Source organism: Methylotenera sp. (genome assembly GCF_036401095.1).
Classification (GTDB): domain Bacteria; phylum Pseudomonadota; class Gammaproteobacteria; order Burkholderiales; family Methylophilaceae; genus Methylotenera.
In genome coordinates this window covers 1-115,343 of record NZ_DASWWA010000005.1, presented here as the reverse complement: position 1 = coordinate 115,343, position 115,343 = coordinate 1, and the positions used below count along the sequence as shown (strand labels likewise).

General features: G+C 47.0%; 104 protein-coding genes, 1 tRNA gene, 1 pseudogene and 1 riboswitch. Of the genes and pseudogenes, 48 read left to right on the top strand and 58 right to left on the bottom strand.

Annotation, left to right across the window (positions count from 1 at the left end; translation table 11 throughout):
• The first annotated feature begins 70 nt into the window (after positions 1-70).
• The 3 genes from VGD82_RS05535 (at position 71) to gltA (ending at position 3,950) form a co-directional block, all read left to right on the top strand.
• Positions 71-1,453, top strand: a complete 1,383-nt coding sequence (locus VGD82_RS05535; RefSeq protein ID WP_331019452.1) for a M23 family metallopeptidase — start codon at positions 71-73, stop codon at positions 1,451-1,453.
• A gap of 20 nt (positions 1,454-1,473) precedes the next feature.
• Positions 1,474-2,574, top strand: coding sequence for an anhydro-N-acetylmuramic acid kinase (locus VGD82_RS05530; RefSeq protein WP_331019451.1), 1,101 nt, complete (start codon positions 1,474-1,476; stop codon positions 2,572-2,574).
• A gap of 77 nt (positions 2,575-2,651) precedes the next feature.
• Complete coding sequence (gene gltA, locus VGD82_RS05525; RefSeq protein ID WP_331019450.1) at positions 2,652-3,950, top strand: citrate synthase; 1,299 nt, start codon at positions 2,652-2,654, stop codon at positions 3,948-3,950.
• Positions 3,951-4,221: 271 nt separating this feature from the next.
• Here the strand turns inward: gltA and erpA are convergent, their stop codons facing one another.
• The 6 genes from erpA to rplM all read right to left on the bottom strand — a co-directional run bounded on the left by erpA (position 4,222) and on the right by rplM (position 7,468).
• Positions 4,222-4,587, bottom strand: coding sequence for an iron-sulfur cluster insertion protein ErpA (erpA, locus tag VGD82_RS05520; protein ID WP_135276732.1), 366 nt, complete (start codon positions 4,585-4,587; stop codon positions 4,222-4,224).
• A gap of 89 nt (positions 4,588-4,676) precedes the next feature.
• Complete coding sequence (locus VGD82_RS05515; RefSeq protein ID WP_331019449.1) at positions 4,677-5,048, bottom strand: polymer-forming cytoskeletal protein; 372 nt, start codon at positions 5,046-5,048, stop codon at positions 4,677-4,679.
• A gap of 77 nt (positions 5,049-5,125) precedes the next feature.
• Positions 5,126-5,476, bottom strand: a complete 351-nt coding sequence (locus VGD82_RS05510; RefSeq protein WP_331019448.1) for a DUF6776 family protein — start codon at positions 5,474-5,476, stop codon at positions 5,126-5,128.
• Between the two features lie 4 nt (positions 5,477-5,480).
• The gene (gene argC / locus VGD82_RS05505; RefSeq protein WP_331019447.1) at positions 5,481-6,533 is read right to left on the bottom strand and encodes an N-acetyl-gamma-glutamyl-phosphate reductase; all 1,053 of its coding nucleotides are present in this window, start codon (positions 6,531-6,533) and stop codon (positions 5,481-5,483) included.
• A 104-nt stretch (positions 6,534-6,637) separates the two neighbouring features.
• On the bottom strand, positions 6,638-7,030 hold the full coding sequence (gene rpsI / locus VGD82_RS05500; protein ID WP_135276736.1) for a 30S ribosomal protein S9: 393 nt from the start codon (positions 7,028-7,030) through the stop codon (positions 6,638-6,640).
• A gap of 9 nt (positions 7,031-7,039) precedes the next feature.
• A complete protein-coding gene (rplM, locus tag VGD82_RS05495) occupies positions 7,040-7,468 on the bottom strand; it encodes a 50S ribosomal protein L13 (RefSeq protein ID WP_331019446.1) in 429 nt (142 codons plus the stop codon).
• A gap of 335 nt (positions 7,469-7,803) precedes the next feature.
• On the opposite strand from rplM, the gene VGD82_RS05490 reads away from it, so the two are divergent.
• Complete coding sequence (locus VGD82_RS05490) at positions 7,804-10,062, top strand: hypothetical protein (RefSeq protein ID WP_331019445.1); 2,259 nt, start codon at positions 7,804-7,806, stop codon at positions 10,060-10,062.
• Positions 10,063-10,113: 51 nt separating this feature from the next.
• Here VGD82_RS05490 and ubiA read toward each other — a convergent pair whose 3' ends face one another.
• The 13 genes from ubiA to VGD82_RS05425 all read right to left on the bottom strand — a co-directional run bounded on the left by ubiA (position 10,114) and on the right by VGD82_RS05425 (position 24,132).
• Positions 10,114-11,007, bottom strand: a complete 894-nt coding sequence (gene ubiA, locus VGD82_RS05485) for a 4-hydroxybenzoate octaprenyltransferase (RefSeq protein WP_331019444.1) — start codon at positions 11,005-11,007, stop codon at positions 10,114-10,116.
• Complete coding sequence (locus VGD82_RS05480) at positions 11,004-11,552, bottom strand: chorismate--pyruvate lyase family protein (RefSeq protein ID WP_331019443.1); 549 nt, start codon at positions 11,550-11,552, stop codon at positions 11,004-11,006. The genes ubiA and VGD82_RS05480 overlap by 4 nt, the downstream gene beginning before the upstream one ends.
• Before the next feature lie 44 nt (positions 11,553-11,596).
• Positions 11,597-13,639: an ATP-dependent DNA helicase RecG gene (gene recG / locus VGD82_RS05475; protein ID WP_331019442.1), complete on the bottom strand. Its 2,043-nt coding sequence runs from the start codon at positions 13,637-13,639 to the stop codon at positions 11,597-11,599.
• An 85-nt stretch (positions 13,640-13,724) separates the two neighbouring features.
• Complete coding sequence (locus VGD82_RS05470) at positions 13,725-14,111, bottom strand: RidA family protein (RefSeq protein WP_331019441.1); 387 nt, start codon at positions 14,109-14,111, stop codon at positions 13,725-13,727.
• 59 nt (positions 14,112-14,170) lie between these two features.
• Complete coding sequence (locus VGD82_RS05465) at positions 14,171-16,417, bottom strand: bifunctional (p)ppGpp synthetase/guanosine-3',5'-bis(diphosphate) 3'-pyrophosphohydrolase (RefSeq protein WP_331019440.1); 2,247 nt, start codon at positions 16,415-16,417, stop codon at positions 14,171-14,173.
• Between the two features lie 51 nt (positions 16,418-16,468).
• Positions 16,469-16,681, bottom strand: coding sequence for a DNA-directed RNA polymerase subunit omega (gene rpoZ, locus VGD82_RS05460; RefSeq protein ID WP_331019439.1), 213 nt, complete (start codon positions 16,679-16,681; stop codon positions 16,469-16,471).
• Positions 16,682-16,754: 73 nt separating this feature from the next.
• The gene (gmk, locus tag VGD82_RS05455) at positions 16,755-17,366 is read right to left on the bottom strand and encodes a guanylate kinase (RefSeq protein ID WP_331019438.1); all 612 of its coding nucleotides are present in this window, start codon (positions 17,364-17,366) and stop codon (positions 16,755-16,757) included.
• Positions 17,367-17,425: 59 nt separating this feature from the next.
• Positions 17,426-18,160, bottom strand: a complete 735-nt coding sequence (locus VGD82_RS05450) for a proteasome-type protease (RefSeq protein WP_331019437.1) — start codon at positions 18,158-18,160, stop codon at positions 17,426-17,428.
• Positions 18,161-18,291: 131 nt separating this feature from the next.
• Entirely contained in the window at positions 18,292-19,518 is a 1,227-nt protein-coding gene (locus VGD82_RS05445) for a hypothetical protein (RefSeq protein WP_331019436.1), read from the bottom strand.
• Positions 19,519-19,551: 33 nt separating this feature from the next.
• The gene (locus tag VGD82_RS05440; RefSeq protein WP_331019435.1) at positions 19,552-20,457 is read right to left on the bottom strand and encodes a transglutaminase family protein; all 906 of its coding nucleotides are present in this window, start codon (positions 20,455-20,457) and stop codon (positions 19,552-19,554) included.
• 22 nt (positions 20,458-20,479) lie between these two features.
• Positions 20,480-21,436, bottom strand: a complete 957-nt coding sequence (locus VGD82_RS05435; RefSeq protein WP_331019434.1) for an alpha-E domain-containing protein — start codon at positions 21,434-21,436, stop codon at positions 20,480-20,482.
• Positions 21,430-22,920 carry a circularly permuted type 2 ATP-grasp protein gene (locus VGD82_RS05430; protein ID WP_331019433.1) on the bottom strand — a complete coding sequence of 497 codons (1,491 nt, stop codon included), beginning with the start codon at positions 22,918-22,920 and terminating at the stop codon, positions 21,430-21,432. The genes VGD82_RS05435 and VGD82_RS05430 overlap by 7 nt, the downstream gene beginning before the upstream one ends.
• Before the next feature lie 345 nt (positions 22,921-23,265).
• Positions 23,266-24,132 carry a YicC/YloC family endoribonuclease gene (locus VGD82_RS05425; RefSeq protein WP_331019432.1) on the bottom strand — a complete coding sequence of 289 codons (867 nt, stop codon included), beginning with the start codon at positions 24,130-24,132 and terminating at the stop codon, positions 23,266-23,268.
• Between the two features lie 268 nt (positions 24,133-24,400).
• On the opposite strand from VGD82_RS05425, the gene VGD82_RS05420 reads away from it, so the two are divergent.
• The 8 genes from VGD82_RS05420 to VGD82_RS05385 all read left to right on the top strand — a co-directional run bounded on the left by VGD82_RS05420 (position 24,401) and on the right by VGD82_RS05385 (position 31,379).
• Complete coding sequence (locus VGD82_RS05420; RefSeq protein WP_331019431.1) at positions 24,401-25,375, top strand: serine/threonine-protein kinase; 975 nt, start codon at positions 24,401-24,403, stop codon at positions 25,373-25,375.
• On the top strand, positions 25,372-26,283 hold the full coding sequence (locus VGD82_RS05415; RefSeq protein ID WP_331019430.1) for a PP2C family protein-serine/threonine phosphatase: 912 nt from the start codon (positions 25,372-25,374) through the stop codon (positions 26,281-26,283). Before VGD82_RS05420 ends, VGD82_RS05415 begins: the two co-directional genes overlap by 4 nt.
• 37 nt (positions 26,284-26,320) lie before the next feature.
• Positions 26,321-27,046, top strand: coding sequence for a ribonuclease PH (rph, locus tag VGD82_RS05410; RefSeq protein ID WP_331019429.1), 726 nt, complete (start codon positions 26,321-26,323; stop codon positions 27,044-27,046).
• A gap of 4 nt (positions 27,047-27,050) precedes the next feature.
• Positions 27,051-27,674 (top strand): RdgB/HAM1 family non-canonical purine NTP pyrophosphatase, encoded by a 624-nt coding sequence (rdgB, locus tag VGD82_RS05405; RefSeq protein ID WP_331019428.1) that lies wholly within the window; start codon positions 27,051-27,053, stop codon positions 27,672-27,674.
• Positions 27,667-27,888: a hypothetical protein gene (locus VGD82_RS05400; protein ID WP_012777539.1), complete on the top strand. Its 222-nt coding sequence runs from the start codon at positions 27,667-27,669 to the stop codon at positions 27,886-27,888. Before rdgB ends, VGD82_RS05400 begins: the two co-directional genes overlap by 8 nt.
• A 5-nt stretch (positions 27,889-27,893) precedes the next feature.
• Positions 27,894-29,138 carry a radical SAM family heme chaperone HemW gene (gene hemW, locus VGD82_RS05395; protein ID WP_414684459.1) on the top strand — a complete coding sequence of 415 codons (1,245 nt, stop codon included), beginning with the start codon at positions 27,894-27,896 and terminating at the stop codon, positions 29,136-29,138.
• Between the two features lie 240 nt (positions 29,139-29,378).
• Positions 29,379-30,716 (top strand): ammonium transporter, encoded by a 1,338-nt coding sequence (locus VGD82_RS05390; protein WP_331019427.1) that lies wholly within the window; start codon positions 29,379-29,381, stop codon positions 30,714-30,716.
• Between the two features lie 18 nt (positions 30,717-30,734).
• Positions 30,735-31,379 carry a hypothetical protein gene (locus VGD82_RS05385; protein WP_331019426.1) on the top strand — a complete coding sequence of 215 codons (645 nt, stop codon included), beginning with the start codon at positions 30,735-30,737 and terminating at the stop codon, positions 31,377-31,379.
• A gap of 59 nt (positions 31,380-31,438) precedes the next feature.
• On the opposite strand, the gene argH is transcribed toward VGD82_RS05385, so the two are convergent.
• A complete protein-coding gene (gene argH, locus VGD82_RS05380; RefSeq protein ID WP_331019425.1) occupies positions 31,439-32,884 on the bottom strand; it encodes an argininosuccinate lyase in 1,446 nt (481 codons plus the stop codon).
• Between the two features lie 280 nt (positions 32,885-33,164).
• Here argH and VGD82_RS05375 point away from each other — a divergent pair, with 280 nt between their 5' ends.
• Entirely contained in the window at positions 33,165-34,169 is a 1,005-nt protein-coding gene (locus tag VGD82_RS05375; RefSeq protein WP_331019424.1) for a sensor histidine kinase, read from the top strand.
• The gene (locus VGD82_RS05370) at positions 34,162-34,929 is read left to right on the top strand and encodes a LytTR family DNA-binding domain-containing protein (protein WP_331019423.1); all 768 of its coding nucleotides are present in this window, start codon (positions 34,162-34,164) and stop codon (positions 34,927-34,929) included. Before VGD82_RS05375 ends, VGD82_RS05370 begins: the two co-directional genes overlap by 8 nt.
• Positions 34,930-35,034: 105 nt before the next feature.
• Here VGD82_RS05370 and VGD82_RS05365 read toward each other — a convergent pair whose 3' ends face one another.
• Positions 35,035-35,715, bottom strand: a complete 681-nt coding sequence (locus VGD82_RS05365) for a mechanosensitive ion channel family protein (RefSeq protein ID WP_331019422.1) — start codon at positions 35,713-35,715, stop codon at positions 35,035-35,037.
• A gap of 155 nt (positions 35,716-35,870) precedes the next feature.
• On the opposite strand from VGD82_RS05365, the gene hemC reads away from it, so the two are divergent.
• Genes hemC through VGD82_RS05345 form a run of 4 tightly spaced genes read left to right on the top strand, consistent with a single transcriptional unit; the run spans position 35,871 to position 39,094 of the window.
• Complete coding sequence (gene hemC, locus VGD82_RS05360) at positions 35,871-36,812, top strand: hydroxymethylbilane synthase (protein ID WP_331019421.1); 942 nt, start codon at positions 35,871-35,873, stop codon at positions 36,810-36,812.
• Between the two features lie 48 nt (positions 36,813-36,860).
• On the top strand, positions 36,861-37,637 hold the full coding sequence (locus tag VGD82_RS05355) for a uroporphyrinogen-III synthase (RefSeq protein ID WP_331019420.1): 777 nt from the start codon (positions 36,861-36,863) through the stop codon (positions 37,635-37,637).
• Positions 37,630-38,667, top strand: a complete 1,038-nt coding sequence (locus tag VGD82_RS05350; RefSeq protein WP_331019419.1) for a uroporphyrinogen-III C-methyltransferase — start codon at positions 37,630-37,632, stop codon at positions 38,665-38,667. Before VGD82_RS05355 ends, VGD82_RS05350 begins: the two co-directional genes overlap by 8 nt.
• A 7-nt stretch (positions 38,668-38,674) precedes the next feature.
• Complete coding sequence (locus VGD82_RS05345) at positions 38,675-39,094, top strand: heme biosynthesis HemY N-terminal domain-containing protein (RefSeq protein WP_331019418.1); 420 nt, start codon at positions 38,675-38,677, stop codon at positions 39,092-39,094.
• Positions 39,095-39,121: 27 nt separating this feature from the next.
• Here the strand turns inward: VGD82_RS05345 and VGD82_RS05340 are convergent, their stop codons facing one another.
• Both VGD82_RS05340 and VGD82_RS05335 read right to left on the bottom strand, forming a co-directional pair.
• A complete protein-coding gene (locus tag VGD82_RS05340) occupies positions 39,122-40,153 on the bottom strand; it encodes a CDP-6-deoxy-delta-3,4-glucoseen reductase (protein WP_331019417.1) in 1,032 nt (343 codons plus the stop codon).
• Positions 40,154-40,194: 41 nt separating this feature from the next.
• Positions 40,195-40,599: an FxsA family protein gene (locus VGD82_RS05335; RefSeq protein WP_331019416.1), complete on the bottom strand. Its 405-nt coding sequence runs from the start codon at positions 40,597-40,599 to the stop codon at positions 40,195-40,197.
• Between the two features lie 34 nt (positions 40,600-40,633).
• On the opposite strand from VGD82_RS05335, the gene cutA reads away from it, so the two are divergent.
• The 8 genes from cutA to VGD82_RS05295 all read left to right on the top strand — a co-directional run bounded on the left by cutA (position 40,634) and on the right by VGD82_RS05295 (position 47,921).
• On the top strand, positions 40,634-40,963 hold the full coding sequence (cutA, locus tag VGD82_RS05330) for a divalent-cation tolerance protein CutA (RefSeq protein WP_331019415.1): 330 nt from the start codon (positions 40,634-40,636) through the stop codon (positions 40,961-40,963).
• An 8-nt stretch (positions 40,964-40,971) separates the two neighbouring features.
• The gene (dsbD, locus tag VGD82_RS05325; protein ID WP_331019414.1) at positions 40,972-42,825 is read left to right on the top strand and encodes a protein-disulfide reductase DsbD; all 1,854 of its coding nucleotides are present in this window, start codon (positions 40,972-40,974) and stop codon (positions 42,823-42,825) included.
• Positions 42,819-43,361, top strand: coding sequence for a TlpA disulfide reductase family protein (locus VGD82_RS05320; RefSeq protein ID WP_331019413.1), 543 nt, complete (start codon positions 42,819-42,821; stop codon positions 43,359-43,361). The genes dsbD and VGD82_RS05320 overlap by 7 nt, the downstream gene beginning before the upstream one ends.
• Before the next feature lie 190 nt (positions 43,362-43,551).
• Entirely contained in the window at positions 43,552-44,001 is a 450-nt protein-coding gene (gene aroQ / locus VGD82_RS05315; RefSeq protein WP_331019412.1) for a type II 3-dehydroquinate dehydratase, read from the top strand.
• Between the two features lie 35 nt (positions 44,002-44,036).
• Positions 44,037-44,489 carry an acetyl-CoA carboxylase biotin carboxyl carrier protein gene (gene accB, locus VGD82_RS05310; protein ID WP_331019411.1) on the top strand — a complete coding sequence of 151 codons (453 nt, stop codon included), beginning with the start codon at positions 44,037-44,039 and terminating at the stop codon, positions 44,487-44,489.
• 82 nt (positions 44,490-44,571) lie between these two features.
• Positions 44,572-45,921, top strand: coding sequence for an acetyl-CoA carboxylase biotin carboxylase subunit (gene accC, locus VGD82_RS05305; RefSeq protein ID WP_135276901.1), 1,350 nt, complete (start codon positions 44,572-44,574; stop codon positions 45,919-45,921).
• 105 nt (positions 45,922-46,026) lie between these two features.
• Complete coding sequence (gene prmA / locus VGD82_RS05300; protein ID WP_331019410.1) at positions 46,027-46,923, top strand: 50S ribosomal protein L11 methyltransferase; 897 nt, start codon at positions 46,027-46,029, stop codon at positions 46,921-46,923.
• Positions 46,911-47,921, top strand: a complete 1,011-nt coding sequence (locus VGD82_RS05295; protein ID WP_331019409.1) for a DUF3426 domain-containing protein — start codon at positions 46,911-46,913, stop codon at positions 47,919-47,921. The genes prmA and VGD82_RS05295 overlap by 13 nt, the downstream gene beginning before the upstream one ends.
• A 23-nt stretch (positions 47,922-47,944) precedes the next feature.
• On the opposite strand, the gene VGD82_RS05290 is transcribed toward VGD82_RS05295, so the two are convergent.
• A complete protein-coding gene (locus VGD82_RS05290) occupies positions 47,945-48,847 on the bottom strand; it encodes a hydrogen peroxide-inducible genes activator (RefSeq protein ID WP_331019408.1) in 903 nt (300 codons plus the stop codon).
• Between the two features lie 359 nt (positions 48,848-49,206).
• Between VGD82_RS05290 and katG the strand changes: the two genes are divergently transcribed.
• Positions 49,207-51,402: a catalase/peroxidase HPI gene (gene katG / locus VGD82_RS05285; protein WP_331019407.1), complete on the top strand. Its 2,196-nt coding sequence runs from the start codon at positions 49,207-49,209 to the stop codon at positions 51,400-51,402.
• Positions 51,403-51,540: 138 nt separating this feature from the next.
• On the opposite strand, the gene VGD82_RS05280 is transcribed toward katG, so the two are convergent.
• Both VGD82_RS05280 and VGD82_RS05275 read right to left on the bottom strand, forming a co-directional pair.
• The gene (locus tag VGD82_RS05280) at positions 51,541-53,205 is read right to left on the bottom strand and encodes an electron transfer flavoprotein-ubiquinone oxidoreductase (RefSeq protein WP_331019406.1); all 1,665 of its coding nucleotides are present in this window, start codon (positions 53,203-53,205) and stop codon (positions 51,541-51,543) included.
• A 14-nt stretch (positions 53,206-53,219) separates the two neighbouring features.
• Positions 53,220-54,146, bottom strand: a complete 927-nt coding sequence (locus VGD82_RS05275; protein WP_135276777.1) for a LysR family transcriptional regulator — start codon at positions 54,144-54,146, stop codon at positions 53,220-53,222.
• Between the two features lie 102 nt (positions 54,147-54,248).
• Between VGD82_RS05275 and VGD82_RS05270 the strand changes: the two genes are divergently transcribed.
• The 3 genes from VGD82_RS05270 to VGD82_RS05260 are packed head-to-tail and all read left to right on the top strand — an operon-like array spanning position 54,249 to position 56,734.
• Positions 54,249-55,001: an electron transfer flavoprotein subunit beta/FixA family protein gene (locus VGD82_RS05270; protein ID WP_331019405.1), complete on the top strand. Its 753-nt coding sequence runs from the start codon at positions 54,249-54,251 to the stop codon at positions 54,999-55,001.
• Positions 54,998-55,930 carry an electron transfer flavoprotein subunit alpha/FixB family protein gene (locus VGD82_RS05265; RefSeq protein WP_331019404.1) on the top strand — a complete coding sequence of 311 codons (933 nt, stop codon included), beginning with the start codon at positions 54,998-55,000 and terminating at the stop codon, positions 55,928-55,930. The genes VGD82_RS05270 and VGD82_RS05265 overlap by 4 nt, the downstream gene beginning before the upstream one ends.
• A 27-nt stretch (positions 55,931-55,957) precedes the next feature.
• On the top strand, positions 55,958-56,734 hold the full coding sequence (locus VGD82_RS05260) for a ferredoxin--NADP reductase (protein WP_135276780.1): 777 nt from the start codon (positions 55,958-55,960) through the stop codon (positions 56,732-56,734).
• A gap of 25 nt (positions 56,735-56,759) precedes the next feature.
• On the opposite strand, the gene VGD82_RS05255 is transcribed toward VGD82_RS05260, so the two are convergent.
• The 6 genes from VGD82_RS05255 to VGD82_RS05230 form a co-directional block, all read right to left on the bottom strand.
• Entirely contained in the window at positions 56,760-57,401 is a 642-nt protein-coding gene (locus tag VGD82_RS05255) for a VTT domain-containing protein (protein ID WP_331019403.1), read from the bottom strand.
• Positions 57,402-57,621: 220 nt separating this feature from the next.
• On the bottom strand, positions 57,622-59,133 hold the full coding sequence (gndA, locus tag VGD82_RS05250; RefSeq protein ID WP_135276782.1) for an NADP-dependent phosphogluconate dehydrogenase: 1,512 nt from the start codon (positions 59,131-59,133) through the stop codon (positions 57,622-57,624).
• A gap of 288 nt (positions 59,134-59,421) precedes the next feature.
• Positions 59,422-59,640 (bottom strand): hypothetical protein, encoded by a 219-nt coding sequence (locus VGD82_RS05245; RefSeq protein ID WP_331019402.1) that lies wholly within the window; start codon positions 59,638-59,640, stop codon positions 59,422-59,424.
• A 162-nt stretch (positions 59,641-59,802) separates the two neighbouring features.
• The gene (locus VGD82_RS05240) at positions 59,803-62,607 is read right to left on the bottom strand and encodes a bifunctional diguanylate cyclase/phosphodiesterase (protein WP_331019401.1); all 2,805 of its coding nucleotides are present in this window, start codon (positions 62,605-62,607) and stop codon (positions 59,803-59,805) included.
• 155 nt (positions 62,608-62,762) lie between these two features.
• Positions 62,763-63,125, bottom strand: a complete 363-nt coding sequence (locus VGD82_RS05235) for a hypothetical protein (protein WP_331019400.1) — start codon at positions 63,123-63,125, stop codon at positions 62,763-62,765.
• Between the two features lie 67 nt (positions 63,126-63,192).
• Complete coding sequence (locus VGD82_RS05230) at positions 63,193-64,170, bottom strand: L-threonylcarbamoyladenylate synthase (RefSeq protein ID WP_331019399.1); 978 nt, start codon at positions 64,168-64,170, stop codon at positions 63,193-63,195.
• Between the two features lie 118 nt (positions 64,171-64,288).
• Between VGD82_RS05230 and VGD82_RS05225 the strand changes: the two genes are divergently transcribed.
• On the top strand, positions 64,289-64,615 hold the full coding sequence (locus tag VGD82_RS05225) for a cupin domain-containing protein (RefSeq protein WP_331019398.1): 327 nt from the start codon (positions 64,289-64,291) through the stop codon (positions 64,613-64,615).
• Between the two features lie 8 nt (positions 64,616-64,623).
• Here the strand turns inward: VGD82_RS05225 and alkB are convergent, their stop codons facing one another.
• Entirely contained in the window at positions 64,624-65,259 is a 636-nt protein-coding gene (gene alkB / locus VGD82_RS05220) for a DNA oxidative demethylase AlkB (RefSeq protein WP_331019397.1), read from the bottom strand.
• Between the two features lie 82 nt (positions 65,260-65,341).
• On the opposite strand from alkB, the gene VGD82_RS05215 reads away from it, so the two are divergent.
• Positions 65,342-65,950, top strand: coding sequence for a DNA-3-methyladenine glycosylase (locus VGD82_RS05215; RefSeq protein WP_331019396.1), 609 nt, complete (start codon positions 65,342-65,344; stop codon positions 65,948-65,950).
• 6 nt (positions 65,951-65,956) lie between these two features.
• Here the strand turns inward: VGD82_RS05215 and VGD82_RS05210 are convergent, their stop codons facing one another.
• A complete protein-coding gene (locus VGD82_RS05210; RefSeq protein ID WP_331019395.1) occupies positions 65,957-66,910 on the bottom strand; it encodes a hypothetical protein in 954 nt (317 codons plus the stop codon).
• A gap of 299 nt (positions 66,911-67,209) precedes the next feature.
• Between VGD82_RS05210 and VGD82_RS05205 the strand changes: the two genes are divergently transcribed.
• The gene (locus tag VGD82_RS05205) at positions 67,210-68,430 is read left to right on the top strand and encodes an MFS transporter (protein WP_331019394.1); all 1,221 of its coding nucleotides are present in this window, start codon (positions 67,210-67,212) and stop codon (positions 68,428-68,430) included.
• 14 nt (positions 68,431-68,444) lie between these two features.
• Positions 68,445-68,795 (top strand): DUF4186 domain-containing protein, encoded by a 351-nt coding sequence (locus tag VGD82_RS05200; RefSeq protein WP_331019393.1) that lies wholly within the window; start codon positions 68,445-68,447, stop codon positions 68,793-68,795.
• On the opposite strand, the gene VGD82_RS05195 is transcribed toward VGD82_RS05200, so the two are convergent.
• From VGD82_RS05195 to VGD82_RS05165, 7 genes are all read right to left on the bottom strand, one after another.
• Complete coding sequence (locus tag VGD82_RS05195) at positions 68,792-69,997, bottom strand: NnrS family protein (RefSeq protein WP_331019392.1); 1,206 nt, start codon at positions 69,995-69,997, stop codon at positions 68,792-68,794. The two genes, VGD82_RS05200 and VGD82_RS05195, sit on opposite strands and share 4 nt — an antisense overlap.
• 102 nt (positions 69,998-70,099) lie before the next feature.
• Complete coding sequence (locus VGD82_RS05190; RefSeq protein ID WP_331019391.1) at positions 70,100-72,394, bottom strand: EAL domain-containing protein; 2,295 nt, start codon at positions 72,392-72,394, stop codon at positions 70,100-70,102.
• On the bottom strand, positions 72,387-72,614 hold the full coding sequence (locus VGD82_RS05185) for a DUF3820 family protein (RefSeq protein ID WP_331019455.1): 228 nt from the start codon (positions 72,612-72,614) through the stop codon (positions 72,387-72,389). Before VGD82_RS05185 ends, VGD82_RS05190 begins: the two co-directional genes overlap by 8 nt.
• A gap of 234 nt (positions 72,615-72,848) precedes the next feature.
• Entirely contained in the window at positions 72,849-74,894 is a 2,046-nt protein-coding gene (locus tag VGD82_RS05180; protein WP_331019390.1) for a putative bifunctional diguanylate cyclase/phosphodiesterase, read from the bottom strand.
• Between the two features lies 1 nt (position 74,895).
• On the bottom strand, positions 74,896-76,620 hold the full coding sequence (locus tag VGD82_RS05175) for a putative bifunctional diguanylate cyclase/phosphodiesterase (protein WP_331019389.1): 1,725 nt from the start codon (positions 76,618-76,620) through the stop codon (positions 74,896-74,898).
• A gap of 18 nt (positions 76,621-76,638) precedes the next feature.
• Positions 76,639-77,091 (bottom strand): response regulator, encoded by a 453-nt coding sequence (locus VGD82_RS05170; RefSeq protein ID WP_331019388.1) that lies wholly within the window; start codon positions 77,089-77,091, stop codon positions 76,639-76,641.
• Entirely contained in the window at positions 77,081-78,700 is a 1,620-nt protein-coding gene (locus VGD82_RS05165) for a sensor histidine kinase (protein WP_331019387.1), read from the bottom strand. The genes VGD82_RS05170 and VGD82_RS05165 overlap by 11 nt, the downstream gene beginning before the upstream one ends.
• 98 nt (positions 78,701-78,798) lie before the next feature.
• Positions 78,799-78,886, bottom strand: a riboswitch (cyclic di-GMP riboswitch).
• Positions 78,887-79,174: 288 nt separating this feature from the next.
• On the opposite strand from VGD82_RS05165, the gene VGD82_RS05160 reads away from it, so the two are divergent.
• Positions 79,175-81,505, top strand: a complete 2,331-nt coding sequence (locus VGD82_RS05160) for an HDOD domain-containing protein (protein ID WP_331019386.1) — start codon at positions 79,175-79,177, stop codon at positions 81,503-81,505.
• 136 nt (positions 81,506-81,641) lie between these two features.
• The gene (ubiM, locus tag VGD82_RS05155; protein ID WP_331019385.1) at positions 81,642-82,820 is read left to right on the top strand and encodes a 5-demethoxyubiquinol-8 5-hydroxylase UbiM; all 1,179 of its coding nucleotides are present in this window, start codon (positions 81,642-81,644) and stop codon (positions 82,818-82,820) included.
• 45 nt (positions 82,821-82,865) lie between these two features.
• Here ubiM and VGD82_RS05150 read toward each other — a convergent pair whose 3' ends face one another.
• Both VGD82_RS05150 and VGD82_RS05145 read right to left on the bottom strand, forming a co-directional pair.
• Positions 82,866-85,085 carry a putative bifunctional diguanylate cyclase/phosphodiesterase gene (locus tag VGD82_RS05150; RefSeq protein ID WP_331019384.1) on the bottom strand — a complete coding sequence of 740 codons (2,220 nt, stop codon included), beginning with the start codon at positions 85,083-85,085 and terminating at the stop codon, positions 82,866-82,868.
• A 512-nt stretch (positions 85,086-85,597) separates the two neighbouring features.
• Positions 85,598-85,674, bottom strand: a tRNA-Pro gene (locus VGD82_RS05145).
• Positions 85,675-85,821: 147 nt separating this feature from the next.
• Between VGD82_RS05145 and VGD82_RS05140 the strand changes: the two genes are divergently transcribed.
• Positions 85,822-86,793, top strand: a complete 972-nt coding sequence (locus tag VGD82_RS05140) for a quinone oxidoreductase (protein ID WP_331019383.1) — start codon at positions 85,822-85,824, stop codon at positions 86,791-86,793.
• Positions 86,794-86,826: 33 nt separating this feature from the next.
• Here the strand turns inward: VGD82_RS05140 and VGD82_RS05135 are convergent, their stop codons facing one another.
• Positions 86,827-88,827 carry a bifunctional (p)ppGpp synthetase/guanosine-3',5'-bis(diphosphate) 3'-pyrophosphohydrolase gene (locus tag VGD82_RS05135; protein WP_331019382.1) on the bottom strand — a complete coding sequence of 667 codons (2,001 nt, stop codon included), beginning with the start codon at positions 88,825-88,827 and terminating at the stop codon, positions 86,827-86,829.
• A gap of 6 nt (positions 88,828-88,833) precedes the next feature.
• A complete protein-coding gene (locus VGD82_RS05130; RefSeq protein ID WP_331019381.1) occupies positions 88,834-89,043 on the bottom strand; it encodes a dodecin in 210 nt (69 codons plus the stop codon).
• Between the two features lie 224 nt (positions 89,044-89,267).
• On the opposite strand from VGD82_RS05130, the gene VGD82_RS05125 reads away from it, so the two are divergent.
• Positions 89,268-89,534, top strand: a complete 267-nt coding sequence (locus tag VGD82_RS05125) for a hypothetical protein (RefSeq protein ID WP_331019380.1) — start codon at positions 89,268-89,270, stop codon at positions 89,532-89,534.
• A 37-nt stretch (positions 89,535-89,571) separates the two neighbouring features.
• The gene (locus tag VGD82_RS05120) at positions 89,572-89,967 is read left to right on the top strand and encodes a surface-adhesin E family protein (protein ID WP_331019379.1); all 396 of its coding nucleotides are present in this window, start codon (positions 89,572-89,574) and stop codon (positions 89,965-89,967) included.
• Positions 89,968-90,139: 172 nt separating this feature from the next.
• Here the strand turns inward: VGD82_RS05120 and VGD82_RS05115 are convergent, their stop codons facing one another.
• From VGD82_RS05115 to VGD82_RS05070, 10 genes are all read right to left on the bottom strand, one after another.
• Positions 90,140-90,856, bottom strand: coding sequence for a class II aldolase/adducin family protein (locus VGD82_RS05115; RefSeq protein ID WP_331019378.1), 717 nt, complete (start codon positions 90,854-90,856; stop codon positions 90,140-90,142).
• Between the two features lie 30 nt (positions 90,857-90,886).
• A complete protein-coding gene (locus VGD82_RS05110; protein ID WP_331019377.1) occupies positions 90,887-91,963 on the bottom strand; it encodes an ABC transporter substrate-binding protein in 1,077 nt (358 codons plus the stop codon).
• A 5-nt stretch (positions 91,964-91,968) separates the two neighbouring features.
• Positions 91,969-93,123 carry an LLM class flavin-dependent oxidoreductase gene (locus tag VGD82_RS05105; protein WP_331019376.1) on the bottom strand — a complete coding sequence of 385 codons (1,155 nt, stop codon included), beginning with the start codon at positions 93,121-93,123 and terminating at the stop codon, positions 91,969-91,971.
• A gap of 20 nt (positions 93,124-93,143) precedes the next feature.
• Positions 93,144-94,211: an LLM class flavin-dependent oxidoreductase gene (locus tag VGD82_RS05100; protein ID WP_331019375.1), complete on the bottom strand. Its 1,068-nt coding sequence runs from the start codon at positions 94,209-94,211 to the stop codon at positions 93,144-93,146.
• A 237-nt stretch (positions 94,212-94,448) separates the two neighbouring features.
• Positions 94,449-95,657, bottom strand: coding sequence for an MFS transporter (locus VGD82_RS05095; RefSeq protein WP_331019374.1), 1,209 nt, complete (start codon positions 95,655-95,657; stop codon positions 94,449-94,451).
• A gap of 149 nt (positions 95,658-95,806) precedes the next feature.
• Positions 95,807-98,176: a TonB-dependent receptor gene (locus tag VGD82_RS05090; protein ID WP_331019373.1), complete on the bottom strand. Its 2,370-nt coding sequence runs from the start codon at positions 98,174-98,176 to the stop codon at positions 95,807-95,809.
• A gap of 358 nt (positions 98,177-98,534) precedes the next feature.
• Positions 98,535-99,317, bottom strand: a complete 783-nt coding sequence (locus VGD82_RS05085) for an ABC transporter permease (RefSeq protein ID WP_331019372.1) — start codon at positions 99,315-99,317, stop codon at positions 98,535-98,537.
• 12 nt (positions 99,318-99,329) lie between these two features.
• Positions 99,330-100,106, bottom strand: coding sequence for an ABC transporter permease (locus VGD82_RS05080; RefSeq protein ID WP_331019371.1), 777 nt, complete (start codon positions 100,104-100,106; stop codon positions 99,330-99,332).
• A 3-nt stretch (positions 100,107-100,109) separates the two neighbouring features.
• The gene (locus VGD82_RS05075; RefSeq protein ID WP_331019370.1) at positions 100,110-101,201 is read right to left on the bottom strand and encodes an ABC transporter substrate-binding protein; all 1,092 of its coding nucleotides are present in this window, start codon (positions 101,199-101,201) and stop codon (positions 100,110-100,112) included.
• Between the two features lie 54 nt (positions 101,202-101,255).
• Positions 101,256-102,311 (bottom strand): ABC transporter substrate-binding protein, encoded by a 1,056-nt coding sequence (locus VGD82_RS05070; RefSeq protein ID WP_331019369.1) that lies wholly within the window; start codon positions 102,309-102,311, stop codon positions 101,256-101,258.
• 418 nt (positions 102,312-102,729) lie between these two features.
• On the opposite strand from VGD82_RS05070, the gene VGD82_RS05065 reads away from it, so the two are divergent.
• From VGD82_RS05065 to VGD82_RS05050, 4 genes are read left to right on the top strand one after another with little or no spacing between them, the layout of a single operon-like run.
• Positions 102,730-103,623, top strand: coding sequence for an ABC transporter ATP-binding protein (locus VGD82_RS05065; RefSeq protein ID WP_331019368.1), 894 nt, complete (start codon positions 102,730-102,732; stop codon positions 103,621-103,623).
• Between the two features lie 39 nt (positions 103,624-103,662).
• Positions 103,663-104,469: an energy transducer TonB gene (locus tag VGD82_RS05060; RefSeq protein WP_331019367.1), complete on the top strand. Its 807-nt coding sequence runs from the start codon at positions 103,663-103,665 to the stop codon at positions 104,467-104,469.
• A gap of 13 nt (positions 104,470-104,482) precedes the next feature.
• Positions 104,483-105,208: a MotA/TolQ/ExbB proton channel family protein gene (locus VGD82_RS05055; protein ID WP_331019366.1), complete on the top strand. Its 726-nt coding sequence runs from the start codon at positions 104,483-104,485 to the stop codon at positions 105,206-105,208.
• A complete protein-coding gene (locus VGD82_RS05050) occupies positions 105,208-105,615 on the top strand; it encodes a biopolymer transporter ExbD (protein WP_331019365.1) in 408 nt (135 codons plus the stop codon). Before VGD82_RS05055 ends, VGD82_RS05050 begins: the two co-directional genes overlap by 1 nt.
• A 78-nt stretch (positions 105,616-105,693) precedes the next feature.
• Here the strand turns inward: VGD82_RS05050 and VGD82_RS05045 are convergent, their stop codons facing one another.
• Positions 105,694-106,242, bottom strand: coding sequence for an NAD(P)H-dependent oxidoreductase (locus VGD82_RS05045; RefSeq protein WP_331019364.1), 549 nt, complete (start codon positions 106,240-106,242; stop codon positions 105,694-105,696).
• Positions 106,243-106,421: 179 nt separating this feature from the next.
• Positions 106,422-107,540, bottom strand: coding sequence for a sigma-54 dependent transcriptional regulator (locus VGD82_RS05040; protein WP_331019363.1), 1,119 nt, complete (start codon positions 107,538-107,540; stop codon positions 106,422-106,424).
• 408 nt (positions 107,541-107,948) lie between these two features.
• Here VGD82_RS05040 and VGD82_RS05035 point away from each other — a divergent pair, with 408 nt between their 5' ends.
• From VGD82_RS05035 to VGD82_RS05020, 4 genes are all read left to right on the top strand, one after another.
• Positions 107,949-108,428, top strand: a complete 480-nt coding sequence (locus tag VGD82_RS05035; RefSeq protein WP_331019362.1) for a MarR family transcriptional regulator — start codon at positions 107,949-107,951, stop codon at positions 108,426-108,428.
• Between the two features lie 53 nt (positions 108,429-108,481).
• On the top strand, positions 108,482-109,501 hold the full coding sequence (locus VGD82_RS05030) for a catalase family peroxidase (RefSeq protein WP_331019454.1): 1,020 nt from the start codon (positions 108,482-108,484) through the stop codon (positions 109,499-109,501).
• 278 nt (positions 109,502-109,779) lie between these two features.
• Positions 109,780-112,104, top strand: a complete 2,325-nt coding sequence (locus VGD82_RS05025; RefSeq protein ID WP_331019361.1) for an ATP-binding protein — start codon at positions 109,780-109,782, stop codon at positions 112,102-112,104.
• A gap of 14 nt (positions 112,105-112,118) precedes the next feature.
• A complete protein-coding gene (locus VGD82_RS05020; RefSeq protein ID WP_331019360.1) occupies positions 112,119-113,309 on the top strand; it encodes an EAL domain-containing response regulator in 1,191 nt (396 codons plus the stop codon).
• 91 nt (positions 113,310-113,400) lie between these two features.
• Here VGD82_RS05020 and VGD82_RS05015 read toward each other — a convergent pair whose 3' ends face one another.
• On the bottom strand, positions 113,401-114,744 hold the full coding sequence (locus tag VGD82_RS05015; protein ID WP_331019359.1) for a sensor domain-containing diguanylate cyclase: 1,344 nt from the start codon (positions 114,742-114,744) through the stop codon (positions 113,401-113,403).
• Positions 114,745-115,097: 353 nt separating this feature from the next.
• Between VGD82_RS05015 and VGD82_RS05010 the strand changes: the two are divergent.
• Positions 115,098-115,343: pseudogene (locus tag VGD82_RS05010) on the top strand (hydrolase); the annotation flags it as partial.

Below are 115,343 nucleotides of genomic sequence, written 5' to 3'. Positions count from 1 at the left end.
CTAGTTTATTTGTATAAACTTAATTTTCTGTTAGTATCAAGAGCTGAAATAATTAAGTAAAGGTTAGCCCGTGGATATTAACGAGCCCAATCATCACCAATCACCCCAAAACTCTATTTTAACGCAAAACGCCAATAAAGCTGAACGCAAGCAACAACGCTTATCAGAGCGTAAATTTAAGCTGCGCTGGGTATTGGCAATTTCATGCTTACCATTGTTTGGCATTTACACCGCGTTTGGTATTGCACCGCAAACAATCACAACTAATATTGCGACCTCTATGGTCGTTGAAGAAGTAGCCCTGCCGGCACTTGAGCAAGCTTTAGATGCTGATGCCAACCTAACTGAGAAGTTTTGGTATAAAGATTACGTACGCAGAGACGACACGCTACAAAGCGTATTAGCCAGACTCAACATCCGCAATCGCGATGCATTAGAATTTATTCGCACCGACAGCGTTGCTAGTGAAATTGCACGCTCCATCATTCCGGGTCGTCAAGTAAAGGCAGAGACTGATGCAGATGGCAACTTGTTTCACTTTGAATACCAAGTCAGTGCTGACGCGTTTCTAACAGTAACTAAAACTGATGATGGCTATACAGCCAAGCAAGATGATCGCATGCTTGAAGTGCGCCCTGTATTAAAATCGGCAAAGATTACCAGCTCACTATTTGGTGCAACAGATGCGGCCAACATCCCAGACAATATTGCAATCCAGCTCGCAGATATTTTTGAAAGTGAAATTAACTTTCATACTGATTTACGCCGTGGCGATCACTTCAATGTGATTTATGAAGGCAGCTATGACCAGGGTGAGCTGATTAAAGTAGGCGAAGTACTGGCAGCTGAGTTTGTAAATGACGGCAAGGTATACCGCGCAGTCGGTTTCCGCGATAGCAACAATCAAATGCAATACTACACACCTGAAGGTAAAAGCACGCATAAATCGTTTTTACGTTCGCCTTTGGAGTTTAGCCGCGTAAGTTCTGGCTTTAGCGTTGCTAGATTTCACCCGGTTTTACAAAGAATGCGCGCACATAAAGGCGTAGACTTTGCCGCACCTACTGGCACTCGTATTAAAGCATCTGCTGATGCTGTGGTTGATTTTGTAGGGCAAAAAGGCGGTTACGGCAACGTAATCATCCTGAAACATGCAAATGGCGTAAGTACACTATATGGTCACCTTTCACGCTTTGCACCAGAGTTGCGCCGTGGCTCAAAAATCACACAAGGTCAGATGATAGGATTTGTTGGCATGTCGGGCGTGGCAACAGGTCCGCATTTGCACTATGAGTTCTTGATCAATGGTCAGCACCAGGACCCTATGAAAGTTGCATTACCTAAAACCAATATCATTCAAGGTAGCAACAAGGCTAAATTTGAAGCGATCAGCGGCCAAATGACCGCTCAGCTCAGATTACTAGGCACCAGCAATATTGCAGCCTTAGAATAATTAGCACTCACATCACCATCATGGCTAGCGAGCTTTTTATCGGCTTAATGTCGGGTACTAGCCTAGATGGGGTGGACGCTGCCCTAGTTACGTTCGACCATACACAGCAACCACAGCTGCTTAAAACGCATTTTCTGCCTTATCCTGCAGATTTACGCACGCAGATTCTCGCTTTACAACACCCCACCACAAACGAACTAGAAACAACCGCTCGCATGGGTAACACCCTTGCCTATTTATATGCAGACGCAGTCAATGCCCTGCTTGCTGCCGCACAAGTGGGCGCAGGTGAAGTCACCGCGATAGGCTGCCACGGTCAAACCATCAGACACCGCCCAGAGCTGGGCTTTACCATGCAAATTGGCAATGCAGCTTTACTGAGCGAACTGACCGGCATCACCGTAGTGAGCGACTTCAGGAGTAGAGACATTGCTGCTAATGGCCAGGGGGCACCCTTAGTACCGGCATTTCATCAGGATGTTTTTAGCAGCAAAATTCACAATCGCGCCATTATCAATATCGGCGGAATTGCCAATATTACGTATCTTAGTAAGGCTGGTGATGTATTTGGCTTTGACTCTGGCCCTGGCAACATGCTGCTCGATGCATGGATTAAACAACACTTAGGCTTAGACTACGACGCAGACGGCCAATGGGCTAGCACAGGTAACACTATTGACCCACTGCTCGCCGCGATGCTGAACGAACCCTACTTTGCTGCCGCACCACCAAAAAGCACAGGCCGTGATCTATTTAATACAGCCTGGCTAAATCATTACCTAAACGAATCACAGCACGCAGCGCACGATGTTGCACGCACCTTAGTGGCGCTGAGTGCGCATTCTATTGCCAACGCCATCGACCAACACTGCGGCCAAGTCGATGAAATATACCTGTGTGGCGGCGGCGCAAAGAACAAACTTTTGCAGCGCGAGTTGCAATCACTCATGGATACAACCAGCATAGCAACCACAGATCAGCTCGGCATGGGTGTTGATTGGGTTGAGGCAATTGCCTTTGCATGGCTGGCAAAGAAATGTATCACCAAACAAACGGCCAACCTGCCGCAAGTGACTGGCGCCAAAGGCCTACGCATTTTAGGTGCGATTTACCAAGCTTAGTTAAGCTTTTAACATTCATCTGCTCGCCTTGATAAAGTATAATCACAATCAATGATGATTAGAACTGCAAAAACACCATGAAAAACAACACAAGTACCGCAACACTCAGCTTTGAAAATGGTAAATCTCCAATTGAGTTACCTATACTTTCAGGATCACTTGGCAATGATGTGATTGACATCCGCAGCTTAGGCAAGCATGGCGTATATACTTACGACCCAGGCTTCATGTCTACCGCCGCCTGCAACTCCAACATTACCTTTATTGATGGCGAACAAGGCTTACTGTATCACCGTGGCTACCCGATTGAAGAGTTGGCCGAGCACTGTGACTACTTAGAGGTTGCTTACTTGTTAATGCACGGCGAACTGCCAAATGCCACGGAAAAAAAGCAATTTACCGATACCATTACCGGTAGCACCATGTTGCATGATCAACTCAGCAATATTTTCCGCGGCTTCAGACGTGACGCACACCCGATGGCCGTGATGGTGGGCGTAGTTGGCTCACTCTCTGCCTTCTATTTTGATTCAATGGACATTCTTAACCCGAAGCATCGCGAAATATCGGCGCACCGCTTACTGGCTAAAGTACCAACCATTGCTGCCTGGAGCTACAAGTACAACATAGGCCAGCCATTCATGTATCCGCAGAACCATCTAAATTATGCGGAAAACTTTATGTACATGATGTTTGCTACTCCTTGTGAGCAATATGTACCTAACCCTGTATTGGCAAAAGCGTTTGAACGCATTTTAATCTTGCATGCTGACCACGAGCAAAACGCATCGACATCGACAGTACGACTAGTAGGCTCTAGCGGTGCCAACCCATTTGCATGTATCTCTGCAGGCATCGCATCACTATGGGGGCCTGCACACGGCGGTGCAAACGAAGCAACGCTGAACATGCTGGAAGAAATTGGCGACGTGTCACGTATCGGTGAATTTATTAACCGCGCTAAAGACAAATCAGACAGTTTCAGACTCATGGGCTTTGGTCACCGTGTTTATCGCAACATGGATCCAAGAGCCGCCATCATGAGAAAAACATGTCATGAAGTATTGGATGTGTTGGGGCTTAATAATGACCCTATGTTCAAACTAGCATTAGCCCTAGAGAAGATTGCACTAGAAGACGAATACTTTGTGTCGCGCAAACTCTACCCTAACGTAGACTTCTACAGCGGCATTGTGATGCGTGCGATGGGTATTCCTAATAGTATGTTTACCGCTATCTTTGCACTTGCCAGAACAGCAGGCTGGATTGCACAATGGTCTGAAATGCATTCTGACCCAGAAGCTAAAATTGGCAGGCCGCGTCAGCTTTACACTGGCTCAGCAAAACGTCCATTTGTAGAGTTAAATAAAAGGTAGGAACAACGTTAGGTGCAGCATAGCAGTCAGGCTAGAGCTGGGTTGCACCTAATTTAACGGAAAGCTATTTTAGTTGGCGCCTAATTAAACATAACCCAACTTAATCTGCCACAGCTAGCGCATCAAGTCTGTTTTATCTCCAACCATGCAACGACATATGCTGGCAGTTAATAGCAAAACACGCTTTGCTAATCGAATACTTAACCTCCAAGCACTCAAATTAACACAAGCGTGTCATTGTCAATTTAGCAAAGCTAAACTGCGCTAAACTTTAAACTGAGAAAGATGAACCACAACCACAAGTTGTTTGTGCATTTGGGTTACGAATCACAAATTGTGAACCCTGTAGGCTATCTTGGTAATCAATCTCTGCACCCATCAAGTACTGTAAGCTCATCGGATCGATCAACAATGTCACGCTGTCTTTTTGCACTTGAGTGTCATCGTCATTCACTTCTTCTTCAAACGTAAAGCCGTATTGAAAACCTGAACAACCGCCACCGCTAACAAAAACACGTAACTTAAGATCTGGCGAACCTTCCTCTTCAATTAACTCTTTTACCTTTTTAGCCGCATTATCGGTAAAAACTAAAGGTGAAGGAATGTCTAATTCCTGAACTTCTGCAACTGTACTCATGGTGTACTCCTAAAATTTCAATTAAATATCTTTGTTAATATGCGACCTAACGCACTGAATTTCAATAGCAAAAGCCTGTCATTACCAGCTTATTCTGCATTATCATCCAAATAAACCAATTTTCCCTCAATCACGGCACCGGTATGCATCTCTAAGGTGTTGTAATAAACATCACCCGTCACACGTGCTTTGGTTTGCAACTCGATAAACTGCGCAGCCTTCACTGGGCCAATCACGGTACCATTTACTACAACCTTAGATGCAGTAATGGCACCCTCAATACGGCCTAACTCACTAAGTATTAGTGTGCTTGGCTGGTCATTAGGTTCAGCCACGGTGCCAATTACTGTGCCATCAACGCGCAAACCACCTGCGAAATTAATGTTACCTTCCACCCGAGTGCCAACACCAATCAAGGTATCAATGGTGTTTTGCACGCGGTTACTTTTTTTAAAAAACATCGTAAATCCTCTAAACTTTGATAGCTAACTCATTCATAGACTACTACGCATGGTACTGCCATAAAAAGTAAGTACGATTACCTTTTACTGTTGGTCATATTCTTATAAAAAGCTAAATCCTCTTTAATATGAATATTTTCATCTTGAACTTCACGCAACTCTTTAGTTAAAACAGTCTGTGCGGCCTGCTCAATCTGCAACTGCCGCTCTACTTGTATTACCTTGGTATTCAAGGCCTGATTATCAAGCATAGTCTGACGCAAACTCTCACTGCCTGTTGCATACTGCCAGTAGGCGACAGCATAACCCAGCCCAACAAACACAAAAGCTGTGCCAGTCTGAAAGTACCACGGGCGCTTGGACCTGACTGCTACCTGCTTAGCAGTTAACCCAAAATGACGGCGAATTCTACGACGAACTGGTTTCATTCAGTTAAGGCAACAAGGGTAAAACTTCTAGACCGCTGCGCTCATCAAATCCAAACATGATGTTCATATTCTGTACGGCCTGACCAGCAGCCCCTTTTACTAAGTTATCCTGCACTACTACCAAGGTTAAATAGCCTGCAGCCTCCTGCTTGTGCAAGGCGATACGCAATTGATTAGAGCCGCGCACTGAGCGCGTTTCTGGCAATGCGCCAGCTGGCATTACATCCACAAAACGCTCGTGTTGGTAACGCAACTCATACAAAGCCTGCAAATCTACAGCTTTAGCGGCATCAGTCAGTTTAACGTAAATTGTAGAAAGCATGCCACGTATCATCGGAATTAAATGTGGCACAAAAATAAACTGAACCTCAGCATTTGCCAACTGCGTAAGCTGCGCATGAATCTCAGGATGATGACGGTGCCCAGCCACGCCATATGCCTTCATACTATCGCTGGATTCCGCAAACAAAGTTGCAACTTCTGCTTTTCTGCCGGCACCAGACACGCCAGACTTAGCATCAGCCACAATCGGTGCAGAAAAATCAATATAACCCTTCTCTAACAGAGGCGCTAAACCTAGTAGCACTGTGGTTGGATAACATCCTGGGTTACCAATCACCTTAGCCGACTTAATATGGTCTCGATTAAGCTCAGGGATACCATACACAGCCTCACTTAGCACATCCGGGCAGCTATGCGGCATTTTGTACCATTTTTCAAACACAGAGGTATCTTGCAAACGGAAGTCTGCTGCAAGGTCAATCACCTTAACATTAGCATCCAGCAGTGCTTGTGCCTGACTCATAGCCACGCCATGTGGAGTAGCAAAAAATACCACATCACATGCGCTCAAGTTTGCAGTAGCAGGATCAGAAAATGCTAAATCAATATAGCCACGTAAACTAGGGAACATATCAGCAACAGGTAGGCCAGCATCACCTCGCGAGGTTATGGCCGTTAACTCCACTTGTGGATGTAGTGCCAATAGACGTAACAACTCAACACCGGTATATCCGGTGCCGCCAACAATCCCTACTTTTATCTTTTTCGATGCCATGTTGTTTATATTCATTTACCAAGTGTTCTGATTATAAGCGCTCTATCTTTTTCATCCAATAAAAAAGGCCGCCAAAGCGACCTTTTTCCAATCCAACCGCCTGATTAGCGTTTAGAGAATTGTTTACGACGACGTGCTTTGCGTAGACCAACTTTTTTACGCTCAACTTCACGTGCATCACGTGTTACATAACCAGCGTGTGACAATGCACTTTTCAGTGTAGCGTCAAAGTCGATTAACGCACGTGTAATACCGTGACGAACTGCACCAGCTTGACCAGACTCACCGCCACCGATTACGTTAACCATGATGTCGAAGCTAGCTGTGTTGTTTGTTAACTCTAAAGGTTGACGCAAAATCATGCGTGAAGTCACGCGTGAGAAGTATTCATCAACTGGCTTGTCATTAACAATGATATTGCCTTTACCTGATTTCAAGAACACGCGCGCTACTGAACTTTTGCGGCGGCCTGTACCGTAGTTATATTTACCGATCATTTTTTATCCTTAGATGGTCAATGGTTGCGGTTGTTGTGCCGCATGGTCATGCTCACTACCTGCATAAACCTTCATTTTTTTGATCATTGCATAGCCTAAAGGACCTTTAGGCAACATGCCTTTAACCGCTTTTTCTAAAGCGCGACCTGGGAAACGGTCTTGCATTTTAGAGAATGTTGTTGTTGTGATACCACCTGGATAACCAGAGTGACGGTGGTAAAGCTTACCATCCGCTTTATTACCAGTTACTTTTAATTTGTCGGCATTAATAACAACTATATAATCACCTGTATCAACGTGAGGCGTATAAATTGTTTTATGTTTGCCGCGTAAACGGTGTGCAATTGCGCTAGCTAGACGGCCTAGCACTAGGTCTGTGGCATCAACCACAAACCAATCGCGCTTCACTTCGTGTGATTTTGCTGAAAAGGTTTTCATCGTGTTACCAATACTATGAGCTAAAAAAATTAAGAGGCGGATTTTATGCTAAATAAATACGTCTTGTCAAACAGTATTATGCTGTTCTTGAGATATTTTTAAGTTTATTGCTGACTTACAGCAATATGTTTAGCGCCATATCAAACAACTCGCATCCATATATTGCTTGATATTCATACCAATACTTATGTTGGCATGAGTTGTGCTTTTTGTTATGGTAGTGTTACATTGCCTTATAAGCGCTTTACCATAGTATGTCTGCACAAACGAGATTCTAACAGACCAGCTTAACAATGCAATAAAAATTAGCATAACAATTTGAAAACAAACAAATTTTGAGATTATTCATACCCCTTATTTTAGCCTTATACGCCAACGCGAGCTTCGCGCTAGGCCTTGGCGAAGCTACGCTTAAATCGTATCTGGGTGAATCACTCATTGTTAAACTAAATGTCACTGACGTTGAAAAGTCGCCAGATGCCAGCTGTTTTACAGTTTCAGACACCAACGACACACCTGCTTTTAAAAGAGCATTTTCTACACTAAGCACGCAAAAAGATGGTTTTTTACTCACTATCACTACGCAATCGGTGATTACAGAGCCAATTCTTAGTTTACGCGTTTCTTACCACTGCGAACCACAGCTGCACCGCGACTACGTTTTATTATTAGACCCAGCATCTATCAGCAGCGAAACTTCAGGCAGCAATGTCACCGCCAATCCAACCAGCACAGCGGAAAAGCCAGTAAGCCGCAAAACCAAACCCTCTAGCAGCGCAGATAACAGCACAGCTGCCAGCGATGCGGACAGCTATATGCCGCCCAAGCCAAAACGTAAGCTAAAAAAACGCCAAGCTAATGCAGCATCCAGCGCTGATGAAAAAATCATGGAAGCCTACGTAGGCAAGCCACAAAATGCCGCAAAACCAGCACTGCCGGCAAGCACAGCTAGTATCGGGCAACCTGCACCGGCTAAACCAGACACCTCTAGCAAGCCGTATTTAAGTATTTCTGGTGGCAGCTTGGCATCGGACACCTCTGCGGGACAACATAACCTCAGCCTGCAGTTTGAAACGCAAATCGACCTTAATCGCGCACCGCCGAGCAACCCACCTAGCAGCATCGATTTGCAGGATGAAGCGACCGTGATGTCGAATCGACTGGCTCATTTAGAAAAGCAGATTATGAGCCTGCAAACACAAAATACGCAGTTAAGAAACGAAGCAGCACAAGCAAAAAATTCATTAGCCGAACAGCAATCTAGCTGGCTCAACTACCTATGGATAGTCGTTGCAGCCGTACTTGGATTAGCTGCGCTTGAATGGCTACGCCGTATCATCATTACTAAACGTATGCTCAAGCAAGAGCAGCATTGGTTTGACGGAGATGAAAACGCCAATAGCGAACAAGCATCCTTTGCCGCCACGACCTCACCAAGCGCTGATTATAAAGCGAGCAAACAGAATACATTCTCAGATAGCTTTCTTGACGATGAAACTGACGATGAGTACGCTAAAACTACGCCATCCAAGGCAGGCATATTATCGCCAGCGGAACATGTAAGTGATGAACACGACAGCATTATCGACAACGCAGATGTTTTTATAGAGCACGAACGCCCATTATTAGCCATTCAGTTACTGCAAAACCATTTAAATGATTTTCCGGCTGAGTCACCCAAAATCTGGCTAAAGCTACTCTCGCTGATTGCCAAAGAAGGGACGGAAGCGGAGTATGAGGCAGCCGTGATTGAAGCCAACAAACACTTTAATATCAAAGCACCGAATTTTGCAGACGCGAATCATGAAGACAATTCTTCAATTGAAGAATACGCAAATATTGTTGCCAGACTTGAGGGGGTTTGGGGCTCACCATTTGCCGTTAAATTTTTAAATGACTTGATTTACGATCAATACGCGCAACCAGCTGAAGGCTTCTCGCCCAACAACTTTGAAGAGCTATTCTTCCTGAAAAGAATCGCCGAGCTGCTTAACACGGGCATTTCAGCCAGTCAGCACACCTTGTATCGCAGCGCCCCGGCTAAAGCAGAGAGCCCACATAGCAACCCTGCGCCGAGCAGTTTAGATAACGCCGTGTTTAACAGTGTTGCGTTTAGTGATGATATTTCTTCTGACACAGACACGCAAAACGAAACTACGGAAAAACCGAAAACCAATACAATCAGCGATGAAGACTTCACTGTTGCGCCATTCCCAGAAATGCCGGAACAAGCTGTATGGAGCAGACCTACGCAGGAAGAAATGAACGCACAATTCGCGAACTCGCCCTTTCAAAAAGTACCTTCTTACGAAGTAGATATGCTCGCAGACTTTGATGACCACATTGAGGTTGTTGTTCCGACCTTTGATGAAGACATCGATACTACATCTGCAAGTGAGCAACCTACGGCTCCTGCGCTGTTAAACAACGCACCGAGCGAAATGGCAGAAGAGTTTCTTTTCCCTTTAGATATATTCCCAGAAGAGACGAGTTCGGCAGACAATGCTTCAAGCAAGCCTGAGGACGATTTGGAGAATAAAAAAGCTAAAGACTCCAACATTATTGAGTGGGATTTGCCCAAATCAAATAAATAAGCCCATTAGTTAAAAGTGCCTAGCGCATAACACCGCGCTTATACTTAATCACTAACCGGCTTGCATCAAGTAATGCGCTAGCAACCCAGCAAATACAAAAAAACCAAACCAGTTATTACCTAAAAATGCCTGAAAGCATTTTGCCCTGATGCGCGCTCTGATAAGGTAATAGTGATACACCGCCACACCGGCAGCCAAGCCTAATCCAACATAATACGCGTAGGATAGCTCCAGCAGATAACCTGCAAGCCCCAGTAAGACTAAGGTCAAGCCATAACATAGCATAATGGCAATAACATCAAAACGGCCAAACGTAATGGCAGATGATTTTATACCTATTTTCAAGTCATCATCCCTATCCACCATCGCGTATTCAGTGTCATATGCAATTGCCCAAAACACATTGGCGCACAGCAGTATCCAAGCAACAGCAGGAACTGCATCAGTGACCGCAGCGAACACCATTGGGATGCCAAAACCAAAAGCCACCCCTAAATACGCCTGTGGCATCACAAAAAAGCGTTTGGTTAATGGGTAAGTCATGGCTAAAAACAAGGCAAGCACCGACAGCTTAATCGTTAACACATTCAGTAGGCAGACCAGCCCAAACGCGATGACACTTAACACCAACGCCAATAAATACGCCTCTTTTTTAGTGACTTCTTTATTGGGCAAGGGGCGATATTGCGTGCGCTCCACCAAACCGTCGTACTGACTGTCGGCAATGTCGTTCATCACACAGCCTGCACTACGCATCAATACTGTGCCGGTGACAAATATCAACACAATAATCCAATCCGGCTTACCAACTGAGGCAATTAAAAGTGCCCACAGGGTAGGCCACAACAACAGCAGGATGCCTATCGGTTTATCTAAACGCATCAGGCGCTCATAGCTGTTTATTTTATAAACCAAGTTGTTTATTTTGGGGTCTTGTATTTTCATGGGGCAACAATACTCGGCAAGAAAACTTCAGTAACCATAATACTAGCGCAGTTCAGACTGAACACTGAGCGGCGCGCCCACAGGTAGCTGGGCTTGACCATTAAATGCTTGCTCGCATGCTGATATAGCACGTGATTGGCTGATAGTTTTTTATAACTTAATGCAGTGCGTTTGACTTTGGGGTTGGCAAATAAGGTTGCCCCCAGCGGCTTATTGCCGAGTTTACCCAAACCGTGCCATAGACCACGCAAATGCTGAGCTGGCAAGACACTGTGCGCAAACACCACGGGCTCTGCGCCGCCGCACAGCAACACATCGCGCACCAGCACCAGTTTATCTGCAGATAAATTTAACAGTGCAGCTTCATCGCGGATAGGTTTACGCAAAGCCACAGTGAGCGGCGCCACATAAAAATCAGGATAGGTTTGCTGCAACTTGGCAGTTAAGGATTGAGCATGCATCAGCCATGAGCGATAGCGAAGGCTGTGCAACGGTTTTATTAACCAGCGATAACGCGATTGGGGGGGGCTTTTACGTATCTTCACGGCAGAATTATCGCATGTAGTGATTGAAATCTAGAGACATGCAGTTACACTTTCACCAATTCGCCCGCAGTGCTCATCCAACGATCCAAATGCTGCTCAACTTGGGCTGGATAGTTTTGTAGTAGCGTATCAGCCAAGATTTTTGCTGCCTCCAGTAAATCCACATCACGCTCCAAGTCAGCAATTTTCAGCATGGGAACACCGCTTTGACGCACACCTAACAACTCACCCGGGCCACGAATCTGCAAATCTGCCTGCGCAATGGCAAAGCCATCATTGCTCTCATAAATCACTTTTAATCTGGCACGCGCGGTTTCAGACAACTTGTTCTGATAGAGCAAAATACAAGTGCTTTTTGCCGCGCCCCTGCCCACGCGCCCGCGTAATTGATGCAGTTGCGACAGCCCCATGCGCTCTGCATGCTCTATCACCATCAGGCTAGCATTTGGCACATCTACCCCAACCTCAATCACCGTGGTAGCAACCAAAAGCTGAGAATGCCCGGCGCTGAACTCAGCCATGACCGCCTGTTTTTCAGCTGGCTTCATGCGGCCATGTACCAAACCAACTTTTAACTCGGGAAACTCTTGCTGCATCAGTGCATAGGTGTCATTAGCTGTAGCCAATTGCAGCGCTTCAGACTCTTCAATCAACGGACATACCCAATAAGCCTGATTGCCCTGCAAGCAAGCCTCACGCACGCGCTGTAGGATTTCATCACGCCTAGCATCTGAAACTATTTTGGTCACGATAGGCGAGCGCCCAGGCGGCAATTCGTCTATCACAGAAACATCAAGGTCCGCGTAATAGCTCATGGATAGCGTGCGCGGAATGGGAGTGGCTGACATCATGAGCTGATGCGGCTCGGGCTGTCCTTTCTGGCGCAGCGCTAAGCGCTGATGTACACCAAAGCGATGCTGCTCATCAATGATGGCTAAACCCAGGCCTTTAAAGCGCACCGCTTCTTGAAACAAGGCATGCGTACCAACCACCAATTTGGCTTCGCCATTGGCAATAGACGCTAGCGCAGCGTCACGGTCTTTCTTGTTTTGACTGCCAGTGAGCCATGCAATCTTGATATCTAACGGCTGTAGCCAACTGAGCATTTTACGGTAATGCTGTTCTGCTAATATCTCCGTGGGCGCCATTAAGGCAACCTGCCAGCCACTCTCCACGCATTGCAGTGCCGCCATACAGGCCACGATAGTTTTACCACTGCCCACATCACCTTGCAGCAGTCGTTGCATGGGGTGTGCTTGCGTTAAGTCACGCTCGATTTCCAACGCTACTTTTTGCTGTGCGCCAGTTAACGCAAACGGTAAACTTTTTAGCAAAGCAGAAACCAGCTGTTTAGAACGCTTAAATTGCGGCGCACTCACGCTACGGCGGCGCGCGTAATGCTTACGCATCGATAGCTGCTGTGCTAGTAGCTCATCAAATGCTAAACGTCGCCAGTGAGTGGTGCTTTTATTATCCAGCGCGCGCAGGCTGACATCTGGGCTAGGATGATGCAGTGCCGCCAAACTTGAAGCAAAGCTAGGAAGATTTAAATCGGCATAAATCTGCGCAGGCAAGGTTTCATGCATTTCGCCCTGCTGCCGCAAAGCAATGCCGATAGCCTTACGTAAACTGGCCTGCCCCAAGCCAGCAACCGTAGGGTAAACCGGGGTTAAGGTTTCTGCGACGATGGTTTTTTCACCCACCGCTTTACAGGTGGGATGCACCATCTCATAGCCAAAAAAGCCGCTACGTACTTCACCGTAAACGCGTAGTTTATTACCTACTTTAAGTGCATTAATCTGGCTGGGATAGAAATGTAAAAAACGCAGCGTGAGTTGACCACTGGCGTCCTCTAATCTGGCAATCAGCGCCTTGCGTGGCTTATAGGTAACTTCTGCATGCACAATTTCACCTTCAACCTGTGCAGATTCCCCCATACGTAAATCACGCACTGCGGTTACATGAGTTTCATCAATATAACGTAAAGGTAGATGCAGCAACAAGCCTTGCAGATTACTAATACCCAACTTTGCCAAGTTGGCAATCATGGGTTTACTGAAGGCTTTAATTTGAGTGAGTTGCGTCACATTGAATATGGCTGACCCAAGGCACAGAAATGCCTTTACTTAAAATATCGTAAAGGCACGCGCCTCAAGCCAGCATTTAGCTGATTTAAAGCACCATCACGGCATCAGCCTCAACCAGCGCAGCGCGTGGTAATGAAGCAACACCTACCGCAGCACGTGCCGGGTATGGCTGGCTAAAGTACTCAGCCATAATGGTATTCACTAAGGCAAAGTGAGATAAGTCAGTCAGGAAAATATTAAGTTTAACTACATCAGCCAAACTGCCGCCTGCAGCATCAGCCACCGCTTTTAGGTTTTGAAATACGCGGTGCACTTGTGCTTCAATGCCGTCTACCATTTGCATGGTGACTGGGTCTAGCCCGATTTGACCAGATAGATACACGGTACCACCTACTTTGACCGCTTGTGAGTAAGTGCCGATGGCTGCTGGTGCGCCTGCTGTTTGAATAATTTGTTTTGTATTAGTTGTCATTTAATTAAACCACGGTTTGTTAAAGAAATCATGCATCGCTACTACTGCTTGCTTTGCCTCTACTGAGAGTATAGTTTTACATTCGAGTTTTTACGATTACCGGGCGCACTGCCTTTGGTGCGGTTAATACGCACCACGTCGGGAATCTTGCGCAGACCACGCATCAGCTCCGCCAAATGCACACGGTTTTTCACCTGTACGGTAAAGTATAAATTGGCATATGCGCTGCCATCCGCCTCTTCAACACTGACGTTGTCAATGTTAGAGCCAGCATCCGCAATGCCTGAGGCGATTTGCGCCAGCATGCCAGGCTGGTTTGCCACAGTGAGATTTAAATTAGTTTTGAATAGGCGTGAGCTTTCTGGCTCCCACTCTACATCCAGCCATTTATCCGGGTCTAATTTGAATTTACGCACGCTTGGGCAATCATGTGTATGAATCACCAAGCCTTTATCTTTATTGATAAAGCCTAAAATTGGGTCACCAGGGATTGGCCTGCAACAAGGCGCAAACTGTACCGCCATGCCTTCAGTACCACGAATGGTGATGGTATCTAGCGAGGCTGCTGGTAGCTTAGTATGCTTCTCGGCATGGTCATCGGTCATAGCCACCAATTGGTGTGCCACCATGACGTTTTGGCGCTTGCCTAAGCCAATGTCAGAAAGTATCTCAACTTTTTTCTTCACGCCGTAGTCGCGAATCAGTTTTTGCCAATGCTCTTCTGAAATATGGCTAGGATCCACATGCAAGGCGCGCAGGGCTTTATTCAACAAGCGCTCACCCAAGTGAGCTGATTCTGTAGATTGCTGTGATTTTAAGAAGTGGCGTATATGCGCACGTGCGCGCCCGGTCACTACGTAATTAAGCCAGGCTGGGTTAGGTTTAGCTAAAGAGCCGGTAATAATTTCAACGTGATCACCATTATGCATCTCGGTACGCAATGGCGCCAAATCGTGGTTAATACGCACTGCCACGCAGCTATTACCAATGTCAGAATGCACCGCATAGGCAAAATCAACCGCGGTTGCGCCCTTAGGCAACGCCATGATAGAACCCTTAGGCGTAAATACATAAACCTCATCCGGGAACAAATCAATTTTAAGATGCTCAAGGAAATCGAGTGAATCAGCACTCTCGCTTTGAATATCCAGCAAGCGCTGTAGCCACTGGTGGGTTTGCTGCTGCAATGCGGTCAACTGCGCGTCACTTGCCTTGTACAGCCAATGCGCAGCAACACCCGCATCGGCAATGTTATGCATATCAGCGCTGCGAATCTGTACCTCAATTGGCGTACCAAAAGGGCCAAACAAGGTGGTGTGTAACGATTGATAACCGTTCGCTTTAGGGATAGCGATATAGTCTTTAAACTTGCTGGGAATCGGCTTATACAGCCCATGCAGCGCACCTAGCGCCAAATAGCAGCTCGGTAAATCTTTAACAACGATTCTAAAGCCATAAATATCATACACTTGCGAGAACGGCGTGGCCTTACTTGTCATCTTTTTATAGATGCTATACAAGTGCTTTTCGCGCCCGGACACTTCAGCTTCAACATTAAAACTACTTAACTGCTGTTTGATTGAATCTAATATTTTGCTGATGACTTCTTTACGATTACCACGCGCAGCCATAATCGCTTTGGAAATCGCGTTATAGCGCATGGGGTGCAGATATTTAAAGCTGAGGTCCTCTAAGGCCTGATAGACATCATTTAAGCCTAAGCGATTGGCGATTGGCGCATAAATATCCAGCGTTTCTTTGGCAATGATACGTTGCTTTTCTGGTCGCATCGCTTCCAGCGTTTGCATGTTGTGCAAGCGGTCTGCCAGCTTCACCAAGATGACACGCACATCTTGCGACATCGCCAACAGCATTTTACGGAAGTTCTCTGCCTGCGCTTGGCTAGCGCTCTGGAATTCAATTTTATCCAGTTTAGTTACGCCATCGACCAACTCAGCGACTTGCGGGCCAAACTTTTGCTTGATATCTAAGGTGGTAATGTCTGTATCTTCGACCACATCATGTAGCAACGCTGCGAGGATAGTGGGCACATCCATATGCAAATCAGCCAGAATGCAGGCCACGGAGACGGGATGCGTAATATATGGCTCGCCAGTTTTACGTACGACGCCATCATGGGCGGCAAACGCGTAACGATAGCCTTCCCATACTTGTTCTATATCTTGAGGTTTTAAATACGAGTGTAAACGTATGCTTAAGGCTGAGCCCTCGCTGTCCGCAGGCAGCAAGGGAGCCGATGTTAACTTTGATAATTCCGCTTTAAGATTGTTTGCGGTTTTTGGCATGCCGGTGTCACTATTTTACGAATAAATTAATAAATGCCAAGACGCGACAGACTACGCATGCCCGCGCGCTAAAATTTCCACACCGATTTTACCCGCAGCAATTTCACGCAATGCAATCACTGTTGATTTATCGCGTGAGTTTTGCACGTTAACTTGCGGCTCTGCACCATTGTGCAACTGACGGGCACGATAAGCGGCCACTAAAGTCAATTGGAAGCGATTTGGGATTTTTTCTAAACAGTCATCTACCGTGATACGTGCCATGATGATATTTCCTAATGATAAACAAAATTAATTACTAAAAGACCAGCAAGCGCTTAGCGACTAAAGCTAAGAATTAAGTAAGCGCTTGAATTAAACTGGCATAACGTTGCAACTGTGCGGCACCAACTAGGCGATGTGCGCGGATGATAGCGCGAATGTCCTGCAACGCTACGTCAAAATAGTTGTTAATTGTAACATAATCGAACTCGCTCACATGGCGCATTTCAGCACGTGCAGCGGCAACCCGTTTAGAAATAGTCTCTTGGCTATCCTGCCCGCGGCTATTCAAGCGCTGCTCCAGCGTTTCGATAGAAGGCGGCAGCACAAAGATGCTTATAGCATTAGGATACAGCTGACGCACTTGCGCCGCGCCTTGCCAGTCAATCTCCAAAATCACATCATGCCCAGCTTTTAACGGCGCATCCACGGCAGACTGTGAAGTACCATAACGCGCACTATGCACCTCTGCACTTTCCAAGAATTTTGCTTCGCCTAGCATCTGCAAAAACATGGCATCATCCACAAAATGATAGTCAACTCCATCCTGCTCACCTGGGCGCGGCTTGCGCGTAGTGTGCGAGATAGATAATTTCAAATGCGCATCTTCAGCCAGCAATGCTTTAATAAGGCTGGTTTTACCTGCGCCTGACGCTGCGGTGATGATAAAAAGATTACCTGGAACCATTCAATGACAACTCTCTATAGCGATATGTTCTGATTATTAAAATAACCTAGCAAGCTAGATTAACACCAATCCGGGCTTGGCAATGCACTAAATACTGAGCGCAAGCCATCTGCCCAGCCTTGGCGGATTTGTACGTAATATGGGTCAGTTTCTGTAATGCGCTGCTGGCAATCCGCATGCAGGCTATCTACTCGATAAATCAGCAAGTCTATCGGCGCCGCCACAGAAACATTGCTGCGTATGGTGGAATCAAACGAAATCAGCACACATTTCACTGTGTCCATGATGTCGCTGCTCTGTTCCACCACGCGGTCAATGATAGGCTTGCCATATTTGGTTTCGCCAATCTGGAAATATGGCGTTTCCTGTGTAGACTCAATAAAGTTACCTGCCGCGTAGACATTGAACAAACGCGGCCTTTCACCTTTAATTTGGCCGCCCACCAAGATGCTGGCGTTAAAATCAATCTGATGGTTTTTAAAATGTTCACCATCACGCTCAAATGCCGCCCTTAATTCAGCGCCCACTAACCCTGCCGCATCAAACAAACTATCCACATTGTGCAAGTGCTTACTATCCGGCACATTTTTCTCGATACGCGCTCTCAGTGCGTTCACCACAGACTGGGTAATCGCAAGATTACCCGCGGTTAACAAGACAATCACGCGTTCGTTTTTAAGCTCAAAAATATGCATTTTAGGCGTAGAAGCCACCTGATCCACGCCTGCATTCGTGCGCGTGTCAGAAGCCAACACCAATCCTTGTTTCAGTAATAAACCGACACAATAAGTCATAATTTTTGTTTAATTTGGAAGAATTGCCATCATACCATTTTGCGTAATCACTCGCCAAAAAACTACTGCGAATCAATGCTCACATCATGGCGAAAATTAACAGATTGCGCACCACAGCCAGCACTCAATTTTTACATAAAGCCTGCAGCTTCAGTGAGCTTGGCCACATTCTCTTTAGTAAAGAATCCATCAAAGCTGCCATAACGCTGCACGTATTCGATAATCAATGAAGAGTGCTCGGAGGCATTAGAGAATATCTGCTTCAGCCCTTGTTCTTTAGAGCCAATCACATCTAACAAAAAGCCTTTACCGTTGTGTGAAATCGCATCAACGACAATGTCGATATGCTCTTTGCCATCACGCTCACCATCTTTTACCGCTATCGCCATGTGGTGCAGGCGCGGCCCGTAGTTGCGTACAAATACTTCAGTCGGTGATGGTAAATGCTCTAAATGGCTGATGAAATAAGGCGTATTGTTGGCGGTAAACACTTTGGCCGGGCTTTTAGACTCGGGGATGGCATGAGTGCTTTTGGTCACATTGGTCGAAGAGTTCTGGTCTTTAATGTTGTAAGCGCCCCAAAAGTAATAGCTAGACCATGATAGATACTCCAAAATGGCGACTTCGCGGTTCTGGCTATAAACGCGGGTTGCCAGATGATCCAGCGGTAGCAATAAGTCGCTGATACCTAGTTTATTTTGCAAAGTTTTTGCATTTTCATAGGCAGCCTGCGCCTCAGATGAAATAGTGCTTAAACCTAACGAATACACGCGCGTTTCATCCGGCGCTCGCTCTAAATAAGCGACAATATTATGGGTATAGGGTGAAGGCTTGCTCACCGCAAGGTTGCCTGGCAACTCTAGCTTGCGTACGTCATCTTGGCTGAAAAACCTGAAATCACGGGCCTGCTGTAAATCCACCACGCTATGTAAATCTGTCACCCGCAGAATCTCACCCATATAACGGCTATTCGGCCGTTTAGCGCCTATGGGGTAAACCTCATTCAAGCTTCTAAAAATATCGCGAACGCTAGGGTCTTTTACCTCGCGCAATAGAATATCTGGCGAATTTAAATCAATACGCAGCACATGCGTGAGGTGCTGCTCGCTCTCTAGCGTGACTAGGTAATGGTAAGGCGTCATTAACGCCAGCTCTGCAATATATTGGATAGCGTGGCCGGGGTCGACCGAGATCATAAGCGCGTCAATTTCATGAATCATGGCGGTTAAACCTAGTGCATCACGCTCTTCCAGCAGGCGAATCAGGTTTTCTTCAAAGAATGCAGAGTTTACTTTGTCGCCATGACGCTCATATGCGAGCGAGCTAACAGGTTTATTCATCAGTAGTTTCGCTTTCATTAATGGCTTGCTTGCAAGCCTGATACGCAAACGCTATTGCTGCTGCGCATACTGCGACTGCCTTTCCAGCACAGCTTCAGCGCGGGCTACCCGGTTTAATTGCGCCTGCTCCAGTAGCTGCACTGTATTAATCTTTTTCGGCTGCTCTACCACCAAACCGGCCTGATTCACAATCACGCTAGACGCCATCCCCTCAATACCGCCTCCTGAGCGCATACCACTAATTGGGCTGGCACTGCGGTAATCCAAGCCCGTGGCAAGGCGCACATGAGTTTCACCCGCACGGCAGCCGTTAGATACATCAAAACTCTGCCAGCCTTCACACGCGACAAACACATCTGCCCATGCATGAGTCTGCATTAAACTACCATCTTCTGTAAACAAATATCCGCTCACATAGCGCGCCGGCAACGCAATAGCACGGCAACAGGCAATGAACACATGGGCATGGTCCTGACATACGCCTTGACCGAGCGCGAATGCCTCAACCGCGGAAGTGGTGACCTGTGTGGCGCCTTTAATATATTGAACACGCGCCAGCAGCGCGTGCATCATGTCCTCTAATGCTGCATTCTGGCGCTGCGGCTGTAGGTAGTGGCTGGCGAAGGCCACTATCTCTGCGCTGTACTGCGTAAGCGGCGTATCGCGCAAATAAATAGGTAGCGGCAATGCCATATGCTGCGATACTGCATCCAGCCCGGTTTCAATTTGCCCAGCGGCAACAATTAGCAGCTCGCTATGCGGCGCATCCACCACCAAGGTATGCGTCACATTGCCATAGGCATCTTGCGAAGGTTGCAGCTCACCATTGACTTTAATGTCCCAGTGCCTCACGTGCTGACCAAAGCCATGCTGCGGAGTGAGACGTAGCTCCTGTATGGTGTAGTTCACGTCTTCACTATAAGCGTAGCGCGTGTGGTGTTCTATATTAAGTAACATGATAGTCCTGCCTGAATTGAGGTTAAGAAATGCTTAAAAAAGTTTTATGCACTTCCACACCCAATTTATTATTGGCGGAAATAAAATCACTTAAAAACTCATGCAAGCCACGCTGAAAAATATCGCGCATTTTGCCAAAGCGCAATTTTGAATGCAGCTCACCCGCCATGCGCCTACACTCACCGGCACGCGAGCTGGAAAGTTGCTCAAGAATGGAAGTGATTTCATCAAAACAGGCATGTAACGACCTAGGCATATCGCGCCTGAGCACCAGCAGCTCTGCCACTCGCCACGGCTCTATGGTGTCGCTGAATATCTTTTGGTAGGCCTGAAACGCAGACACCGAGCGCAGCACTGCACTCCACTCGTAATAGTCCACCGCACCACCCACCTCTTCTTGCTCTGGCAGCAATAAGTGATACTTCACATCCAGCAAGCGTGCGGTATTGTCTGCACGCTCGATAAACGTACCTAAGCGCACAAAGCTAAAGGCATCATCGCGCAGCATGGTGCCAAAACACACACCCCTGAATAAGTGCGAGCGCGCCTTTACCCAATCACAAAACTCACTCAAACCACTTTGCGATAAATCCTGTCCAAAAAACTGCCCAAACTCCAGCCATAGTGAGTTAATGTTCTCCCATGTTTCCGAGGTCATGGCCACGCGCACTGCGCGTGCATTTTCCCGAGCGCTGCGTAGCGAGCTATAAATACTGGAGGGGTTATTCATATCCATCGCGAGATAATGAATCACGCCTGCCGCCGTGTATTCCTGCTGGTTTTCATTAAAGTAATCACGCTCATATGCAGTCACATTGCCAGAAATCTCCAGCGCAGGCAGCCACAAGGCGGCTTCACTTTCTGCCGCATTCGGCACTAAAGACATGTTGTAGGTCACGTCCAGCACACGTGCCATGTTCTCTGCACGCTCAATATAGCGCGCCATCCAATAAAGGTGATCTGCGGTTCTGCTTAACATAGCACTTCCTCTGCCTGATTAACGTTAGCCTTGCTTGGCATCACTACATCCTCCTCCAGCACCCAGGTATCTTTGGTACCGCCGCCTTGGGATGAATTCACCACGAGCGAACCCTCTTTCATCGCCACACGGCACAGCGCACCTGGCACCAAGCTGCAGGTTTTGCCTGACAGCACAAACGGCCGCAAATCAACATGGCGCGGCGCAATGCCTTCTGCCACCAAGGTTGGACATGTAGAGAGCGCCAGCGTAGGCTGCGCAATGTAGCTGGCTGGGCTGGAGATGATGCGTAAGCGGAACTCCTCCAGCTCCTGCTTGCTGGCAGCAGGCCCAACCAACATGCCATACCCGCCTGAGCCTTGCACTTCTTTCACCACCAATTCATCCAAGTGCGCCAAGGTATAGGCTAAGTCATCCTCTTTGCTCAGCTCATAGGTAGGCACATTTTCCAGCAGCGGCTCTTCCCCTAAGTAAAAGCGAATCATGGCCGGCACATGGATATAGGTCGCTTTATCGTCCGCTACTCCCGTACCTACAGCATTGGCCAAGGTCACCCCGCCATTGCGATACACAGACAGCAGCCCCGGCACGCCCAGCATAGAATTCGCGTTAAACACCAGCGGGTCTATATAGTCATCATCAATGCGGCGGTAAATCACATCAACGCGCTGCGGCCCTTCTGTGGTGCGCATATACACTGCATTATTACGCACGAATAAATCCTGCCCCTCTACTAACTCGATACCCATTTGTTGCGCTAAGAACGCATGTTCAAAATAGGCGCTGTTATATGCCCCGGGTGACAATACAACCACCGTGGGTTCCTGGACATTGGTTTGCGCCACCGCACGCAGGTTGTTAAGCAACACTTGCGGATAATGCTCAACCGGGGCGATCGGGTACTGACGGAATAACTCAGGAAATAATCGCATCATCATTTTGCGATCTTCCAACATATAAGACACACCAGACGGTGTACGTAAATTGTCTTCCAGCACGTAAAACTGCGATTCGCTAGTGCGCACTAAATCCACACCCGCAATATGCGCATAAATCTGGTTAGGCACATCCACGCCGAACATCTCCGGGCGGTATTGGCTGTTGGCTAAAATGGTCGCAGGCATGATGCCAGCCTTGATAATGTCCTGATCATGATAGATATCATGCAAAAACATATTCAATGCTTTCACCCGCTGAATTGAGCCAGCAGACAAATGGCGCCACTCGCTTGCCGACAAAATACGCGGCAGCACATCAAACGGAATCAAACGCTCCGCGCCATCATTCTCGCCATACACATTAAACGTAATGCCTACGCGGCGAAACAACAGCTCGGCCTCCATGCGCTTGCTGTTCAGCTGATGATGCGGCACATTCTTGAGCCACTGGTGATAGGCTTTGTAAATCTCACGCACCCCCTCAGGGCTGCTTGCGGCTAAATCCAGTTGCATCTCATTAAAAAATTGCGGTTGTGATTTTTTCATGATGTAAGCCTTCCCTTGATACCTAAAGCATAAGCAAGGGGCATACCAGATAATTAACCATTTAAAATCATTAAGTTAACAACAATCCCAACGACAGGAACAATATAACGCCCACAATGAGTGCATAAATAAATGGCAGCAAGCAATTACGCAAGATTAATGTGCAGACATAGCACAAGATTGATATATAACAACAGCACGCAGATTAAATAACACGTGCAATTAGGGAGAGTAACTTTATGGAAGGGGGATTACATTTATTACACGATGCACAAGCGGCATCAGCCAACTGCGCGGGTGAGCCGTTTAGCTACACCCGTATACTTCAAACTTATCTATACAAATTTACTCAATATTTTGAATCTGCTCACGCATTTGCTCGATCAACACTTTCAGCTCCATCGACACTTGGGTAGTGTGCACGGATACTGACTTAGAACCCAAGGTATTTGCCTCACGATTCAATTCCTGCATCAAAAAGTCCAAGCGCTTACCAGCCGGTACATCACTACTTAAAATACGCTTCACTTCTGAAACATGTGCAGTCAAGCGACCAAGCTCTTCATCCACATCAATACGCTGAGCAAACAATACCAACTCTTGTGCGATGCGGTCTTGGTCTATGGTTTTAAGTGTTTCGTGTAACTTATGCTCAAGCTTTACCTGATACTCTTTATTCAAAGCTGGCAATAACGGCTTCACCTTAGCCACCAATGCCTCAATTTGCTGCACACGGTCTAAAATAATAGCTTTTAGCTTTTCACCCTCACGCTGGCGTGAAGCGTTCAGGTCTTGCAGACCGCGCTCTACCAGTTGCTTTACATCTTCTATCAAAGACTCTTGGCTTAATCCATCCTGTATCACCACGCCCGGCCAGCGCAGAATATCTGCCACGCTTAGCTCACGGCTTGCAGGAAACAGTGCCAGCGTTTTTGCCTGCAACGCCGCTAGCTGCTGCATTAACTGTTCATCCAGCTTAGGCGCCTGATTGGATTGTGCGCGCTGGATAAGATTAACCTTACATTCCAATTTGCCACGGCTCAAATGCGCCGCAATCAATTCGCGAATCGTAGGCTCTAAACTGCGGATACTTTCATCCAATTTAAAATGCACGTCTAAATAACGGCTGTTAACTGCACGCAACTCTAATAACAGCGTGGCATTTTCTATCGGCTGTTCTAATGCCGCAAAACCCGTCATGCTAAAAATCATCTTAAGATTTTCCAATGAATAAAATAAATTGGCACCATGTTATCAAATACTAGCCATTAAGCACTAAAAATAGCGCACTACAGTTTTTAAACACACACAACCCCCACACTAGATTCAAACTTTACATCAAAAAACTTTAACTTAAGCCCATTACGCGCTATATTGCTGTAGTAAATTTAGACAAAAGTAGCCCACCCTGAAAATGCAAGCTTGTGCGCATCATGCACGCAAATTTAATGGTAAATATCATCAAAGAAATCAATTTAAAGTGACCTCTACCAAGAATTTATCGTCAGTCAATTTAGCGTTAACTGCTGGCTACAAACTACATGACTATGAAATTACCAAAGTATTAAGCTCTGGTGGCTTCAGCTTTGTCTATCTGGCGCGTGATAAAGAAAAAAACATTGTCGCCATCAAAGAATATTTGCCAACCTCTATCGCCACCCGCGCAGACAGTGCCACGGTACTGCCCAATTCTGACGATGTGGCCTTGTTCCGCCACGGCTTAAAATGCTTTTTTGACGAAGGCCTAGCACTCGCAAAAATTGAGCATAAGAATATTGTGCGGGTGCTTAACTTTTTCCGCGCCAATGAAACTGTATACATGGTGATGCAGTACGAACGTGGAAAATCGCTGCAAGAATATATCCTGAGCCAATCAGAGCCGGTGTCAGAAAAGTTTATACGACGCGTGTTTAGCGAGCTGTCAAACGGCCTGCGCGAGGTACACACGCAAAAGCTGCTGCATTTAGATATCAAGCCAGCCAATATTTATATTCGCCTAGATGGCTCACCAGTATTGCTGGACTTTGGCTCTTCGCGCCAGGCGCTCACAGAGAACCAAGCTAAAGTCTCGCCAAGCTATACGCCAGGGTTTGCATCACCGGAACAGTATTACGACAGAAAATTACTGGGGCCATGGAGCGACATTTACAGTATAGGCGCTACCATGTACTCATGCTTAACGCGCACGTCACCACTGGCTGCTAATCAGCGCATTAAAAACGATTTACTGGTCCCAGCGGTTAAAATAGGTAAAGACCATTATTCGCAAGACTTGCTGCAAACCATCGACAAGTGTTTAAGCTTAGATTATCTTAAGCGCCCGCAAAGCGTATTTTCACTACAAAAATCATTGCTGGAAAACATGCCCAAGACCGACAAAAAGGCAGGCCTAGTACATAGAGTGATGAATGTTCTAAATAAATCAATATCGCTAAACAGCAATAAATCACAATGAAATTTACCATTTTCCAGAACAGCCGTCAGGGGCCGCGCCCGTACAACCAAGATCGGCTCGCTTATTCCTACAGCAAAGATGCACTGCTGCTTGTAGTGGCAGACGGTATGGGCGGCTATCGTCACGGGGAGATTGCAGCACAACTTGCAGTGACCACCATGACCGATGCGTTTCAACGCTTAGCAGTACCGGCACTATCTAACCCTGCTAAGTTTTTGACCGACCATATCCAGCAAGTGCACGACATGATAGACCAGCTCACTCAAGAGCGAGAGATGTTAGAAGCGCCGCGCACTACTATCGTGGCGGCAATCGTGCAGCGAGGCATGTTGTACTGCGCACACGTAGGCGACTCAAGGCTCTATCATTTCCGCGATGGGCATTTACTCTACCGCACAGAAGACCACTCTGTCGTACAATCACTCTACAATCGCGGCATGATCGAAAAAAGTGACATGTCTACACACCCCTACCGACACAAAGTCTATAGCTGCCTAGGCGGTGACGTACCCCCTAAAATCACGCTGTCAGATAGACAGGAACTGATAGAAGGCGACACTGTCCTGCTTTGCACAGATGGCGTATGGGGTGCGCTGACAGATGACCAGATCAAGCACATGCTAAATGGCACCACTATTTCAGAAAACGTAACACAGTTGCTTGACGAAGCTGAGGCTGTCAGCCAAGAACGAGGCGATAACATGAGTGCGATTGGGCTACAATGGGGCGATAAACTGCATAGCCAGTTAGCAGTTTCCACCATCACCATGCCTATGGGTGCCACCACCACCATCATGAACCCTATCACGCGTCCGGACAATCATGCCAATCTTGATCTCTCCGATGATGATATTGAGCGAACCATCGCCGAGATTCAACAGGCTTTACGCAAAACCAAACGCGTTTAAACATTTATACATTTCTAGAAATTTCAGGATTTAAATCATGCAACAAAATATCAGACCCAGCCAACGCGCATGCAATCAACTTAGAGCGGTTGAAATTATTCGCCATTACACCAAACACGCGGAAGGCTCAGTATTGGTTAAATTTGGTGACACGCACGTGCTGTGTACCGCGAGTGTAGATGAAAAAGTACCGGGCTTCCTTAAAGGTAAAGGTCAAGGTTGGGTAACCGCAGAATACGGCATGCTGCCACGCTCTACCGGTAGCCGCATGGACCGCGAAGCCGCACGCGGTAAGCAATCTGGCCGCACCCAAGAAATTCAGCGATTAATTGGCCGCTCACTACGCGCGATTATCGATTTAGAAAAGCTAGGCGAACGCAGTATTCAAATTGACTGCGACGTGATTCAGGCAGATGGCGGCACCCGCACCGCTAGCATCACCGGCGCTTACGTAGCCCTGCACGATGCAATTTCATTTTTGCTAAAAAACGGTAAAATCAGCGAATCACCATTAAAAGATTCTGTTGCTGCAATTTCTGTAGGTGTATATCAAGGTACACCAGTATTAGACCTGGACTACATTGAAGACTCTGACTGCGACACCGACATGAACGTAGTCATGACCGGCAAAGGCGGCTTTGTGGAGATTCAAGGCACCGCAGAAGGCGAGCCCTTTGAGCGTGATGCAATGAATGCAATGCTAGATCTGGCAGCGCATGGCATCCAACAATTGATTACTGAACAAAACAAAGCACTTGGTTAAACACATGGCACTTCCATTTAATCAACTTGTGATTGCCACTGGCAATAAAGGCAAGTTACGCGAAATTCAGCACTTGCTAAGCCCATTGGCGATTGCAATCACTCCGCAGTCAGAGCTAAACGTGCCTGAGTGCGAAGAACCATACTGCACTTTTATTGAAAATGCTTTAGCCAAAGCACGTCATGCCAGCAAACATACTGGTTTGCCAGCGCTGGCAGATGATTCCGGCCTGTGTGTGGATGCACTGTTAGGCGCGCCCGGCGTGCGCTCAGCCAGATATGCAGAAGCAGATCCAAATTCCAACCTTAGCCAGGATGCGCGCAACAACCAAAAACTGCTCAATGCCCTGCAAGGTGAAACCAATCGCCACGCACATTTTTACTGCGTGATGGTACTAGTTCGCCACGAGCATGACCCTGAGCCTATCATTGCAGAAGGCCAATGGGTAGGCGAGATACTCAATGACTTACGCGGTACGGATGGCTTTGGCTACGACCCGCTGTTTTTGGATGCAAAAACCGAAAAAACCGTGGCCGAGCTCCCGTTAGAAATCAAAAGCCGCATTAGTCACCGTGGCCACGCCATGGTCAAACTACTGCAAAAGCTAGAAAGGCTAAGCCATGACTAAGCCAGAACAAGCATGGCCTAAATGGTTACGTGATGATGGCAGCGTAGTTTCCTGCACGGAAAAAGTAAAAGTGATGACAGAAAACTTTGATGAACTGAAACAGATTGCACAAGATGCACTGGAAGACGGTTTATTGATGGAAGTATCCGAGCAGCAAATGCGTGAAGCGCTACACCAATTGGTAGATGCGCTGATCAACCCCTACCAAAGGTAAGTACCATTAAAAAGATTATTGAAATCAAGGCTGCGGCTGAATTTAAGCCGCAGTCGATTAATACCGTAGCCCCATTAGCAGGTGCTGCCACACTTTCTGGCTTAAGTAACCCGCCGCCGCTTTCTTTATACATCCATATCCCGTGGTGTGTGCAGAAATGCCCGTATTGTGACTTTAACTCCCACGAAAGTCGCTATAAAAACGGCGAACTTCCAGAAAAAACCTATGTAGAAGCACTAATCAAAGATTTAGAGCTTGCCACCCCCAAAGTATGGGGCAGAAAAATCAAAAGCATATTCTTTGGTGGCGGCACCCCAAGCTTATTTTCACCTACGGCCATCGATGCCATTTTAAGTCAGGTGCGTGCACTCACCCCCTTGGAGTACGATGCAGAAATAACACTGGAGGCCAACCCAGGCACAGTGGACATCGCCAACTTCGCCGGCTACAAGCAGGCAGGGGTAAACCGCCTGTCACTAGGTATACAAAGCTTTAATGCTGGCTACTTAAAAGCATTAGGCCGTATTCACGATGACAAACAGGCCATTAAAGCTGCCGAACTAGCGCTCGCCACCTTTGACCGCGTAAATCTGGATGTAATGTACGGCTTGCCGCAGCAATCACTGGCCGATGCGCTGGCTGATGCAAAACAAGCGGTGGCGCTCAACCCTGACCACCTGTCGTTTTATCATTTGACACTAGAACCAAATACGCCGTTTTACCACACGCCACCCAGCTTGCCGGATGACGACACCAGCGCAGAAATGCAAGTGGAGATTGAAAACTTCCTAGCGCAGCACGGCTATGAGCATTATGAAACCTCAGCCTTTGCCAAAAAAGGCAGCCAGGCACGACATAATCTGAATTACTGGCAGTTTGGCGACTACCTAGGCATAGGTGCAGGCGCACATAGCAAATTAAGCTATCACGACAAAATCACCCGAGAAACTCGCCCCAAGCACCCCAAAGCCTATATGGAACAAGCACTACAGGGTAATGCCGTGGAGCGTGAGTCTATCGTTAGCCAAGACGCCCTAGGCTTTGAATTTATGATGAATGCACTCAGGCTAATTGATGGGGTTCCACTCACTTTATTCCAGCAGCACACCGGACTTAGCCTAATTACCTTAGAGCCGGCAATCAAGCAGGCACAGCAGAAAAAACTGCTTGTGATTGAAAATGGCTATATCAAACCGACTTTGCTCGGCCAACGCTACCTAAATGAACTGCTGCAATTCTTTTTAGACTAGCAGTTAGCACCAAAGCTCAGGCGCAGGCTTGTATAGAACTGCGTAATGTTTAAAATACCTAGCAGTGCAAGCACATGCACTGCTCCCTACGACTATTCAGTCGCTTTACCACCAGCCAAGCACGCATTATTAGTTAATGCCGCCAAACCACATTCGCACCTACATCCACCACACCCGTGGCACATATATTGCTTTTGTATAACGCGATAACTATAACGCTTTTACATTTACAGGTTGTATATGCAAAGAATGACTCGTCAACTGATATTGAGCAGCACTTTAGCATTACTCACCCCCTCTGCCGCCCTTGCTGGCGCAGTAGGTGGCGCAGTTAGCCAGCCTGCTGCATCAACCATTGCCATCAATAGCGTATGGGTAGTCCTGGCAGGCGCCTTGGTATTTTTAATGCAGGCCGGGTTTGCCATGCTCGAAACTGGCATGTCACGCTCTAAAAATGCCGTGAACATTATGATGAAGAACTACATGGACTTATGCGTAGGCACCGTGCTGTTCTGGCTGCTAGGCTACGGCTTAATGTTTGGCTTCAACCCGACCGGATGGTTAGGGACTGACCACTTCGCGCCTAGTGATGGCGGAGATTGGGAGTTTACCCTACTGTTCTTCCACATTATGTTTGCTTCTACAGCCGCCACCATTGTGAGTGGCGCCATGGCCGAGCGCACTAACTACCTATCCTATTTATTTGGCGCTATCGGCATCACAGCCATCATTTACCCGGTATTGGGCAGTTGGATCTGGAATAGCAACGGCTGGCTGAAACAAATGGGATTTATTGATTTTGCCGGTTCTACCGTTGTGCATTCGCTTGGCGGCTGGTGTGCGCTGGCAGGTGTTATCTTGCTGGGGCCGCGCTTGGGGCGCTTTAGCGAAACCGGCACTATTCATAACATTCCTGGCCACAATGTCGGCATGTTGGGTCTGGGTGGCTTTATCTTATGGTTTGGCTGGTTTGGATTTAATGCTGGCAGCACGTTGGAAGCAAGCACCAATATTGGGCTGATTGCACTCAATACGCAACTATCTGGGGCGATGGGTGCCATTAGCGCATTGCTGATTAGCGTTGTTCTACGTAAACCTATTTTAATTAGCAGCACGGTTAATGGCAGCATTGCAGGCTTGGTTGCAATTACTGCCGGCTGTGCCACCATGGATGCTAGCTACGCAGCGCTGACAGGTTTCATCGGTGGCATTATTTCTGTGTTGGGCGTGCAACTGCTAGAAAAAATACGTATTGATGATGTAGTCGGCGCGATTTCGGTTCATGGCTTTGCCGGCGTGTGGGGCACATTGGCGGCAGGCATATTCTTAAAAGGCAATATGTTTAATGGCGACCAAATTATTGTGCAGCTAATCGGCATTAGCGCCACATTCATTTGGGTGTTTTTTGCAGCATTGATTATGTACGGCTTAATCAAAATCACCTTTGGCTTACGTGTGAGCACCATGCATGAGCAGCGTGGCTTAGACATTACCGAACACGGTGAGATTGCATATCCAGAATTCACACATAACGCAGCCTATAAGACTGAACACTTACCACACTTACAGAAGCTATAAGCAGAAATTACAAGAACCATGATGGACTTAGTATTAAGACGTCGCGCCATTTATACTGGCCTAAAACCATTCTTGAGCACCACTGAAATGGCGCCAGCATTAAGCATGTGGGAAACTGAGTTTTCGTCTAAACCGGCCTATGCACTGGCAAGCTTTGTGACACGCTGCTGCACTACAGATGAATTAAGAAGAATACGTACACAAATTTTAAGTGCACTTATCGCCGCGCTCGAGTCACCCGAGTCGCTATTATTAAGCGACCCTGGCTCACAGGTGGGCAAACTGACCATGTCGAATCAAGGAGCAAGTGAGATATTACTTGATGCAAAAAATTCGATATTTATCGCGCTCTCTACCCGGCTATGGACCGCCGTAGATGAAATGACCGAAAAAAGCATCATCGACTTTATATTAAGAAACCTAGCCCATCTTAAACTTAGCAGCGAGCATGCCAACAGCCTCAAAGACTGGTTTATTAACAGAAGCACAATGTTTCCATGTAACTTTGAACTGACAACCCTGCAGAAGCTGATTAACCTCAACTATATTGCGCTATGTGAATATTACGGGCCAGTAAAAGCAGATCTGCTTTTATCGCAAGCAACACATGCAGTTGAAGCTGAAGCAATAAGGCGACAATTCAACCTGCATGATTTACTTTAAATAACAACATGACAACAACACCAAGCTAGCCATTTTAACCGCTTGGCGCCTGCTAATAACTACTTGCTCTGCAACAACTGTCTCGCGCGTGCAATCGCAGCCTTTACCTGTGCCGGTGCGGTGCCACCAATATGATTACGGCTATTTAACGAACCATCCAGCGTCAGCACGCCGTACACGTCGTCCGTGATTTCATGAGCAAACTCTTGCAGCTTGGCTAAAGGCAAATCACTTAAGTCTACTTTTTGGTCTACCGCATAACGCACAGCCAATGCTACCGCCTCATGTGCATCTCTAAACGGCATGCCTTTTTTCACCAGATAATCTGCTAAATCGGTCGCAGTCGCAAATCCTTCGCTCGCAGCCTGACGCATATTTTCTTTATTCACGGTAAAGCCGGCTTTCACCACCACACCGTTTTCCACCACTGGTAAACGCAGCATGTCTGCATAGATTTCTAGTGTTACCAACAAGGTATCAGCGGTATCAAACAATGGCTCTTTATCTTCTTGATTGTCTTTATTGTAAGCAAGCGGCTGGCCTTTCATCAAAGTCAGCAAGCCAGTCAAATGCCCGTATACACGGCCAGTTTTACCACGCACCAACTCTGGTACATCCGGGTTCTTTTTCTGCGGCATAATGGATGAGCCGGTACAGAAACGGTCTGCAATATCAATAAAGGCAAATCTTGGTGAGCTCCATAAAATCAGCTCTTCTGAAAGTCGTGATAAGTGCATCATCACGGTAGATGCCGCAAAGGTAAATTCAATCGCAAAGTCACGGTCTGACACCGCATCCAGTGAGTTCTCACAGACCCCGGCAAAACCCAAACTCGCCGCCACGTTAGCGCGGTCTATCGGGTAGCTAGTACCGGCCAATGCCGCAGCGCCCAGAGGCAACATATTTAAGCGTTTTTGACAGTCTTCAAAACGAGAAGCGTCACGTTTTAACATCTCGTAATACGCCATTAAGTGGTGGCCAAAAGTCACAGGCTGCGCCACTTGCAAATGCGTAAAGCCAGGCATCACCGTATCAAAATTAGCTTCAGCCAAATCTAGCAAGCTGGTTTGCAAATTAAATAAACCTGCAATCACCTGCTGGCAAGTCGTGCGCAGCCAAAGCCTCACATCGGTAGCCACCTGGTCGTTACGGCTTCTGCCTGTATGTAAGCGCTTACCTGCATCACCAATTTTATCAGTTAAGCGCTTTTCAATATTAAGATGTACATCTTCTAAATCTAGCGACCACTCAAACTGACCAGCATTGATTTCAGCCAAAATCTCCAGCAAACCAGTTTCAATCGCGCTGAAATCTGCCGCTGAAATAATGCCCTGTGTGCTGAGCATGCGCGCATGCGCAATAGAGCCCTCGATATCGTAAGGTGCTAAACGGTAATCAAAACCAATAGATGCCGTATATTTTTTAACCAGCTCTGCTACTGGTTCGTTAAAACGCCCAGACCAACTGGTATCTTTTTTATTGAGCGCGCTTATTTTCTCTGCCACTTTATTTGCCTATCTAGTATTAACTTGTCGTATTCCGATTAATGATAAAAATGTTTAAAAAACACGCCTTGTCGCCTTAGCTTCACACAAGCGCACCTTTTCTTTTTTATATTTTCACTTTTACATCTGAGGAAATTAAATTGCGATTGTTGTACAAATTTTATTCAACATTAAAAAAATGCTTAATAACAATATACTTATATGCATTAGTATAATGCAAAATAAAGTCATTTAAGATAAAGCGATTGTACTTGGCGATATAAATGCAGATAAAAATCCGATGAAAAATACCAGCCGCCTGCCCAATCTACGTAACTTAGGGGTTGCCTTACGCATACTCATCATCGCCAATTTAGCGCTGATATTGGGGGCTTTTATTTTAAGCGATGGCATGCAGGCATTTATGTATCAACTCACCGGCATTTCCACCTTCGCCCAGCCTACCTTGCTGATTAGCCTGTTTTTACTCTATAGCAGCTACCCCTTACTCTGCAAACTCTCTTATGGCCGTGCTACTGCCGCCACCTTCATCCTAATTGGGCTAAGCGCTACTGCGATCCATGCGTTTTTCTCACAGTTTTGGATTTTTAGCGAACTGCCATCTCTTACTCGCGTTATTTTATATGCCTGGATAATCGGCGCACTTACGCTGTATTACTTCAACCTGCATCATCGGGCCTATTCACCCGCAGTGACCGAAGCCAGACTGCAAGCCCTGCAGGCACGCATACGCCCACACTTTTTGTTTAACAGCTTAAATGCAGTATTGTCATTGATTCGCGACCAGCCTAAACAGGCCGAAACTGCATTGGAAGACATGGCGGACTTATTTCGGGTGTTGATGGCCGAAAATCGAGAGTTAGTACCGATTACGCAGGAAATCGCATTGTGTCGCCAATACTTGGCACTAGAGAAACTTCGCCTGAATGAGCGGCTAAACGTAGAATGGCTGATTGATGAAGTGCCACCGGATATTTTAATCCCGCCTTTACTACTACAGCCACTAATCGAAAATGCGGTATATCACGGGATAGAGCCATCTGCCAGTGGCGGCACTATTACTATCCAGATCTACACCAAGCAAAATGAAGTACATTTACTGCTAAAAAACCCTTACACAGCGCACAGCAGACACCATAACGGTAATAATATGGCACTAAAAAACATCAAAGAGCGGCTGACCCTACACTTTGACCTAGAGGCCTCACTGAAAAGCAAGCAGGTAGGCGATACATACCAAGTACATATTACGCTGCCTAATCAACAGCACAAGACTTATGCTTAATCACACTCATCTTAATATTGTCATTGCGGATGATGAAGCACCGGCGCGCAATCGTCTGCGTACCTTGCTGGGAGATATAGAAAATACGCAGGTGCTGGCTGAAGCTAAAAATGGTAAAGAGCTGCTAGAAATCATTAATCAAGCGCACGATGCACAAACCACAGCCCATATCGTATTGCTAGATATCCGCATGCCGGAAATGGACGGCATAGAAGCCGCCCAACATTTACAGAAGCTGCCCAAACCGCCTGCGGTAATCTTCACCACCGCCTACGACAATTACGCCATACACGCATTTGATATGAGTGCCGTGGATTATCTATTAAAACCTATCCGTCTCGAGCGCCTGCAAACTGCGCTACAAAAAGCACGTGCGCTATTACCTAGCCAGCTTGAAACGCTGACCCCACTTAGCCCTAAGCGTACACATCTCAGCATCAATGAGCGTGGTCGTATTTTACTGGTACCGATTAGCGACGTGATTTATCTGCGTGCAGAGCTCAAATACATCACCGTACGCACCGCTGAACGCGAATATTTAATAGAAGAATCGCTCTCGCATTTAGAACAAGAGTTCAGCCACATTTTCACGCGGCTGCATCGTAACTGCCTAGCTGCCAATGCCTATATTTTGGGCTATGAGAAGCGCCACCAAGATGAACATACGGAGAAGCAGTGGGTAGCACTACTCAAACACGTGCCTGAAACCATTAGCGTTAGTCGCAGGCAGCAACATTTGATTCGCCAGACAATACTCTAAACATGTGACGCTCTAGGCACGTACGGTTTGGGTAGCTCTGATACCAAAACCTTATCTACGGAACAAAGGGAACACGCATGCGGCACTAGCCACATGCGCCAAAACTTACTTATTCTTAAGCCTATTGGCATCCAGTTCTGCAATGGTTTTAGCCGCCCAATCTTTACCGCCTAAACCAAACGCCAGAGCCAAGGCCAGGAAAATTGCCCCAAACACAATCACAAATAGTGAATGTATCAGTTGCATGCCGATGCCTAACTGTTCTAACGCCACAAATATCGCAAGGATTTGAATACCATATTCTGCTGAGGTGCTTACAGTGAGCGCTGCAAAGAACTTAATGCTATGCAGCCAGGCAAACACTAACTTATTCACAAAGCGCGCTAGTAACGTACCAAAAATAATCACTAAAATCGCCAGGATAATGCGTGGTAGGTAACCTGCCAGCTGCTGCAACAAACTAGCCACTTCGCTGAGCCCCAGCATACTGGCACCAGTGGTAATAAATAAAATAATCACCAGCCAATACACTACCTGGCTAATAATGCCGCTCATGGTGACATGCATATTGCCACTGTTCATAAAAGCCTCAAGACCAGAGCGCTGTGCAAATCGATCAAACTGCATCAGCACCAACAAACGCTTCACTACCAGTCGCACCAACTTTGCAACGATCCAGCCAAAAAACAGAATCACCACTACGGCTAATAATTTAGGTACAAATTGCACGAGCTGTAACCAGAACTGGTTGAGAGATTCAATGAAAACTTCAAATTGATATTGCATTTTTACCTCCTTAACGCTGTTAAAAGTGTACTTTCCATTTCGTTTTAAGTTTAACTAAGTCATAAGCTTACCTCATAAGCTAACGCCATTTAAACACGAAACGGAAACTTTCGCCGCCTAATGCTTGCCTGCAAGTGCTGTGTTAAAATTAGCAAATGCAAAACTCAAACCTACACACACCTCCTAAAAAACTAGTGATTGCTTCACGCGAAAGCGCACTCGCCATGTGGCAGGCGCGCCATATTCAAAGCCGGCTGCAAGCACTCTATCCTGAAACAGAAGTCACTATTCTGGGGATGACCACCACTGGTGACCAAATTTTGGATACGCCATTAGCCAAGGTGGGTGGTAAGGGGTTGTTTGTAAAAGAACTAGAAACCGCACTGGCCGATGGCCGCGCGGATTTGGCAGTCCACAGCATGAAAGATGTGCCGATGAACCTGCCAGAAGGCTTTATATTAGCGGCAACCGGTGAGCGTGAAGACCCGCGCGATGCCTTTGTATCTAACGACTACGCATCACTGGAAGACCTGCCGGCTAACAGCATCGTTGGCACATCTAGCCTGCGCCGCCAAAGCCAGCTACAGGCACGCTTCCCGCACCTTAAAATTGAATCCCTGCGCGGCAACCTGCAAACCCGCTTGCGCAAACTGGATGAAGGTCAGTATGCAGCTATTATTCTGGCGGCTGCGGGCTTAATTCGACTAGAGCTAGGTAGCAGAATTCGCCAGTTCATCGCACCTGAACACAGCATTCCCGCGGTAGGCCAAGGTGCGTTAGGCATAGAAATCAGCGCCGACCGTCCAGATTTAATCACTACCCTCGCCCCGCTTAACCACTCAGATACACAAGTATGTGTAGAAGCTGAGCGCGGCATGAGCCGCACGCTTGCTGGTAGCTGCACCGTGCCGCTTGGCGCTTACGCAGTATGCGAGGCAGATAGCATACGCATTACTGGCTTTGTGGCGAGTGTAGATGGCAAACAAATGCTGGTGGAAACAGCAGTAGGTAGCAGAGCCAACGCTGAAGCACTAGGCAAGGAGCTAGCTAATCAACTCGTCGCCAAAGGTGCAGACAAGATTCTCGCTGCTTTGTAATCACACTAGAATAATCACCTCAGGCAACCACATTAGACCGGCTTACCCATGCGTACCGACCATCTATTGAGCAATTTGCATATTGCGGTCACCCGACCGCTAGACCAGTCAGCAAGCCTGAACCTTGCGATTGCCCAGCACGGCGGCACCGCAATTTCTTTCCCCTTGTTGGCGATTGCCGCACTGGACGACTACCAAGCGTTTGAGCAACAGCTAAACCGCATCAACACCACGGATTGGGCAATTTTCATCAGCTCTAATGCTGTTGATTACGCCATGCCGCATTTAATCAAAAAATTTGGCAAGATTCCTGAACACTTAAAGTTTGCCGCTATCGGCCACCAGACAGCAAAAGCACTGGCACAGTATGGCGCACACCAAGTACTAGTACCGCACACCCGCTTTGATAGTGAAACCCTGCTTGCCTTGCCAGAGTTGCAAGATGTGTCAGCAAAAACCATCGCGATATTTCGCGGCGTGGGTGGCCGAGAACTGATGGCAGAGACGCTAAAAACCAGGGGCGCAGCCGTCTATTTCGCAGAAAGTTATAAGCGTATAAATCCACAGCAGAATGCAGACTTGCTAGCAGCTCAATGGCGACAAAATAAACTAGATGCTGTGATTGTTACCAGCAGCGAGGCCATGCGCTATTTGCTGCAGATGGCGCAACATGCAGAATGGTTAACTCATGTTACATTATGTGTAAATCATGAGAGAATCGCAGAGCAGCCTAGACAGTTAGGTTTAAAAGTACTGGTCGCCAGTGCACCGGGGGATGAAGCGATGCTGCAATGCCTATCACAACTTGTAAAACATCATGACTAATACAACGGACACACCATTTGTAGATAGACAACGACCGTCCATGTTTGCAGTTGGCACCATGGTGTTGGTCATCATTGCCATTTTGACATTGGCTTGGCAATGGCTTAACACGCGCCACCGCTTCAACGAGATTGAAAAATCACTCAGTATCAAGCTAGAAACATATCAGGCACTAAATCAGCAAAGTCTGGCGCTAGCAAAACAAGCAGAAGAGCGCAGCACACAAGCCAATGCGCGCACCATCATTTTAGAACAAAAACTAGCTGAGTCGCGCGACCAGCAAGAGGCGCTCCAAACCCTATATACACAACTCGCAGAAAACCGTGAGGCAACTGCCGTTGCTGAAGTTGAGCAACTGTTAACTATTGCTAAACAACAATTGCAACTTGCCAGCAATGTGAAATCCGCATTACTAGCACTGGAAGCGGCAGACCACAGACTAGAACCGCTAGACTTACCAAGAGCGGTGCAGCTACGCGAAACCCTGCAGCTAGAAATTGAAACCTTACGTGACTTGCCGCAAATCGATATGATCGCCCTCAGCGCGCAGCTCACTTATCTGACAGAGCTATGCAACACCATCCCGCTGATTAGCGAACGCCAGCCTACCCTTAACATGAATGCGAGTAAAAATCTGGCACCTGCTCAACCACTGCATGGTGTGCAACAATTCTGGTGGGCAATTTGGGATGATATTAAAAACCTAGTCACCGTAGAGCGCATTGATAAGCCTGAACCACCACTTTTGTCGCCAGAGCACGCCTTATACCTGCGCGAAAATGTAAAACTGCGTCTACTTACTGCACGTATTGCCTTGTTGCAACATGATGAAAGCACATATAAAGCTGATCTTGGCATGGTTAAAACCTGGCTTAATCAATACTTTGATACCAAACACCCGGATACAATCAAGGCACTGGTACTATTGAATAAGCTATCCAGCAACAATATCAGCCTAGAGCTACCGCAATTGAGTGACAGCTTAGCCGCTGTTAACAGCTACAAACTCATGCTAGAGAAAAACGAGTAAACCTGCCATGCTTAAAAACAGATTCTTCTGGTGGGCGGCAACATTGTTCGCCATCATGCTGATTGTATGGCTAGCCAGCAACAATCAAGGCTATGTGCTGATCATACGCTCGCCGTATCGCATCCAAATCTCGTTTAACTTCTTTTTGTTAGTATTTGTACTCAGCGTTTTTGGCTTACATCACTGCTTGAGATTTTTAAGATTTCTCCGGCACTTACCGGGAATACGGAAAAGTAAAAGGGAGTCACTACGCTTAAAAGCAGGCAATACAGCCTTACTAGAAGGAATGCATGCGCTAGCAGCAGGCGACTTTGAAACCGCAGAGGCTTCGGCAAAACTAGCGCAGGAGTTGATTCAAAATTCGGATCTTGAAACGCTGATCCAAAAGCTTACTGCAGAAAAAAATAAACGCTCGCAACCTTCTTAAGAAGCTACGAGCGCTAATACACTTACACTAAACAGTCGTAGCGCTAGGTACAGGTTTCGCGTAATTAAACGCATCTGAGTAGAAGGCACCTTCAGGCAAACCTGCTTGTGCAAAACTAGCGTGCGCTACCTCCACCATACCTGGTGCGCCGCAGCAATAAACCTCAACACCGCTCAAATCGCTAAAGTCGTCCAGCACTGCTTGATGTACCAAGCCTGTACGACCTTGCCAATTATCTTCTGCTAACGCATCCGATAATACCGGGATAAATTCAATATTGGCGTAAGCCTCAGCCCATGCTTGCGGCAGCGCTGGCATATACAAATCTTCCAACGCGCGTGCACCCCAATACAAAGTCACTTTGCGCTTAATATCATTGTGTATCATGTGCTCGATAATCGCCTTGATTGGCGCAAAGCCGGTACCGCCAGCCACCATCACCATCGGCTTTTCTGAATCACTTCTGTAGTAAAAACTACCAAACGGTGCTTCTATACGCAAAATCGCTTTATCCGGCATCTCATTAAACACATACTCAGTAAACTGTCCGCCCGGAATTAAACGCAAATGTATCTCTAATAAGTTATCCGCATGCGGCGCATTTGCCAATGAAAAAGCGCGGCGCTTACCGTCTTTCAGCAAAAATTCAACATACTGCCCCGCCATGAACTGCAAGCGCTCGCTGCTTGGCAGCTTTAAAAACAAAGCCATGACATCATGCGACAGCTGCTCTTTGCGCTCTACACGCGTAGGCAAAATACGTGGCGGAATCACCCCTGAGTTAATTTCTCGGCACTCTATTGTCAAATCCGTTAGTGGACGGGCGCAACAGAACAATGCTTTACCTGCAGCTCTATCCGCATCCGTCAAGGCACTACTGGCATAATCGCCATGATCTACCTCACCACTTAACACCTTGCCTTTACAGCTACCACAGGCGCCATTGCGGCAACCATATGGAATATTAAAACCAGCTTCTATCGCTGACTCAAGAACCGTCTCATAAGCTTTTGCCTGATAGCTGTGCCCACTTGGCTGAATAGTAATTTGATATGTCATGTCGTATGTTTCTATTGATGTATTTTTTAAGTATGTTTAATTCAGTCTTCGCGGCGGAACTCGCCTTCGATAACGTCATCATTCGCCGCTTGGCCTGCTTGATAGGGTGACTGCGTATTGGCTGTTTGGCTAGTTTTAATCGGCACTAGCAGTAAAATTACTGCAATCATATCAGTAATTACACCTGGCAATATTAACAACACGCCTGCAATAATATTGCGCGCACTGCCAAAAATCGCCTTCACCGGATGATTGCCGGCACTTAAGGTTTGTAGCACACGCCCAGTAAATAGTGTTTTCTCGTCTTGAATTAATCGTAAACCTAACAAGGCAATCCCCACCAGATAAACCAGCAACCACCACCCATATTGTTGCCCCAGCTCGATCAACAGCCATATCTCAGCGACTGGAAAAGCGAGTAAAATCAAACCTATCAATAAACGCATATTTGCTATCCTAAATAATTTCGAACCCATAATAATGTCGAACCCAGAAAATATTTTACTCGTGCTCACAAACGTGCCGGATGCAGCCACTGCTAATCTAATCGCGGAAACACTGGTAACGCAAAAGCTAGCCGCGTGTGTCAATATATTAAGTCCATGCCAATCCACCTATATGTGGGAGGGCAAGCTAACACACGAAAATGAAATACCCTTGCTTATTAAAACCACCCAATTACAGTATCATGCTCTGCAAGACGCTATTATAAAAGCACACCCTTATGAACTTCCTGAAATAATCTCTATCAACGTAGATGGTGGCTTACCTGAATATTTACAATGGGTAACCACGCAATTATCTGCGTAAGGAATAAAATGTTTAAAAGATTCTCGTATTTTTTGTTGCTTAGCTTTTTTGTACTTTCAGCGTCTATTAGCCATGCAGGCAACACCAGTAGCGGGCTGAAAAGCTTATTTACGGGAGACTCTGCAGAAGATGAATTTTTATCTCCAGATGCTGCCTTTGGCCTAAGCATTAAACAAGATGGGCAAAGCATCCTTGCAAACTTTACCGTTGCCCCGACTTATTATCTTTATAAAACACGCACTAAATTTGAGTTCACGCCTGCGCAAACGTTCGACACGACATTACCTAAAGCTGATATTAAGAATGACCCCAACTTTGGCAAAATGGAGGTCTACCATCAGGATTTTACCGCCAGCTTATTGATAAAAGACCCAATCAGCGCACCACTTAACCTTAAAATCACCTACCAGGGCTGTAGCGAAAAAGGCCTGTGCTATGCCCCGCAACACAAAACTTTCACCATCACCCCTGGCGCAAGCACTACCAGCACAGCGCCTTCAGCAGACAATACAACCACAGCCAGCAACGACAACGCCTCTGATAGCGACAGTCAGGCAGCTAATCTGCTTAAAAGTGGAAAATGGTGGCTGATTATTCTCGGCTTCTTTACAGCAGGGTTGCTGCTTGCATTCACGCCATGTGTATTTCCGATGATTCCTATCCTATCTTCTATCATCATCGGTAAAAATGCACATGTTACGCGCCTGCATGCGTTTAATTTATCGCTGGCTTACACCTTGGGCATGTGCCTCACTTATACCCTTGCCGGCATTGCCGCAGGCCTTTCCGGACAAATGCTCAGTAGCGCATTACAAACACCGTGGGCATTAGGGTTTGGCGCATTCATATTTGTATTGCTAGCACTTTCCATGTTTGGTTTTTACGAACTCAAGCTACCCAGCAGCATGGAAAACGGCCTGATGAGCTTAAGCCGCCGTATTAAGGGCGGGCGTTTCTTCAGTGATTTTCTCATGGGTGTACTTTCAGCACTGATTATCAGCCCATGCGTGGCTGCCCCGCTAGCAGGCGCATTACTTTATATCAGTAAAACCAATGACGTGTTGCTGGGTGGCGTAGCGCTGTTCTCACTATCCGTTGGCATGGGAGCACCGCTGCTACTGATAGGCGCATCGGCCGGCACCCTGCTACCTAAAGTTGGTAGCTGGATGAACGCAGTGCGCAACTTATTTGGCGTGCTGATGCTAGGCGTTGCAATCTGGCTGATTGCCCCGATTATTCCTATGCAAGTGCAACTGGCGCTATGGGCAGCAATATTAATCGTGCCTGCCATTTTTATGCATGCGCTTGATAGCCTACCCACCGGAGCCAAAGCCGCACTTAAGTTCTGGAAAGGCATAGGCGTGATGATGGTAGTCACCGGTTTAGCACTGCTCATCGGCGCACTCTCTAATGCAAAATCACCGTTACAGCCGCTAAGCGGGCTCGTTGCCAGCAACGCCAAAGAGCAAGTGCATCACAACCTGAGCTTTCAGCCGATTAAAAGCATTGCCGAGCTAGAAAGCGCGCTCAACAATGCATCCGGCAAACCGGTGATGCTCGATTTTTATGCGGACTGGTGTGTGGCATGTAAAGAGCTAGAGCAGTTTACTTTTAGTGACGCGCGCGTCCAAGCTGCCTTAAAAGACACCGTATTATTACAGGCCGATGTCACCAACAATACCGAGGACGATAAAGCCTTAATGCAAAAATTCAATATCTTTGGCCCGCCCGGCATCGTGTTCTTTAATGCTAAGGCGGAAGAAGAAAGCCATTTAAAAGTGGTTGGTTATAAAAATGCGGATACGTTTCTGCAAATTCTGAATCAGCGCGGCAGCTGTCTGCCAGAAACTATCGAATGCTAAAAAGCATACTGAAAGCATTTTTCTTTACCGCCCTAGCCTTCTGCTTGGCATTAAGCATGGCAATCGCTTTGCGCTACCTTGCAGAAACTAGCAACAAACCTGACAGCGCAACCCTATATGCGGCTAACCTGCCGGACACATCCGGAAAATTGCAGAACCTTGGGCAATATCAGCACAAAATTATCATCGTTAATTTTTGGGCGACATGGTGTCCACCATGTCGAGATGAAATGCCTGAGTTGATTGCGCTGCAGCAATCTTACCAAGATAAAAACGTGGTGGTACTAGGCATTGCGCTGGATGATCCTGCACTAGTTGCAGAGTATTTAAAGGCCACCCCTGTGAACTACCCTATTTTTGCTTCTGAAACGGCAGGCAGTTTGCTAGGCGAACAACTAGGCAATGACAAAGGCGTTCTGCCCTACACGGTGATTATTGATGCTGATGGTAAAATTATCAGCACTCACTTTGGACGCATTACCAAAGCCATTATCGAAGCCGCCATCAAGCCTTTAGTGTTGGCGCCAGCACACTAGTTATCAGTGCAATCTATACATTTTCGCCGAAATTAAGCTACTCACTTAGCATAGAGAATACCCGAAATCAACTTGGGCAAATTCGCTTAAATTCTCTAAAGTTGCTGGACAAAACCCATTAACTTCGGCAAACTCGCGTTTATGAATTATAGTAATTTATGCATAAATTGTTTAAAACAGGTGAATCGTCATGGTTGCTAAGAGTATTTTGGTATTACATGGGCCTAACCTAAACCTATTGGGTCTGCGTGAACCACAACATTACGGGAGTGCTACACTCGATAGCATCAACCAGACCCTAACAAACAAAGCAAAATTAGCTAACATCACATTAGAGAGCTTCCAAAGCAATGCCGAAGCAGATCTTGTCGATAAAATTCAGTCTATTGCCACTAAAAGCGTAGATTTTGTCATCATCAACCCGGCGGCATTCACACACACGTCAGTTGCAATGCGTGATGCATTGAGTGCGGTTAAGGTTCCATTTATAGAAGTACACTTGTCAAATGTGTTTGCACGAGAAGCATTTCGTCACCATTCATATTTTACAGACATCGCTGTAGGCATTATTAGCGGGCTAGGTGCAAAAGGTTATGAACTTGCACTGGCTTTCGCTATTGAAAAAATCAATCATTCTTAAAATAATAATTTATATCGAATTAGTTAGGGGTAATCATGGATTTACGTAAACTTAAAAAGCTTATTGATCTGGTAGAAGAGTCAGGCATTTCTGAACTAGAACTGACAGAAGACGGCGAAAAAGTACGCATCAGCCGTAATTTCACGGCCAACATGCCGGCACAAAATTACGCACACTATATTCCACAGCAACAAGCACCTGCACCACAAGCAGCACCCGCGGTAGCGATTGAAGCTGCACCAGCAGTAGAAGAAGGCCATGCGGTTAAATCACCAATGGTAGGTACTTTCTACCGCTCACCATCACCAGATGCTAAAGCGTTTGTTGAGGTTGGCGACACCGTGGCAGTGGGCGACACACTATGCATTATCGAAGCGATGAAGCTATTAAACGAGATTGAAGCAGACAAAGCTGGCGTTATCAAAAAAATCTTGGTTGATAACGGCCAAGCCATTGAATACGGTGAGCCACTGTTTATCATCGGCTAATTGCTGTTAACTTAATTCAATTACTGCTTAATTAATTAGGTCTTACCTAAGACCTAAATACTAGGATTTCACTTTCATGGCAATGTTTGACAAAATTTTAATCGCCAATCGCGGCGAAATCGCGTTGCGCGTACAGCGCGCATGTCGCGAACTAGGCATCAGAACGGTAGCCGTGCACTCCGAAGCTGACCGTGAAGCTAAATATGTAAAATTAGCGGACGAATCAGTTTGTATCGGCCCTGCCCCTTCTGGTCAAAGCTACTTAAATGTCCCTGCGGTGATTAGTGCTGCCGAAGTGACTGATGCACAGGCGATCCACCCTGGTTATGGTTTCTTATCAGAAAACGCGGACTTTGCAGAACGCGTAGAACAAAGCGGCTTTGTGTTTATTGGCCCGCGCGCTGAAACCATCCGCTTAATGGGCGACAAAGTATCAGCTAAAGATGCAATGCGTAAAGCTGGCGTACCTTGCGTACCAGGCTCAGAAGGCGCACTGCCGGATGACCCTAGCGAAATCATCAAGATTGCTAAACAAATTGGCTACCCAGTCATTATTAAAGCAGCTGGTGGAGGCGGTGGTCGTGGCATGCGCGTAGTGCATACCGAAGCAGCGTTACTGACTTCAGTGAATATGACTAAAGCGGAAGCACAGGCAGCCTTTAGCAACCCAATGGTTTACATGGAAAAATACCTGGAAAAACCACGTCATATCGAGATTCAGGTATTAGCTGACCAACACGGCAATGCGGTATTCCTAGGTGAGCGCGATTGCTCTATGCAACGCCGCCACCAAAAAATTCTGGAAGAAGCACCTGCACCGCTACTTAATGCGCGCTTACGAGACAAAATTGGTGAGCGCTGTGCTGAAGCCTGCCGCAAGATCAAATACCGCGGCGCGGGTACTTTCGAGTTCCTGTACGAAAACGGCGAGTTCTATTTCATCGAAATGAACACACGTTTGCAGGTAGAACATACTGTGACTGAAATGATCACCGGTATCGACTTAGTGCAGCAACAAATTTTTGTAGCGGCTGGCGAAAAATTGAAATTCCGTCAAAAAGATATTCAATTACGCGGCCATGCGATTGAGTGCCGTCTAAATGCAGAAGATCCTTACAACTTTGTACCTTCTCCAGGGAAAATCACTAAGTTCCACATGCCAGGCGGTCCAGGTGTGCGTATCGATACGCACGCATATTCAGGCTACACCGTGCCACCGCATTACGACTCTATGATTGGTAAGTTAATTACTTACGGTGATACGCGCGAACAAGCGATTGCTCGTATGCGCATTGCACTATCTGAAATGATGATTGAAGGCATTAGCACCAACATTGCATTACATGCCGATTTAATGGCAGATGCAGCGTTTCATTTAGGTGGTACAAGCATCCACTACCTAGAGCAAAAGCTAGGCATTTATAACAAGTAATTGTTATTTCTGTAGCAACACTGAAAAATACGCGTTACCGCGCATGCGGTATACGCGTATTTGCATATAGTAGTTTAAATAGGTTAAGTATTAGATAGGTTGAGTATGGCGTGGGTATCATTAAAAATTGAAGCACAGGACAATAATGCTGATTTAATTAGCGATACGCTCATGGAGCTAGGCGCGCTATCAGCTATTATTGAAGACGCCAATGCTGAAACCATTGATGAACAACCCATTTTTGGCGAGCCAGGTGACCCGCCACCAGGCATCTGGCAGCAAAACTTAGTCAGCGCTTTGTTTGATGAAGGTGTAGACATCCCTGCCGTCATTGATGCATTAACGCACCAGGCCAAACTCAGCAATCTGAACTACACGACAGAAACCATAGAAGAGCAGGACTGGGTGCGTGCCACACAATCGCAATTTGACCCGATTAAAATCACAGACACACTGTGGATTGTGCCAACTTGGCATGAGTCACCTAACCCAGATGCAATCAATATTGTATTAGACCCAGGCTTAGCTTTTGGTACCGGCAGCCACCCCACTACTCACTTATGCTTGGCCTGGCTAACAAAAACAGTTAAAGTAGGCAGCTCAGTGCTGGACTACGGCTGCGGCTCAGGAATTTTAGCCATCGCCGCCAAGAAGCTAGGTGCAGATGAGGTGGTGGGTACCGATATTGATACTCAAGCTATACAATCTAGCCTATATAACGCTGAACAGAATCAGGTTGAGGCAAAGTTCTACGATGCGAATCAATATCAATCTAAAGAGTTTGATATTGTAGTTGCCAACATTTTATCCAGTGCCTTAAGCGTACTAGCACCTGCGTTGGCAAAATCATGCAAGGCTGGCGGCAAGATTGCGCTTTCTGGGATTTTACGTGAACAAGAAGCCGCTGTTTCTGCCATTTATGCTGAATGGTTTGATATGGGCGCACCACAGCACATGGATGCTTGGGTGTTGCTCACAGGCACGAAAAAATGCGCGACATAACCCATTGCCCAAATTGCCAAACTCAATTCTTTGTTAGTGAAGATCAGCTCAAGCAGCATGGTGGCTTAGTGCGTTGCGGGCAATGCCTGCACGTGTTCAATGCCAAAGAACAATTTGTCCCCACCAGCACTCCTACCCCAGAAAGCTCTGCACTCATAGCACCCAATGCTACGCCAGCAGCTACTGACAAAACAACCAATGGCACTGCACCATCCAACTGGCCAACAATTGATCTAAGTTTTGAAGAAGCAGCACCAAGTACACATGGCGCAGAAACTGAGCCCGAGCCTATGGTGCCAGCGGCCGTACAATCAAGCGTAGCAGCATCTGCTGAGACTCACACTGCACCAACTGACGAACACGCCACAGTGCATACCGGCGCACTTGCTGAATTACCACATGACCCAAGCAGCATAGCGGAACACCCACCTCACGACTCGGCCACACTAAACTTTTCTCATCATCACTCTAACGATTTTAATGAGCTAGCCAAACACACCAAACGTGATGGCAAAAAAAGTAATGGTCTGCGCTGGCTTTGGACGCTAGGTACGTTTGTCTTGTTGCTAAGCGTTGTAGCGCAAAGCACCTATTTCTTACGCAACTCCATTGCTATCTATTACCCCAATCTCAAACCGCAGCTAGTGCAAGCATGCCAGCATTTAAAATGCAGCATAGAACTACCTAAGCAGATTGAGTGGATTGTGATTGACGATTCGGATATGCAGGAAGACCTAGAACACACAGGAGTAATGCACCTTAGCAGCAGCCTATTTAACAAGGCTGGCTTTGTGCAGGCTTACCCTAACCTAGAGCTAACCCTAACAAATACTGACGACAGTGCAGTATTAAGGCGTGTATTTAAACCTGCAGAATATTTACCGCCGCATACAGACATTGCTGCGGGCTTCAGTGCTGGCAATGAAATCAAGGTGAAGCTTGCCATCACCACGCAGGACGTAAACGTTGCTGGCTACCGTCTGTTCGTCACGTACTAGTTTAAGGGTAACTAAAGATTCGCTCAGTTAATCATTTGCAGGCAATCTGAACGAATTGCCTGAATCGCATCCGCCACACACATCACCGCTAAATCTCTGGCATAACTTTTACGCCATGCTATCGCCACCCGGCGTACAGGCACGGGGGCTGAGAATGGAATCACCCTCACCAATGGGTTTAAATAACGGTCGGTTGCCGCACTGCATGGCAGTACGGTAATACCCAGATTGGACGCCACCATATTGCGTATGGTTTCTAAGGAGTTACCCTGCAATACTTGCCCTTTGCGTGACAAATCAGGGCAAGCCTGCAACACCTGATGACTGTAACAGTGGCCACTATTTAACAGTAGGACATTCTCATCGGCCAGTTCATCTGCGCTCACGGATGCACGGTCTGCCCAAGCGTGATTTACTGGCACCATCACCAGATATTGCTCGTCGTATAGTGGCAATGTATTGATACCCGCCACCTCAAACGGTAGGGCCACAACCGCTGCGTCAATCACGCCATTCTTGAGCTGTGCTTCCAATTGAACAGTGAGGTTTTCTTCAATATCCAAGGGCATGTCAGGTGCATTTTGCCGCAAGATAGGAATAAGCTCAGGCAGCAGGTAAGGCCCCACCGAGTAGATTAAACCCAGCCGGAATACGCCACCCAGCTGGTTATTACCTTGCAGGGCTATCTCGCGAATATAGTTCACTTCTTCTATCGCTTTAATAGCCTGCTCGATAATTTTTTCACCAATAGGTGTGGGGTTAATGTCAGTACGGCTGCGTTCAAAAATTTGCACGCCTAAATCTTCTTCCAGTTTTTTAATTGCCAAACTGAGCGCGGGCTGGCTAACGTAACACTTTTCGGCAGCCCGCCTAAAGTTGCGCTCTTTTGCTACTGCCACTACAAAACGTAATTCACTTAGCGTCATTTACAGCACCCTGATTATGCATTATCGATAAGCATAGCATATCAATAAAATTAAAACATTCAATTATACAAATCAATGTTAGCTCTATACACTGGCATCACTTGCTACTCAACATTGCTTTTCCAAATTAACGAGATGGCAACATCAATGGAGAAAAAAATGAAAAATTATTTATATGAGTTACAAGAAATTTTTATTGAGATGTTTGCACAATACGCATTTAGCCAATAGCAAACTATACGTGCGGCCTGCACACCGCTTTTACACTGCGGTGTAAAAGCTTAGAATATTCGTGCTTGATGTTCAGCACGGATATTGAAACAGGTCGATCACACTCTAAACAATAACAGGAGAACACAATGACAGCCGAATCAAAATGCCCATTCTCTGGAGGCGCATCCAAACCTACAGCATCTGCGGGCGTTGCCAATGCAACCTGGTGGCCAGAACAACTAAACCTCAACATCCTGCACCAACACTCCTCTAAATCAGACCCCATGGGTCAAGATTACGATTATGCCGCAGCGTTCAACAACCTAGACCTTGATGCGGTTATCAAAGATTTGCATACATTAATGACAGACTCGCAAGAATGGTGGCCTGCTGACTATGGTCATTATGGCCCATTTTTTGTACGCATGGCGTGGCATGGTGCTGGCACTTACCGCATTTACGATGGCCGTGGTGGCGCAGGTTCAGGCTCACAACGCTTTGCACCGCTCAATAGCTGGCCCGATAATGGCAACCTTGATAAGGCACGTCGTTTGCTTTGGCCAATTAAGCAAAAGTACGGACATAAAATCTCTTGGGCAGATTTAATGATACTAGCGGGGAATGTTGCGCTAGACTCCATGGGACTGAAGACCTTTGGTTTTGCCGGCGGACGTAAAGACATCTGGGAGCCAGAACAAGATATCTACTGGGGCCCTGAGACTACATGGCTGGGTGATAAGCGCTATCACGGGGATCGTGAGTTGGATAACCCCTTAGGCGCAGTGCAGATGGGCTTGATTTATGTGAACCCGGAAGGCCCGAACGGCAACCCAGACCCACTTGCCTCCGCCCGCGATATTCGAGAAACATTTGCACGTATGGCAATGAACGACGAAGAAACCGTAGCACTGGTTGCTGGCGGCCATACCTTTGGTAAATGTCATGGTGCAGGCGATGCCAGCCATGTTGGCGCCGAGCCAGAAGCAGCAGAGATTGAGGCACAAGGCTTTGGCTGGCAAAACAGCTTTGGCAGTGGCAAAGGTGTACACACTATCACCAGTGGCATCGAAGGTGCATGGACTAACAATCCAACCCAATGGGATAACAATTATTTTGAGAACTTGTTCGGCTATGAGTGGCAACTCACCAAGAGCCCTGCCGGTGCGCACCAGTGGACACCAAAAGAAGCGTCTGCATTAAACACCGTACCAGATGCACATGACCCATCCAAGCGCCATGCACCTATCATGACCACTGCGGACATGGCCATGAGAATGGATCCAACGTACGAGAAAATATCTAGACACTTTTTTGCTAATCCAGAAGCATTTGCAGATGCGTTTGCGAGGGCTTGGTTCAAACTCACTCACCGTGACATGGGCCCTATAACGCGCTATCTTGGCCCTTTAGTACCTAAAGAAACGCTGATTTGGCAGGATCCGGTTCCTGCAGTGAGCCACGCATTGGTAGATGCACAGGATATTGCCATCTTGAAAACAAAAGTATTGGCGTCTGGCCTCTCTATCTCACAACTGGTTAGCACAGCATGGGCGTCGGCATCGACATTCCGCGGCTCGGACAAGCGTGGCGGCGCCAATGGCGCACGCATTCGCCTATCGCCACAAAAATACTGGGAAGCCAACCAGCCAGCAGAGTTATCTGCGGTACTGCAGAAACTAGAGGCCATACAGCAGGAGTTCAACTCCACACAGCGCAGCGGCAAGCAGATTTCAATTGCCGACCTGATTGTGCTGGCTGGCAGTGCCGCAATTGAAGTTGCCGCCAAAAATGCAGGGCATACACTGCTCGTGCCTTTCACACCGGGACGTACAGATGCGAGCCAAGAGCAAACGGATGTTGAATCATTTGCCGTGCTGGAGCCAATTGCCGATGGTTTCCGTAACTATACAAAAAACAGTGTTGAGGGTAATCCGGCAGAACTACTGTTAGATAAAGCGCAATTGCTCACTTTAACCGCACCGGAAATGACCGTATTGATTGGTGGCTTACGTGCGTTGAATGCAAACCATGGCAAATCTAAACATGGTGTGTTCACACAACGCCCAGAAGCCTTAACTAACGACTTCTTTGTGAACCTGCTGGACATGAACACAAGATGGCAGAAATCTGCGAGCGCCAAACATGTGCTTGAAGGCTACGACCGTACCAGCAACACACTTAAATGGACTGGCACGGTAGTAGATTTAGTGTTTGGCTCTAACTCACAACTGCGGGCAATTGCTGAAGTTTATGCGGCCAGCGATGCGCAAGCCACTTTCTTGCGTGATTTTGTACGGGCATGGACTAAAGTAATGAACCTGGATCGTTTTGATTTAGCTTGATTAAACTAGTCTAGCATTAGCATCACGCTATAAAAAAACCTCAACCTTGATTTAGGTTGAGGTTTTTTATCGTTCAATTTACTTTACCAAAACAGTCAGATCACTACACTGGCACTTACTGGAGCAAAACCAGCGCTGTTACATACCCATATAAGTTGGGCCACTGCCACCCTCAGGCGGTACCCAAACGATATTTTGTGTAGGGTCTTTAATATCGCATGTTTTGCAGTGTATGCAATTTTGCGCATTAATATGTAAATAACTAGCGTCTTTCGTCTTCACTATTTCATACACTCCCGCCGGGCAATAGCGCTGCTCAGGCGCATCATATCTAGCTAAATTAACACTGATTGGTACGTTCTTGTCTAACAGCGTCAAATGGCAAGGCTGATTTGCATCATGTGCAAGATTACTCAAGCCGATTGAACTTAGACGATCAAAGCTATACACACCATCGTGTTTTGCATAATGGATAAGCGGCATTTCAGAAGCTGGCTTGGTACATTCATGGTCTGCTTTCTGATGTTTCAGTGTCCACGGCAAGCGAACATGTAGCGCATGCAGCCACATCTCAATACCTCCCAACAAAGTACCACCCCAGCTGCCAAATCTCGACAACAGTGGTTTTACATTACGCACTGCATCTAAATCATTCCAAACCCATGAGTTTTTGAGTGCCTGCGGATACGCCTCTAGCAAGCGGCTATCTTGTTTATCGGCCTGGGTTACAGCATTAAATACAGCTTCCGCCGCCAACATGCCCGATTTCATTGCATTATGACTACCTTTGATGCGCGGCACATTGACCATGCCAGCACTGCAGCCAATCAGCGCACCACCGGGGAAAATAAACTCTGGCCATGCTTGTACGCCACCTTCACTAATCGCACGTGCACCATAACTTAAACGCTCGCCATCTTTCAGTAAAGCTTTAATCGTTGGATGTGTTTTAAAGCGCTGAAACTCTTCAAATGGGGAAAGATGCGGATTGGCGTAGTCCAGATGCACCACAAAGCCGATAGACACCAACTGCTCGCCATAATGGTAGATAAAAGAGCCGCCACCGGTGTCAGCACTTAACGGCCAGCCGATGCTATGCTGCACTAAACCGGCACGATGCTGGGCTGCTGGCACGCGCCACAGCTCTTTGAGACCCAAACCATATTTCTGCGGTGAAGACTGTTGACGTAGCGCATACTTACTTTCCAGCTCACGCGTGAGCGAGCCACGCGTACCCTCTGCTACCAAAGTATATTGCGCTCTGATCTCAATGCCCTGCGTAAACTGCGCGGTTTCTGCGCCATGCGCATCACGGCCCATATCACCGGTAATCACGCCTACCACTTGCTGCTGCTCGTCGTAGAGCATTGCCTGCGCCGAAAAGCCTGCATAGATTTCCACACCCAAAGCATCTGCCTGCTCGCCCAGCCAGCGACTAACATCACCCAAGCTCACAATATAATTGCCTTGATTACTCATCAGAGGCGGCATTAGCCAATGTGGAATCGACCACGATTTAGTTTGCCCCAATAGCAAAAACTCATCTTCATTGACACTGGTATGCACTGGCGCACCTTTTTCACGCCAATCCGGAATCAGTTCATCCAATGCAATAGGATCTATCACCGCGCCCGATAAAATATGCGCGCCAACTTCTGCCGCTTTTTCCAGCACACATACACTGAGTTCCTGCCCAGCCGCATTCGCTAGCTGTTTAAGTTTAATCGCTGCAGCTAAGCCCGCTGGCCCAGCCCCTACAATTAAAACATCATAATTCATTACATCGCGTTGCACATCTGTCATTTAAAGACCGTCCTTTAAGCTATTTCTGGCAAATTAACCTGATCGCTGCGTTCCGCGCCAATCACCATTTTTTTGCATATCATGATAAATTCACGCATACCTGTTGTCTGATATTTTTGCTTGTGCCAGAGAAAATAGAAATACCTTCCCAAGCTGAGTTCTGGTGTCGCCAACGGCACTAAACTACCACGACGAAAAGCGTCTTTCAAGGCCAAGCGCGAGATACAGCCAATACCAAGCCCAGACTCTACCGCCCGCTTAATTGCCTCGGTGTGCTCCAGTTCCAGACGGATATGCAGCCTCGCATTGTTATTATGAAAGGCTCGATCAAAAGTTGCTCGGGTACCAGACCCCTGCTCTCTTAAAATCCATTGCTCCTGCAATAGTTGTTCTATCGAAATTGCTTTTAACTTTGCCAGCGGATGATTAGGTGCAGCAAAAACCACCAGTTCATCTGCCACCCAGCGCTGCACCTCTATATCCGGATGGTTACAATCCCCTTCAATCAAGCCCAAATCCAGTTCATGATTAGCGACTTGCTGCACGATGGTGCTGGTATTGTGAACCTGTAATTGAATGCGGCTTTCAGGGTGATCCTGCAAGAACTTTGCTACCAGCATGGTGGCAAGATAATTACCAACCGTTAAGGTTGCGCCAATTTTCATATAGCCAAAACCCACATGCCCGCGCAACATATTTTCTATTTCACTTGCCCGGTCTAATAACTCTACAGCCTTGGGAAGTAACTGTAGCCCGGTTTCATTGATACGCAGCGTTTTACCAACACGATCAAAAAGCTGCAGGTCGAATTGCCGTTCCAGCTCACTTAGTGCGGTGCTGGTTGCCGATTGTGATAGCGCTAAAGCATCGGCTGCGCGCGAGACGCTCTCGGTACGACTGATGACAACAAAAATCTCTAGTTGCCTTAGGGTATATTTCATACACTCCTATATCTATTCCACAGATATATAATATCTTTACAATCTAATTTATATATATTATACGCTGATGTAAAATACGCAGCAATTACTGAGGAAATTGCAATGAAAATATTGGTCGCAATAAAACGTGTAGTAGATTACAACATCAAAGTACATATCAAGCCTGATGGCTCTAATGTAGAGATTGATGGCGTAAAGATGAGTGTAAACCCATTTGATGAAAATGCAATCGAAGAAGCCTTAAAACTAAAGGAAAAAGGCATTGCATCTGAAGTGGTAGTAGTCTCTATGGGTAGCGCAGCGAATCAAGATGTATTAAGACACGGCCTGGCCATGGGCGCCGATCGCGCGGTACTGATTGATAGCGATGAAGAACTACAACCGCTGGCAGTTGCCAAACTACTGAAAGCCTTGGTAGAGCGTGAGCAACCGGGCTTGGTTATGCTGGGCAAGCAAGCGGTCGATGATGACGCAGGACAAACGGGGCAAATGTTAGCTGCATTGCTAAACTACCCGCAGGCTACTTACGTATCAGCAATTACCATTAACGGTAACGAAGTGGTAGCCACCCGTGAAGTAGATGGCGGCACAGAAACCATAGGCTTAAACCTGCCAGCAGTAATTACCGCGGACCTGCGCTTGAACAATCCGCGCTTTGTGAAACTGCCAAACTTAATGATGGCGAGAAAAAAACCGATTGAGACAATCAAAGCTGCTGAATTTGGTGTAGATACCAAACCGCGGCTACAGTTGTTAAAAGTATCAGAGCCGCCAGCAAGAAAAGCTGGCATTAGAGTGAGCAGCGTACAAGAATTGCTGACGAAATTGCGCGAGCACGAAGGAATACAACTATGAAAACCCTAATTCTAGCCGAACATAACGGCACCACACTGAGCGCATCAGTTTACCAAGCGGTAACGGCTGCACAGTTCTGGAACACCCCGATTGATATTTTAGTGACTGGCAACAACATCAGCGCTATTGCACAGCAAGCCGCTTTAATTGATGGCGTAGCGCATGTTATTCAAATCGATGCCGAGCACTTAGCTCACCAATTAGCTGAAGATGTCTCACAGATTATTGCCAATATTGGTAATGAATACAGCGTAGTGTTAGCTGCACATTCATCATTTAGCCGTAACATACTGGCACGCGCCGCTGCGCTGCTTGATGTTGCTATGATTTCTGACGTGCTGGAAATTAAAGATAACAACACCTACGTGCGTGCAGTATACGCCGGCAACATACACACCACTGTACAAAGTGCAGACCGCATCCAACTACTGTCTGTACACAGCAGCAACTTTGGCGCAGCCAGTGCGCACACGCAAAGCGCTGAAATCACCACAGTAGCAGCGCCAGCACAACAGCATCAAACACGCTGGTTGTCTGAAACACGCACATCTTCAGACCGTCCGGCACTCAGCACGGCAAAAATCGTTATTTCTGGCGGCAGGTCTTTAGGCAGCGCAGAAACCTTTGAACAAATGCTCGCACCGTTAGCAGCTAGACTAGGTGCAGCATTGGGTGCGACCAGAGCTGCGGTAGACGCAGGCTACGCACCAAACGATATTCAGGTGGGCCAAACCGGCGTAACCGTAGCCCCTGATTTATATATCGCGGTTGGTGTTTCAGGTGCCGTGCAACATACCTACGGCATGAAAGACAGCAAAGTCGTGGTTGCCATCAATCAAGACCCAGATGCCCCTATCTTCCAAGTGGCAGATTACGGGCTAGTTGCCGACCTATTTGAAGTGATTCCAGAGCTGACTGCAGCCATTTAAAAAAATTTAAACTAAAAGAAACTAACTATGAGTAAATATTCTACCGAACGCATCTTAAGCGTACACCACTGGAACGACACCCTGTTCAGCTTTAAAACCACACGCGACCCTGGCTTACGCTTTGAAAATGGCCAGTTTGTAATGATCGGGCTTGAGGTTGATGGCCGCCCACTTACGCGCGCTTACAGTATTGCCAGCCCGAACTATGAAGAGCATCTAGAGTTCTTTAGTATTAAAGTGCCGAATGGCCCGCTTACATCAAGATTACAGCACTTGAAAGTGGGTGACGACCTGCTAGTAAGTAAAAAACCGACAGGCACATTGGTGACTCACGATTTGAAACCAGGTAGAAATCTTTACTTTTTATCAACAGGTACAGGTCTAGCACCGTTCATGAGCCTGATTCAAGACATCGAAGTATATGACCGCTTTGAAAAAGTAGTGTTAATCCACGGTGTACGTCATGTGAACGAATTGGCTTATGCTGACTTTATTGAAAAAGAACTACCAAACAATGAGTTCTTTGGTGAAGAAGTACGTAAAAAACTGATTTACTACCCAACTGTGACCAGAGACCCATTCCGCAATCAAGGCCGCTTAACTGACCTGATTAACTCAGGCAAACTATTTGAAGATATCGGCCTACCGCCGCTAGACCCAGCAAATGACAAAGCCATGATTTGCGGTAGCCCACAAATGCTGAAAGACACCGAAGAGCTATTGGACTCAAGAGGCTTTATCGTGTCACCGCGTGTAGGCCAACCCGGTGACTACGTAATTGAGCGTGCTTTCGTAGAGAAATAAGACTTTAAAAAGAGCAGTATCAACCTCAAGCACGTGATTGGATCATGTGCTTGAGAAACACCCAAACCGCAGGCAAGCTAGGAATAACAATTAGCGCCAACGCCACCAAAGAGAAGTTAGCCTGTACCCACGGGTGATTACCCACCAAAAAGCCGATACCGGTTAAGCCACACACCCAAATCAGGCCACCAATCACATTATAAAAAGCAAATTTTGGATAGGTCATCTGCGCTACGCCAGCAACAAACGGAGTAAACGTGCGGATAAATGGTAGAAACCTGCCCACCACGATAGTGATAGCACCATGCTCTTCATAAAATGCATGTGTCTTATTAAAAGCATCTTTATTAAACCAGCGCGAATTTTCCCAGGCAAAAACCTTATGCCCTACCCATTTACCCACAGAGTAATTGAGCGCATCACCGCTAATAGCTGCTAGCGACAGTAAAACCATCAACACCGGCAAACTCATACCACCAATCGCAGCAATAGCACCCGCCACAAACAACAGTGAATCTCCCGGTAAGAAAGGCATAGCCACCAAGCCGGTTTCTATAAATATGATGAGAAACAACAGCACGTAAATCCACATACCCCAAGTACTAGCGACAACCGCCAAATGCTTATCCAAATGCAAAAACAAATCCAACATATTCTGTATATCCATATCTAAAGCGCACCTACTTGCTGCTCAGCAAAGTCATGGCTTATATTTAAGTAACGATTAATCTCTAGCGTGTGAAACTTTAGCAAGCTAACGTGTAATGGTAAGCGCTACTGCTTAATATACCAATCCGTAGCCATCGCAAGAGTCAAAGCCGTCACATTATAGCGTTAGGACAATAAAAAACCCGCCGTTAAGCGGGTTTTTTATCGTTTAGAACTTATTACACTTCTAATTGTGGGCGACCAGCTTCAGGCCAATCCAAGTGGAAGAACTGACCACGTGGTTGATCTTTACGCTCGTAAGTATGCGCACCAAAGTAGTCACGTTGACCTTGTAGCAAGTTTGCTGGCAGGTCTGCACTGCGGTAGCCATCGTAATAAGCCATTGCAGAAGCAAAACCTTGCGCCGGGATACCGTTGGTGACTGCCAAGGCAATCACTTTACGCCAGCCTGCTTGACCTTCGTTCATCGCTTGTGTGAAGTATGGATCTAGCATCAAGTTTTTGAGACGTGAGTTCAATGCGTAAGCATCAGTGATTTTTTGCAAGAAACGTGCACGGATAATACAACCGCCGCGCCAGATTTGTGCGATTTCACCGAAGTTCAATTTCCAGTTGTAAGCCACTTGTGCTTTGTCGATCAATTGGAAACCTTGAGCGTATGCACAAATTTTAGAGCAATATAAAGCGTTCTTAATCGCTTCAATAATTGCTTTCTTATCAGACTCAACTTTAATCACTGGACCTTTAAGGATTTTGCTTGCTTCAACGCGCTCTTCTTTTAAGCTTGATAATGCACGTGCGTATACCGCAGCTGCAATCGCGTTAGCTGGTGCGCCTAATTCAAGCGCATTCGCTGCTGTCCATTGACCTGTACCTTTTTGACCAGCTGTATCCAAGATTTGGTCAACCAAGAAACCTTTACCCATTGGATCTTTTTGTTGCAGGATATCAGCAGTAATTTCAATCAAGAAGCTTGATAATTCGCCTTTGTTCCACTCAGCAAATACTTTACCGATTTCATCCGCTTGCATGCCAAGCAGATTTTTCATCAACCAGTAAGCTTCACAGATCAATTGCATATCGATGTATTCGATACCGTTGTGCACCATTTTTACGTAGTGACCAGCACCGTCTGGACCGATGTATTCAGCACATGAGAAGCCGCCTTCTACTGGCTTACCTGGTTTGCCGCCTTCTAAAGGCTCGCCTGTTACTGGGTCAACTTTAGCTGCAATATCACGCCAGATTGGCTCTAAGCTCGCCCAAGCTTTACGTGTACCTGATGGCATCAATGATGGGCCGAAACGTGCACCTGTTTCACCGCCTGAAACACCAGAACCGATGAAATCAATACCTTTAGCCGCTAATTCTTTTTCGCGACGGATAGTGTCTGTCCACAACGCGTTACCACCATCAATAATGATGTCGCCTTGCTCTAAGAATGGCAATAGTGCGTTGATGGTTACATCAGTTGCGCTACCAGCTTTAACTAGCAAGATGATTTTACGTGGGCGTTTGATACTTAAAACAAATGAAGCCAAGTCAGCATGACCAACAACGTTGGCATGTGAAGGTTCATTTTTTTTGCAATCTTCAATGAAATTCACCATTTTTTTTGGGTCACGGTTGTAAACCGCAATGGTGTAGCCATGATCGGCAATATTCAGAGCCAGGTTCTGGCCCATAACAGCTAGGCCAACTAGGCCAATATCAGCATTCTTCGTAGTCATTTATCTTCTCTTTTGGAGTTGTTTAATGGAAAGGTTTTTTTGGTAGGCAAGATTATAGAACTTTTTTATGAATTAATTGCTGAAAATTGACGTAGATCAGAGAATTATTTTCAACTTATCACAAGATTCGGCATAAATTGCTAAAACTGCGGATAAAGTTAGAGTTTGCACGTGCAGATTAAAGTCATCATCACCCGTGCGCAGCCTAATGCAATTGAGATGCAGGCGTTGAGGCATATTAACCTTAACTGGTAGTTGCTACGCGATAACCGTTGAGAATACGAACCTTTAATAATCGCTGCTTCTGCCAGTTGAGTAGCCTGCTGGCACGTCATTCTGCCATGCGCCACAATCGGCACAGCAATGATCATGCATAGTGGGACTTAACACCAGTCGCATGCTTTTGCACATTTTGCAATGCGGCACATTCTCATCGGCGACTTTATGATGCAAGCGATGATGCTCAGTCGCCACCTTGCTACTGCCTAACCCGTATTTATTATCCATGGCAGACTCCATGTTCGATATTAAGTTTACGCTAGTAAAGTTACGCCTCTTTCATGAAGCCAGCAAGTCATTTAACACTTCACAATTACTACTTACCTATCTTAAACATCACGCAAGCGTAATTTGCCCTCACTTACCCCAAGCACTTCATACCAACACTGATTAAACCAGGCCTTGGGTCCAATCTGGAGCTTGCTTGTAAGACTCCACCCATTGCTGTACATCGTCTGCGCACATAGGGCGAGCTACCCCATAGCCTTGCACCACAGAACATCCCATACGTAGCAACCAAAGCCCCTGTTCTGAGTTTTCCACGCCCTCTGCCACCACTTTACGCTTGAAGTCTCGACTCAAGCTGATGACACCGGCCACCACAGCCAAATCATCCACGTCTTGCAGCATATCGCGCACAAATGACTGGTCAATTTTAATAGTTTCTACCGGCAGGCGGCGTAAATAGGTAAGTGAAGAGTAGCCTACGCCAAAGTCATCCAGCGCAAAGCTGATGCCCAGCTGTTTACAACTGTTAATGGTGTTAGCAACGCCTGAAACGTCTTCAATCGCGGCGGTTTCTGTAATTTCCAGCTCAATTTTATGCGGGGCAATTTCAGGGAACTCAGACAGCAATAAAATCAGACGCTCGGTAAAGTTAGATTGCACAATATGCTTAGCTGAAATATTCACACTAACTTGGAAATCTAGACCGGCAGCCTGCCATACGCGAATTTGCCCTAAGGCCTCGCGTATCACCCACTCACCCAACGGAATAGAGAAATCCGTATCTTCTACCAGTGGGAGGAAAGTAGCTGGTGAGCGTAGACCCAACTCAGGGTGGTCCCAACGAATCAATGCTTCCATGCCAACCACTTTGCCTTGGCGCAAGTCTACTTTGGGCTGGTAATATAGGCGGAACTCTTGGTTAGGCAATGCCGCTTCTACACGCTCACGATCCTGACGTAGACCTCTGAATTGACGGTCATGATGTGAGTCAAACTGCTGCACACGGCTACCGCCGTTGAGTTTTGCCTGATACATCGCATGGTCGGCATGCCTTAACAAGGTGTCAGGCTCGCAGCCATCATCAGGGAAAATAGTGTAGCCAATGCTAGAAGACACGGTCACGGATTTATCGCCTATGCTATAGGGCGTTTTAATCACGCTCAGCAAGCGTTCCAGCGTCTGTACGCATTCATCCACATTTTGCAATCCGCATAGCAGTACCGCAAACTCATCGCCGCCTAAACGCGCCACCGTATCACTATCACGCAAACAAGCGCTCATACGCACAGCAAGCTGCACCAATAGATAATCGCCAGCCTCATGCCCTAAGGTATCATTGACCGGTTTAAAACCATCTAAGTCCAAACAGCAAACCGCCAACAGTTCACCGGAGCGCTCGGCCCTTGCCAGCGCTTGCTGCAAACGGTCAGACAGTAAAGCGCGATTAGGTAGTTGTGTCAGCGGATCATGGTAAGCCATACGCTCCAGATTTTGCTGTTGCTCTTTGGCTTGGGTAATATCGGAGAACAAGCCCACAAAGTTTTTAATCTGATTAGCTTCATCACGCACGCAAAAGATATCGAGCCAGGCGGCATAAACATCACCGTCTTTACGACGACTCCATGTCTCTCCACGCCACTCACTGTTACTTTCCGCCTGTAGCCATAACATATCAAGCAGACTGTCATCATAAGTGACAAAACCTAGCTCCTGCGGCACACGACCTAGAGCATCATCGCGTGAGTAACCGGTAATTTGAGTAAATGCATAATTGACTTCAACAATGTTGGCATGGGCGTCTGTAATAAAAATACCATCATGCGCATGATCAAACACACTGGCAGACAAGCGCATGCGTTCAGCATTCTGGCGCAGGGTATCGATAGACTCACGCAGTTTCTGCCGCATTTCCAGCACGCTCGCCATTAAGGTATCTGGCTTGGCGTGCAAACCATCCTGTGCCAAATCACCCGCAGCAATGCGTTTTACCACGTCAATCGCTAGCGCAGGGTCACCACCGATAGGGTTCAGAATCAGGCGTCTTAATTGCCACAAAATAATCACTATCAATAAAGTGCCAAGCAAAATACCGGCAAATACAACAAACCATGCATTCGCTAAACTGACAGCGCGTGCCTCACTGAGCGGGTATGCCACAATGACGTTAAAGCCCCATTTAGGCACACTCTCAGTGACAAACTCCCAGTTATCAGGACGAGACTGCAACAAGCTTACTGCTTTGGCAGCAGTAATATGTGATGAAAGGAAGCGAATATTATTGGTTTCATCCAATATCACCGCAAAGCCCGTGGTGAGCTGACGCATGTTTTGTACGGTATCGCGCAGCACTTTAATATCGACTTTATAGCCGATATAGTAAGCACCAATCACATTACCGCTGACATCAATAAGTGGATCGTAGCGCGTGATATAAGGCTGGCCCAAAATATCCACCACGCCGCTATACTCTTTACCAGCCAACAAGGCACGGATCACTTTGCCTTTGGGGTTAAGCAATGTCCCGACAGCACGAGTGCCATTCTCACGCTTAACATTAGTAGCAACACGTACAAAACTATCACCAGAGCGCACAAACATTGTGGCGGTGCCGCCAAACAGGTCGCTAACGCCATCCACCAAATCAAAATGCCCTGTGATTTCAGTACTGCCCATTTTGAGATTAGGTAGGGACTGTGCCTGCAACTGCACCACACCATCAATGTTAACTTCCCCAAGTTGCTGAGTGCGTTGCTTCAATAAACGCATAGCCGCATTGGCTTGCTCACTGACCAGCTCCTCAGTGACATCTAAAAGCCTGACTAAGGTATGCGCTTGCTCAGTTGCGCCGGCATGAATATGCCCTAACTGTTGCGAGGCTTGCTGGCCTGTTAAAACAAAAGGCGCTACCGTTAGCAGTACTAACACGGGCAGCAGGAAACGCCAAATTGTGGAAATCTTTTTTTGCATAAAGGACTAGAAGCCTAGGTTGAAATTATCCTATCATAATTTCATCGGGTTACAGGGCGCGAACAGTCTGAATCACCAATAAAATTAAGATTGCCAGTTACAAATAATCAAAAAAGCATCATCCAGCTACAGGCTGACGATATTTTTTGAAAATACTATTTTTTCAACTGCGGCTTGCAATTAACGTAAGCTATTTTTTCACCGTCATTAAGCGTGGTGGCATCACCATTAATGACTAATGCAATCAATCCACTCGCATAACGGCGGCTGTCATCGCTTGATTTTGGTAAATTAACTTCATGATCAGGGTAGATTAGCCAAGCATCGCTACCATTGTTCAACATACGCACGTAAAAGTGTTTATCTCCATCACAGACGTACTCAGTTGCGTCTTTCGGATTACGCGATTGCTCGCTGCTTTTAGCGCCAAAAGGGTTGCTTAAACCAATGGAGCTACAGGCGGAGATTAATACCGCCAACAAAAAGGCCAGAACAAACTGTTGTAATTTAATAATCATATTTAAAACCTAAATTATGCGAACAAATCACTTAAATGAACTTAAGCAATCCGTAATATACAACAAATTATCGATATCCCGCGCGACTTAATCTATCCAGCACCGCCAGCCATATGGGTAGATTGGGCGGCAACTCCACCAGCAAACGGTCAACTTTCATCGCGTCCAAGTCATGCAATGTGCTGTACAACAACTCTGCTACTTTGTCAGGCGAGTTCGGCAGGTTCACATGTGGACAATTTGGCACATCTCCATCACCAAGCAGCATAGCCGCACAAGATAAACCTGCCAGCTGTAGCCTCTCATTCTCTTGCTTCAGTGACGCTCGGTCTTTAAACAACAGCAAGGGGGTACGCGGTGAGTAATGTAAAGCATGCTGACCTGGCACTTTAGGTATTGGCTGGGCGGCATCACCGCCCGTCGCAGCTGGCACGTGCGGATGGGCTGCACGCTCAGCAACGACAGCAATTGCTTGTTCACTGATCATGCCCGGGCGCAGCAGTTGCCACTGCCCATCGGCATTGACGCTCACGATGGTAGACTCTATCCCCACGTCACAGGCACCGCCATCTAGCACTGGAACGGCTTCACCCAAGCCAGCCTCAACATGGGCGGCTGTAGTGGGGCTAAGCTGTGTAAATAAATTAGCAGAAGGGGCAGCAACACTTAAACCGCCCTGCGTCAGCAACGCCAAAGCCACCGGATGCTTAGGAATGCGTAGCGCGACCGTAGGTTCATCGCCACGCACTACGCGCGAGACATGAGGCTGTGCTGGCAACACCAAAGTCAACGGGCCAGGCCAGAATGTGCTTGCCAGTGCAATGGCAACATCAGGAAAAGTGGTCACCCAATCCTGCACTTGGTTTATGTCACCGATATGTACAATCAAAGGGTGGTCTGCCGGGCGCTGTTTAATCGCGAAGATTTTCCTCAGTGCGCTATCATTAGTCGCATCTGCGGCCAAGCCATAGACCGTTTCGGTAGGAATCGCAACGACACCGCCCTGTTTAAGCTCGGCGATTGCCTGTTCTAAACTAACACGCATAATATTTAACGATAACTAAAATGTGCATTTTACTACTTTACGCGCATCCGCACCTAAATTAGAACATTTCAGCTTTATGGCCTGATGGGATAAAATGGATTTTTTAAAAGGAAGACTCATGACCCAAATCACTGTTGAAAAAAATCCAAGCCAACAACGTTTAGAAGCTTTGAACGTAAGCAAATGGCCAACATGGGAGAAAGAAGTTTCTGTTTTCCCATGGACGTTCCCTGAACAAGAAATTGCATATATTCTAGAAGGTGAATGCGTGATTACGCCAACTGGCGGCACACCGGTAACCTTTAGCAAAGGTGATTTAGTCACTTTTCCAGCAGGCATGACCGCAAGCTGGGAAGTTAAAAAACCGCTACATAAACACTACCAGTTAGATGGCTCTAAACTTTGCCAAATCTACCGCCGCATTAAACTTGCGTTAAAGCTATAAGCTTTTCATTACCCAGCTTTACGAAAAGTAAGATTAATACGACTTTCTCCTAGAGCTGGGTGCGTACTGGCCTTCAGTGGCAACACGCCATGATAGCGTAAACGTGCATCCCCGCCCCACACCACCACATCGCCATGATAGAGCGGAAAACTCAAAGTTTTATCCGCACGCTTAAAACCACCAAACTGAAACATTGCAGGCACACCTAAAGACACCGAAACGATAGGCTGCGTGAAATCTCGCTCGTTTTTATCTTGATGCAAACCCATGCGCGCACCGGTTAGATAGCGATTAATTAAACAGGCATCTGGGATAAAGTCAGCATAGCCTACCGTTAATGCAGCCGCTTGTGATAAAGCTAAAAAACTGGCAGGCATAGACGGCCACGGCTTATGTGTAAGCGGGTCTAAGTGAGCATAACGGTATCCTTGGCGATCTGTCACCCAACCTAATTCACCACAATTGGTCATGGCAACCGACATCGCAAAACCGCTAGGCGTGACCATATGACGCAACGGCGCCTGTGTGATGATGCTTGTTAAATCTGCTAGTAAAGTTGCTTCATCTTTAAGCGCAAAACCCTTGAGCAGAATCACACCAGCAAGTGCAGTTTCGGCAGGCTTTATGTTGCCAAATAAATCCAAGCTAAATCACTCCACTCATATGTTTCTGCTTTGTTTAATCAGAATATTGAACAATATTAAAGCGGATGCTTATAATCACAGCATGAACGCTCCTTACCAACAGGCTGAAGACTTTTTACGGACGATTGACAACGACTGGGCACAGTTGATTGACAACGTTGGTGCATGCAAGTTTACAACAAAAAGTGAACGTGACCCTTACGAGGCATTAGTGCGTGCCGTAGCGTATCAACAGCTCAACACCAAGGCTGGTGACGCTATTTTAAAAAAGCTGGTTAATCATTATGGGCAATTTCCACAGCCGCCACAGCTACTAGCCACCACATTTGATGAGCTACGTGCGGTGGGCTTTTCTGGCAGAAAAATAGAAACGCTGCAAGGCATTGCAAACGCAGCTTTAAGCGGATTAGTCCCCACACAGGCAATGGCGGACAGCATGAGCAATGAAACCTTAATCCAACAAATTACTACCATTAAAGGCATAGGCCAATGGACGGTAGAAATGATGCTGATGTTTACTTTAGCGCGCATGGACATTTTGCCCGCGGATGACTTTGCTATTTTAGAAGGCTACAAACGGCTGAAAAAACTGGAAACCGCGCCTAAACGCAAACAAATGGCTGAAATTGGCCAGGCTTGGAGCCCTTATCGCACAGTCGCCAGCTGGTATTTGTGGCGGGTGCCTAAATAAGCTAGGTTAATGGCTGACCCATGCGATGGTGATTCCTTGCTCCCGTGCGATTTGTTCAAACAAAGGGATGGCATCTTGCAAATGCTTTAAATAAGAGAATGCGGTTTCTTGATGAAAGCCTAGCACTAGCACCTGCTTGTTATGCGCAATCAGTGTGTTAAAAATTTTCACCAGTTGCTGCGTATTGGTGTAATCAGCCAAGCTGCCATTATTGGGGTACTCCGTCACCGAGGCGGTTAACTGATAAGGCTCATCCAACACTGATGGATCAGGATGCAAGGCTTTCACCATTTGCGCCAAGCCGCTATTTTCTGCCCACTTAGTGGTCAGTAAGTTAGCATCGGTACGTGAGCTATCGAACACAAACTGATTCGCCTCCAACGCGCGCGCTAATTTAGGTCCTAGTTGCCAGCCGCCAGCCCTAAAATAACGAGGGCGTGCAAAACCCTGTTCTACTAATAAATTGGCACTGCAGGCAATTAACTTTGTTAAATCCTGCGCTGAATACGCATATTCCAAACTCACTGCATACCCACAATCACCCGCCTCACACCCCTCGCTTTGCGCTGCAAATGTAGGGGAATGTTGATATGGCACCTCACAAGCATCAAGCAGCGACTTCCAGCCATGAACATGCAGACCCATGCTATCTGCGGGTAAAAAGGTAGCGCGTATTTTCTCGGTTTCTAATGCAATATTGGCACCAGGACGTAACAAATACACTGGATTTAACAACTGCATCATGGGGATATGGGGGTACTGCTTGCGAAAAGCCTGCATCACTTCGATATTTTCATCATCGAGCGACCATCCTTCCCAATCGACAGTAACAAAGATTTTAATTGTGGGCTTGGTGTCACCCTCCGCGTAGCAATTTAAGCTGGGAAAAAAGCACAGAGCGGCCGCCAAACTTAGGCTCAGCAGTTTGAGGTAAGAATTAAAATGTGTCACGAAACGCATCAAATGGTTATCACGCTATGCAACAGAATGCGAAGTTGTATGATATTGCACCATTGCGACAAACACTCCCAATGGTGGTTAGTGCGCCTAATCTATATCGGTAGAATCACACTAGGTCAATGATGACTCATCGGCAAGTTCAGATAAATCTTTCAGCTTGCTTACTACCTTATTCACTGCACTAACCCGTACATTCTATCCGTTTAGCTATTCGCTTTAAATGTTTTTATCAACGCCAACAAGCCAATTCACTGTGACTGCTGATTAAGCAGAGCCTATTTGCACTTATAATGATGCCCATGGAATTATTTAAATATCATCAATTTGCTTTCGCCAAACTTTTGGCATTTCGTATTCAACTGGTACTTGCTTACCAAATATTAGCGGTAGTGGTCGGCTGGCATATTTATCAGATTACCCATAACCCATTGTCTTTAGGGTTAGTAGGTTTAGCCGAAGTGATCCCTTACTTCGCCTCCGCATTATTTGCTGGCCATGCAGTAGATCATTATTATTCACGCCGACTATTTGCTGGCTTGGCGGCAGTGTTGCTCACCATCAATGCCTTCACGCTTACCTTAGTAGCGCTAGGCTGGCTAGAAGGTAATATTACCTATTGGATTTACGGCTCTATTGCCTTTACCGGCGTGGCACGTGCTTTTATTGCGCCTAGTTACAATACTTTGTTCGCCGTCATCCTGCCGCGTGAGCAATATGCACGCGCTGCGGGTATCGGCACCTCTACCTTTCAGATAGGCTTGGTATTAGGCCCAGCTATTGGCGGCATGCTAGTGGGGTTTGGCAGTAAGGCACTCGCGTACAGCGTTGCTACTGCGCTTTGCCTAGGTGCTGCCACCTCGATTGCTGTACTTAAGTTACAAGAACCTGAAAAAGCGGAAAGCATCCCTGTGTTTACCAGCATTGCACAAGGCCTGCGTTTTGTCTTTAGCAACCAAATCGTCTTAGGAGCGTTATCACTAGACATGTTTGCCGTATTATTTGGCGGTGCGGTTGCCATGCTACCTGCATTTATTCATGACATTTACCAAATGGGCCCGGAAAGTCTGGGCATTTTACGTGCGGCACCTGCATTAGGTGCCATTGCCACCGGGCTGTGGCTCACGCGGCACCCGATTAACTTGAATGCCGGGCGCTGGTTGCTCGGCACGGTTGCCGGGTTTGGCTTATGCATTATTGGCTTTGGCCTCAGCACTAGCTTTTGGATGGCAGCAATTATGTTGCTACTTTCTGGCGTGTTTGACGGTGTTTCTGTCATCACACGACAAACCATTATGCAGCTTGCCACACCGGACGCTATGCGCGGACGTGTCTCTGCTATTAATGGTATATTTATCGGCTCTTCTAATGAGTTGGGCGCGTTTGAATCAGGATTGACAGCACGGCTGATGGGCTTGGTGCCATCTGTAGTATTTGGTGGCTTCATGACATTAAGCGTAGTCGGTATCACTGCCAAACTGGCACCAAAGCTACGCAAACTAGAGCTACACCAGCTGCACTAAGCCTAGCCAGCAACGTGAGAGACCTAGACCAATTATTTGCCGCCCTAGCGCAATCCACGTTCAGAACCAGCTTTGAGTTACGCGCTAAAGATTTAGCCTATTTACGGCAAAAAGGCTTATCTACCCTGTTGGACCATGCCGAGGACTTTATAGGCAAACGTCTGGCACCCGCCAGCATCGACAACGATGGCAAACAAACGCCGATGCACGGTCACCCCGTGTTTGTAGCGCAGCATGCCACTGCTTGCTGCTGTCGTGGCTGCTTGCAGAAATGGCACCAAATTCCGCAAGGGTGTGCGCTCAGCTTAGCAGAGCAAGCTTATATTGTTGTTGTACTGGAGCGCTGGCTACAAAGCAGGGTTTAACCAGGGCTACCATCGACTCTAGGCTTGTACAGTATGGGCGCATATAGCCATAGAAAAATTGCAAACGCCATTATCCAGCATAGCGCAGAGGCAATAATCCAACTCGGGTAAAGCTGCATGGCAAAGATTGGTGCAAATACGCGCAATAGCAAACTTAACATTACGGCAATAAAGGTTGGTATTAACCACACCGATGAAACACGGATATCACGCCCGGTATGCCCCAACGCCACGCGCGCCATCATGGCTAGACTCATTAGACCTATGCCGCCAATTGTGAACAGGTGCAATACCAAAATTAACGGAATAGCGTACAAGTTATGCAAGCCATAGAGCAGGAACCCTAAATTAATCATCCATGCCGATAAATATAGGCTCCATAACAATGGCACACGCCAGATGCCCCACACATGCCAGCGAGATAAGCGGTAACCATTCATCATAAACAAAGCTATCGCAAAGTAAGGCGTTAATTCAGCGTGCCGATAAAAAATCTCATTGATAAATAAGGCTAGAAACGCCACTAAAATTCCGGTATCCAGCCATTGATAATGCTGAATTTTAAATGGCTGTGATACGCCGCGTTCTATGAAAAATGGAATAACGCGACGCCCTATCATTAGAATCAAACCGATCAGCAACAAAACCGCGCCGTTAATGGCATACAACATGCCATCTTGCAGGATTTGATAGTAGCCCAAATAAAACACAATATTGCCAACCCATAGCATGGCGACCTTCACTATCACCGCGAGCTGCGGCCACTGCTTTGCACGAAAGATTGGCATGCTAATGGCGATAATCAACATTAAGCCAAACAGCAAATCGGCTATGGCGGCCCATAGCATTAAGCTGGTACCAAACAAAAATAGCAGGCGCGCACTGACCCACAATGCAAACAAACCCATCAATGGCTTACCGTGCGGGGTGGGCACACCGGTCCAATTGCGTACTGCAGTGAGTAAAAAGCCAGCAACCACGGCGAGGCCGTAGCCATACAACATTTCGTGTGCATGCCACTGCGCATTGGTAATCGATTGAATCTGCACAAAACCGTGCCCGCTATACACTAGCACCCACCAAACAATAGATAGAATGGCAAAAATACCTGCGCCTAGGAAGAATGGGCGAAACCCAAGGTTGAATAATGCACAGCCTTTGGCCGGGCTAGTTTTACGCATCTGAATTTGCACAACTGCCATAGTCATCATGCCTTTCATTGAAAATGTGGCATTAATCTTAGCGCAAGCTGAATCAGATTAAATTGATTTAGGACAGGTTATTGGAACGCGCACTAAATAATTTTAATGATTATTTTTTTGATGTTCAGACAAAAACTGCATGAAATCAGCGAATGACTTAGGCTTAGAAATGAGGTAGCCCTGACCATAGTCACACTCAAAACCAGTTAACATCCGTGCTTGTGCTTCAGTCTCTATACCCTCAGCTACCACCGTCATCCCTAGCTTATGCGCCATGCTGGTAATGGCTTCACACAAAATTGCATCTTGATTATTTGCCTGTAGATTATGTGTAAAGGAACGGTCAATTTTTACATACTCGATATCAAACTTGTTTAAATAAGCCAGCGCAGAATAACCGGTACCAAAATCATCGATAGAAAACTGAATACCAAAATCGCGTAACGCGGAAATCGTATTAACGACTGACAGGCTAGGCTGGAGTAATAGGCCCTCTGTGATTTCAATACAAATATGGCGCCCTGCCAAACCCGCATTAACTATGGCGGTTTTCCAAGCTAGCAAGCGCTCTGGCCTGATAAACTGTTTGGGAGATACGTTCACACTGACTTGGAAATCTGGTGAATATTGCGCATGAACGTGCTTGATATCATGGAGCACCTGATTAAATACCCACGCCCCAATTTCTTCTATGAGGCCAGTTTCTTCGGCAAGTGCAATAAACTCTGAAGGGTTAATCCGCCCTTTGAGAGGGTGATTCCATCGAATCAAGGCCTCTGCCTTTAAAATCTCTTGTGTATCCAAGTTGATGATTGGCTGGTAATAAAGCTCGAACTGTTGCTGCGCAATCGCCTCTCGCAAGTCATTCATGAGCGCCAGTCTTGTTGTCGTATCAAGCTGCATGGAGGCTTGAAAGAACTGAAAGCGGTTACGGCCCAGTTTTTTGGCTTCATACATCGCCTGATCTGCATAACTAAACAAAGCCTCGGGATCAGAAGTATCGTTCGGATAGATGGTCAACCCTATACTCGCCGAGATGTAAAAAAGCTCATTATCAATCTGGAACGGCTGTTGCAGCACTGCCAATATTTTTTTTGAAGTTTTTTCCAGCGCTTCTTCGTTGTCAAAATCTGACATGACCACCATAAACTCATCACCGCCAAATCGGGCTGTAGTGTCATACGCCCTCACACAGCGTGTGATTCTATTGGCCGCTTCTTTAATCAGCTTATCTCCGATAGAGTGACCAGCGGTATCGTTTACATGCTTGAAGTTATCTAAATCTATAAACAATATACCCACTGGCGACAGCGACTCATCTGCTTTATCCATCGCCTGCCTTAATCGGCTGTCCAACAAGTGGCGATTTGGCAGGTCGGTTAAATAATCATAATTTGCCTGATGCCAAATCGTTTTCTGCGCCTCAAAATTTTGTCGCCTGATGGTCTGTTTTAATTTGAAAATCCTCATCAGCCCAAGGATTAAAAACAGGCTCGCGATAATAGCCACAGGGACTAACCAACGATTATATTGGTTGTCTGAGATCTGCCAATTTTCTAGTATCTCTTGGTTATTTCTGCCTATAGCCTGCAGGCCTTTATTCAATATGGACGCTAGTTCAGGCAGATCATCCCTGACAGCCATTGATACATCGGAGCTAAAAGGGGTCATCGCCACTTTTTCCACAAACTTCAAACGATGCACCACAATATGATAATCAATAATTATCTCGTTACCGATATAGGCATCAACCCGCTGCAACCTTAACTCTTCTATCGCCTCGTCTGCAATATCCACATATAGCAATTTAATTTGCGGGTAATTTGCCGCAATCTCTCTGGCTACCGGCCCATTTTTAAATACGGCAACGCGCTTATTATTAAGATCAGCCATCGAGGTGATTTCAAGGCGATCATTTGATTTTTTATTGACGTAGATTGCAAATGGGAAAGTTAAAAACGGATAAGGCTGCCGCTTGAATTGTGGATATTTGACGTTAGTGCTAACCACGCCTGAGATAACATCTACAGCAGAAGTGTTCATATTCTCAGAGTAATCTGAGAGCACAAACCGAATATCAAAAATACTGCTGAGTGCTTGCAGGTAATCCACACTGATCCCGCGGTGCTGATTACTCTCTAGTTTGAACTCTATAGGCATCCACCCATGCTTAACTGCCACACGTACCTCTGGATGCGTCTTTAGCCAGGCAACTTCATTCGGTGTTAACTGGATTTCACCATACTTGTGATGAACTTTTACGCTGTTTTCGCTTTTAATAGCTACTGGTATAAGCAGAATGCTCAACCCAAGCACAAATAACAGCGCTCTTAGCTGCGCGACACTGAAACGATATTGCTTGATAGCGCGCAGATCAATAAATGGTTTTTTAATCATTTTGAGCTGCCACTTTTCTGAGCGGATCCAGTAATTGCGACAAACCATTATGGTCTATTTCCTGCATTAACTGCAGTAAGCGGCCTAAGTCACCCGCAGGAAAGCCTTCTCTTGCAAACCAGTTTAAATAGTTGCCGGGCAAATCGGCAATCAGCCTACCCTTATATTTTCCATAAGGCATGGCTAGGGTAACTAATCGCTGTAAGTCTTCTGAGTTCATCATTGCAAGACGGACTTTATCACACTTTGGCACTCCATTATCTGTGCAATAGCGCCGCCCTTACCCCTAGCCAGCTACAGGCAAGCTATACCGTATTTAGGCTGGGGAATATTGGCGCCAGATTAAGCACTGGGTAAGTGATATCAAAGCCGTTAAAAAATAGTTTTTAGGTGGGAAAGTAGCCTCAGGTTTGTGGCGAAAACCACCCTTAATCTCTACATCAACAAGCTCTTATTAACTGTCTTGTAGCTTGCTACCATTTAACAACAGATCTAATTCTTCCACCGGCAAAGGTTTGCTGAACAGGAAGCCTTGGAAATAATCACAACGTCGCTCCCGCAGAAAGTCAGCCTGTTGCGCATTCTCCACACCCTCTGCCACACTGGTGAAGTTCATTGCTTGCGCCAAACCGAGTACCGCGCTGGCAATGGCACTGTCGTCATTATTATGTGGCAGGTTAAGCACAAAAGATTGGCAAATTTTCAAGGTGTCCACAGGAAAGTCTTTAAGGTAAGCCAGCGAGGAGGCGCCACTACCAAAGTCATCAATCGCTAGCGAAACGCCCAAGGCCTTAAGCTGTGTAAGTTTATTAACATCGCCAGTCGCGCTATCCATAAACATACTTTCGGTTAACTCCAGCTCTAGGAGCTCTGGCGGCAAGCCACTTTCCGCTAGAATCTCCGCCACATCGGCCACCAAGCCCGGATGTTTAAACTGACGCACAGAAAGGTTAACCGCTACCCGCACTGGCGTGCCAGCGTCATACCATGCCCGCCCTTGCTGGCATGAAGTTTTTAATACCCATTTGCCTACAGGAACAATCAGGCCACTTTCCTCCAGCAGCGAAATAAACTCTCCCGGGGCTACTAAGCCGCGCTCCGGGTGCTGCCAGCGCAACAGAGTTTCTACCGCGGTGACACGGCCGCCCTCTACTGCGATTTGTGGCTGATAATACAAAATGAACTCATTTCGATCCAAAGCATGGCGCAGGTGATTTTCCATCACCAAGCGCTCATAAGCTACCTCATCCATCTCTGAGGAGTAGAACTGGTAGTTATTACGGCCACGCTCTTTAGCGTGATACATCGCTACATCTGCTTTTTCCAGCAACACGTCTCTATCATCTTGGCCCGGGCGATAAAAGGTAATACCGATACTTGCCCCAACGAATACCTCGTGATCGTCCACCATGAACGGCAAACGCAGCGCATCGATAATTTTTTCTGCCACCACTGCTGCATCGCGCTCTTCCCGTACATTCACCAACACAACGGCAAATTCGTCACCACCCATCCTGGCCACCGTGTCAGACTCGCGGATACAAAGACTGACGCGGCTGCCTACTTGCTGCAACAGCTTATCGCCTACCCCATGTCCCAGTGTATCGTTGATATTCTTGAAGCGATCTAGATCGATAAACATGACCGCGATGGTATCGCTGGTACGATTAGCATATGTTTGTGCCTGTTGTAGACTTTCATTAAACAACAGTCGGTTCGGCAAGCCGGTCAACGTGTCGTAGTGGGCAAGGAAATGCAGCTGCTGCTGCGTGCGTTTGCTCTCGCTGATATCGCGCACGATGCACAACACCTGCTCTTCACTGGCTCGAATAAAACGGGACTCGTAATTAGCTACCCCTTGCGGCAATGCCATCTGATACTCAAAAGAAGTAATGTCACGGCCAGCCACTGCCTTTTCCAGGCAAAGCATGGCTTGATCAGCAACCCCCTCAGGCAAGGCTTCATGGATGGTTTTACCTAGAAAATGCTCAGGCTCGATATGTGTTTGAAAATCTTTAGCCGGTTTGCACTCTAAAAAGCGCCCTTCTAAATCAAGAAACAGCAGCAGATCGGGTACAGCCTCATACAAAGCGCGCACTTTGGCCTCGCTCTGGCGTAGCTCCAGCTCAGCGCGCTTACGCTCAATGGCATAACGCATCACCCGTAGCAGCCAGCGCCCATCCACGCTACCTTTCACCAGATAATCTTGGGCACCCGCCTGCGCCAACTCGGTCGCCAGCATTTCATCATCGTGCCCGGTCATCACCACAATCGGCACATCTGACACCACATCGTGCAGACTCCAGAAAGTGCTGCTGCCTTGCGAGTCTGGTAGTGATAAATCTAGCAGAATGATATCAAACTGCATTAAACATGCATGTGATATCGCCTTGCCTAAAGTATCGGCATGCGTAAGTGTGCACGCCGTAAGCACTTCGCGCAGCATAATATCGAGTAGCCGCGCGTCCCCTTGATTATCTTCTACCAGTAATATTTTCATACTATGCCGCCGTCACTGGGCCAAGATGCTGGCCACGCTCCAACAATGCGGTCGCGGCATCGCAAGGTAATGGATGGCAATACAGATAACCCTGCGCATCATCGTAAGCAAGATTACGCAAAGTATCGAGCTGTGCTGTGGTTTCTACACCGCCAGCCAGACCCTTCATGCGGAAGACATGGGCAACCTGTATCACGGCACGTGCCATATCAGCGCCATCAGTGCTGGCAGATGCGGCTTGAGTAAGCCGGCGATCCAGCTTAATCGCGTGGAACGGAAACTTACGCAGGTAATAGAATGAAGCACGGCCATTACCAAAGTTATCGAGTGCCAAACGCACGCCTAGCTGATTAAGTTTAGTGACTTGCTTGAGTGCGCACTCTTCGTCTTCCCATAGCGCATGCTCAGAAATATCAAGCTCTAGGCAATGCGAAGGCAAACCAGTCTCAGCCAGCACCGCAGAAACCTGCTCGGCAAAATCATCTTGCAGCAACTGACGTGAGGATAAATTAACAGACAGCACTAAAGGTGCATCTGCGGTCTCGCGCCAAACTTGGCCTTGTGTGCATACGCTACGTAATACCCACAAACCAACGTCCAGCACTAGTGGTGAGCTCTCCAACACATTCATAAACGCTGCTGGCAATAGCAGGCCACGAGTCGGATGCTGCCAGCGCAATAGTGACTCCATGCCATTGATATGGCCAGTTTTCACATCTACCTGTGGCTGATAGTTAATTACAAACTCGCCTTGTGTAACGGCGGTTGCGAGCTCACTGAGTAACACACGGTCTTCAGTAGCTCTATCATTCATATTGGCTGAAAAGAAACGGTAAGTATTCTGCATACCAATCTCAGCTTTAGCCTGATACATGGCAACGTCAGCATTGCGCACAAGTGACTCAAGGTTATCCGCATCTGTGGGATAAATACCGATACCGATGCTGACGCCAACATCCAATGCACGGCCATCAATTAGGAAAGGGTGTCCAATCGACTCAATAATCTTGCTGGTAGCAGCAACAGCGTCCTCTTCGTCATAAATATCGCTCAATATCATGGTAAATTCATCACCACCGATTCTGGCAACACAATCCGTTTCGCGCATGCAATCACGCAAGCGCTGCGCTACGCCTTGCAACAGCAAATCACCCACATAGTGGCCTAAGGTATCATTAATGGCTTTAAAGCCATTGAGATCGAGCAGCAAGAGAGCAAGCTTGGTATCGTGCCTGCGTGCTAAGGCAATAGAGCTTTTAAGGGTATCGTAAAAATGCTTACGGTTAGATAAACCAGTCAAACTGTCATGATGAGCAAGATGATTTAAACGCTCTTCCGTACGTTTACGCTCAATCGCATAGCGCAAAGAGCGTGTCAGCTGGTGTGCATCTACATAACCTTTTACTAGAAAATCTTGCGCACCCTGCTGCACAGACCTGACAGCCAAGCCTTCGTCGGCAATGCTGCTGAGCACTACAATCGGGATACCCGGCGCATTGGCATGTATTTTAAGCAGCGTATCTAGACCACTGCTATCTGGCAGCTCTATATCGAGCAAAATAGCGGTAATGTCCTGACTATCCAGTATAGCGAGCGCGGCATCCTGGCGATCAGCAGTCACCAAAGTGAAGCTCTCATTCTGATCCGCGGCCAATAGCTCGCGTACCAAGCGGATATCCCCTGGGTTATCTTCAACCAGTAAAATAGTCAGTGACGTGCTACTCATAGAGCCCCCATAACGCAGTTAATCTTTAACGTCCGATGGTAATTTAACGATGGTGAGCCAGAAGCTCTCTATCGCTTGAATCACCTTGATAAACTGATCTAAATCCACAGGCTTGCTTACGTAGCAATTTGCATGCAAATCGTAAGTGCGCAGGATATCTTTCTCAGCTTCAGAAGAAGTCACAATCACCACTGGGATACGTTTAAGTGCAGGGTCTGATTTGATTTCAGCTAATACCTCACGCCCGTCCTTTTTAGGAAGGTTTAGGTCTAGCAACACTACATCCGGTGTTGGCGCGTTTGCGTATTGGCCTTCTTTACGTAAGAACGCTAGCGCTTCCACGCCATCTTTAACCACATTCAGGTTGTTACTGATCTTACTTTCGCGCAATGCTTCTTGCGTTAATCTAACGTCGCCGGGGTTGTCCTCGGCTAATAAAAACTCAACCTGCCTACTCACTTCACTCTCCATGATGTTTCCTTTCCCCATGATGCATAGGTAAGGTGAAATAAAAAACTGCGCCTTTGCCAACTTCGGATTCTATCCAAATCTTCCCGCCATGCCGCTCAACGATCTTCTTGCACACAGAAAGACCAATGCCCGTGCCTGGATACTCATGCTTACCATGCAAGCGCTGAAAGATAATGAAAATACGTTCAAAGAAATCTGGGGCGATACCGATGCCGTTGTCGCGTACGGAAAACAACCATTCGCCCTCTTTTTTCTCTGCGCCCACATGAATAACGGGGGAAGTATCGCCGCGAAACTTGATGCCATTACCTATCAGGTTCTGGAACAACTGTGTGAGCTGCGAAACATCTGCATCCAGCCTAGGCATAGGATCACGAGTGACTACCGCACCTGATTCCTCAATCGCCAGACGCAAGTTAGACACTGCACGCTCTAGTGCTACTGAGGTCTCGCACGTTTCCATTTGCTTACCGTGGGTACCAATGCGAGACATGGTAAGCAAGTCAATAATCAGCGCCTGCATACGTGTAGCACCATCAACCGCATAACCGATAAACTCGTTCGCATCCTCATCCAGTTTGTCTTTATAGCGCCTTGCCAATAACTGTGTATAGCTGGCCACCATGCGTAAAGGCTCTTGCAAATCGTGTGAAGCTACATAAGCAAACTGCTCTAGCTCACGATTAGAGTTAGCCAGCTCCTCTGTACGCTGCGCCAAAGCCTCTTGGGTCTGTTTGAATGCCGTAATATCCGAGAACTCTGCAATGACTTGTGTCACTTTGCCGGCCGCGTCTTTAACGGCATTCATATTCATCCACGCCAAGTAATCATCACCTTGCTGGTTTCTCAACCAGATTTCCCCTTGCCACTGGCCGCCAGCTATCACTGTGGTCCAAAGGTCTTGGTATAAAGTTGGCTCCAGCTCTGCCAGCAAGTTTTGCATCGGCGTACCGATCAGCGCGTCGGAAGCATAGCCCGTAATTTTAGCCACCGACTTATTGACATGCAGCATACGGCCTTTTGCGTCAGCAATAATCACGGCCTCTAAGTTACTTTCAAACACTTGTGCCAGTAAGCGCAGCATTTCATGGTCAGCATGAAAATAAGCGGAGAGCGAAAGCTCAGAATCAAACATGGCGATTTTAGTAATCGCCTTGGAGTAGGCAAGAAAACGTTCAGCATCGTTACCCACCAAACGCATAACTTCAGGGAGTAACCAAGACAGATATTTGCTATATGCGCCTAAATACCAGCGCGGCTCCAAACCTATTTGCTGATAGGTAACACCCACCTGCAAACGGCTTTTAATATAGTCAGGGCCGTAATCTCCGGCAAAAACTTGCTTAAAGTATTCTTGTTGTTTTTGTTTAAGCTTTGACAATTGCTCCGGATTGCTAAGGCTAGCAGCCATTTCCGGGTGGGCATCAAAATGCTGAGATAACATGTCAGCAAAGGCATTTTCATTGGGCGCAAGTAAAGGGCCAAGCTCTTTGAGCAACTTGGAGTCTTGCTCGCTGAACTCAAGAAAATCCTTACGCGACTGAACTTCATCGGCGCTCGGGGTCATGCTGTCGATCAAAGCATCAACGGTAGGCTGGTGCAATAACATGTGTTCTCCCACAAAACTACTAATCTCGTTCCTGAATGACCAAGGGGAGCAGAAGATAAAATGGGAGTGATATTGAGAAGATACGGGAAAACCGCACATCTGGTACTCCCGCTATCTTAGAACTTACGCCCCTTAGACCGGTGATTTTGCGCCCTCGCTTTTCAGCTGAGTTTGCCTTTTTCAAATGCAATGCCGCATGAGTATCAGTACATTTATAAAATCAGTCAACCACCCATTCTAGTGAACAGCCTCTGTACCAAGCTTAGCTCTCGCACACAACCCTTCAATACAATCCACCGGATTTGATGCTTGCCATCAAGCCTAGTGATATGATGTAGACAAACAAACACTATAAAATTACATAACAAAAATTAGGGGTGGCTTTTGCCAGATAACAGGCACAGAATGATGTGGCACTCATATCAACATACTCCGTGTTAATCACCAGCAAAGTCACCCACGCCAGGAAAACCCATGCACAGCAAGTTAGGTCGCTTTGAATTGCTACGCAAGCTTGATGAAAGCAAGCAAAGCACTATCTGTTTAGCCCGCGACCCGCGCATGGAGCGCGAAGTGCTGATTACACTGCTGCCCAATGGCGATGTGCCGCTAGAAGCTTTGTTACCGCAGGTAAGGATTGTCAGCAAATTACAGCATAAGAATATTGCCACCCTGCTAGAGGCAGACGAGCATGAAGGTGCGCCTTATCTGGTTTATGCATTGGTTAACGGCACCATGCTATCGCAGCAATTAAAATCATCTCAACCATGGGCGGCAACACAAGCTGCACAAATGATTGCTGACGTACTAAAAGCAGTGAGCTACGCACATGCTCAGGGCGTTCTGCCCTTAGACCTGCAGGCAGAACACATTATGATTGCCGAAGACCAGAGCCCCATGCTGATAGGCATAGGCATGGCGAGTGTTGTAGCAAAAGGTGATCACGCGCAATCCGCCACTCCCTATACCGCTCCCGAACTTATCGCTGGTGGCAAGGCTACAGTTGCTGCAGATATATTCTCATTAGGGGTATTGTTGCAGGAGCTAGTGACCGGGCTGCCATTTATTGAAAAAGCAAAAAAACCGATCGCGGCGGCCAAGGCTGGTACCACCAGCCTGCAATCAATGCAGATCCATCTTGATGAAGCCTTAGAATGTATTACCCTGAAAGCCACGAGTAAAGCGCCGGAAGATAGGTACGCAGATGCCGAAACTATGCGCAAGGCTTTGCAAGATTATCTGACGCCAGTACAGGGCGAGCATAAACCGGTAGACGCGCACAGCACCATGGACTTTTTGCTGCGACGCATGCGCAGTAAAAGTGACTTTCCAGCACTGTCACACACCATTAGCGAAATCAATCGGCTAGCAGATGACGACTCAGCCAGCAACAACGCGCTGGCGCAGAGCATTCTGAATGACTTTGCACTTACCAATAAATTATTAAAACTGGTCAATACAGTTACCTACGGGCAATTTGGCGGCCATATCAACACTATCTCCAAAGCCGTGGTCATCTTGGGATTTGAAACCATACGAAATGTAGCAATGTCACTGATATTGCTGGATTTTTTGCAAAACAAGGCACAGGCATCACAGTTAAAAGATGATGTACTGTCATCTTTCTTTGCCGGAATCGTCGCGGCACAGCTAGCTCCCACCAGCCATGTCAGAAATGCAGAAGAAGCCATTATTTGCTCCATGTTCCGCAACTTAGGCAAACTGCTCGTCAGCTTTTACTTTTTTGAAGAAAGCCAGCAAGTTGCACGCCTGATTGAGCAAGGTGATAGCGAAGACAAAGCGGCAATTAAAGTACTGGGCATGACTTATAACGAGCTGGGCATAGGCGTTGCTAAAAGCTGGAACTTCCCACCACGCTTAATCGCCGGCATGCGTAAACTGGACAGCAATAAAATCATCAAACCCAATGGTGAACTGGAGAGTTTGTCGCTAACGGTTAATCTGGCTAATGAGTTATGCACGATTGCCAGCAACGGCAATATCGCCGACAAATCCAAAGCACTCAAGCAACTAACCACCCGCTACGAAAATGCGCTTAGCGTATCAGAGCCACTACTGCGTAAATCGATGGAGCAGGCTTTAGATGAGCTTGCCACGCGCGCCAGAGTGGTCGGCATTAATGTGGCACAAAGCCAGCTAATGTCACGCGTTAACACTTGGATAGGCGCGCGGGTTGAGGCATCAAACAAAGCGGCAGAAGAAACTGAACTCACCGCATTAGGTATCAATCTTGAAGCAGCGGATGAAAAAGGCAGTGAGCCGGCGAAGCCTGATTCTGAGTCTATCCTCACCGAGGGCATTCAGGAAGTGACCAACACCCTGATAGAAGAACATCAACTGAATGACATTATGCAGATGGTGCTGGAAACCATGCACCGTGGTATGGGCTTTAACCGTACTATCCTGTTTATTCGCGATGTCAAAAACAATCAAATGGCGGCACGCTTCGGCTTTGGTCAGGACATTGATACGGTACTGAAGAAATTCAGGTTTGGTTTAGACTTCACTCCTGATGTATTTCACCTTGCAACCAGCAAGGGTGCCGACTTGATGCTAGAAGATATTACGGCAGAAAATGTAACCGCCAAGATTCCGCAGTGGTACAGGCAAGCGGTATCGTCACAAAGTTTTTTACTACTGCCAATTATGGTAAATAACAAAGCACTGGGGATGTTCTACGCAGATATGGAACAGGCCAATAGCATGCAGGTTTCCACCAGGCAGCTTTCCCTATTGCGCACCTTACGTAATCAGTCAGTACTCGCCATCAAGCAAAAAGGCTAAATTTACTGCCTTAACCTATGCGGTAATCCACAAGAATTGTTCTCAATCTGCGGCAGCTTGACCTGAGTCAATGCCAACCTCCGTATTTACCGTAATCTAAGCGCTATCTCTAACACCAATAGCGCTTGCTAGCATTATGATGAACTTTGATATCGTGATTGTCGGGGCCGGGCCGGCTGGCCTATGCTTTGCTCAGGCGGTTGCCGGCTGCGGCTTGCGCATCGCTATACTGGAGCGTCAATCAGAATCTATGCTGGCAGACCCAGCTTTTGATGGGCGTGAAATTGCACTCACACACCGCTCTGCACATATTATTCAGGCATTAGGGATGTGGCAACGCATTGATACCGACGCTATTTCACTATTACGCGATGCCAAGGTGCTCAATGGCCCCTCGCTGTATGCTATGCATATCGAGCACGACGCCAATAAAACCGCGTCCTTAGGCTATTTAGTAGCCAATCACCTTATCCGCAAGGCCGCTTATGAGGCTGTGAAAGCATCGGCAGATATTACCTTACTGACTGAATCAGCCATTTCGGCCATTAGCACAGATAACGACGGTGCCTACATCAGCCTGACCGATGGCAGTAAACTACAAGCACAGCTATTGGTGGCGGCAGACAGTCGCTTTTCTGAAACCAGACGCGCCATGGGTATCCCTGCCACCATGCATGACTTTGGCAAAACCATGATGGTATGTGTGATGCAACACAGCATCCCGCATCATCACGTCGCATGGGAGTGGTTTGATTACGGCCAAACCTTAGCGCTTTTACCAATGAACGGCACACAATCCTCTGTGGTCATTACACTGCCCGCTGCAGACATTGAACGACTGATGGCGCTAAGCGAAACAGAGTTTAATCAGGAAGTTGCGCTACGCTTTAAGCATAGATTAGGCAGCATGCAACTGGCATCAACACGCCATGCCTACCCGCTGGTGACCGCCTACGCCAGCCAATTGGTGGCAAAACGCTTTGCTTTAATTGGCGATGCTGCCGTGGGGATGCACCCAGTCACGGCACATGGTTTTAATTTTGGATTGTTCGGCATCAATATCCTTGCTGAGGAAGTTAAAATGGCTAAATCACGTGGTAGTAATATCGCGGCCAGCGCCCTGCTTGAGCGTTACCAAAGAAAGCATCGCCTCAAAACACGCCCGCTGTTTTTAGCCACGCATGCAATTGCCAAGTTGTATGGTAATGACACCCTGCCGGCACGCCTGATTAGAGCGGCATCATTGCGTTTAGGTAACCGTATCTCACCCTTTAAACGGGCGGTGGCGCACATGCTGACAGAGGCTAATTCATAGGGAAGAAACGCAGCATCCGGTAAGCTGCTAAGAGTAAACTTAGGCTTAAACCAACTTGGTGATATTGCCATGATGCGCATAATCCTGCATTAATGCATCAAATTGCTCAATAGGTAGCGGTTTGCTAAATAAATAGCCTTGGTAGGCTTTACATTCATGATGCTTCAGAAAAGCCAGTTGCGCCTCAGTCTCCACCCCTTCCGCAATCACGTTTAGGCTAAAGTTCTGCGCCATATCGATAATGGTTTTCACCATCACCGCATCACTTTTATCGGTAGTGATATCGCGTACAAAGCTTTGGTCAATCTTAATCTGATCTAGCGGTAAGCGCTTTAAATAAGAGAGTGAAGAGAAGCCGGTACCAAAATCATCTAAAGACAGCGTCACGCCTACTTTTTGTCTTAACAAATTCTTTTTGGCAATCACATCGGTAATATCATCCAGCGCTACGCTTTCGGTTAACTCCAGCTTTAGCCGCGTGGGATCTATGCCATGCTTATGAATCGCAGCAATCACCTGGTCTACAAAATGCGTCTGCTTAAATTGCTGTGCGCTGATATTCACCGCCAGCACTAAATCGCACATTCTAGCATTGGTGCTCCAAACTGCAATTTGGCGACAAGCTTCATCCAGCACCCAATCCCCTATATTCAGGATAAGCGCGCTTTCTTCTGCTACCGGAATAAAATGAGCGGGGGAAATCATACCGCGTTGCGGGTGCACCCAGCGAATCAGGGCCTCTGCACCGATGGGTTTATTTTCATGATCAACCTGTAGCTGATAATGCAGCTCAAACTGATCAGTCTCCAGTGCATTGTGTAAATCAGACTCCAAAGTAGCGCGTACCTCCACCAGCTCCTGCATCTGCGGATCAAAAAAGCGGGTACGATTGCGGCCGCCATCCTTTGCCTGATACATTGCCATATCGGCACGCTTAATCAGCTCATCTACATCTTTATCATGGCCACAAAACAGCGAGATACCAATACTGGATGAGCTATGGATATGCACATTATTAATTTGGTAGGGCTCAGCCAGCGCCAGACGTATGGTTTCAGCAATCTTAGCCACCGTACGTGAGGCATCTTCCAAGCTTTCGCCTAAACGTTCTACCAGCACTACAAATTCATCACCACCCTGGCGCGCAACGGTATCTATCTCGCGCACACAAGCGGTAATTCTTTTTGCCACTTCAATTAAGAGCAAATCGCCATCACCATGGCCTTGTGTATCGTTAATAACTTTAAATTTATCTAAATCCAGAAATAGCAAAGCGCCATACTGCATGCTGCGCGCGGAAGTTGCCAAGGCTATGCCTAATCTATCCAGCATTAAGCGCCGATTAGATAGACCAGTTAACGGGTCTTTGTAGGCTAACTTCTGTACCTCGTCCTCAGCTCGTTTACGGTCACTAATATCGCGGCCTACCGATTGGATTTCTGTGAGCTGACCGTGCTCATCAAAAATACCGCGGTTACTAAACTGCATCCAGTGAACATCGCCCGTAGCTGAAAGCACCCGATTTTCTATCATCACTACTGGGTTAGACGCTGACAACATGGCTAGCTCGTCCACCACGCGCTGTAAATCTTCAGGGTACACCACGGGCTTCCAAGTTGAGCCTATCATCTCCTGCTCGGTCTTACCAAAGAAGCGACAATAAACATCATTCACAAAAATATAAGTACCGTCAGCACGCAGCCTTGAAATTACCTCGGTCTGATCTTGCACCACTGAACGGAAACGCTCTTCGCTCCCCCGCAACACCGCCTCTGCTTTTTTAATCGCACTAATATCGGTGAGCAAAACAAAGAAGCCTTTTACCTCGCCATCTCTTACATCCGGAATATAGTTTGTTAGGGAGTGGCGGGAGCTGCCATCAGCCTTAGGGATAATGCGCTCAAAGGTTTGAGGTTCGCCCCTTAATGCGCCTTCAATATGTGGGAGGTTGAGACGGTACAACTCATCTCCCAGCAACTCCCAAATATGCTTGCCACGCAGCTCACTCGCCTCAACACCAAACCACTGTTCGTAAGCTTTATTGGCAAGGCGGTTTTTTAGCGCTTTGTCCCAATAGCCGACCACGGATGGTAAACAATCGAGTACCTTCTGAATCACAGCACTGGATGATAATAATGACTCTGCCTCTTGATCAAAAGCAGAAGAAAGCGTGGATAAAGCTTCTGGTAGCGCCATGTCTTCAGCATCCCCAGCGGGTACACTCGTTGGGCCAGTGGCTGAGCCTGAATTGTGCGGAAGTTTCATAATGGCATAGTGCCATAACTTATTAAAGTTAAAAAGCTATTAGTCGCAAGCTACTATTGGTTAAGACTAGACTTCAGCAAGACGCCGCAACAAAAAAGGAGCCTAAGCTCCTTTAAAGTTAAATGCACGGTACCCACCTACCACGCGAGATGAAGTGCAACTCCAGTCTACCCTACTTTTTGGGCATAGCAGGTTTGCTTGGCATAACAGTGGAACCCGGCATCACTACTGGTTTTTTGCTTTGCTTAGGTTTTTTTGCCTCTTTGTTTTTGTGTAGCTGTCCTTTTGCCATGATGTTTCTCCTAAAATGTTTAACATCAAACTGATTGCGCAAACAGGATTGTCCTAGCAATCACTGGATTGGACTAAACAGTGCAGCAATGGTTTCATTCTGGAATATTACTAAAATACTAGGGAATATCTAAACAACATCAGACTGCAACACGCAAGGCTGCACAGAAGTCACGGTTTGCAAATGATGCAAAACCTAGAGGTAAAACAGGGGGATATTATGGTCGGCGTGGAGAGATTCGAACTCCCGACATCCTGCTCCCAAAGCAGGCGCGCTACCAGGCTACGCTACACGCCGAAGGCCGGCACTATACTGACAACCCAACGGATAGTCAATATCAGGCTGATTCAATTGCCATAATTATTCACAACTGCTGTTCATTGCGGCCAATATTTAGTGCTATTATTTTTAGCATTATTTCCATCGTGTTAAAGAAATTAGACCATGTCACATGCGATTAAGGTTCATCAAACAGGCGGCCCCAAAGTATTGCAATGGGAGCCAATTACAGTAGGCACGCCAGATGCAGGTCAGGTCAGACTACAGCAAACTGCAGTGGGGCTGAACTTCATCGATGTGTATCACCGTACCGGACTATACCCGCTACCGTTGCCGTTCATTCCGGGCATGGAAGCTGCAGGCGTTGTAGAAGCAGTGGCCGCGGATGTTACGCATTTAAAAGTGGGGGATCGTGTAGCTTATGCCTCAGTGATTGGTGCCTATGCTGAATCCAGACTGATTGCGGCAGAGCGCTTAATTAAACTGCCGGATAGCATTGATGACAACACCGCGGCCGCCATGATGCTACAAGGCATGACCGCACGCTACCTGATTCGAGATATCTACAAGGTGAGTGCCGGCGATACCATACTGGTACATGCCGCAGCTGGTGGCGTGGGGCTTATCGTATGCCAGTGGGCAGCGGCGCTGGGTGCAACCGTGATTGGCACAGTTTCTACCGAAGAAAAAGCGGCATTAGCAAAAGCCAATGGCTGCCATTACCCCATCATTTACACCCGCGAAAATTTTGCAGCCCGTGTATTAGAAATTACCAATGGCAAAAAACTTCCGGTGATTTACGATTCAGTCGGCAAAGACACTTTTATGCAATCGCTAGATTGCCTGCAACCTAGAGGATTAATGGTGCTGTTCGGCGCCTCTTCAGGCCCAGTACCGCCGCTGGATTTATCCGTGCTGGCACAAAAAGGCTCACTTATGGTGACCAGGCCTGCACTTGCCACCTTTATTGCCAGCTGCCCCCAGCTTGAAGAAAACACCGCAGACTTGTTTGAAGTGGTAGCGAGCGGCAAGGTGAACATTTATGTTAACCAGACCTATGCGCTCAAAGATGCCGCCATCGCCCACCGCGACCTGGAGGCTCGTAAAACAACGGGCGCAACGGTGCTGACAATTTAGCCTACCGCACGCTGCGGCGATGCCAACGCGTGCTTAGGCTGTATGTTTTTTGTCTTTACCAGTACGCCACTGCGCGTGTAGCAAGCGATCATGGCGTTCATCAGGCAGGCGCCGAATAAACGTGCAGGCTTGGCTGTGTATCGTCACACCGCGGTCGCAGGTCACATAGCCGACAATAGCATCCGGAAAAACTGGCTTGCAGCACTGTGCCATATAGGTCTGCAGGTTGCCAACGCCCTCTACCGTCACCTCGGTTGCCACGGGCTGGGCTGTTGTCTTGCGCGCAATCACCTGATTAGCTTTTTCCATCGGTTTCAGGTGTGCGATTTCGTGGATTGCACCCGCGATTTGATACTCGCTCACATCACCACGGCCTATCGCGCTTAAAAAGTCTTCTAACTTATTAAAGTGCAGCTTCTGGGCGATTTTTTCCTGATTAATCGCACCTACGCCTGCACGGTGTAGCTCTTTATCTAACTTTGCACGGCCTTGCGTCACGTTTTCTTCTGCGTGCTGATGCCTGAACCAGTGCCGCACCTTGGCACGTGCGCTGGCACTTTTTAGGTAACCTAAAGTCGGGCTTAACCAATCACGGCTGGGCGCACCAAGCTTGGTGGTGAGGATTTCAATACGTTGTGCGTTTTGCAGCTTGTAATTAAGCGGTACGATATTACCGTCTACTTTAGCGCCACGGGTTCTGTGCCCTAAATCCGTATGCAGGGCATAGGCAAAATCAATAGGCGTGGCGTCCTTGGGTAAATCGATCACCCGCCCTTGCGGCGTAAACACATATACGCTCTCCTGAAACAATTCGGTCTTAAATTGCTCCAGTAAATCACCGCTATCAGTGGCACCTTCTTTCCATGCCAAAATCTGACGTAGCCAGGCAATTTTCTCGTCCAGTACGATATCGGACTTACCACCCTCCTTGTAGCGCCAGTGCGCTGCCACGCCTAACTCAGAGTACTGGTGCATTTCAAAGGTACGGATTTGCACCTCTAGCGCCAATCCCTGCGGGCCAGTAACGGCTGTGTGCAATGAACGGTAATTATTACTTTTGGGGCGTGCGATATAGTCATCAAACTCGCCCGGAATCGCCTGCCATAAAGTTTGTACTAGGCTGAGTGCACTGTAGCAGTCCTTCACATCCTCCACCAGAATGCGCACAGCACGCACATCAAACAGCTGCTCAAAATCCAGATTTTTGCGCCGCATTTTATTGATAATGCTGTAGATGTGTTTAGGCCGACCGGAAACCTCGGCTTTAATACCCGCCTGCGCTAACTTCTGCTTGAGGGTATTCTCAACATCGGCGATGTACTGCTCGCGGTCCACACGGCGCGAATCCAGCAACTTGGCGACTTCTTTATAGAGCTGTGGCTCTAAATAGCGTAGTGAGAGATCTTCCATCTCCCATTTGAGTTGCCACACGCCAAGGCGATTGGCAAGCGGGGAAAAAATGCCCTGCACTTCGCGCGCTATCAGTATTTGCTGCTCACGGCTGGCACCAGCCAAGCTGCGCAGTATTTGCGTGCGCTCAGCTAATTTAATCAGTACTACACGAATATCCTGCACCATGGCCAACAGCATTTTGCGCAGGCTTTCAACCTGCTTGCTGTTATCTGCATTTCCCTGCTCTTGCAGGTGCAAGCGCTCAAGCTCGCTGAACTCCTGCACTTGCGCGATACGTAGCAAGCCTTCAACCATGCTCGCAATATTATTGCCGAACCTCAGCTTGATGGTTTCTTGCCAATTATCGATATGCTGAGGCGCCGCATACAAAATGGTGGCAATAATGGATTCAGCATCCATATTCAGGCTGACTAATATAGCAGCCGTGCTTGTTGCATGCTGCAGTAGCGGCTCACCATTCAGCTCAGTATGCGCATCATAAGCCAGCGTTGCCAATTGGCAGGCCTGACGAATGAGCTCGACGTCGGCAAGCGAGTAATGCTTAGCTAACGAATCTATCCATGCTTGCGTATCATTATCGGATAAAGCAGGTATTTGTAATGAACTGGAACCATGGATCATTATTATTTAATCTTCTATTCTAAAACCAACCTTGATGGTCACTTGGAAATGCGCAACCTCACCATTCACAATATGCCCCCTAGTTTCAACTACTTCAAACCAGTCCATATGTTTGACGGTGCGCGCGGCCTTCGCAATCGCGTTACGAATTGCATCATCAGTGCCTACACTAGAGCTGCCTACGAGTTCGATGAGTTTATAAGTATGTGCAGACATAGCGTTCTCCTTGACTAAAAATCTTAGAATTATTCTACATATCTATAATCATCTACCTTTTAGCCATAGATTACCAATTTTTATTTGGGGTCTATGCTTGAACTTTCAAGCACTTTTTAAACACCTATATCATATAACACAGCATGTGATGACCAGCGCTCTATGCAAGGCCGCCTGTGATAAGATTCCACCATCTTTTAATTGAATATGCATTTAACCTCACCATGACAAACACACCAGCACAACCAGCAACCGAGCTAAAAAGCATTACTGGCCTTACCGACCAAGAGTACGAAGCACTGAGCGCAGCACTTGCTAAAATGCGAGCACCGCAAGTCGAAACGCAGGCATCCCACACAAAAATGCTAGCGGCCGTGCGCAATCAATTGCAGCAGCGCCTAAACAGCTCGCAAATCAGTGAAGAGGAAAGAGCCAAACTCACCAATGACATTGCTGACCTTGATCGCAAAATGAATGCGATTCACCAATAACACATTAACCTGCTAGCAAGCCACAATGGAACACAACATGAAAAAACTGCTAATTTCTCTAACACTGGCACTGATCAGCACCAGCACATGGGCGGACTGGACTGAGTTTAGCGGCTCAAGCAACCAGAGTGGCGTAAAGGTTTATTACAATCTGGCTACGCTGCGCAATCAAGACAGTGTGCTAAAAGTTTGGCAAATGCAGGACTACAACTCAACGCAAACTGCGCAGCATAAAACTTACCTCTCCGTTAAATCTTTACTTGAGGTGAACTGTAAAACCAAAATGCGTAGAACCATGGCCGCTAGCTACTACAAGCTGAATATGGGGAGTGGCGAAGCCATCCTTAAGAACAGCACGCCTGCACAGTGGGAGCACATTGCCCCTGACATAACGGGTGAAGCCATGCGTAAATTTTATTGCGGTCGTGAGTAAGCCGAACTATGCCTAGCTGGTCATCGTTCATCGTCTAGCCTTGAAAAAATCAGTATTGTAAAAACAGGGGTTGAGAAAAACCCGAATGAAAAAACTTAAAATTGGATGCGCCCCGGTAACTGTCTACCTACACAGACAACTACCGGGTATGCAATATGGTGATACTGACGCGCTAAATATCAGTAATAGGCAACAAGCCTAAGGTTTTAGCTTCATCAAACAAACCAGTCATGGTCCAGTTTTGTCTTAAAGCACCCGCACCATAGTTTCTTGATCCACCTACCGCTTCAGCCAGCAGCTGTAAACGTGCAGTTTCTTCCAGCAGAATAATGGTGTCAGTCAGCGCTCGCACACCGCCTTTGCCCCATACCGTGCCGCCGCCATTGGCTTCAATGATTGCAAAGTTATGTGGGTTTTCGTTTACTTTCTCAACAATAAAATCTACTTCCGGCTGGCGTCTATCAATATAAACTGGCAGCTCGCGCACCAGATGGTGGCGATTAAACGCAACATAGTTGATTGGGAAAGTACGGTGCGTTTGTGCCCAAGCCGCCAAATACAGCGTATGCACGTGTGAAATGATATTCACATCAGGATGCTCAATAAACAATTTGTTGTAGCGCTTGCCGCCGCTATGGTTGCCAGCATACACCGTGCCATCAAAACCAATAATAGCCGGCGTGATTTCTGCGCCACGATTCCACGGACCCGGGTCGTTCACTACCACCAGCTTTTCGTGCCCAGGCACGCGCACCACAAAACCCACCGTACCATAAGCCGTGGTAGTGTCGGTTTCGCGCAACACTCTAAAAGCGTGCTCGGCGTCTTGCTTCACGCTTTGTGCAAATGCCGTCACATCTGCGGCTAATTCTGTATCGATTTTTCCCATATTAAAACTCCTTCGTTAAGATTAAATAAATTACGCAGCTTTGCTCTGCGTTTGGTAATAGTTATCCAGCCACTGGTGGGCAGCAGCTAGTGGTCTGGGGTCTACCCATGCGTCCAGATTAAAATCACGGTCTAACACACCGTGGATTAAGGTGAAGTTCTTTTGGATTTTGAATAAGTCCAGTAACTCTTTTGATAAGCTAGGGTGTAACGATTGGTGAAATCCATCGCGATACGCCGTTGCTACCCCGTCATCACCGGCACGGGTTTCATTTTTTAAAATTTGATGTACCCCATCCAGATTAGAAGCAGCCCAATCTGCGGCACGCAAGGTTTGTGCAAGAAAGCGCACTAACAAATCAAAGTGGTTTTCGATAAAGTCTTCATGCACAGTAATTGGTCGCGGCGTACCGTTATTGACACGGTATTGACGGTCGGTGAATCGATCAATATCAATACCGACCACAGCACCGTAGCGTTTGGCGGCATCCACTGCTGATGCTCCTTTAACGTAAACCGCATCCACTTCGCCGCGGGCTAGATTATCAAGCCCTGCCCATAGCCCGCCTAAGCCGGAATCTGAATCCTGTCCAGAACCAACTTCGACAAAGGACACGTCATCCAACGTTAATCCTGCATACGCCAACACGCCTTTCACCCCTTGCAAGGTCATGCCGCGTGCAATGCTGCTGCCGCGCACATGTGACGGTATTTCACGCTCCACATAGGCTGGCAGCGCAACACGTCGCCCTTTCAGGTCTGCTGGACGATTGATAAGCGAGTCTGGACGCACCAAAATCACCTGCCACTCATCTATCCAGGTAAGGCCGATGACTTTTGTTTTTGCACCCTGAGCTTTGGCCGCTAGGGCAAGCAAGCTGCCGCCCTCGCGAATCAAGCTGGGGATTTCATGGTCGTAATGATGGCGCGCAAGTGCTTTAGGCGCGTCCTGAATCGTTGCCACAGAGATGCCGTCTTTTGCAAACTCGTCTTCCAGCCATCCTAATTTATACGCCAAGCCAGTTGCCGTGGGTACTGGGCAGCGCGTAAACCAGATGTCTTTGAGTGGAGCATTGGCTGGTTGATTAACTGATAATGGATTAGCCATCTTGATTACCCCACAGCACGTAAAATCGCGGTGTCAGTCTTGCCGCGCAATAGCGGCAGTACTTCTTCGCCCACGCGATACGCTTCTTCCAAGTGTGGTGTGCTGGCCAAAATAAATGCATCTGCACCCAGTGCCACCAGCTGATCCAAGCGCTCCGCCACTTGCTCATAGCTACCGACGATGCCGTTGGTTTGACCGCCGCGCAGCAGGCTAAAACCTGACCAAACATTCGGCTCAATAATCAAATCTTTATAACTGTTGATGGTGGTCGGCCGATTGCCGCGCTGGCGCGCAGCACCTACTGAGTCACTGGCATCTGGGTTCTGAAATTTATCCAAGGCTTCACGGCTCAGGCTGTTAAAGCCTTTTTCAATCTCCGCCCATGCCTCTTCTTCAGTGGGTCTGGCAATTATATCCACACGGATAGCGCATTTGATTTTGCGCCCGAGAGTCTGGGTGCGTGCTTTAACACGGTCAAACTTCTCGCGCAGCTGCTCAAACGGCTCCAGCCAAGTTAAGTAGTAATCAGCATGCTTAGAAGCAGATGCCAGGGCTACATCTGAAGAGCCGGAGAAGTAGATTTCCGGATATTCTTCCTGCGACAATGGGTGCGCCAAGCCTGCATCTTCCACTTGGTAGAATTTGCCATGATAAGAGAACGGCCCGCCATTCCAAACTCCTTTTAATACATCCAGAAACTCAGTGGTGCGGCCATAGCGGTCATCATGCGAGGCGGAATCTCCCCACCATAGCTGCGCTGGGCCACCGCCACCGGTAATGATGTTGTATAAAGCACGGCCGCCAGTTGCACGCTGCAAGCTTGCAGTCATGCGCGCAGCAACCACCGGGTTAAGAAAACCGGGCTGAAACGGAATCATGAAGCGGAACGTAGAAGTCTCACGCGCCAGTAACGAAGAAATCACCCAAGGCTCATCCGTCATTGGGAACGATGGAATCAAACCTCCCTGAAAACCTGAAATCTCGGCAGCACGCGCAATTTCTGCCACATAATCGATATAACCCTGCCCTGTGCCGCCTACGCTGCCGGGCTTGGCTTTAGTGTCATCGCCAGGAAACCAGTCACCGCGGTGCGGGGTGCGATTACGGTGTGAGCTTGGTTCGCCATGGGTTGGAATCCGCCAGAAAACATCAATAGTCATACAATATTCCTTAAATTTAGTTAGGCTGCACGACGCTGGTCGTGTTTGATTTGGGCGCGCACCGCAGGCAAAACGTGTTCACCCAGGCGGTAGGCCTCTTCAAAGTGCGGGACAGATGAAAGCAGGAAGCTGCTGACCCCAGCGGCGGCATAAGCCACAAGCGCTTGCGTCACTTGCTCATAGCTGCCCACCAGCGTGGCATTGGCCGCGGTAGTATCAGTGGAGAGGCCTGCCCATAAATTACCGTTAATGACAGGCTGATGATTGCCTTGCTCCGACTGCTGCCAATAGCGGCGCGCATCAAAAATGGCTTCATCCTCAGTTTCGCGGCTCACGATATCTATGCGCAGTGCAAACCTTGGCTCACGCCCGTACTGCTTGGCTAGCGCGCTAAGCTCTTGGATTTGCTGCTGAATATTTTCAACCGTGTCTGCATCAAAAATGTGAAAGTCCGCCACCTTGGCCGATAGCGCTAAGGCTTCTTTGCTCTTACCGGAAAGGTAGATAGGCGGTACTTTTTGGTTAGATAAAGCACCTTGGAACCCGCCATTGAGCACCTCAAAATACTTGCCTTTAAAGCTGTATGGAGACTGGGTGAGCACACCGCGCGCCACGGTGACGAACTCTTCAATACGCGGGTTAATTTCACTATCTTCTACAAAATCACCCAAAGCGCGTCTATGCTTATCATCACCGCCGGCACTAATCTGCCAGGCAAAGCGGCCATCGGTAAAGCGCTGGTAGCTCACCGTATTTTTTGCCGCATACACCGATGAGCCACGTGAGGCATCAAACTCGGTGACTAGCTTTAAATGACGGCTGCCACGTGCTACATAACCGGCAATAATCCATGGCTCATCGCCGTTGATATCTTCCGGAATGCGGATGCCGTCAAAACCAGCAAGGTCTGCCGCACGCGCAACCTGATGCAGGTAATCAAAATAGTTGAAGCTCAAACCACGCGGGTCGGTCACGCCATCCGAGTAGGGATGCGCTGATGAGGTACGTTCTGCACGACGCTCTTTTCTACTATTTCCGTAACGTCCATCACCACTGGTTGGCAATTGCCACAAGAACTCTGTAGTCATACATTCCTCCTAAAATTAAACTGGATTAACTAGCTACATTGATTTGTCTGTAGCGCTATCTCTTTTAATTTGCAGGATGCATGCCAATATCAGCCACCAATAAAAATCAATGCAAGCAATTGATTTTTATTGTTATTTTTAAGAATTAAACCTTTCTATTGTTATAAAAATTAAATAGTTGCTGCAAAATCAACAAGGCTAGAAACAGCGCTGTTGATTTTGCAAACCATTAACACCTTATGCAGCCAGTTTTTTAAAGTTGCTGCTGATAAACGCGCGAAAGCCCGGGCATACCGCCAGCCAGATAGGAATCCACAGTAAAAATATATCTTGCAGCACAAAGCCTTTGCTTAAAAAACCGCCCAGCGTGGCGCCTACAAAGCCACCAGCCATGCCTACCATGGTAAATAAGCCGGAAACGTGACCCATATTTTTACCTGAGTGTGCCAAACGTGAAATATTAACCAGATGATTAAACGCCTGGCCTATCGCCTGCAGTACAGCGCCAATCAAAAGACCGACCACACCACTACTTAGCCCTAAGAATGCCAAGCCTATAATCAGGCTGGCATGGCTTAAGTTATAGGTGAGCCTTTCACCTAACTTTGCCACTACATGCCCGAGCAACAGCAGCACCGCAACAAAGGCTGCGCCCTCCACCACCATCAGCGTGATTCCCTGTTGTGCACTCCAGTGAAATTGGCGCACAGCAATCACGATAATAAAAGTGCCGAAGAAGCCACGCACCATGCCCCCCAGCCCATCATAGATACATACCTGACGCACCATCGGGTCGCGCAGATATTGCAGCATTTCTTTCACGCCGCCACGTACGCTCTTGCCAGTGTCGGCCTCACGCGTGCGCGATAAAATGGTGAAGCCATAAAACGACATCACCGCAAATAATATGCTGGTGATCCAGTAGCTACCCTGTATCCCCAAATGGCTAGAGACCAGATTACCAAGCAATGGCCCGACCAAGCCTATGCCCAGCATTAAGGTGCCCCTATACCAGCCACCACGGCTGGTGCCCACCTCGGGTAGGCGCTCGAGCCACGAGGTGTTCATGGCAACCACACGAAACGGAATACAAATTCCGGCAATAAACAAAAAGATGGCCGCCAGATACCAAGAGGTTGAATAACCAATTAACGGATATAAGGTCATGGCACCCAAACTAGAAATTGCATATACCCAGCGCGCACTAAAGCGGCTGATAAAGATACCGGCCGGTAACGACATCAGCATCATGGATAAACTTTCCGCCCCGATTAACAAGCCTATCTGCCATGACTCAGCGTTCAGGTGCAGCGCTAACAGCGTGACTAGAATCTTATTCATACCGATGGTGATGCCGCTCATCAGCGCAAGGCCAACAAATGAATAAGTGAAATGGTGGGTGGCTAATAATGGACGTTGCGTATTTAACGTATTGGACTGGCTCATATGGATGAACTCTCAGGATAGAAATGAATAACAGTAAGGTTTGCGCCAGACTCGGGCGCAATGTTGCGATATGCGTGTTACTGATAAAAATAACGCCAGACTACCGAATGGGAATCTGGCGTTTGTTGCATCAACGCTTGCGCGAATAATTACCAGCGCGTGGTGACTGAAACGCCAACTGTTCTTGGCGCTGCCCAATACACGCTGTCGCCATTAACACCCTGGCCGGCGTTAAATGCTGGTAATGAGTGGTTTTTGTACTCTTTATCAAATAGGTTATTCACGTAGCCAGTAAATAAATATTTGTCATTGTGCGTCGCGAATGAAATCCGTGCATTTGCCAAGGTATAAGCATCTTGATTCAAATGTGCACGCGCTTCAGACTGTGGATCAATAAAGTAATACTGCTTAGCTTGGTAGCGTGCATCCGCACCGATAATCACCTTACCGTAACGCACCGGAATGCGATAATCAGCAGCAAGCTGTGCGGTTACATGCGGTGAACGCACCAATGACCTACCGCTCAAATCTGCACCGCCGTTCACCACCTGCAGGCTGTCATAATCTGCGTCTAGCAAGCCCAGACTGGCATTCACGTGCAAGTTCTCTAGCGGCAAAGCCTCCACCTCAAACTCAGCACCGTTTACCGTGGCTTTTTTAGCATTCTGCAAATAAGAAACGGTGGTATTAGCATTGGCATTAAAGCCAACCACGTTCACCTGTACGTCTTTATAGTTGTAATGGAACAAGCTGGTATTAAAGTTTAAGCGCCCATCCAGCCACTCTGACTTATAGCCAACCTCATAAGCATCTAATTGCTCAGGTTTCACCGTATTCACCGCAGCCAAGCTGGTAGCGGCAGTGTTAAAGCCGCCAGATTTCTCCCCATGCGAATATTTTGCATATACGCGGTCATGCGGGGTGATTTTATACTCAGGCGTAATATCGTAAGTTAACGCATTCCAGGTTTTAGAGTCTTTAGCGCTAAACGTGCCAGAGCCAGATGGGCCTGCTGCTGCATATGCTCCGGTATATGTGCTCCACCACTGCGCCAGGTTGCTCCAGCTACCAGTTCCGGTTGAGCCTTTTCTGTTCAGGTCATACTCTTTAGTCTCGCGCGTCCATCTCACACCCAAGGTCGCATTGAACTGATCGGTAAAGTTATAGGTGTTGCTGCCGAACAAGGCAAAGCTCTCCGCATTATGCGTTAAGTCGGACTTGTTATAAGTGGAACCCGGTGGCGCACCTGCCAAACCTGGCACAGAGGCAGACGGCAACTTAGCGCCCTGTGTACTAAAATTAACATTTTCATTAAAATAGTGAGCACCCGCTAACCAGTTCCAGCGGTCCTCTTTAGGCGATGCCAGCCTAAACTCTTGGGTAAACTGACGGCTCTTGCCATCGGTATGTGACCTGGAAATCTCAAGCGGCGTGTAGTCGTTATCCGTCACAATTTCAGACTGAAAATCTTCATAGCCCGTAATAGAGGTCAACGCTAGGCGACCCAACTGCCACTTCAAATTCAAGCTCACGCCGTTTTGCGTGTTGTCGCTAGAGTCAGGCGCATTGGTGCTCACATGCTTAATATCTTTACTTGGCTTGTAGCCATTACGGAACACGCCATTGGCCGCATAACTTCTGGTGGTGGTAATGGCACCATCGGTTTCATATTTGCGGTAATGCACATTTAACAGTGCTTCTAAATCCGGCGTTAAAACAGCCAGTAACTGCCCGCGGATCGCACCTTCAGATAATCCACTATCATTGCTGCCGGTATATTGGTTCTTTAAACGGCCATCTTGGTCTTCTTGTAAAAACGAAACACGGCCTGCCAAGCGCTCATCAATAATCACGCCACCCACACCGCCTTGGACGATTCTGTCGTTGTAACTACCGTAATCAACTTTTACGTAATTGTCTTTAGCATCGGTATTAAATGATGGTTTTTTTGTAACCACGCTCACCGCGCCGCCTGTGGTGTTTTTACCCCACAATGTACCTTGCGGGCCGCGCAACACTTCCACACGCTCAATATCAAATAAGGGGAAGCCGGTAGAACTGGCGTTGCTGATATAGACTTCATCTAAATAAAAACCAACCGGATTGGATAAGTCATATTGCTGCTGGCCAGCACCTACACCACGAATCCACCAACGTGGGCGCCCATGCTGCTGCGTTCCAGCTGAGGCATTAGGTACATAGTTCAATACTTCACTGGCTGAGCGACCTACGCCTTGGTCTAGCAAATCTTTACCGCCTAAGGCAGTAATCGCGGTTTTTACTTCCTGCACACTCTCCTCACGCTTTTGTGAAGTTACTGTCACTGAAGGCAGCGCCACGCCTTCTACTTTGGCTTTATCTTCAGACTGGGCAGGGGCGCTCTCCTCTGCATAAGCCAGATTAGCGTTGAACACCGCAGCTGCGCTAATTGCCAATGCTATTGATACATTTTTCACCAGCGGCTTTAACTGGAAGGTTTCCTGACGCAGGTGTGCGCCTTTGATTTCTTTACTTCTCATTGAATACTCTCTTTAACTGTGATTGAAATTTGCATGGCACCTAAGTCGTAACTTATGGTCGTAACCTAGCGCCTTAACAGTTATAGAGATTGCAGAATATGTGCCAAGTCAAAAATTAAACACAATGCATTGATTTAATTGAATATATTCAAGTAAACAGCAAAAAACACATGATTGCCTATGTTGTATAAGCAGCAACAATCTAAACAGTTGCTTGTTAATAAACAGCCGTTATATATGATTGCTGACTAAGCTTTATACGGAAAAATCTGGCTAACAAAATCTATACAAAAAAAATGCGGTGCATCCACAGACACACCGCACACAACACCACGAGAATAACTTGCTTAATACAACATCAGCGTACGCTGCGCCAACGCAGCAAATATTGGCGTAGATGAGACAAGCTAGCGTTCATCAGCAAACCAGTCAAACCGATACTCACCACAGCCACAATCACAATATCCATTCTTGATGACTCCTGTGCCATCAGCATCAACCCACCCACGCCAGGGCCGGTAGAGAATAGCAACTCAGAGCCTACGGTAGATACCCAGGCAAAAGCCAATGCATGCATCAGGCCTGTCATGATGGATGGCGTAGCCGCTGGTAACAACACATGGATTAACAACTGCAAACGGTTAAATTTAAGCACCGATGCGACTTCTACATACTTATGCTCTACACCGCGCATACCCTCAAAGGTATTCAGCACAATCGGGTAAAATGCCGCGAGGCTGACAATCAAGATTTTAGAAAACAAATCATTGCCAAACCATAAGGCGATTAACGGAATTAAGCCTAACAATGGCACCTGACGCAGGGTGTGGTATAGCGGGCCGATTAATTTATTGGCAAGCGGAGACACCGCCATTAGCCCACCTACAAACAGGCCGGCAAAGCCACCTATCACCAACCCAATCACAGTGGTTTGTAAAGTTGCCACGAGGTTAATCAACAACTCCCCGCTTTGAATCAGCTCCACAAAACCGCTGTAAATTTGGCTTAACGGCACAAAAATATAGGTATAGGCATCGCCTTGGCGCGACATAAACTCCCACACCACGGCCACCGTAATGGGCAGTAACAACCCACTAAAATGCTTAACATTCAATAAAAACTGATTAATTATATTCATCATTACCTCTGCTAATTAGCTTTGTTGCCAGCGGCCAAGATGCGTCTCTACCGAGCGCAAACTACGGTCCAGCAAGAAACCGATCAGCCCTGTTACCAGCACCCCCACCAACACGATATCTATTCTGAACATCTGCCTGCCCATTTCCATCATTTGCCCGATGCCGCTGTCTGCCGCAATCAGCTCGGCCGCCACAAGCACCATCCAAGAGCGACCCAGCGCTAAGCGTAGGCCGGTCAGTATCGGCGGTACCGTCGCTGGCAGAATAACGTGCCGGACTAAACTAAAGTGCGATAGCTGGTACACCTTAGAAACCTCAAAATAACTACGCGGTATGCCTTTAACTGCATCATAGGTAGCCATAGTGATCGGGAAAAAGGCCGCTTTAGCCACCACCACTATCTTGAATGTTTCTTCCACCCCAAAAATCATAACCAGCATGGGGATAAAAGCGATGGTCGGCACCTGACGCAATGCGTTAAAGCTAGGTGCAAAAAAAGCATCAATAGGTTTAAACAGCCCCATCAACACACCAAACACCATGCCTAGCAATACGCCGATAGCAAAACCCAATACCAGACGGTACAAGCTGTCATGCAGATGTGACTGCAACTCGCCACTACCCCAAAGCTCATGCGCAGTTTGGTATACGCCAGCGGGTGAAACTAAAATCTGCTCAGGAAATATGCCCGCACTGCATACCCACGCCCATGCAAGCAACAACAATATCGGCGACACAAAGAACAATGCATTGGTATGCAGGCTATTGGCTAAATCCCGTATTTTTTTCATCACTTAAGCCCCTTTAAGTGCTACTTTTCTCGGTTGCCAATAACCTTCAAGCTTGAGCTCTTTGATGGCTGCATTTAAAAAGCGAGCATCAAATAACTGCTTGGTATTCACATCCTTGCGAATCAGGTTGGCCTGACGGCTGTATTGGGCAACATTTGCGTAATGATCGAGCACTAAGTCATCAAACAGCGGGCTCCAGCGTATCTTCCATGGCACAGAATCATTTGAATATTCACGTCTGAATACATTCTCAGGCTGACCATTTTGATTGGCAATTTTCAAATAATCATCCAGATGCTCCTCTTGCGAGGTCCAGTACACCGCTCTGACGTAAGCAGTAGCAATGATCTGTGTGATGGCCGGGTTTTGCGCAATAAAGTCTTTGGCGCCCCATAACTCAGCGCGCATTTTCCAATCTTGCGCAGCGCTCTTAGTGGACCAAATAATCTTGCCTACTTTTTTATCTTCCAACTGATAAGCATCGCTCAAAGTCACAAACGCATCCACATTGCCGGCAGCTAACGCAGCAGCACCAGCACCCGGGTTTAAGTTAGAAATTTTGAAATCAGAGAATTTAAACCCACTGGCTGCCACATAGCGCGCAAATGCGATTTCCCAAGGGCGGCCACGATGCAGTGCAATGCGTTTACCTTTAAGGTCGGCCAGCGTTTTTGCAGTGGAGTTAGGAGGCACCACCAGATACACGTTATTGCCACGCCCGCCCGGCACCACAATGCGCGTTTCTATGCCGCCAGAGTTAAGAATGATAGATGGCAAATCGCCATAGCCCGCAAAGTCTATACTTTTATTGGCAAAGCCCTCGTTGATGGTCACCCCTACCGATTGCGCGGTAACCGGTACCCAAGTCAGTGTTACGCCTTGCTTTTTAAGCTCCTCTTTTAGCCAGCCCTGCTCCTCAACAATGGCAGCCGTACCGTTAAAGCCTATCTTGCCATTTACGTTATAAGCTACGGTTGCAATCCTAACCTCTTTGGCTGGGTCGGCATTGGCATCGGTAAGCAGGCCAAACATAAAGGCAAAGCCCACCAATAACCACGCAATCACAGGGGTACCATTTTTAACACTGAAATTCATTTTGTTCTCACATTCAAATACAAGAAGTAGCCTGGCACTCGCATACCAAGCCTATCAGGCGGTAGCCGCCTGGCGTTTGCTGATTACGGAATCGTAAGGTCTGGTATCAATCCAGTCATTCACATTGAATGACTGAGGAATAAATTCCCAGCGATGCAGAAAATTCACGAAATCCTGCAAACCATCGATAGAGGTCTGCGCAAAATCGGTCTGCAAACGTAAATGCGCATCAGCGCCATATGCCACGCTTACCCAATACTCACTGCTGTTGGTTTCTTTGGCCAAGAAGCGGCGCGTTTCATCTGGGTGCGCATGCGCCCAATCTTCGGCGCGCAGCACTTGCTCCACGATGCGCTCAGCCGCATCAAAATGGTTTTCAATCAAATGGGTATCTACGCTTAAAGTACGTGGCGTGCCGTTGTTAGCACGTATCAGCGGCTCAGGATGCGCACCGGTATCAATCACCGTCACCAGATTAAGCTGGCTCGCCAACGCTACCGCGCTTGCGCCTTTGAGGAAGATGGCATCCACCTCGCCACGCAGTAGGCCGATTAACTCGTCGTTACGGCTACCGGACTGGCTACCAAAGATATAGCTGCCATCTGCACTTTTCTTGGCTGGCGCATCGCTATAACCTATGCCAATCTCGTAATCCACAATCTCTACATCGCTTACTGCCAATCCATCTAGGCTCAGTGCATTTTCCAGGCCACGCAATGCTTGGGCGCGCACAAAATCAATCTGTACATTGACCCACTTAGGTAAGCCAAACTTCCTGCCTTTTAAATCCTTAACATTGCGGATGCCAGAGTTAGGCGTCGTTAAAATCAGTTGCGCCTCGTCTGCCCATGACAGGCCGATTACTTTGGTTTCACGGCCAATAGCACGCGCCCATATCGCCGGGATATTACCGCCATGCCTGACTGAATTAGCCAACGTATGGTCAAAGTGCGATTCACGTACCGATTGATTTGCAGACTCGCGCAGTGATTCAATCTTGGTAGATTTAGCGCGAAAGCTCTCTTCCAACCAGCCTTTTTGCACGGCAATGCCTAAGCCGGTTGGCACTGGGCAACGTGTATACCAAAGTGTGTCTAATGCTTTACTCATGATTTCTCCTTAGATATTTAATGCGTGAAATATTTAATGTATGGATACACGCAAGTTTCATAAGGATTGAGCACGCTTCATGCCAACAAACAAAATGCATACAAATCAACTTGTTACGCAACATAAACTTAATTTATTAGCCAATCTGCTGATTAAGCCGCAGCCCACTTGTGGCAGCAGCAACAGCTCTGTTGCCTAGGCAACAGCCGCAGCATGCACACGGCAGCATATGCACATGCTGCTAATTCAACAGCAAGCACATAACGGCTGTTGTTTAAGCAACAAACTTTCTACTTAAAAAATAGAGAAAATAAATTAACACCATGTTTATAAACATAAATTTATGTTGGCATGGCGCTTGCAGTATAGATTCAGAGCCACTTGTGGCAATTGTTTATCGGTATGGAGAATTTAAGGCATGACAACATATAACGTGGCTATAGACTTTAGCAAAAGCGCTACACCTTTTAACAAGGTGAATATAGCAACAGATTCCCCTGCAGAGCTTCACCCCAATAAAAATCTGGTCGGCGTAGAAACCAATAAAACGACGAATGAAGAATCGCTACTGATTCAGGACGTAGTAAAAAGTTACCAATTACAAAATACGACGTTAAAAGTGCTGGATGGCATTAACCTTGAAATTATCCCGGGTGAGTTTCTATCTATCGTCGGCACCAGTGGTTGCGGCAAATCTACTTTGCTCAGGTTAATCGCAGGGCTGGATACTCAGTACGCAGGGTCTATTATCTATCAGGGTAATTTGGTGACCGGAACCGACCTTAGCCGTGGCATTGTGTTTCAGGAGCATCGCTTGTTCCCGTGGATGACCGTGGAAGAAAATATCGACCTGGCTTTTTCCGCCACCGATGTGCCTAGCCATGAGCGCAAACTGCGTGTGCAGCAGCAGATTAACGTGGTTGGTTTGACTGGGTTTGAAAAAGCCTACCCGCACCAGATTTCTGGCGGTATGTCACAGCGTGTCGCCATTGCCAGAGCCCTGGTATTAAAACCAAAGCTATTGCTGCTGGATGAACCATTTGGCGCACTGGACGCGCTGACCAGACTAAAGCTACAGCAAGAGCTGCAACGCCTGTGGGAGCAAGAAGGCCTCACCACCATCTTAGTCACGCACGATGTTGAAGAGGCAGTGTTTTTGGGTGACCGTATTGTGGTCATGGAGTCTCACCCAGGCCGCATCAAGCGCATTGTGCCGGTTCCACTGCCTCGTCCGCGCGACCGCTCTTCGTATTTATTTCAAAGTATCAAGACGGATGTGATGTCTGACTTCTCAATGGCGGGGGTTGAGTAATGCTGGTTGCAAATCATCACACCTGGCAGAGGGATTAATATGTCTACATTAACCAGATCTTCAGTCGCATTTGCCAGTGTTGGTATAGAGGCACCCGCGGCCTACGACACTGAAACGGTGACCTATCCGTACCGTACCGCATACGACTTTAAACCAGACACTGCGATTGAGCATACCGCCATCAATAAAAGTCACTTGTTTGCATTAGGCGCATTGGCGGCGCTCTTGCATGGCGCGGCTGTGATTGCTTATTTGAACTACCCGGCAACACCGGCAGTGCCGCAGCCTAAAGTGAATAAGGTGGAAATTGAGTTTATCAAACCCAAACCACCTGAAGTAATAGAGCCGCCTAAACCGCCACCTCCGCCACCCAAGGTGGTGAAATCGGTAACGCCACAAGCAGAGAAACCTGCGCCGGCGCTACGCACAGCAGTGGCTCAGGACAACGTGCCAGCCGATGCAATCACGATTCCAGAAAACCGTCAGGCACCGGTCACTGCGGCACCAGTAGTTGCTGCGCCACCGGCACCAGAAGCACCGCCGGTAAAAGTGGAAGAACCGATCACCGAGGCCACGGGTAACGCGGCTTATTTAAATAACCCACCGCCAGATTATCCAGCGTTTGCACAGCGCCAAGGCTGGGAAGGCAAAGTTCTGCTGCGCGTGCATGTGCTGGCAAACGGTAAGCCGGACAAAGTGGAAATAAAACAATCCAGCGGTCGCAAGACCTTGGATGAATCGGCAACCAATGCCGTAAGAAACTGGACCTTCATTCCATCCAAACGTGGCGGCACCGCCATTGATGGCTGGGCGACTGTCCCTATTGAATTCAAACTAGCTAAATAAAGGTAATATTACTATGTATAATTTTTCTGACACTTCTACCTCCATTGTTGTACAAGCCGTGCTGCTAACGCTGATTGCAGGGTCTTTTGTCACTTGGACTTTAATCTTGGCCAAATCTTTACAGGTATGGTTAATCCGTAAGCAAAATGTTAAGTACAGAGCGGCATTCTGGAGCGCGCGTAACTTCCAATCAGCCGCTGATCTTAAAGACCACAATGGCCCGGCCTACCGGGTCGCCACTGTAGGTTTTAATGTATTAAAAGATATTGATTCCAACACCGCCAATGATTTACAGCACTTTGGCGATAGACAAGATGTATTAGAGCGCGCATTACGCCAGCAAATCCAGAAGGAGCGCGTCACCAGAGAGAGCGGCCTAGTGGTGCTTGCCAGCATCGGCAGCACTGCACCGTTCGTTGGTCTGTTTGGCACGGTTTGGGGCATCATGCATGCGCTGTCTGCTATCGGCAAAACTGGCTCTGCCAGCTTGGATGTAGTGGCTGGTCCGATTGGTGAGGCTTTGATTGCAACTGCAGTAGGTATCGCGGTAGCGGTACCAGCGGTATTGGCTTATAACTTCTTTTTACGCAGATTAAAAACCAGCAGCAATAATCTGGATGACTTTGCAGAAGACTTGATTACTCTGTCACGCAAGGCAACGTTCAGAAAAAATACTGACGCAACCGCTAACCAAGGCGAAAAAGCCGTGGTGCACAACCTGAAAGGAGCGGTAGCATAATGGCCTTTTCCTCCCAAAGCGATGGGGATGACGTATTAAGCGAGATTAACGTCACCCCTTTAGTAGATGTAATGTTGGTGCTACTGGTGGTATTTATTGTGACTGCCCCACTGCTCAATAATGCAATCACCGTTAACTTACCTAAAGCCAGCGCAACCAAACTAGCAGACTCCAGCACTCCGGTCACTATTAGCGTGAATGCAGAAGGCAATGTTTACATTGATAAGCAGGCGGTGGCACTGGCGGCACTAGAGCCTGAGTTGAAATCAAGGTACAACAGCAACCCAGAGCAGTCCTATCATTTGAACTCAGACGAGTCTGTTAAATATGGCTCAGTGGCAAAAGTGATGGCGGCAATTGAGCGCTCTGGCATCACCAAGCTTGCGGTTATTACACAAGCAAACTAAAACTATCAATAATAAAAAACCAAAGTAAAAAGCCCATGCAGAAATGCATGGGCTTTTTTATGTTTACTACTGTTTAATTTAAGCAGCTAATGCCTGAGCAGCTTTATTTTCTAGCAAATTAAGCGCCTGGTTAACCGCGGTGTTAACGCGTGCTTCAATCGCCTCGCTATGTAAACGGTAATCAATAAATTCATTATCACGCGCATAAATAGCGGTAGGTGCTGTGGTCACGCCAAAAAAGCTAACCAATGGTCTTAGTTGATACTCCAACACCAAAGCATGCTGGTCGGTGCCGCCAGTAGCTGCCAACACACCAACCTTACCCACCAGCAACTTAGGATCCAGCAAATCAAAAAAGTGTTTCAATAAACCGGTATAGGATGCTTTGTACACAGGCGTGCCGATAATAATTAAATCAGCCTCGGCTATTGCCGCATACGCATCAAACAACACTTTAGGGAAATCATTATAAGTAACGGTACTGCCTAGCTCGGGGGCAAACTGTGCAATATCAATCAGAGTATGTTTGGCATGCACTTTCTGCGTTACGTTGTTAAGAATATTTTCTACCAATGCCTTGGTACGGGATGGCGCGCTAAGGCTGCCTGAGATAGCAACAACTTTCATTTTTTAATCCTTTGCGAATAATGCGTCAATTAAGTAAAACGTACCCATTAACATCAGCACGATTCATGCCTGCAATTAAGGGCTAAAAATGGCGTTTTTGCCTGAATTTATGGTTAAAAAAAAACACCCCTGCTTCTTATCAAACAGGGGTGTTGCGTAGTGAACAACATGATTGCTAATTATTGAATCACGCCAAACTGCTTTAATAGCGTGCGTAAGATGTTTCTACTAATGCCAAGCACTCTGGCGGTTTGCACCTGATTTTGGCGGCAATATGTATAAGCAGACAACACTAACTTGCGATTAACCGTTTCATATAAGTGCTCAGGCTCGGATTGAATAATCTCATTGAGCGCTTTATCTAATGTGCACGCCTCATTACTTGCATAATGAAAAGCGTTATCAGCCGCCGCACCAGATGATGCGCCTGACGCCAACTGGATTGCCGGTAAATTTAAATCGCGCGGGCGCAGCTCATTACCGTCACTCACCAATAATGCACGGTGAATCACATTTTCAAGCTCACGAATATTGCCTGGCCAAGGGTAGTCATGCAGTAGCTTGATGGTTTCCGGCGCTAAAATCGGCTGTTTGGTATGCAGGCGATTTTTGTAGATGGACAGAAAATGCTCGGCTAACGGCAAAATATCACCAACTCTATTACGCAAAGGTGCAATCTGAATTGGCACCACATTAATGCGGTAATACAAATCTTCCCTGAAGCGGCCGGCTTTTACTGCATCTTCCAAATTGACATTGGTGGCTGCCACTAGGCGCACATCAATAGGCGTGGCTTTTCTGGAACCTACACGCACAATCTCACGCTGCTGAATCACGCGCAATAATTTAACTTGTGTGGATAGCGGTAAATCACCAATCTCATCTAGGAACAAGGTCCCGCCATTGGCACTTTCAAACCAGCCTTGCTTGCTGGAGACTGCACCAGTAAACGAGCCTTTCTCGTGCCCAAACAGCTCACTTTCCACTAAGGACTCAGAAAATGCACCGCAATTAATCGCTGCAAATGGCCCGTGTTTACGTGGGCTTAATGCGTGCAAATGGCGCGCTACTAGTTCCTTGCCGGTACCGGTCTCGCCCATAATAAAAGCAGTCACATCACTAGGGGCAACCCGTTCAATCAATGATAGCAACTTGCAAGACTCTGGGTCTTCAAACACCAAAGCACTCGCCCTGATTGAAAGGCTAACCTGATTGAGATTTTTAAAGGTGATGACGGGCGGGCCGCTTCTTGCCTTATATTCGGCTTCACCATACTCGTTAAATTCTATATGCCCCATAAAGTACCCCTAATGCAATTCAGGCTGGATAATATAACGGCATATATATAACTTTTAATATTTAAAACTTATATATTAAAAACTAATAATTATAATAAAAGGCTGATCTGTTTACCCAAGCCACGCTCAGGCAATATTCTCTTGTTGCCTATCCACACTAATTTTTTATTGCAACAAAGCGTAAAGTAATTCTAGCGGATGCGGCAATATTGCCGCCTGATGCTACAAATTAAGCGATGCGCAAGTTGTATTGAGATTAATAATTGAGTATAGATTAAGATTTTTGCTAATAACAAGCACGAACAACTTCTATATTTAATACCACTTAATCCAGTAAAAACTCAAGATTGCATTTTTACTTACAACAATTATATTGCACACAATTTAATTGTGAAGTATTATAAATCCATGAACGATACTACAACACCTAATGAAAGTATTTCAGCAACCAAAGTGCTGAATGTAGATTTACAACTTTGCTTTGCGCTCTACTCAGCATCATTGAGTATGACCAAGACATATAAACCTTTGCTATCAAAGCTAAAGCTGACTTATCCCCAATATTTAGTGTTATTGGTGTTGTGGGAAAAAGACGGTATGACGGTCAATAACATCAGCGAACGATTATTTTCCGACTCTGGCACCTTAACACCCTTACTTAAACGCTTAGAGAAGCTAGGCATGGTTCAACGCCAGCGTGCTCGTGAAGATGAACGCAAAGTGATTATCACGCTCACAGAAGCTGGAAAGCTACTGCAAACGCAGGCGACTGATGTACATACTCAAATTGCATGTAGTACTGGCTGTACCATCAACGAACTGCAAGCGTTAAATAATCAGCTTATTTTGCTTAGAACCAATTTGATTAAGAATTTAAATCCCCTTTAACTGAAGTACTTTTATTTAACGTGCCAACCACTTTTTATACTTAGGACAATATGATGAAAACAAAAAATACCTTGATTAAAAGTTTTGCCCTCACGGCCCTAGTTTTAAACATTGCTAACGCTTATGCAGAGGATGCACCCATAGCTGAAAGCGATAAACCCGTCGTTGAGCAAATTGTGAACACACTCACCAAGTTATCAGGCGGCCCATACAAAGGTTATCGCGCCAACCACGCCAAGGGCATAGTGGTACAAGGTGAGTTTGTACCAGCCAAATCTGCGGCCAGCCTCAGTAGTGCTGCGCACTTGCAGGCAAAAGCCAGCCCTGTCACCGTGCGTTTCTCCGATGCTACCGGCTTGCCAACGATTCCGGATGCCGATGGCAACTCGTTTCCTAAAGGTATCGCCATCCGCTTTCAGCTAGCGGATGCTACTTATACAGATATTGTGAGCATTTCTACCAATGGCTTTCCGGCAGCTACACCTGAAGACTTTTTAGGCCTGCTCAACGCAATTGCAACGAGTGGCCCGAGCGCTGCCAAACCAACACCGATTGAGCAATTCTTAGGCTCGCACCCTGCTGCGCTAAGTTTCGTACAAATGCCTAAACCCGCGCCTGTGAGCTTTGCCACAGAGGCCTTTTATGGTGTAAACGCATTTAAATTTACCAACGCTCAAGGTGTAACCCAGTATGGTCGCTACCGCATTACCCCAATCAACGGTACTGAATTCTTAAGCAAAGAACAAACTGCCAATGCCGCGCCTAATTATTTAATAGATGAGTTGCCAGCACGCTTGAGCAAAGCGCCTGCTAAGTTCAAAATTTCAGTGCAATTGGCGGATAAAAATGATGCAGTAAATGACCCTACAGTAGTGTGGCCAGAGACAAGAAAGCAAGTTGAACTAGGCACGCTTACCCTTAAAAATGTGGATGCAAATGGTGTCGCCTTTGAGAAAGCAACGATGTTCAACCCACTTAACTTAGTGGATGGCATCGCAGCATCTGATGACCCGATATTACTAGCGCGTCCTGCTGCTTATGCAGTGAGCTATGGCAGACGCCTAGGCCAGTAATTAGCCCAATAATATTGCACTAACACTGAGGGTTTGCTTATCTACTAAGTTAAACCCTCAGTGACACCACCTTGTATCTGCATCAAGAACAACACCATCAAAAATTCATTACCTATTGATTTATAAGTATTAACTGTGCAACCCACCTTTGCATTAATTGTCATTTGCATTTCTTGTTATAAACACTCATAATCAATCCGACATCTAAAAAAAATAATAAGGAACCCTATGTTAAATTGGGCGGCCGTTGTTATTAATACTGAGATTTATCAACTGCAATGAGTCAGCGCAGTCTAAATAGTCTGCCTCTGATTTTGGCAATGCTACCGCCTTGCCTTGCTTTCTTCGTACAATGGGAATATGGAAATGACGTGCAGCCGTTTGCATGGTTTCTGTTTTATCCCGCAGTTTTTCTGAGCGCATGGCTAGGTGGCTTGCGCGGCGGATTACTCGCCACCTTCACTTCTGTAGTCATCGTCTGGTGGTTTTTCATTCCACCGGTATTTTCATTCAAACTGCAAAGCCCATTCTCGCTAATTTCTATCGGCGTATTTACATTAATGGGGGTTGTTTTCAGTATAGTGCTGGGCCGCCAGCGCAAATTTATCCAAGAAGTTGAACAAGCAAACGCGTCTTTGCTATATAGCGAAGAGCGCTATCGCATGTTATTTAACTCGATGGATGAAGGCTTCTGCGTGATAGAGATGCTTTATGACGCGGAGGGGAAGCCAATTGATTACCGTTTTTTAGAAATAAATCACGCTTTCGAAAACCAAACAGGATTAAAACAAGCTTTAGGCAAGACCATTCGTGAAATGGTGCCTGATCACGATAGTTATTGGTTTGAAATTTATGGAAAAGTAGCATTCACGGGCGAAGCCATTCGTTTTGAAAACCGTGCAAATGCAATGAACCGGCATTACGATGTATTTGCGTCGCGCATCGGGGGAGATGACAGCAAGCAAGTCGGCATTGTGTTTAAAGATATTACTGCGCGCAAGCTCAGCGAGCAGGCGCTCGTTTCTGCCAAAGAGCAGGCAGAACTGGCGAATCGCGCCAAAGACTCCTTCCTCGCCACCATGAGCCATGAAATACGCACACCACTCACCGGTATGTTGGGCATGTTGGAAGTGCTGTCATTAACCCCCTTAGACCATGAGCAGAACGAAACCCTGCAAGCGGCCTGGGATTCTGGCAGAAGCTTGTTACGCATTGTGAGCGACATTCTGGACTGGTCAAAAATCGAAGCCGGCAAACTAGAGCTTTCACCTAGCGTCACACACATTAAGCAGTTATTGCAAGAAGTAGACAACACCTACTCAAGGGTGGCCAGTGCCAAAAGCCTGATGATTGCGCAGCACACCGACCCACGGCTAAGTAGCGCACATATGGTGGACCCGCTACGTCTGTCACAGGTATTAAATAACTTTGTGAGCAACGCGATTAAATTTACCGAGCATGGCGGCATTGAAATTCGTGCCGAGTTGGTTAGCCAACTTGATGGCAGCGAAACCATACGCTTCTCGGTAAAAGATACCGGTATAGGCATGAGTAAAGAGGTGCAGCAGCACCTATTCCAGCGCTATCGGCAGGAAAGCGCAGATACTGCGCGCATGTATGGCGGCACTGGTTTGGGCTTGGCCATCTGTCGCCGTCTGGCAGAGATGATGGGCGGTAAAATTGAGCTAGAGAGTGAGCTAGGTCATGGCTCTACTTTCAGCCTTACCTTAACGCTACCTGTTTCTAGCGCACTCGCGGAGACCGTACATAGTCAGCACCCAGAGGTAGCAAGAAGGAGCGTGCAACCCTTATTTGAATATAACAACCAAGCGCCACTTATCCTAGCGGTAGATGACCACCCCATCAACCGCAACCTGCTGGCACGCCAGCTAAAATTACTGGGCTTGCGTTCTAAAACTGCTGAGAATGGCCAATTGGCTCTCGCAATGTGGCGCGACGGTGGTTTTAACATGATCATTACTGACTGCCATATGCCGGAAATGGATGGCTATGTACTCACACAAACCATACGCAAAATTGAGGCAGAAGATGCCAGGCCACACACACCTATCGTTGCCTGGACAGCCAATGCACTCGCCGAAGAAAACGAACGCTGCAAACTCGCGGGCATGGATGATTTATTAGTGAAGCCCGCTAATTTGATGCAATTGAAAGAGGTTCTCATTAAGTGGCTAAACATCGCAGTAAGTGCGGACACGCATGGCGAAACTGAAGCACCTGCTGTAACCAGCCCCAGCAACAGCCCAATCGACTTTGAAATATTGAAAGAAGTCGTGCCAGATAGTGTTGAGCATGCTCAAGTACTAGCCGACTTTCTGAGCTATATTCGTGGTGACAACCCTAAGCTTATTCAAGCATTGGAGCAAGGCGAACAAGAAGATGCACAGCGCATGGCACATCGCCTTAAAGGCTCTAGCCGCATGGTAGGCGCAACCCAACTCACCAAAATATATACCTTTATAGAACTGGCAGCAAAAAGCAACGAACTGGGCAACCTCCAGCCCATGATCTTTGCATTAAATGACGCTATACAGCAGTTTGAAACATGTCTACTTGCAATAAAAACCCCAAAAACAAAATAATAAGTGGAAAAATCATGCAAACAAAAGAGCTCAATATTTTAGTTGTTGAAGACGATGATTTTCAGCGTCAAATGCTCATTAACATGCTACGCACACTAGGGGTAGACTCCATCCACGATGCAGAAAATGGCCAGCTCGCTATTGAAATGGTGCGTGGAAATAGTGAAAAACTGGTAGATATTATTATCTGCGACTTGAACATGCCGGAGATGGACGGCTTGGAGTTTTTGCGTCATTTAAGCCAAGAGCGTCACAATGTTTCTATTATCCTGATGAGCGCACTCGGCGGCAGGCTGCTCGGCTCGGCGGCGCGCATGGCAAAAATGTATGGCATAAAACTATTGGGCGCCATTGAAAAACCCGTGGCACTGGTTCAGCTCAGAAGCATGCTGCATAAATATGAGCGCTCAGAAAATAAATGGCTAGAAGCCGCAAATATTGCAGATGGTTTTATGCTTAAAGATATTCTGCAAGGCATCGAAGCCGATGAGTTTGAGCCATTCTTTCAACCTAAGATAGATTTAGCCACCGATCAATTAGTAGGCGCGGAGGTATTAGCACGCTGGAATCACCCAACTTTCGGCTTGGTTTGCCCTCATGGCTTTATCCCGCAGCTTGAGCAAAGTAATAATATTGAAGGCTTAACATTTATGATGCTGGAAAAAGCATCCATGGCCTTGCGCGATTTTCACGATAGAGGTCATAGCTTTAACCTATCCGTCAATATTTCTCTGGCATCACTGGATGACACTACGTTTGCCGACAAGATTACACGTATCGTCCGAGAAGTCGGGCTTGAGCCTAACCATATTATTTTAGAAATCACCGAGACTGCAGCAATGTCCTACGCGGCACATGCACTGGAGAATCTAACGCGTTTATGCATGAAAGGGTTCACGCTATCTATCGACGATTACGGCACCGGCTACTCCACCATGCAGCAATTAACAAGAATTGCATTTAGTGAGCTGAAGATTGATCAGTCGTTCGTCACCGATTTATCTGACTGCGAGGCAATGCGCATCGTGGTGGAATCCAGCATAGAAATGGCGCACAAACTACAGGTTAAAAGTGTGGCCGAAGGCGTAGAAACGCAGAAAGACTGGAATACGCTCAAAAGCCTGGGTTGCGATACCGCACAGGGTTTCTTTATAGCCAAACCCATGAATCTGGCTTCATTTGTGGATTTTGTGCATAACAATTAGGCGATTGAAAATTTAGATGAACCTGTTGCTTTGCTCTAACTGTTGCAGGCTCTGCATCGTTAGTACGCTTATACTGCAAGCAAAATCACAGCTACTTCTGATAAAAATTAAAGCGGTTACGGCCTTGCGCTTTAGAGTCATATAAAGCGATATCCGCCTCTTTCAACAGCTCTTTAATGCTCACAGGGTGCTCTGGGTCGTAAACCGAAATCCCTATGCTTAAATGAATGGTGATTTCTTTATCCAATACTAGCCATGGGCTGGCAAACACCTCTGTCAACTTATGTGCAATAGCATGTACATTGTCTAAAACTTTAAATTCCTTCAGCAGTACAATGAATTCATCGCCGCCTACTCGGCTCACGGTATCGGTATCACGCAACGTGGCTTTAATGCCATTTGCCACAGTTTTAATCACCTCATCCCCAAAATCATGGCCGTAAGTATCGTTAATTTTTTTGAAGTAATCGATATCGATGATTAGGATTGCCATCATCTTGTGTAAGCGGTTACAGGACTGATAGGCAACATCCATACGATCTTGTAACAACCTACGGTTTGGCAGGTGAGTCAGACTATCCAGCATGGCTTGTTCAGATAGCCTGCGCATTGCGTGGATCATCCGGTAAACCATTACCCCACATAGCAAACTGAATAAAAACCCAACAATCTGGTAAACAAGCAATTGATTGGTAAATGTGTTGGTATGGTTTTTAATCGCCCATTCCCATTTGCCGTTTGGCACGATACTGGTCTGCTTATAGGTGTTTTTATCTGTAAACAGCTGCGGATCACCATAAAAGACTTTTTTATTGTCATGAGTTCGGATGGCAAATTGATGATTTTTGGGCGTATTTTTGAATGCTGCATCTAAAAAGTCATCGGTATTGATGACAGTAGACATGATTCCCCAATACTGATCATCCAGATATATGGGGTAGCGATAAACAAACCCCCTGCCGCCTTGTATTAAGTCTACAGGTCCATCAAACACACCTTGGCGGGTATCCACAGCCTGCTTTACCTTGGGCCATTGCTGAGGGATATCGCGGAAATCCTTACCAATTACTTTTAAATTATTAGCCTCAGGGTACACATAAGTAATTTTGTAACCGACGGCCACACCCAGATTACGGACATGCTTGGAACGCTGCCATAAGTCTTTAAGTATGAACTGGATTTTCTCCGGACGCAGGTCATCCCTATAGGCAGAGATAAAACTGGCCATGCCATTGGAAATAAATAAAAGTGAATTTAATTCGCGGTCAACCTCGGTCCAAAGCAGGTTGCCATAAACAGACGACTTCAATGCTTCGTCTGCTTGCAACTTCTGTTTTTGCAAATGAAGGAAATGATTAAGAAAAAGAAACACCACTAGCACAGTGATCACAGCGGCTGCGAGGCACTTAAGATTCCATCTCTGATTGGTACTCATAAATTTCATCTGTATCAATGGCTTATATTAGCTGTGACATTAGCAACAACGGCGCGCAACTTACTCTTTACTGCTGAAAAGCTTGCACCTAAGGCTAGGCTCAAATTTTATTGGGGATGTTATCAACATAGTAGCACTACTAAAGAATTGTTGCCTGCTTCCGCCCCAAGCGGCCTGCACAAATGTAAGTTACAAATTACACCAATAGTGTTACCACGAGCCATTGTTCAATTAAATAAAAAGTAATTTACTATTTAACCATCTAGTGTGCAATTAATCATCTCCGTATAGTGGGAACCGTTCCAGCAACAAACGAATTAACTAACTAACACACTATAAAAAAGGAAATGAAAATGAACAAACCATACGTACGTCTAGACCGTGATAACGCAGTAGTTTTATTAGTAGATCACCAAGCAGGCCTGTTATCTTTAGTGCGCGATATCGAGCCAGACCGCTTCAAGAACAATGTGTTGGCATTAGCAGATGCAGCTAAGTACTTTAAGTTGCCAACGATCTTAACTACTAGCTTTGAGAATGGCCCGAACGGTCCTTTGATGCCAGAGTTGAAAGAGATGTTCCCAGATGCACCATTCATT

What these genes read in the sequence shown, in the direction of transcription:
- VGD82_RS05080 (WP_331019371.1), bottom strand. Translation starts at nt 100,106, where the DNA reads ATGAAAAAAATACGGGATTTAGCCAATAGCCTGCATACCAATGCATTG.
- rpsI (WP_135276736.1), bottom strand. Translation starts at nt 7,030, where the DNA reads ATGATCGGTAAATATAACTACGGTACAGGCCGCCGCAAAAGTTCAGTA.
- VGD82_RS05075 (WP_331019370.1), bottom strand. Translation starts at nt 101,201, where the DNA reads ATGAATTTCAGTGTTAAAAATGGTACCCCTGTGATTGCGTGGTTATTG.
- VGD82_RS05370 (WP_331019423.1), top strand. Translation starts at nt 34,162, where the DNA reads ATGCTTAATCACACTCATCTTAATATTGTCATTGCGGATGATGAAGCA.
- VGD82_RS05240 (WP_331019401.1), bottom strand. Translation starts at nt 62,607, where the DNA reads ATGCAAAAAAAGATTTCCACAATTTGGCGTTTCCTGCTGCCCGTGTTA.
- VGD82_RS05260 (WP_135276780.1), top strand. Translation starts at nt 55,958, where the DNA reads ATGAGTAAATATTCTACCGAACGCATCTTAAGCGTACACCACTGGAAC.
- VGD82_RS05355 (WP_331019420.1), top strand. Translation starts at nt 36,861, where the DNA reads ATGCGTACCGACCATCTATTGAGCAATTTGCATATTGCGGTCACCCGA.
- VGD82_RS05055 (WP_331019366.1), top strand. Translation starts at nt 104,483, where the DNA reads ATGTATAATTTTTCTGACACTTCTACCTCCATTGTTGTACAAGCCGTG.
- gltA (WP_331019450.1), top strand. Translation starts at nt 2,652, where the DNA reads ATGAAAAACAACACAAGTACCGCAACACTCAGCTTTGAAAATGGTAAA.
- VGD82_RS05070 (WP_331019369.1), bottom strand. Translation starts at nt 102,311, where the DNA reads ATGAGTAAAGCATTAGACACACTTTGGTATACACGTTGCCCAGTGCCA.
- VGD82_RS05335 (WP_331019416.1), bottom strand. Translation starts at nt 40,599, where the DNA reads ATGCGTTTATTGATAGGTTTGATTTTACTCGCTTTTCCAGTCGCTGAG.
- VGD82_RS05435 (WP_331019434.1), bottom strand. Translation starts at nt 21,436, where the DNA reads ATGTTAAGCAGAACCGCAGATCACCTTTATTGGATGGCGCGCTATATT.
- VGD82_RS05470 (WP_331019441.1), bottom strand. Translation starts at nt 14,111, where the DNA reads ATGACAACTAATACAAAACAAATTATTCAAACAGCAGGCGCACCAGCA.
- VGD82_RS05450 (WP_331019437.1), bottom strand. Translation starts at nt 18,160, where the DNA reads ATGACTTATTGTGTCGGTTTATTACTGAAACAAGGATTGGTGTTGGCT.
- VGD82_RS05110 (WP_331019377.1), bottom strand. Translation starts at nt 91,963, where the DNA reads ATGGCTAATCCATTATCAGTTAATCAACCAGCCAATGCTCCACTCAAA.
- VGD82_RS05345 (WP_331019418.1), top strand. Translation starts at nt 38,675, where the DNA reads ATGCTTAAAAACAGATTCTTCTGGTGGGCGGCAACATTGTTCGCCATC.
- hemC (WP_331019421.1), top strand. Translation starts at nt 35,871, where the DNA reads ATGCAAAACTCAAACCTACACACACCTCCTAAAAAACTAGTGATTGCT.
- VGD82_RS05230 (WP_331019399.1), bottom strand. Translation starts at nt 64,170, where the DNA reads ATGCGTGTTAGTTTAGAACAGGCAATCGCCGAGCTTAAACAGGGCGGT.
- argC (WP_331019447.1), bottom strand. Translation starts at nt 6,533, where the DNA reads ATGGCATCGAAAAAGATAAAAGTAGGGATTGTTGGCGGCACCGGATAT.
- rph (WP_331019429.1), top strand. Translation starts at nt 26,321, where the DNA reads ATGCAACAAAATATCAGACCCAGCCAACGCGCATGCAATCAACTTAGA.
- VGD82_RS05245 (WP_331019402.1), bottom strand. Translation starts at nt 59,640, where the DNA reads ATGGATAATAAATACGGGTTAGGCAGTAGCAAGGTGGCGACTGAGCAT.
- VGD82_RS05225 (WP_331019398.1), top strand. Translation starts at nt 64,289, where the DNA reads ATGACCCAAATCACTGTTGAAAAAAATCCAAGCCAACAACGTTTAGAA.
- VGD82_RS05270 (WP_331019405.1), top strand. Translation starts at nt 54,249, where the DNA reads ATGAAAATATTGGTCGCAATAAAACGTGTAGTAGATTACAACATCAAA.
- ubiA (WP_331019444.1), bottom strand. Translation starts at nt 11,007, where the DNA reads ATGAAAATACAAGACCCCAAAATAAACAACTTGGTTTATAAAATAAAC.
- VGD82_RS05390 (WP_331019427.1), top strand. Translation starts at nt 29,379, where the DNA reads ATGCAAAGAATGACTCGTCAACTGATATTGAGCAGCACTTTAGCATTA.
- VGD82_RS05135 (WP_331019382.1), bottom strand. Translation starts at nt 88,827, where the DNA reads ATGATCCATGGTTCCAGTTCATTACAAATACCTGCTTTATCCGATAAT.
- VGD82_RS05430 (WP_331019433.1), bottom strand. Translation starts at nt 22,920, where the DNA reads ATGAAAAAATCACAACCGCAATTTTTTAATGAGATGCAACTGGATTTA.
- VGD82_RS05095 (WP_331019374.1), bottom strand. Translation starts at nt 95,657, where the DNA reads ATGAGCCAGTCCAATACGTTAAATACGCAACGTCCATTATTAGCCACC.
- accB (WP_331019411.1), top strand. Translation starts at nt 44,037, where the DNA reads ATGGATTTACGTAAACTTAAAAAGCTTATTGATCTGGTAGAAGAGTCA.
- VGD82_RS05105 (WP_331019376.1), bottom strand. Translation starts at nt 93,123, where the DNA reads ATGACTATTGATGTTTTCTGGCGGATTCCAACCCATGGCGAACCAAGC.
- rdgB (WP_331019428.1), top strand. Translation starts at nt 27,051, where the DNA reads ATGGCACTTCCATTTAATCAACTTGTGATTGCCACTGGCAATAAAGGC.
- VGD82_RS05050 (WP_331019365.1), top strand. Translation starts at nt 105,208, where the DNA reads ATGGCCTTTTCCTCCCAAAGCGATGGGGATGACGTATTAAGCGAGATT.
- VGD82_RS05365 (WP_331019422.1), bottom strand. Translation starts at nt 35,715, where the DNA reads ATGCAATATCAATTTGAAGTTTTCATTGAATCTCTCAACCAGTTCTGG.
- VGD82_RS05425 (WP_331019432.1), bottom strand. Translation starts at nt 24,132, where the DNA reads ATGATTTTTAGCATGACGGGTTTTGCGGCATTAGAACAGCCGATAGAA.
- gndA (WP_135276782.1), bottom strand. Translation starts at nt 59,133, where the DNA reads ATGACTACGAAGAATGCTGATATTGGCCTAGTTGGCCTAGCTGTTATG.
- VGD82_RS05090 (WP_331019373.1), bottom strand. Translation starts at nt 98,176, where the DNA reads ATGAGAAGTAAAGAAATCAAAGGCGCACACCTGCGTCAGGAAACCTTC.
- VGD82_RS05530 (WP_331019451.1), top strand. Translation starts at nt 1,474, where the DNA reads ATGGCTAGCGAGCTTTTTATCGGCTTAATGTCGGGTACTAGCCTAGAT.
- VGD82_RS05445 (WP_331019436.1), bottom strand. Translation starts at nt 19,518, where the DNA reads ATGAAAGCGAAACTACTGATGAATAAACCTGTTAGCTCGCTCGCATAT.
- VGD82_RS05510 (WP_331019448.1), bottom strand. Translation starts at nt 5,476, where the DNA reads ATGAAACCAGTTCGTCGTAGAATTCGCCGTCATTTTGGGTTAACTGCT.
- ubiM (WP_331019385.1), top strand. Translation starts at nt 81,642, where the DNA reads ATGATGAACTTTGATATCGTGATTGTCGGGGCCGGGCCGGCTGGCCTA.
- VGD82_RS05140 (WP_331019383.1), top strand. Translation starts at nt 85,822, where the DNA reads ATGTCACATGCGATTAAGGTTCATCAAACAGGCGGCCCCAAAGTATTG.
- VGD82_RS05215 (WP_331019396.1), top strand. Translation starts at nt 65,342, where the DNA reads ATGAACGCTCCTTACCAACAGGCTGAAGACTTTTTACGGACGATTGAC.
- VGD82_RS05160 (WP_331019386.1), top strand. Translation starts at nt 79,175, where the DNA reads ATGCACAGCAAGTTAGGTCGCTTTGAATTGCTACGCAAGCTTGATGAA.
- VGD82_RS05165 (WP_331019387.1), bottom strand. Translation starts at nt 78,700, where the DNA reads ATGTTATTGCACCAGCCTACCGTTGATGCTTTGATCGACAGCATGACC.
- gmk (WP_331019438.1), bottom strand. Translation starts at nt 17,366, where the DNA reads ATGGTTCCAGGTAATCTTTTTATCATCACCGCAGCGTCAGGCGCAGGT.
- VGD82_RS05185 (WP_331019455.1), bottom strand. Translation starts at nt 72,614, where the DNA reads ATGAACTCAGAAGACTTACAGCGATTAGTTACCCTAGCCATGCCTTAT.
- VGD82_RS05350 (WP_331019419.1), top strand. Translation starts at nt 37,630, where the DNA reads ATGACTAATACAACGGACACACCATTTGTAGATAGACAACGACCGTCC.
- VGD82_RS05205 (WP_331019394.1), top strand. Translation starts at nt 67,210, where the DNA reads ATGGAATTATTTAAATATCATCAATTTGCTTTCGCCAAACTTTTGGCA.
- VGD82_RS05175 (WP_331019389.1), bottom strand. Translation starts at nt 76,620, where the DNA reads ATGAGTAGCACGTCACTGACTATTTTACTGGTTGAAGATAACCCAGGG.
- VGD82_RS05290 (WP_331019408.1), bottom strand. Translation starts at nt 48,847, where the DNA reads ATGACGCTAAGTGAATTACGTTTTGTAGTGGCAGTAGCAAAAGAGCGC.
- VGD82_RS05440 (WP_331019435.1), bottom strand. Translation starts at nt 20,457, where the DNA reads ATGTTACTTAATATAGAACACCACACGCGCTACGCTTATAGTGAAGAC.
- VGD82_RS05320 (WP_331019413.1), top strand. Translation starts at nt 42,819, where the DNA reads ATGCTAAAAAGCATACTGAAAGCATTTTTCTTTACCGCCCTAGCCTTC.
- VGD82_RS05280 (WP_331019406.1), bottom strand. Translation starts at nt 53,205, where the DNA reads ATGACAGATGTGCAACGCGATGTAATGAATTATGATGTTTTAATTGTA.
- VGD82_RS05085 (WP_331019372.1), bottom strand. Translation starts at nt 99,317, where the DNA reads ATGATGAATATAATTAATCAGTTTTTATTGAATGTTAAGCATTTTAGT.
- VGD82_RS05115 (WP_331019378.1), bottom strand. Translation starts at nt 90,856, where the DNA reads ATGGGAAAAATCGATACAGAATTAGCCGCAGATGTGACGGCATTTGCA.
- accC (WP_135276901.1), top strand. Translation starts at nt 44,572, where the DNA reads ATGTTTGACAAAATTTTAATCGCCAATCGCGGCGAAATCGCGTTGCGC.
- rplM (WP_331019446.1), bottom strand. Translation starts at nt 7,468, where the DNA reads ATGAAAACCTTTTCAGCAAAATCACACGAAGTGAAGCGCGATTGGTTT.
- VGD82_RS05170 (WP_331019388.1), bottom strand. Translation starts at nt 77,091, where the DNA reads ATGGAGAGTGAAGTGAGTAGGCAGGTTGAGTTTTTATTAGCCGAGGAC.
- VGD82_RS05465 (WP_331019440.1), bottom strand. Translation starts at nt 16,417, where the DNA reads ATGCCAAAAACCGCAAACAATCTTAAAGCGGAATTATCAAAGTTAACA.
- VGD82_RS05415 (WP_331019430.1), top strand. Translation starts at nt 25,372, where the DNA reads ATGAAATTTACCATTTTCCAGAACAGCCGTCAGGGGCCGCGCCCGTAC.
- VGD82_RS05060 (WP_331019367.1), top strand. Translation starts at nt 103,663, where the DNA reads ATGTCTACATTAACCAGATCTTCAGTCGCATTTGCCAGTGTTGGTATA.
- VGD82_RS05190 (WP_331019391.1), bottom strand. Translation starts at nt 72,394, where the DNA reads ATGATTAAAAAACCATTTATTGATCTGCGCGCTATCAAGCAATATCGT.
- VGD82_RS05195 (WP_331019392.1), bottom strand. Translation starts at nt 69,997, where the DNA reads ATGGCAGTTGTGCAAATTCAGATGCGTAAAACTAGCCCGGCCAAAGGC.
- VGD82_RS05040 (WP_331019363.1), bottom strand. Translation starts at nt 107,540, where the DNA reads ATGGGGCATATAGAATTTAACGAGTATGGTGAAGCCGAATATAAGGCA.
- VGD82_RS05210 (WP_331019395.1), bottom strand. Translation starts at nt 66,910, where the DNA reads ATGCGTTTCGTGACACATTTTAATTCTTACCTCAAACTGCTGAGCCTA.
- VGD82_RS05130 (WP_331019381.1), bottom strand. Translation starts at nt 89,043, where the DNA reads ATGTCTGCACATACTTATAAACTCATCGAACTCGTAGGCAGCTCTAGT.
- VGD82_RS05235 (WP_331019400.1), bottom strand. Translation starts at nt 63,125, where the DNA reads ATGATTATTAAATTACAACAGTTTGTTCTGGCCTTTTTGTTGGCGGTA.
- VGD82_RS05180 (WP_331019390.1), bottom strand. Translation starts at nt 74,894, where the DNA reads ATGAAAATATTACTGGTAGAAGATAATCAAGGGGACGCGCGGCTACTC.
- VGD82_RS05295 (WP_331019409.1), top strand. Translation starts at nt 46,911, where the DNA reads ATGCGCGACATAACCCATTGCCCAAATTGCCAAACTCAATTCTTTGTT.
- aroQ (WP_331019412.1), top strand. Translation starts at nt 43,552, where the DNA reads ATGGTTGCTAAGAGTATTTTGGTATTACATGGGCCTAACCTAAACCTA.
- dsbD (WP_331019414.1), top strand. Translation starts at nt 40,972, where the DNA reads ATGTTTAAAAGATTCTCGTATTTTTTGTTGCTTAGCTTTTTTGTACTT.
- VGD82_RS05275 (WP_135276777.1), bottom strand. Translation starts at nt 54,146, where the DNA reads ATGAAATATACCCTAAGGCAACTAGAGATTTTTGTTGTCATCAGTCGT.
- erpA (WP_135276732.1), bottom strand. Translation starts at nt 4,587, where the DNA reads ATGAGTACAGTTGCAGAAGTTCAGGAATTAGACATTCCTTCACCTTTA.
- VGD82_RS05255 (WP_331019403.1), bottom strand. Translation starts at nt 57,401, where the DNA reads ATGGATATACAGAATATGTTGGATTTGTTTTTGCATTTGGATAAGCAT.
- VGD82_RS05025 (WP_331019361.1), top strand. Translation starts at nt 109,780, where the DNA reads ATGAGTCAGCGCAGTCTAAATAGTCTGCCTCTGATTTTGGCAATGCTA.
- VGD82_RS05020 (WP_331019360.1), top strand. Translation starts at nt 112,119, where the DNA reads ATGCAAACAAAAGAGCTCAATATTTTAGTTGTTGAAGACGATGATTTT.
- VGD82_RS05385 (WP_331019426.1), top strand. Translation starts at nt 30,735, where the DNA reads ATGATGGACTTAGTATTAAGACGTCGCGCCATTTATACTGGCCTAAAA.
- VGD82_RS05400 (WP_012777539.1), top strand. Translation starts at nt 27,667, where the DNA reads ATGACTAAGCCAGAACAAGCATGGCCTAAATGGTTACGTGATGATGGC.
- VGD82_RS05065 (WP_331019368.1), top strand. Translation starts at nt 102,730, where the DNA reads ATGACAACATATAACGTGGCTATAGACTTTAGCAAAAGCGCTACACCT.
- VGD82_RS05265 (WP_331019404.1), top strand. Translation starts at nt 54,998, where the DNA reads ATGAAAACCCTAATTCTAGCCGAACATAACGGCACCACACTGAGCGCA.
- prmA (WP_331019410.1), top strand. Translation starts at nt 46,027, where the DNA reads ATGGCGTGGGTATCATTAAAAATTGAAGCACAGGACAATAATGCTGAT.
- VGD82_RS05100 (WP_331019375.1), bottom strand. Translation starts at nt 94,211, where the DNA reads ATGACTACAGAGTTCTTGTGGCAATTGCCAACCAGTGGTGATGGACGT.
- VGD82_RS05120 (WP_331019379.1), top strand. Translation starts at nt 89,572, where the DNA reads ATGAAAAAACTGCTAATTTCTCTAACACTGGCACTGATCAGCACCAGC.
- VGD82_RS05015 (WP_331019359.1), bottom strand. Translation starts at nt 114,744, where the DNA reads ATGAGTACCAATCAGAGATGGAATCTTAAGTGCCTCGCAGCCGCTGTG.
- VGD82_RS05340 (WP_331019417.1), bottom strand. Translation starts at nt 40,153, where the DNA reads ATGACATATCAAATTACTATTCAGCCAAGTGGGCACAGCTATCAGGCA.
- rpoZ (WP_331019439.1), bottom strand. Translation starts at nt 16,681, where the DNA reads ATGGCACGTATCACGGTAGATGACTGTTTAGAAAAAATCCCAAATCGC.
- katG (WP_331019407.1), top strand. Translation starts at nt 49,207, where the DNA reads ATGACAGCCGAATCAAAATGCCCATTCTCTGGAGGCGCATCCAAACCT.
- VGD82_RS05515 (WP_331019449.1), bottom strand. Translation starts at nt 5,048, where the DNA reads ATGTTTTTTAAAAAAAGTAACCGCGTGCAAAACACCATTGATACCTTG.
- VGD82_RS05125 (WP_331019380.1), top strand. Translation starts at nt 89,268, where the DNA reads ATGACAAACACACCAGCACAACCAGCAACCGAGCTAAAAAGCATTACT.
- VGD82_RS05030 (WP_331019454.1), top strand. Translation starts at nt 108,482, where the DNA reads ATGAAAACAAAAAATACCTTGATTAAAAGTTTTGCCCTCACGGCCCTA.
- VGD82_RS05150 (WP_331019384.1), bottom strand. Translation starts at nt 85,085, where the DNA reads ATGAAACTTCCGCACAATTCAGGCTCAGCCACTGGCCCAACGAGTGTA.
- VGD82_RS05035 (WP_331019362.1), top strand. Translation starts at nt 107,949, where the DNA reads ATGAACGATACTACAACACCTAATGAAAGTATTTCAGCAACCAAAGTG.
- VGD82_RS05045 (WP_331019364.1), bottom strand. Translation starts at nt 106,242, where the DNA reads ATGAAAGTTGTTGCTATCTCAGGCAGCCTTAGCGCGCCATCCCGTACC.
- VGD82_RS05375 (WP_331019424.1), top strand. Translation starts at nt 33,165, where the DNA reads ATGAAAAATACCAGCCGCCTGCCCAATCTACGTAACTTAGGGGTTGCC.
- cutA (WP_331019415.1), top strand. Translation starts at nt 40,634, where the DNA reads ATGTCGAACCCAGAAAATATTTTACTCGTGCTCACAAACGTGCCGGAT.